The following is a 108,139-nucleotide window of genomic DNA, read 5'->3' on the forward strand; positions in this document are numbered from 1 at the left end:
CAAGAACCGCCGTCTAAATTACACCGCGGCCCCTGAGGCTAATAAAGAAAGACAACTTTAACGGCAAAACCAGACACCGTTCACCGCGACTGGTTTGTCGTCGACGCCGCTGGTCAGACCCTGGGTCGTCTGGCCACTGAAGTCGCCAGCCGTCTGCGTGGCAAGCACAAGCCTGAGTACACCCCTCACGTTGATACCGGTGACTACATTGTCATCATCAACGCCGAGCAGGTACGTGTTACCGGCAACAAAGCGCAAGACAAAATGTACTACCGTCACTCCGGTTTCCCAGGCGGTATCAAGTCTTCGAACTTCGAAGGCCTGATCTCCAAAAAGCCTGAAGCCCCGATTGAAATCGCGGTCAAAGGTATGCTGCCGAAGGGCCCACTGGGTCGCGACATGTATCGCAAGCTGAAAGTCTATGCGGGCGCTGCTCACCCTCATGCTGCTCAGCAGCCCCAAGAACTGAAGTTTTAACGGAATAGTTCATTATGTCGGCGACTCAAAATTACGGCACTGGCCGTCGCAAAACCGCTACCGCTCGCGTTTTCCTGCGTCCGGGTACTGGTAACATCTCGATCAACAACCGCACTCTGGAAAATTTCTTCGGTCGCGAAACTGCCCGCATGGTAGTTCGTCAGCCGCTGGAATTGACCGAGACCGTTGAAAAGTTCGACATCTACGTCACCGTTATCGGTGGCGGTGTAAGTGGTCAAGCTGGCGCAATCCGCCACGGTATCACTCGCGCTCTGATGCAGTACGACGAAACCCTGCGTGGCGCTCTGCGCAAAGCTGGCTTCGTGACTCGCGATGCTCGTGAAGTTGAACGTAAGAAAGTTGGTCTGCGTAAAGCGCGTAAGCGTCCGCAGTACTCGAAGCGTTAATTCGCTTTTACGTTCCAGAAAACGCCCAGCCTCCTCACGGAGCTGGGCGTTTTTTATTGCCTGCTATTTATGTAAAAAAATCTGTGTGACAACTTGCCACATCCGTAGAGCCCCTATACTCAAAGGCTTGGAGCCAGTGCCGGGGGTAATTACCTTGTCAGACGTGGGGCTTTTCATTACCATTCGGCAAAATTTTTATAAGTTCAGATTTAACACTTAGTAGACGCCTGATTTAACAGGCCACAAAGCTGATGGGAGAGGACTGAATGAGCAATGACGGCGTGAATGCAGGCCGGCGTCGCTTCTTGGTAGCAGCCACATCCGTGGTGGGTGCTGCAGGAGCGGTGGGGGCTGCGGTCCCGTTCGTGGGGTCATGGTTTCCCAGTGCCAAGGCGAAAGCCGCAGGTGCACCGGTGAAGGTGAATGTCAGCAAGATCGATCCAGGCCAGCAAATGATTGCTGAATGGCGCGGTCAGCCAGTGTTCATCGTTCGTCGTACCGAGGAAATCCTGGGAAATCTGAAGAAGATCGAGGGCCAGCTGTCCGACCCCGACTCGAAGAATTCCGACCAACCCGCTTACGTCGATAAGGAAATTCGCTCGATCAAGCCGGAAATTCTGCTGCTGATCGGTATCTGCACCCACTTGGGTTGCTCTCCCACCTTCCGCCCGGAAGTGGCGCCCGCGGACCTGGGCAAGGACTGGGTCGGGGGCTATTTCTGCCCGTGCCACGGTTCTCACTACGACCTCGCTGGCCGCGTCTACAAGTCACAACCTGCACCACTGAACCTGCCAGTTCCGCCACATCACTACGAGACTGACAGTGTCATTGTCATTGGCGTCGACGAGGGGGAGAAAGCCTGATGAGCAAGTTCATGGATTGGGTGGATGCGCGCTTCCCCGCCACCAAGATGTGGGAAGACCACCTCAGCAAGTACTACGCACCGAAGAACTTCAACTTCTTCTATTTCTTTGGCTCCCTGGCACTTCTGGTACTGGTCAATCAGATCGTTACCGGTGTCTGGCTGACGATGAGCTACACCCCGTCGGCCGAAGAAGCCTTCGCCTCCGTCGAATACATCATGCGCGACGTCGAGTACGGCTCGATCCTGCGTCTGCTGCACTCCACCGGCGCCTCGGCGTTCTTCATCGTCGTCTACATGCACATGTTCCGTGGCCTGCTCTACGGCTCGTACCAGAAGCCTCGCGAGCTGGTGTGGGTGTTCGGCATGCTGATCTACCTGGCGCTGATGGCCGAGGCCTTCATGGGCTACCTGCTGCCGTGGGGCCAGATGTCCTATTGGGGCGCCCAGGTGATCATCTCGCTGTTCGGTGCGATCCCGGTCATCGGCAACGACCTAACCCAGTGGATTCGCGGTGACTACCTGATCTCCGGGATCACCCTGAACCGCTTCTTCGCCTTGCACGTGGTGGCCTTGCCGATCGTGATCCTGGGCCTGGTAGTGCTGCACATCCTGGCGTTGCACGAAGTGGGTTCGAACAACCCCGACGGCGTGGATATCAAGAAGCACAAGGACGAAAACGGCGTACCACTGGACGGCATTCCGTTCCACCCGTACTACACCGTGAAAGATATCGTCGGTGTGGTGGTGTTCCTGTTCATCTTCTGCTCGATCGTGTTCTTTTTCCCGGAGATGGGCGGTTATTTCCTCGAGAAACCGAACTTCGAACAGGCGAACGCCTTCAAGACCCCGGAACACATTGCCCCGGTCTGGTACTTCACTCCGTTCTACGCGATCTTGCGGGCGATTCCCGACAAACTCATGGGCGTTATCGCCATGGGCGCAGCGATTGCAGTGCTGTTCGTGCTGCCGTGGCTCGACCGTAGCCCGGTCAAGTCCATGCGCTACAAGGGCTGGCTGAGCAAGATCTGGCTGTGGGTGTTCTGCATTGCGTTCGTGATCCTGGGTGTACTGGGCGTATTGGCGCCGACCCCGGAGCGTACGTTGCTGTCGCAGGTCTGCACCTTCCTGTACTTCGCCTACTTCATTCTGATGCCGTTCTATACCCGGCTCGAGAAGACCAAACCGGTACCGGAAAGGGTGACTGGCTGATGAAAAAATTATTCGTTGCATTCATTCTTGCGGCCCTGCCGCTGCTGTCCTTCGCCGCTGAACACGGCCCAGAGCTGGAAAAAGTCGACATCGACGTCTCGGACAAAGCCGCAATGCAGGACGGGCTGCGTACGTTCACCAACTACTGCATGGGCTGCCACAGCGCCAAGTTCCAGCGTTACGAGCGAGTGGCCGACGACCTGGGCATTCCCCATGACGTGATGCTGAGCCACTCGGTGTTCACCGGGGCGAAGATCGGCGACCACATGACCATCGGCATGCAACCGGCCGACGCCAAGACCTGGTTCGGGGCTGCACCGCCCGACCTGACCCTGGTGGCCCGTGTGCGTGGCACCGATTGGCTCTATGGCTACCTGAAATCCTTCTATGAAGACCCGACGCGTCCCTACGGCGTGAACAACAAAGTGTTCCCGAACGTCGGTATGCCTAACGTTCTGGTCGGCCTGCAAGGTCGCCAAGTGGTAGGATGCAAGCAAGTACAAATCGTCGAAGACGGCAAGAAGCAGTATGATCCGCTCACCGGTACGCCTTTGACTCATGAAGCGTGCGATCAGCTGACCATAGTGCCGAAGACCGGCACGCTGAACGAAGAGCAGTTCGACGAGAAGGTCAAGAATCTGGTGACCTTCCTGGCCTACTCGGCCAACCCAGTGAAGCTGCAGCATCAGCGCATTGGTACCTATGTGTTGCTGTACCTGGCCTTCTTCTTCGTGTTCGCCTATCTGCTGAAACGCGAATACTGGAAGGATGTGCATTGATCCAACCGTAAGTAATTGCTGTTAATCTTGCGCGCCCAGCGGCATCTCTGAAGGTAAGTCTGGTTTATCCAGGCGTCACGGAGATGCTCACTGGGCGCGCTCGTTTTTGAGCTTCCGATAATTTCAACAAGCGAGGAGGACCGCCATGGGCGTGACCAATCGGTTGGCCTGTTACTCCGACCCCGCCGACCACTATTCCCACCGAGTACGCATCGTGCTCGCAGAGAAGGGTGTCAGCGCAGAGATCATCAGTGTGGAGGTGGGACGTCACCCGCCGAAACTGATCGAAGTGAACCCTTACGGCAGCTTGCCCACCCTGGTCGATCGTGACCTGGCGTTGTGGGAGTCAACCGTGGTGATGGAATACCTGGATGAGCGTTATCCCCATCCACCGTTGCTGCCGGTGTATCCGGTGGCGCGTGCCAACAGCCGCCTGCTGATCCATCGGATCCAGCGTGACTGGTGTGGCCTGGTGGACCTGATTCTGGATTCACGCAGCAAGGAAGCGGCCCGGGTTCAGGCGCGCAAGGAATTGCGCGAGAGCCTGACCGGTGTTTCGCCGTTGTTTGCCGACAAACCTTTTTTCCTCAGCGAGGAACAAAGTCTGGTGGATTGCTGCCTATTACCCATACTCTGGCGCTTGCCGATTTTGGGCATAGAACTGCCGCGGCCTGCCAAGCCGCTGCTTGACTACATGGAGCGCCAGTTTGCGCGTGAGGCTTTCCAGGCGAGTCTGTCTGGTGTCGAACGCGATATGCGCTAAGGCTTAAGGAGCCGTTGATGAACTCCAGTCGACCTTACCTGGTCCGCGCGCTCTATGAGTGGATAGTGGACAACGATTGCACCCCGCACATGCTGGTCAATTCCGAGTTTCCCGCGGTTCAGGTACCGCAAGGTTTTGCCAGTGACGGACAAATCGTCCTGAACGTTTCACCCAGTGCCGTGCGACACCTGCACATGGACAATGAAGCGGTCAGCTTTGAAGGGCGTTTCGGCGGTGTGCCGCATACGCTGTTCGTGCCCATCGGTGCCATCCTCGGGATCTACGCCCGGGAAAATGGCCAGGGCATGGTGTTTGATCTGGAGTCTTCCCTTGAGGATGACGAAGCGATCGAGCTCGAAGGCGAAGATGATGTGCCGCCGCCGGATTCCGAGCCACCGCGTCCAAGCGGTCGGCCGAGTCTGAAAGTGGTGAAGTAACAAGGCGCGGGCCCTCGGGCCAGCGTTGAAAATGCCTCGGCGATGCCGGGGCATTTTTTTGCCTGGCGAAAACCCCGGCGGTTATAGATGAAAGTCATGACAGGACGGTGATCGTACAACCGCCATGGGCTATCATGCGTGCTTCAGATCGCCGAGATAGATGATTGATCATGGAAAACTCCAGCGCCGCCCCTCGTCTTCCCCGCAAGCGCCGCAGCCTTGCCCAGGAATTGGTCACGGTGTTGTCCGAGCAGATCCGCGACGGCCAACTCAAACGTGGCGACAAACTGCCCACCGAGTCGGCGATCATGGACGCCCATGGGGTCAGCCGCACCGTGGTGCGTGAAGCCATCTCGCGATTGCAGGCCGCCGGGCAGGTAGAAACCCGCCATGGCATCGGCACTTTTGTACTGGATACGCCAAGCCCCAGCGGTTTCCGGATTGATCCGGCCACTGTCGTCACCCTGCGTGATGTGCTGGCCATCCTTGAACTGCGGATCAGCCTGGAAGTGGAGTCTGCCGGGCTTGCTGCCCAGCGCCGTAGCGACGAGCAATTGGCCGGCATGCGTGCTGCCCTCGATGCGCTGAACGAAAGTGCGGCCCACGCCGGTGATGCGGTGGCGTCGGACTTCCAGTTCCATCTGCAGATTGCCCTGTCCACCGGCAACCGCTACTTCACCGACATCATGACCCACCTGGGCACCAGCATCATTCCGCGCACGCGGCTGAACTCGGCACGCCTGGCCCATGATGACCAGCAGCACTACATGAGCCGCCTGAGCCGCGAACACGAAGAGATCTATGAGGCGATCGCGCGCCAGGATTCGGATGCGGCGCGGGCGGCCATGCGGTTGCACCTGACCAACAGCCGTGAGCGGCTGCGCCATGCCCATGAAGAGGCGGAAGCGCAGCGCGGTTGATTCCAGGCTGGACGTAAGCGTGTGGCTTGAAAGCTCATTGTGGCGAGGGAGCTTGCTCCCGTTGGGCCGCGCAGCGGCCCCAAATCCATTGCCCCGAGTTCTGTCTGAAAGAACCCCGTGTTCTTGCTGGAGCTGCTTCGCAGCCCAACGGGAGCAAGCTCCCTCGCCACAGGTTAATGCGCGAGGCTTAACTCACGTCTTTCAGGCCGGCTGATTCGGCTTGTAGTCCTTGAGCAGCAGATACGTGCTCCAACCCCACCAGTCATTGGTCCACTGCTTGTCGTTCAGGTTGTTGACGTCCTTGCGTCGCAGCACCTTGTCGCCTTCAGCCTTGAACAGCGGTGAGAAGTTGTTCACCGGGTTCTGCGCGGCGTTCAGGTCCGGCACATACAGCGGTGCCTTGAAGTTGGCCGGGGAGGGCGCCATGCCGCTGATAAACGTTTCGAAGATCTCATCGGCCGAGGCCTGCACGGCGCGTTTGACCATGGCGCGGTTGGCCGCATCGTTGCTGTCGAAATAGCGTTTATCACCGTAGGCATGCCACTGCTCGCCCAGGGCGTTGCGCACATTGAGCCCGAACTTGCTGTCTTCATCGTGCATGAAGCGGCTGATCAGCGAGCCCAGTTCACCCGGTGTCACCACCGCCGCCAGTTGCTTGCGCGGTACCCGCAGGTGCCCGGCGGAAAATAGATCGGTCAAAAAGTGATCAGCAAAGCTGTTCATGGCATAGGCCAGTTCCAGCGCCTGGTCGGTGCCGGTCTGATGCGCCACGACGGCTTGTTGCAAGGCTGCCGTATGCCCCGCCAGATAGGCCGCCAAAGCCCATTCGCCAAAGTGGTCGGCATTGTCTGCCGCCAGTTTCAGGTAGCGCCCCAGCGGAATCAGCGCCGAGACGGCACTGCCGCCGCCGGTGATGCGGTTCCATTCCTCGGACAAGGTGTCACCCAGTGCGTCATAGGCTTCATGGGGTTGCTTGCCGTCCTTGATCGCCTGGTTGACCGCATTGATCTCCTTTTGCATCACCGCCAGGATCTTGCCCGCTTCTTCCCGTGATGCTGGCAATACCGCCAGCGAGTTGAACGCATCGGTAAAGCGCTGCACACGATCAGCGGGCGATGTGCCTTCGTTGATGGGGCGCCCGGGGATGCCATAGAAATCACCGCCCAGGGCGATGATCTGGCCGTAGCTCAGGGCCAGGCCATTGGGCAGGTGCAATTCGACCTGCCGGGCGGGAATCGGCGGGGCGTCCTTGACGAAACGCAACAGGGTGTCGTCGCCGATGGCGGTGTGTTCGCCGCCTTCAAAACGCAGGGTTGGCGGGGTTTTCACAGGTGTGGCGAGTTCAAGATCTGACATGTTAGCTCCTTGCTATGTCGTAGGAATCTTCCGTAATAACTGTACGTATATACAGTTATTCCGAGCATAGAGGAAAAACTTCCTACGTCAAGAAAGCAGCAATCGAGAAGGGCGGCGATGAATTGCAGTTGACGAATATTTTTATAGTTGTACGATGACGTACGACATCAAGATAACCATCCGTAATCTCACAACAGAAAGTCTTCGCCCAGGGTGTTCGAATAATGAATCCACAAGAACTGAAGTCCATCCTCTCTCACGGTCTGCTGTCTTTCCCGGTGACCGATTTCAATGCCCAGGGTGATTTCCACCAGGCGGGCTACATCAAGCGTCTGGAATGGCTGGCCCCTTACGGCGCTACCGCCTTGTTCGCCGCTGGCGGCACCGGTGAGTTTTTCTCCCTGGCGGCCAGCGAATATTCGCAAGTGGTGAAAACCGCCGTTGATACCTGCGCCACCAGCGTGCCGATTCTTGCCGGTGTCGGCGGTGCCACCCGCCAGGCCATCGAGTACGCCCAGGAAGCCGAGCGTCTGGGCGCCAAAGGCCTGTTGCTGCTGCCGCACTACCTGACCGAAGCCAGCCAGGACGGGGTTGCCGCCCACGTTGAAGCGGTGTGCAAGTCGGTCAAGATCGGTGTAGTGGTCTACAACCGTAACGTCTGCCGCCTGACCGCGCCGCTGCTGGAACGCCTGGCCGAGCGCTGCCCGAACCTGATCGGTTACAAGGACGGCCTGGGTGACATTGAATTGATGGTGTCGATCCGTCGTCGCCTCGGTGACCGTTTCAGCTACCTGGGCGGCTTGCCGACTGCAGAGGTTTACGCCGCTGCCTACAAGGCCCTGGGCGTGCCGGTGTACTCCTCGGCGGTGTTCAACTTCATTCCAAAAACCGCGATGGATTTCTACCACGCCATTGCCCGGGAAGATCACGCCACCGTCGGCAAGATCATCGACGACTTCTTCCTGCCGTACCTCGACATCCGTAACCGCAAGGCCGGTTACGCGGTGAGCATCGTCAAGGCCGGGGCGAAAATCGTCGGCTACGACGCAGGCCCCGTGCGTACCCCGCTGACCGATCTGCTGCCGGAAGAATACGAAGCCCTGGCCGCGTTGATCGACAAGCAAGGCGCGCAATAACCCATCACCAAGGCCGCTGAGTAATCAGCGGCTTTTTGCGTCAGGAGAGAATTCGTGTCCCAAGCCAAGCGTTTTGAAAACTACATCGGTGGCCAGTGGGTTGCCGGCGCCGACTACTCGGCCAACATCAATCCGTCGGAGTTGTCTGATGTCATTGGCGAATACGCCAAGGCTGACCTCGCCCAAGTCCACGCGGCCATCGACGCTGCGCGCGCTGCTTTTCCGGCGTGGTCCACTTCCGGGATCCAGGCGCGTCATGATTCGCTGGATAAAGTCGGCACCGAAATCCTCGCCCGTCGCGAAGAACTCGGCACCCTGCTGGCCCGGGAAGAGGGCAAGACCCTGCCGGAAGCCATCGGCGAAGTGACCCGCGCCGGTAACATCTTCAAATTCTTCGCCGGTGAATGCCTGCGCCTGTCCGGCGACTACCTGCCGTCGGTGCGTCCGGGCGTCAACGTTGAAGTGACCCGTGAGGCGTTGGGCGTGGTTGGCCTGATCACGCCGTGGAACTTCCCGATTGCCATCCCGGCCTGGAAGATCGCCCCGGCCCTGGCCTACGGCAACTGCGTGGTGCTCAAACCGGCTGAACTGGTACCGGGCTGCGCCTGGGCCCTGGCCGAAATCATCTCCCGCGCCGGCTTCCCTGCCGGTGTGTTCAACCTGGTGATGGGCAGCGGCCGTGTGGTCGGCGATGCCATGGTCAACAGCCCGAAAGTCGACGGCATCAGCTTCACCGGCTCGGTGGGCGTGGGTCGTCAGATCGCCGTCAGCTGCGTGTCGCGCCAGGCCAAGGTGCAGTTGGAAATGGGCGGCAAGAACCCGCAGATCATTCTCGACGACGCCGACCTCAAGCAAGCCGTCGAGCTGTCGGTGCAGAGCGCGTTCTACTCCACCGGCCAGCGTTGCACCGCGTCCAGCCGCTTTATCGTCACCGCCGGGATTCACGACCAGTTCGTCGCGGCCATGGCCGAGCGGATGAAGTCGATCAAGGTCGGCCACGCCCTGAAAACCGGCACCGACATCGGCCCGGTGGTTTCCCAGGCCCAGCTGGACCAGGACTTGAAGTACATCGACATCGGCCAGAGCGAAGGCGCCCGGCTGGTCAGCGGCGGTGAGCTGGTGACCTGCGACACCGAAGGCTACTTCCTCGCGCCGACGCTGTTTGCCGACAGCGAAGCCGCGATGCGCATCAGCCGTGAAGAGATCTTCGGGCCGGTGGCCAACGTGGTGCGCGTGGCGGATTACGAGGCGGCGCTGGCGATGGCCAACGACACCGAGTTCGGCCTCTCGGCCGGTATCGCCACCACCTCGCTGAAATACGCCAACCACTTCAAGCGTCATTCCCAGGCCGGGATGGTGATGGTCAATCTGCCGACTGCCGGTGTGGATTACCACGTTCCATTCGGCGGCCGTAAGGGTTCATCCTACGGTTCGCGTGAGCAGGGTCGCTATGCGCAAGAGTTCTACACCGTGGTGAAAACCAGCTACATCGGTTCGTAACGGCTGCACCCTGTGGCGGGTCCGTGCCCGCCACAGGCTTACAATTTGATTACCCGCAAAAAAAATAATTAGTGGGAGTACATCTTCATGCAAGCGACCAAGCCGACCCATGTCCGCTATTTGATCCTGCTCATGCTGTTCCTGGTGACCACGATCAACTACGCCGACCGGGCCACCATCGCGATTGCCGGCTCCAGCCTGCAAAAAGACCTCGGCATCGACGCGGTCACCCTTGGCTATATCTTCTCCGCATTCGGTTGGGCCTACGTGGCCGGGCAAATTCCCGGCGGCTGGCTGCTGGACCGATTCGGTTCGAAAAAAGTCTACGCCCTGAGTATCTTCACCTGGTCACTGTTCACCGTGCTGCAAGGCTATGTCGGTGAGTTCGGTGTTTCCACGGCCATCGTTGCGCTGTTCATGTTGCGCTTCCTGGTGGGCCTGGCTGAAGCGCCATCCTTCCCCGGAAATGCGCGCATCGTGGCGGCATGGTTTCCTACGGCTGAACGCGGCACCGCCTCGGCGATCTTCAACTCGGCGCAGTACTTCGCGACTGTGTTGTTCGCACCGCTGATGGGTTGGATCGTCTACACCTTCGGCTGGCAGCACGTGTTCGTGGTGATGGGCGGCATCGGTATCGTATTCTCGCTGATCTGGCTGAAAGTTATCCACAGCCCGCGCCAGCACCCGATGATCAACGAGGCCGAGTTCCAGCACATCGCTGCCAACGGGGCCATGGTCGACATGGACCAGGACAAGGGCAGAGGCAAGAAAACCGACGGCCCGAAGTGGGATTACATCCGTCAGTTGCTGACCAACCGCATGATGCTCGGCGTGTACCTGGGCCAGTACTGCATCAATGGCATCACCTATTTCTTCCTGACGTGGTTCCCGGTGTACCTGGTTCAAGAACGCGGCATGACGATTCTCAAGGCCGGCTTCATCGCGTCCTTGCCGGCGATCTGCGGCTTTATCGGCGGCGTGTTGGGCGGAGTGATTTCCGACTACCTGCTGCGCAAGGGCCATTCGCTGACCTTCGCCCGCAAGGCGCCGATCATTGGTGGCTTGCTGATTTCCAGTAGCATCGTCGCGTGCAACTACGTCGACATCGAATGGATGGTGGTGGGCTTCATGGCCCTGGCCTTCTTCGGTAAAGGCGTTGGCGCACTGGGCTGGGCGGTGGTGTCCGACACCTCGCCGAAACAAATCGCAGGTTTGAGCGGCGGTCTGTTCAACATGTTCGGCAACCTGGCGTCCATCAGCACCCCGATCGTGATCGGCTACATCATCAGCACCACTGGCTCCTTCAAGTGGGCGCTGGTGTTTGTCGGTGCCAACGCATTGCTGGCGGTGTTCAGCTACCTGGTAATCGTTGGCCCGATCAAGCGCGTAGTGCTCAAGGAGCCGCCGGCCAAAGGCCCCGAGCTGACTAAACTTTCCCAAGCGCATTCCTGAAGGGGCCCGCGTCATGCAGTTGATTGAACATGCCGATTCGCCACGCTCCATCCGTTTGCACGCACTGGATAACGTGGTGATTGTGGTCAACGACCAGGGCGTACCGGCGGGGACCGAGTTTCCCGACGGCCTGGTGACGGTGGATTTCATTCCCCAAAGCCACAAAGTGACTCTGGAAGACATCCCCGAAGGCGGCCGCATCATTCGCTACGGCCAGACCATCGGTTATGCCCTGCGCCCGATTCCCCGCGGCAGTTGGGTGCAGGAAGATCAACTGCGCATGCCCACGGCGCCGCCGCTGGACAGCTTGCCGCTGTCCACTGAAGTACCCGAGACCCAGGCGCCGCTGGAAGGTTTTACCTTCGAGGGTTATCGCAATGCCGACGGCACCGTGGGCACGCGCAATATCCTCGGGATTACCACCACGGTTCAGTGCGTCACGGGCGTGCTGGACCATGCGGTGAAGCGCATCAAGGACGAGTTGCTGCCCAAGTACCCGAACGTCGATGACGTGGTGGCGCTGACCCACAGCTACGGCTGCGGCGTGGCGATCACGGCCACCGACGCCTACATCCCGATCCGCACCGTGCGTAACCTGGCGCGCAATCCGAACCTGGGCGGTGAAGCCCTGGTGATCAGCCTGGGTTGCGAGAAGTTGCAGGCCGGGCAGGTGATGCATGAAAACGACAGCTCGGTGGACCTGAGTGAGCCATGGCTGTATCGGTTGCAGGACTCCAGCCACGGCTTTACCGAAATGATCGAACAGATCATGGAACTGGCCGAAACCCGCCTGAAGAAACTCGACCTGCGCCGGCGGGAAACCGTACCGGCGTCGGAGTTGATCCTCGGCATGCAGTGCGGCGGCAGTGATGCGTTCTCGGGGATTACCGCGAACCCGGCGCTGGGTTATGCCTCGGATTTGCTGCTGCGGGCGGGCGCGACGGTGATGTTTTCCGAAGTGACCGAAGTGCGCGATGCGATCTACCTGCTGACTTCCCGTGCCGAGAACCAGGACGTGGCCCGGGAACTGGTGCGGGAAATGGACTGGTACGACCGCTACCTGGCCAAGGGCGAGGCGGATCGCAGCGCCAACACTACGCCGGGGAACAAGAAGGGTGGGTTGTCGAATATTGTCGAGAAGTCGTTGGGTTCCATCGTCAAGTCGGGCAGTAGTGCGATCAATGGCGTGCTTGGCCCGGGCGAGCGGTTCAATCGCAAGGGCCTGATCTTTTGTGCCACGCCGGCGAGTGATTTTGTGTGCGGCACGTTGCAGTTGGCGGCGGGGATGAACCTGCACGTGTTCACCACCGGGCGTGGCACGCCGTATGGGCTGGCGATGGCGCCGGTGGTGAAGGTTTCGACGCGCACCGAGCTGGCGCAGCGTTGGCCGGACCTGATTGATATCGATGCCGGGCGGATCGCCACTGGGCGGGCAACGATCGAGGAGTTGGGTTGGGAGTTGTTCCACTTCTATCTGGATGTGGCCAGCGGCAAAAAACAGACGTGGGCGGAGCAGCACAAGCTGCATAACGACATTACGTTGTTCAATCCCGCGCCGATTACTTAAGACCGAGTCGCCTGCTTCGCGAGCAAGCCCGCTCCCACATTTGACTGCATTCCAAAGGTAGAACTCGGTCAAATGTGGGAGCGGGCTTGCTCGCGAAAGCGGTAGTCCAGACGAAGCTGGCCATGCTGGCTTATCATTAGCCACCTACCGACGCCCACCCAAGGTTCTCTCCGGCATGCTGGCAATCTTCCTACAAACCCTGAACATCACCGCGCCGGTGTTTGCCATGCTGTTCCTGGGCGTCCTGCTCAAGCGCATCAACTGGATCAACGACAACTTTATCCACATCGCTTCGGCCCTGGTGTTCAACGTCACCATGCCGGCGTTGCTGTTCCTCGGGATTCTCCACGCCGACCTGCATTCGGCCCTCAAGCCCGGCCTGCTGATCTATTTCGCCGTTGCCACGCTGTTGAGCTTCGGCCTGGCCTGGGGCTGGGCGATCTTTCGGTGCCCGCGTGTAGACCGTGGCATTTACGCCCAAGGCGCTTTCCGTGGTAACAACGGGGTGATCGGCCTGGCGCTGGCGGCCAGCATGTACGGCGACTACGGGATTTCCCTTGGCGCGGTGCTCGCGGCGCTGGTGATCCTGTTCTACAACACCCTGTCGACCATTGTGCTGGCGGTGTACAGCCCGGTGATCAAGTCCGACCCGTGGAGCATTTTCAAAAGCGTGCTGGCCAACCCGTTGATCATCAGCGTGATCGCGGCGGCGCCCTTCGCGTACTTCCAGATTGGCTTGCCTGGCTGGCTGGAATCCTCCGGGCAGTACCTGGCGGACATGACGTTGCCATTGGCGTTGATCTGTATCGGCGGCACGCTGTCGCTGGCGGCACTGCGTAAAAGCGGCGACATGGCCCTGAGTGCCAGCCTGATGAAGATGGTCTGGCTACCGGTGCTCGCCACCCTTGGCGCATGGCTGCTGGGGTTTCGCGGGCCGGAACTGGGGATTCTGTTCCTGTACTTCGGTGCGCCCACGGCGGCGGCCAGTTTTGTGATGGCGCGGGCGGCGGAGGGCAATCATGAGCTGGCGGCCGCGATTATCGTGATCACCACCCTGATGGCGGCGGTGACCACGAATATCGGGATTTTCGTGTTGCAGGCGGGTGGCTGGATCTAGGCGTCTTTCTGGTAGCTGTCGATCACTTCCTGCGCGGCGCGGAAGGCGTCAATCGCCGCCGGCACACCGGCATACACCGCACAATGCAGCAGCGCCTCGCGAATCTCCTCCACGGTGCAACCGTTGTTCAGCGCGCCGCGCACGTGGCCCTTGAGTTCCTGCGGGCACTTGAGGGCGGTCAACGCGGCGAGGGTGATCAGGCTGCGGGTTTTCAGCGGCAACCCTTCGCGATTCCACACGCTGCCCCAGGCATGCTCGTTGACGAAATCCTGCAGCGGCTGGCTGAACTCCGTGGCATTGCCCAGCGCCCGATCGACAAACACATCACCCATCACCTGGCGGCGCATTTCAACGCCGGGCTTTTTCTGTTCGGTCATTGCGATTCCCTCTTGTGTTGGCGGCGCCAGGCTTGCAGCGAGGTGAACAACAGGAAAGCCACCAGCGCTGGCAGGACGTAATACAGCATCAGTTGTTCAAGCTTGTTGGCCAGCGGCATGCCGAAGGTGAACGACACCACGTGCAGCCCGTACACCAGGTACAGGCCCAGGAATACCAGGCCTTCGGCCCGGGTGACGCGGTAGCCCGAATAAAACACCGGCAGGCACAGGGCGACCACGCCGAGCATTACCGGCAGGTCGAAATCCAGGGCATTGGGCGACACCGACAACGGCGAGGGCGCCACCAGGGCGGTAAAGCCCAGCACCCCAAGCAGGTTGAACAGGTTGCTGCCGATCACGTTGCCCACGGCAATTTCCCGCTGGCCGCGCAGGGCGGCGATCAGCGAGGTCGCCAGGCAGGGCAGGGAAGTGCCGACGCCAATCAGCGTCAGACCGATGATGCGTTCCGACAGGCCCAGGTCAGAGGCCACGTCCACCGCCGCGCCCAGCAGCAGGTGCCCGGCCAGTACGAGGATCAACAGTCCACCGAGCATCAGCAGCACGCTGCTCAGCCACGGCGCCTGCACCACAGTGTCCCGGGTGCGCGGGCGGCGGGAGTGGCGGGTCTGGTAGAGCAGCACGCCGAGGTAGGCCACCAGGGCCACCAGCAGTAACAGGCCATCGATCGGCGTGAGTTCTTCATTGGCGGCTAGCACAAACACCAGCAGGCTGGCGATGATCATCATCGGGATATCCAGGCGTACCAGTTGCCGGGAGACCCGCAGCGGAATGATCAGGGCTGCCAGGCCAAGGGTCACGAGGGTGTTGAAGATGCTGCTGCCGATCACACTGCCCACGGCGATGTCGGTGTTGTCCGCCAGGGTCGCTTGCAAGCTGATCGCCATCTGCGGCGCGCTGCTGCCGAAGGCGACGATGCTCAGGCCGATGATCAGCGGGCGCACCTTGAGGCTGGCCGCCAGGCGCACGGCGGCGCGCACTAATACTTCTGCGCCGAAGATCAACAGCAGCAGGCCGCTGATCAGTTCGATCAGGCTAAAGGGCGAGAGGGCGGTTAATGCGGAAATGGCCTGGGCTCCGTCGGTCAGTTGCTGAGGGCTTGCACGCGAACGCGCGCGGTGCCGCTGCCGATCATACCGATCTGTTCGGCGGCCTTGCGTGAAAGGTCGATCAGGCGCCCACGGGTATGCGGGCCGCGATCATTGATGCGGACAACGACGCTTTTGTTGTTGTCGAGATTGGTGACCTTCACCTGCGTGCCGAAGGGCAGGCGACGATGGGCGGCGGTCAGGGCATTCTGGTTGAACGGTTCACCGCTGGCAGTGCGGTTGCCGTGGTGTTTGGCGCCGTAGTAGGAAGCGGAGCCGGTTTCGTCATAGCCGTTGGGGTCGATGAGGCCGCTGGCGCAGCCGGCGAGCAGAGAGAACAGGGCCAACAGGCCGAGTAGACGCTTCATTTTCAAGGTTTCCCCCTTACAGATGTGGGAGCGGGCTTGGGTGGGAGCGGGCTTGCTCGCGAATGCAGTGTGTCAGGCAACGAATAGGCTGACTGATCCACCGCTTTCGCGAGCAAGCCCGCTCCCACACAAGCCCGCTCCCACAAGGGGTCAGAGTTGGACGTGAGGTCCTGCTCCGACCATTTCACCGCGTTTAGCCTTCGAGTTTGCTTTTCAGCAGTTCGTTGACCTGTTGCGGGTTGGCCTTGCCTTTGGAGGCTTTCATCGCCTGGCCGACAAAGAAGCCGAACATCTTGCCGCGCTTGGCTTCATCCGCCGCACGGTATTGTTCAACCTGCTCGGCATTGGCTGCCAGCATCTCGTCGAGTACGGCGGAAATCGCGCCGCTGTCGGTGACTTGCTTCAGGCCGCGCTTTTCGATGATCTCGTCAGCGTTGCCTTCGCCGGCGGCCATGGCTTCAAACACGGTCTTGGCGATTTTGCCGGAGATGGTGTTGTCCTTGATCCGCAGCAACATGCCGCCCAACTGTTCTGCCGACACCGGTGCTTCGTCGATTTCCAGGCCCTGTTTGTTCAACAGGCTGCCCAGCTCAACCATCACCCAGTTGGCCGCCAGTTTGGCGTCGCCGGCAATGCTCACGACTTTTTCGAAGTAGTTGGCTTGCTCGCGGCTCGACGCCAGCACGCTCGCGTCATACACCGAAAGACCGAACTGCGCCTGGAAACGCTCGCGTTTCTGCGGTGGCAGTTCCGGCAGCGTGGCGCGCACGTCAGCCAGGAACGAGTCCTCGATGACCACCGGCAACAGGTCCGGATCGGGGAAGTAACGGTAGTCGTTGGCTTCCTCCTTGCTGCGCATGGCGCGGGTTTCGTCTTTGTTCGGGTCGTACAGGCGGGTCTGCTGGATCACCTTGCCGCCGTCTTCAATCAGCTCGATCTGGCGACGTACTTCGGTGTTGATCGCCTTCTCGATGAAACGGAACGAGTTGACGTTCTTGATCTCGCAGCGGGTGCCGTACTCGGCCTGGCCTTTTGGCCGCACCGACACGTTGCAGTCGCAACGCAGGGAGCCTTCGGCCATGTTGCCGTCGCAGATCCCGAGGTAACGCACCAGCGCGTGGATCGTCTTGACGTAGGCCACGGCTTCCTTGGCGCTGCGCATGTCCGGCTCGGAAACGATTTCCAGCAGCGGGGTGCCGGCGCGGTTCAGGTCGATGCCGGTGGCGCCGTTGAATTCTTCATGCAGGCTCTTGCCGGCATCTTCTTCCAGGTGCGCACGGGTCACGCCGACACGTTTGATGGTGCCGTCTTCCAGCGGGATGTCCAGGTAGCCCTTGCCGACGATCGGCAATTCCATCTGGCTGATCTGGTAGCCCTTGGGCAGGTCCGGGTAGAAGTAGTTCTTGCGGGCGAACACGTTGTGCTGGCCGATCTCGGCATCGATGGCGAGGCCGAACATCACCGCCATGCGCACCGCTTCCTGGTTCAGCACCGGCAGCACGCCGGGCATGCCCAGGTCTACCAGGCTGGCCTGGGTGTTGGGTTCTGCGCCGAACGTGGTGGCGCTACCGGAGAAAATCTTCGATTGGGTGGCGAGCTGGGTATGAATCTCCAGCCCGATCACGACTTCCCATTGCATAGTGTTCTCCTCAGAAGCCGGTAGGGGTGCGAGTGTGCCAGTCAGTGTTCAACTGGTACTGGTGCGCCACATTGAGCAGGCGGCCTTCCTGGAAATACGGGGCGAGCAGTTGCACGCCCACCGGCAAGCCATCGACGAAACCTGCAGGCATGGACAAGCCCGGCAGACCGGCGAGGTTGGCGGTGATGGTGTACAGGTCTTCCAGGTACTCGGCGATCGGGTCGCCGGTCTTGGCGCCGATCTTCCAGGCCGGGTTCGGCGTGGTTGGGCCGAGGATCACGTCGACTTCATTAAAGGCAGCCATGAAGTCGTTCTTGATCAGGCGACGGATCTTTTGCGCCTTGAGGTAGTACGCGTCGTAGTAGCCGGCCGACAGGGCGTAGGCACCGACCATGATCCGGCGTTGTACTTCCGCGCCGAAACCTTCGCCACGGGAGCGCTTGTACAGGTCGGTGAGGTCTTTCGGGTTTTCGCAGCGGTAGCCGAAGCGCACGCCGTCGAACCGTGACAGGTTGGAGGACGCTTCTGCCGGCGCGATCACGTAGTAGGCCGGAATCGCGTGCTGGTTGTTCGGCAGGCTGATTTCCTTGATCACGGCGCCGAGCTTTTCCAGCTCCTTGACGCTGTTGTGCACCAGTTCGGCGATGCGCGGGTCGAGGCCGGCGCTGAAATACTCTTTCGGCACGCCGATGCGCAGGCCTTTGATCGAGGTATTCAGGCTGGCGCTGTAGTCCGGCACGGGTTCATCAATGCTGGTGGAGTCCTGCGGATCGAAGCCTGCCATGCCTTGTAACAAAATTGCGCAGTCTTCAGCGGTGCGTGCCAGGGGGCCGCCCTGGTCGAGACTGGAGGCGTAGGCAATCATGCCCCAGCGGGAAACGCGACCGTAGGTCGGTTTCAGACCGGTGAGGTTGGTGAAAGCGGCCGGTTGGCGGATCGAGCCGCCAGTGTCGGTGGCCGTGGCGGCAGGTAACAGACGAGCGGCAACCGCGGACGCCGAACCACCGGACGAACCACCGGGCACGTGCTCAAGGTTCCACGGGTTTTTCACCGCGCCGTAGTGGCTCGACTCGTTGGCCGAGCCCATGGCGAATTCGTCCATGTTGGTCTTGCCCAGGGTCACGGCCCCGGCAGCGGCCAGCTTGGCGACCACAGTGGCGTCGTAGGGCGCCTTGAAATTGTCGAGCATCTTCGAGCCGCAGCTGGTGCGAATGCCCTGGGTGCAGAACAGGTCCTTGTGGGCAATCGGCGCACCCAACAGGGCGCCGTTCTCACCGTTGGCGCGACGTGTGTCGGCGGCCTTGGCCTGGCTCAGGGCCAGCTCTTCGGTGATGCTGATGAAGCTGTTGACCTTAGGGTCCAGCTCGGCGATACGCGCCAGCAGGGTCGTGGTCAGCTCTTCGGAAGAAAACTTTTTGTCGGCGAGACCGCGGGCGATCTCGGCCAGAGTCAATTGATGCATTGCAGGCTCTTTCCCTTTAGTCGATGACTTTCGGAACCAGGTACAGGCCGTTTTCGACCGCTGGCGCGATGGACTGGTAAGCCTCGCGATTATTGCGCTCGGTCACGACGTCGGCGCGCAGGCGCTGGCTGGCTTCCAGCGGGTGAGCCAGGGGCTCGATGCCGTCGGTATTCACGGCTTGCATTTGGTCGACCAGCCCGAGAATGCTGTTCAGGGCTGCGGTGGTCTGTGGAAGATCGGCTTCATTGAGGCCCAGGCAGGCCAAATGAGCGATTTTTTCCACGTCGGAGCGTTCAAGCGCCATGGGATTCTCCAGTGGAAAACAGAACGGAAGCTATCCGTGTGTTAGATTGTAGGAACACTACCGCATTTCTACGGTCATATGGCCGCGATTGTGGGGGTTGGTGCACAGAAAGTCGGCCAATTTAGCACATTGGCGCCTTGCCCAAAATCCCTGTCGTTGTTAGAGTTTGCCGCACTTTTTTACCCACGCGTTGCCTAGGGTCCCTTTCCCATGTTCAAGAAACTGCGTGGCATGTTTTACAGCGATCTTTCCATCGACCTGGGCACTGCCAACACCCTTATTTACGTGCGCGAGCGCGGTATCGTCCTGAATGAGCCATCGGTTGTGGCCATTCGGACCCATGGTAATCAGAAAAGTGTCGTTGCCGTTGGCACCGAGGCCAAGCGCATGTTGGGCCGAACACCGGGCAACATTGCTGCCATTCGTCCGATGAAGGATGGCGTGATTGCTGACTTCAGTGTCTGCGAAAAGATGCTGCAGTACTTCATCAACAAGGTTCACGAAAACAGTTTCCTGCAGCCCAGCCCTCGTGTGCTGATCTGCGTTCCGTGCAAATCCACCCAGGTGGAACGTCGTGCCATCCGTGAGTCGGCCCTTGGCGCCGGTGCCCGTGAAGTGTTCCTGATTGAAGAGCCAATGGCCGCTGCGATCGGTGCCGGCCTGCCGGTTGAAGAAGCGCGCGGTTCGATGGTGGTGGATATCGGTGGTGGTACCACTGAAATCGCCCTGATCTCCCTCAATGGTGTGGTGTATGCCGAATCCGTACGGGTTGGCGGCGACCGCTTCGACGAAGCGATCATCACCTACGTGCGTCGCAACTACGGCAGCCTGATCGGCGAATCCACCGCCGAGCGCATCAAGCAGGAAATCGGTACCGCTTACCCGGGCGGCGAAGTTCGCGAAGTCGATGTTCGCGGTCGCAACCTGGCCGAAGGCGTTCCACGTGCCTTCACCCTGAACTCCAATGAAGTGCTGGAAGCTCTGCAAGAGTCCCTGGCCACCATCGTTCAGGCGGTGAAGAGCGCCCTGGAGCAATCGCCTCCGGAACTGGCTTCCGATATCGCCGAGCGTGGCCTGGTACTGACCGGTGGTGGCGCCTTGCTGCGCGACCTCGACAAGTTGCTGGCCCAGGAAACCGGTTTGCCAGTGATCGTCGCTGAAGACCCGTTGACCTGCGTCGCCCGCGGCGGTGGCCGTGCACTGGAAATGATGGATAAACACACCATGGACCTGCTCTCCAGCGAATAAGAATTTGCTGGTTTGCCCATGTTTCGCTCACAGGCAGCACTTTGCAGTGCTGCCTGTTGGCGTTTATCTTCTTCAATCTGCATCCAGGCCGGTTTGATGCCGTATGAATAAAGAAAACATTTGCCTGGGAGGAGCGGCTTATTAAACCGCTTTTTTCCAAAGGCCCCTCATTGGGCGTGCGCCTGTTGGTGCTGGTCGTGCTATCGGTTGCGCTGATGGTGGTCGATGCCCGCTTCACACTGCTCAAGCCAGTGCGTAGCCAGATGTCGCTGGTCCTGATGCAGACGTACTGGATCACTGACCTGCCGCAGCGTCTCTATCAGGGTGTCGCCAGTCAATTTGGCAGCCGCACCGAACTGGTGGCGGAGAACGAAAAACTCAAGACCGAAAACCTGCTGCTGCAGGGGCGCATGCAAAAGCTCGCGGCCCTCACCGAGCAGAACGTTCGGCTGCGCGAGTTGCTCAATTCCTCTGCGCTGGTCAATGAGAAGGTCGAAGTGGCCGAGTTGATCGGTATGGATCCGAACCCCTTCACCCATCGCATCATCATCAACAAGGGTGAGCGCGACGGCGTAGTCCTTGGCCAACCGGTGCTCGATGCCCGTGGCTTGATGGGCCAGGTGGTGGAGTTGATGCCTTATACCTCTCGCGTCCTGTTGCTGACCGACACCACCCACAGCATCCCGGTGCAAGTCAACCGCAACGGCCTGCGGGCGATTGCCAGCGGTACCGGTAACCCGGAACGCCTGGAGTTGCGTCACGTCGCAGACACCGCCGACATCAAGGAAGGCGACCTGCTGGTCAGCTCCGGCCTGGGTCAGCGGTTCCCGGCAGGCTACCCGGTCGCGACGGTCAAGGAAGTGATCCACGATTCCGGCCAGCCGTTCGCCATTGTGCGCGCCGTGCCGACCGCCGCGTTGAACCGCAGCCGTTACCTGTTGCTGGTGTTCAGTGACAACCGCACCCCGGAAGAGCGTGCCAACGAAGCCGCCCAGGCCCAGGAAGCGGAAGACAAGCAAAACGGCACCGCGCCGATCATTCCGGCCACCGTGCCAAAACCGGCTGCACCTGCTGCCCCGGCAGCCGCTCCGGCAACACCAGCCGCGCCGGTTGCGACACCGGTCAAGCCTGTGGCCCATAGCGCGCGTCCGGCCAAGCCTGCGGCTGCAACACCTGCCGCTGCCAAACCGCCCGCCGCCGCCAAACCACCGGCTGCGGCCCCGGCAACCACTCGGCAGAGGGAAGAATAATGGCCGGTACTCATTCGCGTAACGGCTGGATCGTCTGGCTGACCTTTGCCATCGGCTTGCTGCTCAGCGTTTCGCCGCTGCCGCAATTCATGGAGATCCTGCGCCCGCTGTGGCTCGCCTTACTGCTGGCGTTCTGGGCCCTGGCGCTGCCGCACAAGGTCGGGATGGTCACGGCCATGTGCCTGGGGCTGATGGAGGATGTGCTCTACGGCACCCTGCTCGGGCAGAACGCGTTGATCCTGACCCTGATTACCTTCCTGGTGCTGTCATTGCAGCAGCGCCTGCGGATGTTCCCGATGTGGCAACAGTGCCTGGTGATCCTGGTGATCTTCGGCCTGGCGCAGTTGGTACAGCTGTGGCTTAGCGCCTTGACCGGCAACCGCCAACCGACCCTGGCGCTGGTGTTGCCCGCGCTGGTCAGCGCGCTGTTGTGGCCCTGGGTCAGTTTTGGCCTGCGTGGATTGCGTCGTCGCTATAAAATCAATTGAATGGATCGCGAGGCTCTGCCTGGTTATCGAACCCTACAGGGAGAGTCTGCATGAATTCGCTTTATCTGGCCTCGGGCTCCCCGAGGCGGCGTGAGCTGCTGACACAGATCGGCGTGCCGTTCACCGTCGTCAGCGCCGCCATTGATGAAACTCCCCTTACAAATGAATCGCCCGCGTCCTACGTAGAACGCCTGGCGCGCGGCAAGGCTGCGGCCGGTCGAGCGACCTTGGCCGATGCCACCGGCGCCTGTGTGCTGGGCGCGGACACAGCCGTGATCCTCGACGGCCGGATCCTCGGTAAACCCGTGGATCAAGCCGATGCCCTGGCCATGTTGCTGGCCCTTTCCGAGCGTGAACACGAAGTGTTGACGGCCATTGCGCTGATTGACGGCCAGCGTTGCGAAACGCAGCTGGTCAGCAGTCGTGTGCGCTTTCGCAGGATTTCAGCGGACGAAGCCACCACTTATTGGCACAGCGGCGAGCCCCAGGACAAAGCGGGCGGCTATGCTATCCAAGGCCTGGCGGCGGTGTTCGTCGCCGGACTCAATGGCAGCTACTCTGCCGTCGTTGGCCTGCCGGTCTGCGAAACCGCAGAACTGCTGGGCCAATTCGGCATACCCTGTTGGCAAAACCTTACCGTGCGCTAAACGCCGTATTCCAGCGCCAAGCCTTAAGCGATCGGTCACTATTGTGAAAACGCCTGAACGAGACCCAGCCATGAGTGAAGAGATTCTGATCAATATCACGCCGATGGAATCGCGCGTGGCGGTGGTAGAGAACGGTGTTCTGCAAGAAGTGCACGTCGAGCGCACCCAAAAGCGCGGGATCGTCGGCAATATTTATAAAGGCAAGGTGGTGCGTGTGTTACCGGGGATGCAAGCTGCGTTCGTCGACATCGGCCTGGACCGCGCTGCGTTTATCCATGCTTCGGAAATCTCCCTGCGCGAAGGCCCGGCGGTCGAAAGCATCAGCGCCCTGGTGCACGAAGGGCAGAGCCTGGTGGTGCAAGTCACCAAGGATCCGATTGGCTCAAAGGGCGCACGGCTGACCACGCAACTGTCGATTCCTTCGCGCTACCTGGTGTACATGCCGCGCACGGCCCACGTCGGTATTTCCCTGAAAATCGAAGACGAAGCCGAGCGCGAGCGCCTGAAAAAGGTGGTCAGTGACTGCGTGGCGCTGGAAGGCATCAAGGAGGCCGGCGGCTTTATCCTGCGTACTGCCGCAGAAGGTGCCGGTGCCGATGAAATCCTCATGGACATCCGCTACCTGCGTCGCCTGTGGGACCAGATCGGCGCGCAGATCAAGACCATTGGCGCCCCCAGCGTGATCTACGAAGATCTCGGCCTGGCCCTGCGCACCTTGCGCGACCTGGTCAGCCCGAAGATCGAGAAAATTCGCATCGACTCGCGGGAAACCTTCCAGCGCACTACGCAATTTGTTGCCGAGTTGATGCCGGAAATCGCCGATCGTCTGGAGCATTACCCGGGCGAGCGGCCGATTTTCGACCTGTATGGTGTCGAAGACGAAATCCAGAAAGCCCTTGAGCGCAAAGTGCCGCTCAAGTCCGGCGGTTACCTGGTAGTGGACCCGGCGGAAGCCATGAGCACTATCGACGTGAATACCGGTGCCTTTGTGGGCCATCGCAATCTCGAAGAAACCATCTTCAAGACCAACCTCGAAGCGGCCACCGCGATCGCCCGCCAGCTGCGCCTGCGCAACCTGGGCGGGATCATCATCATCGACTTCATCGACATGGAAGACGAAGAGCACCAGCGCCAGGTGCTGCGTACCCTGGAGAAGCAACTGGAGCGCGATCACGCCAAGACCAACATCATCGGCATCACCGAGCTGGGCCTGGTGCAGATGACCCGCAAGCGCACCCGCGAAAGCCTGGAGCAAGTGCTGTGCGAGCCGTGCAGCAGTTGCCAGGGGCGCGGTAAGTTGAAGACCCCGGAAACGGTTTGCTACGAGATTTTCCGGGAAATCTTACGGGAGGCACGCGCCTACCAGGCCGAGGGCTATAGAGTCCTGGCTAACCAGAAGGTGGTCGACCGTTTGCTGGATGAAGAATCCGGCAACGTAGCCGAGCTGGAGGGTTTTATCGGGCGCACCATTCGCTTCCAGGTCGAAACCATGTATTCCCAGGAACAATATGACGTGGTGCTGCTCTGATTCGCGTTAGTTCTTATCAACGAGACGGGCAGGCCTTGATCTGCCGTCCGACTATTGCCTTTGAGGGTCGCCTGACATGGAGCGTCTGATACGCTTTTTTGCCGCATTGACCCGCTGGGGCCTCGGCCTGTGCGCCTTGCTGCTGGTATTGGCGGCGGTGTACGTGAGCCTGGGCCGTGAATTGACGCCGTTGGTGGCGGAATACCGTGGCGAAATCGAGGCCAAGGCGCGTACTGCGCTGGATATGCCCGTGAACATCGGCAGCCTGGAAGGGCGCTGGAGTGGCTTCGCGCCGGTATTGTTGGCTCACGACGTGATGGTCGGCGAGGGCAGCAGCGCCCTGCGCCTGGACCAGGTGCAAGTGGTGCCGGATATCTGGGCCAGCCTGCTGGCGCGTGAAGTGCGCATTGCCCACCTGGAAGTCAGCGGCCTGCAAGTCAGCGTGAAGGAAGACCAGGACGGCCACTGGGCGCTGCAAGGCCTGCCGGTGCAGGATGACCAGCCGCTGGATCCCGAACAACTGCTGACGCGCCTGCAAATGGTCGGGCAGGTTTCATTGCTCGACAGCCAGGTGACGCTGCAGCCGTTCGACCAGGCTCCGCTGACCTTGACCTATGTCGGCGTGAGCCTGCAGACCGGCGCCAACCGCCAGCGCCTGGACGCGCGCCTGACCCTGCCCGACGGCCAGCCCCTGGCGTTGAACCTGCGCACCCGAATCCGCGCCAGCCAGTGGAAAGACGGCGAAGCCGAGGCTTACCTGAGCTTGCCCCAGAGTGACTGGGCAAAATGGATCCCGGCAAAACTGACCCAGCAATGGAAACTTTCCGAACTCAAGGCTGGCGGCGAATTCTGGCTGACCTGGGCCAAGGGCACCGTGCAAAGCGCCGCCGTGCGCCTCAACGCCCCGCAGCTCAAGGGCAGCTATGCCGATCGCAAGCCGACTCATATTGAGAACCTGGCCCTCACTGCGTACCTGCAACGCAGTGACAGCGGCCTCAAGGTGCTGTTTGACTCGCTCGCAATGAACCTCGGCGACACCCGCTGGGAATCGCGCCTGCAACTGCAGCAAACCCTGGCCACCGACAAGGCCCAGGAAGTCTGGAACCTGCAGGCCGATCGCCTCGACCTGACGCCGATCACGCCATTGCTGCACGCCTTGGCACCCTTGCCGGAAGCCGTGGCCACCACCCTGGATCATCTGAAGGCCACCGGCACGCTGCGAAACGTGTTGCTGGATTATCGGCCTCAAGACACCACCGACCAGCGCGTGAGCTTCGCGGCCAACCTCGACCGTATTGGTTTCGACGCTTACTTCGGCGCGCCGGCCGCCCGCAATGTCAGCGGCAGCATCAGCGGTGACCTGGGCAAGGGTGAGCTGCGCATGGATAGCAAGGATTTCTCCTTGCACCTGTTTCCGATCTTCGCCAAGCCCTGGCAGTACATCCAGGCCAACGCCCGCCTGACGTGGAAGCTCGACAAGGAAGGCTTCACCCTGATCGCGCCGTATATCAAGGTGCTGGGCGAGGAGGGCAAGGTCGCCGCCGACTTCCTGATTCGCCTGCATTTCGACCATAGCCAGGAAGACTACATGGACCTGCGGGTCGGTATGGTCGACGGCGATGGCCGCTTCACCCCCAAATACCTGCCGGCGGTGTTGAGCCCGGCACTCGATGAGTGGCTGCGCACTGCGATTCTCAAGGGTGCAGTGGACGAGGGCTTCTTCCAGTACCAAGGCTCGCTGAACCACGACGCACTGCCTGCCTCGCGCAATATCAGCCTGTTCTTCAAGGTGCATGATGCCGAGCTGGCATTCCAGCCGGGCTGGCCGCACGTGAGCAAGGTCAAGGGTGAAGTGTTTGTCGAGGAAAGCGGCGTGCGCATCCTGGCCAGCAAGGGCCAGCTGCTCGACACCAAGGTCAATGATATCTACGTCAACATTCCCCACGCCCCCGAAGGCAAGGACAGCCACCTGCTGCTCACCGGCAACTTTGCCGGTGGCCTGGGCGATGGCCTGAAAATCCTTCAGGAAGCGCCGATCGGCACCGCCTCGACCTTCGCCGGCTGGAAAGGCGAGGGCGACCTGCAAGGCAAGCTGGACCTGGATATTCCCCTGGCCAAGGGCGCCGATCCCAAGATCGTGGTGGATTTCAAGACCGACAAGTCCCGCCTGCAACTGGCCGAGCCTACGCTGGACCTGAGCCAGCTCAAGGGTGATTTCCGCTTCGACAGCGCCAAGGGCCTGAGTGGCCAGAACATCAGCGCCCAGGCCTTCGACCGACCGATCACCGCGCAGATTTTCGCCGATGGCAAGCCAGGCGACCTCAACACCCGCGTCACCGCGAAAGGGCAGGTGACCGTCAAGCGGCTGACTGACTGGCTGAAGGTCAGCCAGCCGTTGCCGGTGTCCGGCGATATCCCCTACCAATTGCAGCTCAACCTCGATGGCGCCGACAGCCAGTTGATGGTCAGCTCCAATCTCAAGGGCGTGGCCGTGGACCTGCCGGCGCCGTTCGGCATGCCGGCGAGCCAGGGCCGCGACAGTGTGTTCCGCATGACCTTGCAGGGTAAGGAGCGCCGTTACTGGTTCGATTATGGCGAGTTGGGCAGCTTCACCTTCGCCGCCCCGGCGGACAATTTCGCCGACGGCCGGGGTGAGCTGTTCCTGGGAGATGGCGATGCGGTGTTGCCGGCCGGCAAGGGCTTGCGAATCCGCGGCGTGTTGTCGGAGCTGGATATCGACCCCTGGAAAAAGCTCGTGGACCGCTACGCCGGCAACGACCCGGGTGGCAGTGCCAAGCAGTTGTTGAGCGGGGCCGATTTCAAGGTCGGCAAGCTGACCGGTTTCGGCACCCAGTTCGACCAGGTCAGCTTGCAGCTGGACCGCAAACCCGCTGCCTGGGGCTTGCAGTTCGACAGCCAGCAGGCCAAGGGTACCGTGGGGTTGCCGGACGCCAAGGGCGCGCCGATTGCAGTCAACCTGCAGTACGTGAAGCTGCCTGCGGTGGATCCGACCGTGCAGGCGGATGAAAATGCGCCGGACCCATTGGCTGATGTTGATCCCAAGGATATTCCCGCGCTGGATATCTCGATTGCCCAGTTGTTCCAGGGCCCGGACCTGGTAGGTGCCTGGTCTCTGAAAGTTCGCCCGACCACCAGGGGCATGGCGTTCAACAGCCTGAACCTGGGGCTCAAGGGCATGGTGCTCCAGGGCGCCGGCGGTTGGGAAGGTGCACCCGGTGCCAGCAGCAGTTGGTACAAGGGCCGCCTCGATGGCAAGAACATTGGCGACGTGCTCAAGGGCTGGGGATTTGCGCCGAGCGTGACCAGCGAAGATTTTCACGTGGACGTGGACGGCCGCTGGCCGGGTTCGCCGGCCTGGGTAGGTCCCAAGCGTTTCTCCGGCAGCCTGGACGCCAGTTTCCGCAAAGGCCAGTTTGTTGAAGTGGACGGCGGTGCGCAGGCCCTGCGGGTGTTTGGCTTGCTGAACTTCAACTCCATCGGTCGCCGGCTGCGCCTGGACTTCTCGGACTTGCTTGGCAAGGGCTTGAGTTATGACCGGGTCAAGGGCTTGCTGGCCGCCAGTAACGGCGTGTTTGTAACCCGTGAGCCGATCACCATGACCGGCCCGTCGAGTAACCTGGAGATCAACGGCACCCTGGACCTGGTGGCAGACCGCGTCGATGCCAAGTTGCTGGTGACGCTGCCGGTCACCAACAACCTGCCGATTGCTGCTTTGATCGTCGGCGCCCCGGCCATTGGCGGGGCGCTGTTCCTGATCGACAAGCTGATTGGCGACCGTGTTTCGCGTTTCGCCAGCGTGCAGTACAAGGTAGAAGGCCCGTGGAAGGACCCGAAAATCACCTTCGACAAGCCATTTGAAAAGCCAAACTGAGTACCTGTGGAGTAGCATGGCCTCATGCCTTTTCTGGAGTGTGGGCCCATGTCCTTTGCGGTAATTCAAATGGTCAGCCAAAGCGATGTGCTGGCCAACCTGGCTCAGGCTCGGCGCCTGCTGGAGCAAGCGGCGGCGGGCGGTGCAAGGCTTGCGGTACTCCCGGAAAACTTCGCCGCCATGGGCCGTCGCGATGTGGCCGATATCGGTCGCGCCGAGGCCTTGGGCGAAGGTCCGATCCTGCCATGGTTGAAACAGACCGCCCGCGACCTCACCTTATGGATAGTGGCCGGCACTTTGCCGCTGCCCCCAAAGGATCAGCCGAACGCCAAGTCCAATGCCTGCTCGCTGCTGATCGATGATCAGGGCGAAATCGTTGCCCGCTACGACAAGCTGCACCTGTTCGATGTCGATGTGGCCGATGCCCGGGGTCGTTATCGTGAATCCGATGACTATGCTCATGGTAGCCAGGTGGTCGTGGCGGATACGCCGGTCGGCCGCCTGGGGCTGACGGTGTGTTACGACTTGCGCTTCCCGGAGCTATACAGCGAATTGCGCGCTGCGGGTGCCGAGTTGATCACCGCGCCCTCGGCCTTTACAGCGGTAACCGGCGCCGCGCACTGGGATGTGCTGATCCGTGCGCGTGCCATCGAGACCCAGTGCTACCTGCTGGCGGCCGCCCAGGGTGGCGTGCATCCGGGGCCCAGGGAAACCTTCGGGCATGCAGCGATCATCGACCCATGGGGGCGCGTGCTGGCACAACAGGATCAAGGCGAGGCGGTGTTGTTGGCCGAACGCGATAGCAGCGAACAGGCGTCGATACGGACGCGCATGCCGGTGGCGGGCCACCGGCGCTTTTTCTCGCAGGGCGCACAGCGACCTGCTTCAGAACGATGAATTTAAGGCCAAACCTATGAGCGAGTTGTTGTCCTCAGTCAGTGAACACCTCCTGGCGCCTGGTGGCGTGACCATCGAAAGCTTGCAAACGGTCCTCGGCGATCTGGCCGGGCCAGGCATCGACGCTGCGGACCTGTATTTCCAGGGGCAGATTTCCGAGTCCTGGGCCCTGGAAGACGGGATCGTCAAGGAAGGCAGCTTCAACCTCGACCAAGGCGTGGGTGTGCGTGCGCAGTCCGGTGAAAAAACCGGCTTTGCCTACAGCAACGCCATCACCCTGGAAGCCCTGGGGCTGGCGGCTCGCGCAGCGCGTTCGATCTCCCGTGCCGGGCAAAACGGCACGGTGCAGGCGTTCAGCACCCAGGACGTGGCCCAGCTGTATGCCCCGGATAACCCATTGGAAGTGATCAGCCGCGCCGAAAAGGTCGAGCTGCTCAAGCGTGTGGACGCGGCGACCCGCGCCCTGGATCCGCGTATCCAGCAAGTCACCGTAAGCATGGCCGGGGTGTGGGAACGCATCCTCGTGGCCTCCACCGATGGCGGCCTGGCGGCGGATGTGCGGCCGCTGGTGCGCTTCAATGTCAGCGTGATCGTCGAACAGAATGGCCGTCGCGAGCGCGGTGGCCACGGCGGCGGCGGGCGTACCGACTACCGTTATTTCCTCACCGAAGACCGCGCCATGGGGTATGCCCGTGAAGCGTTGCGCCAGGCCCTGGTCAATCTGGAAGCAATTCCGGCCCCGGCGGGTACGTTGCCGGTGGTATTGGGCTCTGGCTGGTCCGGCGTGCTGCTGCATGAAGCGGTGGGCCACGGCCTGGAAGGTGATTTCAACCGCAAGGGCAGTTCCGCCTACAGCGGGCGCATGGGCGAGATGGTTGCGTCCAAGCTCTGCACCATCGTCGATGACGGTACCCTGGCCGGGCGTCGCGGTTCGTTGAGCGTCGATGACGAAGGCACCCCGACCGAGTGCACCACACTGATCGAAAACGGTGTGCTCAAGGGCTACATGCAAGACAAGCTCAACGCGCGCCTGATGGGCGTGGCTCGCACCGGTAACGGTCGTCGCGAGTCCTACGCGCACCTGCCGATGCCGCGCATGACCAACACTTACATGCTCGGCGGCGAAAGCGATCCGGCCGAAATCATCGCCTCGGTGAAACGCGGCATCTACTGCGCCAACCTCGGTGGTGGGCAGGTGGACATCACCAGCGGCAAGTTCGTGTTCTCCACCAGCGAGGCGTATTTGATCGAAGACGGCAAGATCACCGCGCCGGTCAAGGGTGCAACGTTGATTGGCAACGGCCCGGAAGCCATGAGCAAGGTGTCGATGGTCGGTAACGACCTGTCGCTGGACAGCGGTGTGGGGACGTGCGGCAAGGATGGTCAGTCGGTGCCGGTGGGTGTCGGCCAGCCAACCTTGAAAATCGATGCGATCACCGTGGGTGGCACGGGGTCGTAAGAACGGGAGCTTCGGGTGGCGAAGGCCGCCACCCGGGGAAGAGGGTCAGCGCAGGCCGCGTTGAATATCGTCCAGCTCACGGATGTATTTGAAGATTTTTCGGCTGGAGGCCGGTGGCTTGCTTTGCGCCAGTTCGTGCTGGGCCTGACGGATCAGGGAGCGCAATTGTTGGCGATCGGCATCCGGGTACTCGATGACGAACTTCTCCAGTACCGCGTCATCGCCAGCGATCAGGCGATCACGCCAGCGTTCCAGGTTATGGAAGCGCTCGTTGTACTGGCGAGTGGAGGCATCGAGTTGATCGAGCAACGTCAGAATGGCGTCAGTGTCCTGGTCGCGCATCAGTTTGCCGATGAACATGAGGTGCCGTTTACGCGCGATATTCGCGGTGTGCTTGGGCGCATCGTTCAGAGCCCGGCGCAGGGCGTCGGTCAATGGCAGTTTTGCACACAAGTCAGGCTTGAGTGTTGTAAGGCGCTCGCCGAGGTCAACCAGAGCATGCAGCTCGCGTTTGACCTGAGATTTGCTTTTCTCCCCATCGAGGGAGTCGTCGTAAGAATCAACCATGGTGGCAGTCCGCAAAGAAACGCCGCCATGATAACCAGTCGGGGGCCGCTTGTCCGGCCCGGTCGCTAGAAGGCCTTAACCGAAAGCAGAATTTGAGTGGAGAAAAACAAGAGTGCAGCCCAAAGCGTCGGTCCGCAAGCGTTACCGGCACTGCAGGAACAAGTCGAGCAGATCATTGCCGAGGCCAAGCGCCAGGGGGCCAGTGCCTGTGAAGTGGCGGTGTCCCTGGAGCAGGGGTTGTCGACTTCGGTGCGCCAGCGGGAAGTGGAAACCGTCGAATTCAACCGCGACCAGGGGTTTGGCATCACCTTGTACGTGGGCCAGCGCAAGGGCTCGGCCAGCACTTCTGCCAGCGGCCCGGAAGCGATTCGCGAAACCGTTGCAGCAGCACTGGCGATTGCCAAGCACACCTCCGAAGATGAAAGCTCCGGCCTGGCTGATGCAGCCCTGATGGCTCGGGACTTGAAGGATTTTGACCTGTTCCATGCCTGGGACATCACCCCGGAACAGGCTATTGAACAGGCTTTGACCTGTGAAGCGGCGGCATTCGATGCCGACAGCCGGATCAAGAACGCCGATGGCACCACCTTGAGTACTCATCAGGGTTGCCGCGTATACGGCAACAGCCACGGTTTTATCGGCGGTTATGCCTCGACGCGTCACAGCCTGAGTTGCGTGATGATCGCCGAAGCCAACGGCCAGATGCAGCGTGATTACTGGTACGACGTGAACCGCCAGGGCGAATTGCTGATGGACCCGGTACTCATCGGCCAGCGCGCCGCGCAGCGTGCTGCCAGCCGCCTGGGCGCGCGCCCGGTGCCGACCTGTGAAGTGCCGGTGTTGTTCTCGGCGGAACTGGCCGGTGGTTTGTTCGGCAGTTTCCTTGGGGCGATTTCCGGCGGCAACCTGTACCGCAAGTCGTCGTTCCTGGAAGGCGCGATTGGCCAGAAGCTGTTCCCGGAATGGCTGACCATCGATGAGCGCCCGCACCTGATGCGCGCCATGGGCAGTTCGTCGTTTGACGGTGATGGCCTGGCCACCTATGCCAAGCCATTCGTCGAGAACGGTGAGCTGGTGTCCTATGTGCTGGGCACCTACGCCGGTCGCAAACTCGGCCTGCCAAGCACCGCCAACTCCGGTGGCGTACACAACCTGTTCATCACCCATGGCGATGAAGACCAGGCGGCGCTGTTGCGGCGCATGGGCCGTGGCTTGCTGGTCACCGAGTTGATGGGCCATGGCCTGAATATGGTCACGGGTGATTACTCCCGTGGTGCGGCGGGTTTCTGGGTGGAAAACGGCGAAATCCAGTTCGCCGTGCAGGAAGTGACCATCGCGGGCAACATGCGTGACATGTTCAAGCAGATTGTCGCGGTGGGTAATGACCTGGAACTGCGCAGCAACATCCGCACCGGTTCGGTGTTGATCGAAAAGATGACCGTCGCCGGCAGCTAGTCCGCCGACAGACGCCATAAAGAAGGCGCGCCACCCATTGGGTGGCGCGCCTTTTTTTGTGCCTGGAATTCCGAGTGATTCCCTCAGGCTCTTGTTTTGATTCTCAATATCATTTAATAATAAATATCATTACCGAATGAGTGTGGATCATGAGTTCTGTCCTGCATGAGGATCCCTACCTGGAAAGCTGGCGTTGGATGAGTCGTCAGATTCGTTGCGGCCTTGCTCCCGACGAGCCCCGCCTGATCGAACATTATCTGGCCGAAGGCCGGTACCTCGCCTGTTGCACTGCGACCCACCCGTGGACCATCGGCGAAACCTCATTCCGCCTGCTGCTGGACACCGCCTCCGACATCGCCTTGCCCTGGCACTGGCGGTCCATGTGCCTGGACCAGGCCTGGCGCCCGTTGCGCGACCTGGAAAAACTTTCCCACTGTGCCTGCCGCCTCAAGCGCTGGCAGACCTTTGCCTGGCAATTGGCGACCTGCGAATTGCTGCCATCGATTTCTCACTCTGACCTGGTGCAAGGATCTTCCGATGAGTAACACCCGTATCGAACGCGACAGCATGGGCGAACTGCAAGTGCCCGCCGAAGCCTTGTATGGCGCGCAAACCCAGCGTGCGGTGAACAACTTTCCCATCAGCCACCAGCGCATGCCGGCGCAGTTCATTCGTGCGTTGATCCTGGCCAAGGCTGCCGCCGCTAAAGCCAACGTCGAGCTGAAACAACTGAGCGAAGCCCAGGGCAAGGCCATCGTTGATGCCGCCCAAGGCTTGCTGGAAGGCGATTTCATGCAGCATTTCCCGGTGGATATCTTCCAGACCGGTTCCGGCACCAGCTCCAACATGAACGCCAACGAAGTGATTGCGACCCTCGCCAGCCGCTTGCTGGGCGAGCCGGTCAACCCTAACGATCACGTCAACTGCGGCCAGAGCAGCAATGACATCATCCCGACCACCATTCACGTCAGTGCGGCGCTGGTGCTGCACGAACAGACCCTGCCGGCGCTGCTGCACCTGGTCCAGGTGATCGAGCACAAGGCCGAGGAGGTGCACCGTTTCGTCAAGACCGGTCGGACGCATCTGATGGACGCCATGCCGGTGCGCATGAGCCAGGTGCTCAATGGCTGGGCGCAGCAGCTCAAGGCCAATATCGGTCATCTGCAAGACCTGCTGCCGAGTTTGCAGGCGCTGGCCCAGGGTGGCACTGCAGTCGGCACCGGGATCAATGCGCATCCGGAGTTTGCAGCGCGCTTCAGCCAGCAACTGAGCAGCCTGACCCACGTCCAGTTCACCCCAGGCAAGAACCTGTTCGCGCTGATCGGCTCCCAGGACACGGCCGTCGCGGTCTCCGGGCAGCTCAAGACCACCGCCGTGTCCCTGATGAAAATCGCCAACGACCTGCGCTGGATGAACTCCGGTCCATTGGCGGGCCTTGGTGAAATCGAGCTGGAAGGCCTGCAGCCGGGCTCTTCGATCATGCCCGGCAAGGTCAACCCGGTGATCCCGGAAGCCACCGCCATGGTTGCCGCACAAGTCATCGGCAACGACACGGTGATTACCATCGCCGGCCAGTCCGGCAACTTCGAACTCAACGTGATGCTGCCGATCATTGCCCAGAACCTGCTCGGCAGCCTGGAGTTGCTGGCCAACTCCAGCCGCCTGCTGGCCGACAAGGCCATCGCCAGCTTCAAGGTCAACGAAGCCAAGCTCAAGGAAGCGCTGTCGCGCAATCCGATCCTGGTGACCGCACTCAACCCGATCATCGGTTACCAAAAGGCCGCCGAAATCGCCAAGAAGGCCTATCAACAAGGCCGTCCGGTGATTGATGTGGCGCTCGAACATACCGACTTGCCCCGCAGCCAACTGGAAATCCTGCTGGATCCGGAAAAGCTCACGGCCGGCGGCGTGTAATCACCGACCCTGCTTTGGAGGCTCACCATGGAGCACTGGAAACGCACGATCGAACGGGCCAATCGCTGCTTTATGGCGGGCGAGCTGGTAGATGCCCGCGAGGCCTACCTGCAAGCCCTGGCCCTGGCTCAAGTGTTGTTTGAGCGCTGGGCGGATGCCGACGAAGCGGTGGCGGCTTGCGTCATTTCCCATCACAACCTGGCCGACCTGCACTTGCGCCTGAACCAGCCGGAAGAAAGCGCGGAATACCTCTGCGCCATTCACCAGCGCCTGTTGCAGACCATGCAAGACACCCGTCTTAACCCGCTATTGCGGGAAGCGGCCCTGCGTCAGAGCAGCAAGACCTACGTCGAACTGCTGAATTTCATCAGCGATCACGGTGAGTACCCACGTACCCACCGCCTGCTGGGCAGCAACGTGGCGCCATCGGATGCGTCGACCCGCAACAGCCCTTTTTATGGAGCTCATTGATATGTCCTACACCTTGCCGGCCTTGCCTTACGCCTACGATGCCCTTGAACCGCATATCGACGCGCAAACCATGGAGATCCACTACACCAAGCACCACCAGACCTACATCAACAACCTCAACGCAGCCGTCGAAGGCACCGAGTTTGCCGCTTGGCCGGTGGAGAAACTGGTGTCCAGCGTCCAGCAACTGCCGGAAAAGCTCCGGGCGGCGGTGATCAACCAGGGCGGCGGCCACGCCAACCACTCGTTGTTCTGGGCTGTCATGTCGCCCAAGGGCGGCGGCAAGCCAGACGGCGCGCTGGGTAACGCCATCGACGAGCAGTTGGGCGGTTTCGACGCCTTCAAAGAGGCCTTCACCAAAGCTGCCTTGACCCGTTTCGGCAGCGGCTGGGCGTGGTTGAGCGTGACGCCGCAAAAGACCCTGGTGGTGGAAAGCAGCGGCAACCAGGACAGCCCGTTGATGAACGGCAATACGCCAATCCTCGGCCTGGACGTCTGGGAACACGCTTATTACCTGCTGTACCAGAACCGTCGTCCGGAATACATCAATGCGTTCTACAGCGTCATCAACTGGCCGGAAGTTGCCGGCCGCTACCAGGCTGCGCTGGGCTGAAACTCCTCTATAACAAGATCTAAGGCCGACTATGGGCACTGAAACACTGGCGATCAGCAGCGTGCGAATGTTTCGTTATGCGTTTGGCTCGCTGCTGCTATTGGCAGGAACTGCATTGCTGGTGGCCCAAGGGCTGGCCTGGCTTGACCTGGAACCGCGCATCCTGCGTGCCTTGCAGGGCGGGGCCATCTGCGCGCTCGGCACCGCCCTGGGTGCCGTGCCGGTACTGGTGATCCGCCGGATGCCATTGGCGGTGAGCGACACGCTGCTCGGCTTCGGTGCCGGGGTGATGTTGGCCGCTACGGCGTTTTCGCTGATCGTGCCGGGTATTGCGGCTGCCCAAAGCCTGGGGCTGACGCCATGGGGCGCCAGTGGATTGATCAGTTTCGGCATCATGCTGGGCGCGTTCGGGCTGTATCTGGTGGATCGCAAGGTCTCCGGCGCCACCCCGGAAATGCTCGTGGGCAGTCCGGAGCATCCGGTGATACCGCCGCGTATCTGGCTGTTTGTGTTCGCCATCATTGCCCACAACATTCCCGAAGGCATGGCCGTAGGTGTCTCGGCAGGCGGCGGCATGCCGGATGCCGACAGCCTCGCCATGGGTATCGCCTTGCAGGATGTGCCGGAGGGACTGGTGATTGCGTTGGTGCTGGCCGGGGCAGGGATGTCGCGGGTCAAGGCGTTCCTGATCGGCGCAGCGTCAGGTCTGGTGGAGCCGGTTTTTGCGGTGCTGTGTGCCTGGCTGGTGAGCCTGGCCCAGGTGCTGTTGCCGCTGGGGCTGGCGCTGGCGGCCGGGGCCATGCTGCTGGTGGTGACTCACGAAGTCATTCCCGAGTCGCGGCGCAATGGCCATGACAAGCTCGCCAGCCTGGGGCTGTGTATCGGGTTTTGCTTGATGATGGTGATGGATACGGCGTTGGGCTGAGGCTGTCGCGCTTCTACAAGAAGCGCTTGCGGTAGTCGCTGGGGGTAACGCCCAGGCGGCGAACGAAGGCGCGCCGGAACCCATCAACATTGGCATAGCCGACCTGATCGGCCAGGCGTTTGAGCGAGACATTCGAGCCTTCGATCAGCCGCCGTGCCTGGTCGATACGTGCCAGCTCCACGAACTCGGCAGGGGTGAATCCACCCTCGGCCTTGAATACCCGGGCAAAGTTGCGTTCGCTCATGTCAGCGCGCTGGGCCAGCAATGCCACGCTCAGGTCTGCGGCCAGGTTGTCGACGATATAGGTCTGTATCTGGCGAATGTTCGTGCGCTCTGCGGTCTGTGCCGCCAGTTGGGCGCTGAACTGTGACTGGCCGCCCGGCCGTTTGAAGTACATCACCATTTCCCTGGCCACACTGAGCGCCAAATCACGGCCGTGGTCCTCCTCGACTAACGCGAGCGCCAGATCCATACCGGCCGTCACACCGGCGGAGGTGTACAGGTTACCGTCGCGGATAAAAATGCTGTCCGGTTCGACCACGGCATCGGGGTATTGCCTGGCCAGCAATGCACTGGAATTCCAGTGCGTGGTGACGCGTCGCCCGACCAGCAAGCCAGCAGCCCCCAGCACAAAAGCGCCACTGCAAACCGAGCCTATCCGCCGCACGCGCGTGGCCTGGTAGCGTACCCAGTTCCGCAGGTGGGCGTCGTGTGCCACGTCATTCACGCTGGGGCTTCCAGCGATCAGCAGCGTATCGATAGCCCCCTTGAACGTCTCGATGGAGTCATCCGTGGCCAGGCGAAGCCCATTGGTTCCCTTGATCTGCCCGGCGACGGTACCGATGACCGAGATCCTGTATGCACGGGAATTACCCAATTGCCTGGCCGCTTCAGCGAACACATCGGCAGGGCCCACGACATCCAGCATTTGCACGCGGGGAAATGCCAGGAGGGCAATTCGCATGGTGTCGGTCTCCGTAGTGGAAATGGCTGAAATCGTCGTTAAGCGACACTATAGGACAGAGGGGAGGTAGGCGACACTGTCCGTCACGTGCTTTATCGTCAACCGGAGACCCGCATGAGCATCTGTAACGCGCCACTTCCCCCCTTCGCTGTCGAATCGAGCGAGCGGTCGGGGTCCATCAAGAATCTTCCCATCAATTTGTTTGGCGCCGTGATGGGGTTGGCCGGCCTGAGCCTGGCCTGGCAGTCCGCCAGTGAATATGTGGCTTACGCGCAAATGATCGGAGCGGTCATTGGTGGGTTTGCCATTCTGGTGTTTACCGCACTGGTGGCGGGGTATCTCACCAAATGGGTTCAATACCCTGCGGCGGTCAAAGCCGAGTTCAATCACCCGATATCAGGAAATTTCTTTGGCACGGTGACGATCGCGTTGCTGCTGCTGTCGGCAGTCGTAGGCTCAGCTAGCACCCTGATCAGCCAGGGGCTTTGGATGTTGGGTAGCCTGCTGACCATGATCCTGGCGGCAATTGTGCTCTCGCGACTGTTGTCCGGTAATCAGGAGTCGCAATATGCGGTGCCTGCCTGGCTGATCCCGGGGGTGGCGGCGCTCGACATCGCGGTGACAGGTGCCCACATGCCCATGGCGTGGGCATACGAGTTCAATCTGTTCGCGATGGCGGTAGGGAGTGTGATTGCGCTGGTGTTCTTCACGCGAATTTTTTCACGTCTGGTTCACGAGCCGGTGATGGCCAAAGGTATGACACCTTCGCTGATGATACTTATCGCCCCCTTTGAAGTCGGCTTTCTGGCTTACACCAACTTCTTTGGCAGCGTCGACTACTTTGCCAGCGTGCTCTTCTACTTTGGCCTGTTCCTGTTTGGGGTGCTGGCATTCAAAGTATTCCGTCAGGCCGCGCCTTTTTCTCCTGCCTGGTGGGCAATCAGCTTTCCGATTGCGGCATTGAGCAACGCTGCGTTGAAATATGCCGATGCCAAAGGAGGCGTGATCCTGGAAGCGATTGCCTATCTGATCCTGGCTTTCCTGACGATCGCCCTGGCCGTACTGACGGTCAAGACGTTGAAGATTCTGTTCAACGGCAAACTGCTGTCCAACTGACGCAGGGGAGGGGCGATTACCTACTCGCCCTCATCAAAGAAATTATTGATCAACGCTACCAGGGCATCCATCGCTTCCTGCTCTTGCTCGCCTTCGGTCTTCAAATGAATCTTCGTGCCCTTGCCCGCAGCCAGCATCATCATGGCCATGATGCTTTTGCCGTCGACCATGGATTCCGGGGTACGCCCGGCGCGGATCTGGCAAGGGAACTGCCCGGCGACGCCGACGAACTTGGCCGAGGCCCGGGCGTGCAGGCCCAGCTTGTTGATGATTTCAATTTCCAGAGCGGGCATCGCGGGGGTGTTCCTTTCAGCTGAGGTCGCGGTGGCGAACCTGGACGTTCTTGAGGGTTTGTTGCAGCACCTTGCCCAGGCGTTCGGTCAGGTAGACGGATCGGTGGTGGCCGCCGGTGCAGCCAATGGCGATGGTGACATAAGCCCGATTGCTGGCCGCAAAACGCGGCAGCCATTTGAGCAGGTAGCTGGAGATGTCCTGGTACATTTCCTCGACATCCGGTTGCGCCGCCAGGTACTCGGCCACAGGTTGGTCCAGCCCCGACTGATCGCGCAGTTCCGGCTTCCAGTACGGGTTGGGCAGGCAGCGCACATCGAACACCAGGTCGGCATCTACCGGCATGCCGCGCTTGAAACCGAACGACTCGACAAGGAACGCCGTGCCTGGCTCCGGCTGGTTCAGCAGGCGCAGCTTGATCGCATCCCGCAGTTGATACAGGTTCAGGCTGGTGGTGTTGATCTTGAGGTCGGCCAGGTCAATGATCGGCCCCAGCAGTTTGGTCTCGTCCTCGATGGCTTCGGCCAGGGAACGATGAGGGCTACTCAACGGGTGGCGGCGACGGGTTTCGGAGAAGCGCTTGAGCAGGGTCTCTTCGTCGGCGTCCAGGTACAGCACATCGCAATGGATATGCTTGGCCCGCACTTCTTCGAGCAGTTCAGGAAAGCGTGTGAGGTGGCTGGGCAGGTTGCGGGCGTCGATCGACACGGCGACCAGCGGTTGCGCCAGCTCGGTATGAATCAGCGCGCGTTCCGCCAGTTCCGGTAGCAGGCCGGCGGGCAGGTTGTCGATGCAATAGAAGCCGTTGTCCTCAAGAACATTGAGGGCCGTGCTTTTACCTGAGCCGGAACGGCCGCTGACGATGATCAAACGCATGATTAATGCCCGTTTTGTTCATCCAGGACAACCTGGTAGAGCGCCTCATTGCTTGAGGCACTACGCAGTTTGTCGCGTACGTCCTTGCGGTCGAGCATGCTGGCGATCTGCCGAAGCAGCTCCAGGTGCGCATCGGTGGCAGCTTGCGGGACCAGCAGTACGAACAGCAGGTCGACCGGCGCGCCGTCGATGGCGTCGAAATCGATAGGGGCGTCCAGGTGCAGCAGGGCGCTGACTGGAGACTCACAGCCTTGCAGGCGGCAGTGAGGAATGGCGATGCCGTTGCCAAAGCCGGTGGAGCCGAGCTTTTCACGGGCGATCAGGGCCTCGTACACAGCTTGCGTATCCAGTTCGGGCACTTCGCGGCCGATCAGGTTGGCAATTTGTTCGAGGGCGCGCTTTTTACTGCCGCCCGGCACGTTCACGAGGGAACGGCCGGGGGTCAGGATGGTTTCAAGTCGGATCATGGGTGGGGAGTGTTAGCGGCCAGTGCCTTGAAGAAGGCTCTGCTGCTTTTCCTTATGCTTTTTAAGTTGGCGGTCAAGCTTGTCTGTGAGCAAGTCGATTGATGCATACATGTCTTCATGTTCGGCATTGGCGACCACTTCGCCACCGGGTATCTGAAGTGTCGCTTCGATTTTCTGCTGAAGCTTGTCGACCTTCATGATGACCTGCACGTTGGTGATCTTGTCGAAATGGCCCTCAAGCTTCTTCAGCTTCAGCTCGACGTATTCGCGCAATGGAGGGGTGACTTCTACATGGTGTCCACTGATGTTGACTTGCATACAGCTTCTCCTTCGTTGCCAGTGCATAAAGCGGCGGGTAGGAATACCCGCCACTGGAACGCTATGGCCCGCCCGTCACATCAAACGTTTACGCTCGCTGGAAGGCGCGATCCCAAGGGACTCGCGGTACTTGGCGACGGTTCGACGGGCGACCTGAATGCCTTGTGCCTCCAGTAAACCAGCGATCTTGCTGTCACTCAACGGCTTTTTCTGATTTTCCGCGGCAACCAGTTTTTTGATGATCGCGCGGATCGCCGTGGACGAGCATTCGCCGCCTTCGGAGGTGCTGACGTGGCTGGAGAAAAAGTATTTCAGCTCATAAATACCCCGTGGGGTATGCATGAATTTTTGCGTGGTCACCCGGGAAATAGTTGATTCGTGCATGCCCACCGCCTCGGCGATGTCGTGCAATACCAGCGGCTTCATCGCTTCATCGCCGTATTCCAGGAAGCCGCGCTGGTGCTCGACGATCTGGGTGGCGACTTTCATCAGGGTTTCGTTGCGGCTTTGCAGGCTCTTGATGAACCAGCGGGCTTCCTGCAGTTGGTTACGCATGAAGGTGTTATCAGCGCTGGTGTCGGCGCGGCGCACAAAACCTGCGTATTGCGGATTGACCCGCAGGCGCGGCACCGATTCCTGGTTCAGCTCCACCAGCCAGCGTTCGTTGTCCTTGCGCACAATCACGTCGGGCACGACATATTCGGCTTCGCTGGACTCGATCTGCGAGCCCGGGCGTGGGTTGAGGCTCTGCACCAGCTCGATGATCTGGCGCAGGTCATCTTCCTTGAGCTTCATGCGGCGCATCAGCTGGCTGTAGTCGCGGCTGCCCAGCAGGTCGATGTAGTCGGTGACCAGGCGCTGCGCTTCGCTCAGCCAAGGCGTCTTGGCCGGCAATTGGCGCAGTTGCAGCAGCAGGCACTCGCTGAGGTTGCGGGCGCCGATGCCGGCCGGCTCGAATTGCTGGATGCGGTGCAGGACGGCTTCGATTTCGTCCAGTTCGATGTCCAGTTCCGGGTCGAACGCCTCGAGGATCTCCTCAAGGGTCTCGTCCAGGTAGCCCTGGTTGTTGATGCAATCGATCAGGGTCACGGCGATCAGGCGATCGGTATCGGACATCGGTGCCAGGTTCAGCTGCCAGAGCAAATGGCTTTGCAGGCTCTCGCCGGCAGATGTGCGGGTGGTGAAGTCCCACTCGTCGTCATCGTTGCTGGGCAGGCTGCTGGCGCTGGTCTGGTAGACGTCTTCCCAGGCGGTATCCACGGGAAGTTCGTTGGGAATGCGTTCGTTCCATTCGCCTTCCTCAAGGTTATCCACCGTGGGGGCGGTTTCCTGGTAGGAGGGTTCCTGTACGTCGGGGTTGGGCTTTTGCTCGATGTTGTCGGCCAGCGGGTCTGCATTATCGAAGTCGTCGCCTTCTTCCTGGCGTTCGAGCATCGGATTGGACTCCAGGGCCTCCTGGATTTCCTGTTGCAGGTCCAGGGTCGACAATTGGAGCAGGCGGATGGCCTGTTGCAGCTGCGGTGTCATCGTCCGCTGCTGGCCCATTCTCAGGACTAGAGATGGTATCATGGCAGGGGCTTAACACCTTATTCGCCGGCGCAATGCGCCATCCACGACAGGGCGCGTGAGCGCCAAACATAAGCAAATTATATGCCTGATATCGGGGGCTTTGCCTAGAGCGCGGTAACAATAAAAATACTGAGGTTTTTATTGACTACCGCGCTCCATGGCGAATGGCCTGATACCACCGTGTTTACAGGCGGAACTCGTGACCCAGATACACTTCCTTGACCAGTTCGTTGGCCAGGATAGTGGCAGAGTCACCTTCGGCAATCAGCTGTCCATCGTTGACGATGTAGGCGGTTTCGCAGATATCGAGTGTCTCACGGACGTTGTGGTCGGTGATCAATACACCGATGCCCTTGGCCTTGAGATGATGGATGATCTGCTTGATGTCGCCGACCGAGATCGGGTCGACACCGGCGAAAGGTTCGTCCAGCAGGATGAACTTGGGCGCCGTGGCCAGCGCGCGGGCGATTTCCACACGACGACGCTCGCCGCCGGAAAGGCTCATGCCGAGGTTGTCGCGAATGTGGTTGATGTGGAATTCCTGCAGCAGGCTTTCCAGCTCTTTCTTGCGCCCGGCGCGGTCGAGTTCCTTGCGGGTCTCGAGGATGGCCATGATGTTGTCGGAAACCGACAGTTTGCGGAAGATCGATGCTTCCTGGGGAAGATAGCCGATACCCGCTTGCGCACGGCCGTGCATAGGCTGGTGGCTTACGTCCAGGTCGTCGATCAGGACGCGGCCTTGATCGGCCTGCACCAGGCCGACGATCATGTAGAAGCAGGTGGTCTTGCCGGCACCGTTGGGGCCGAGCAAGCCGACGATCTGGCCGCTGTCGATCGACAGGCTGACGTCACGCACGACCTGACGGCTTTTATAAGCCTTGGCCAGATGCTGGGCTTTCAGGGTTGCCATTAATTCGCCTTCTTCGCGTCGGGTTTCGGCGCCGGCTGGGCTGCGCCCGGTTTCTGCTTCGGCTGAATAACCATGTCGATACGCGGCTTCGGCGTGCTGATTTTCGAGCCGGTAGCACGGCCGGCCTGGGCGATCTGCTTCACCGTGTCGTAGACGATTTTTTCGCCGTCGGTGGTGTTGCCGTCATTGATGACCCGGGCCTGGTCGATCAGCACGATGCGGTTTTGCTGGGCGTGGTACTGGATCGTCTTGCCATAGCCTTTGACCGGCGTAGGGTCGCCCACTTTCTGCAGTTGTTCGAAATACGCCAGGTTGCCCACCGAAGTGACCACGTCGATATCGCCTGCCGGGGTACGAGTCAGTGTCACGGTGTTACCCGTCACTTTCATCGAGCCCTGGGTAATGATCACGCTGCCCGTGTAGGTCGCGATACCTTGCTTGTCATCCAGCTGCGCATCGTCAGCCTGAATGTGGATCGGTTGCTGGCTATCGTTCGGCAGAGCCCAGGCGCTCACGCTTCCCAGTGCTGCGCCCAGGCCGAGCAAAATAGGGAGGGTTTTAACGAGCCTCATACTGTCCTCTTACGTTCGATAGCAGGTGTATCCTGCTTTCTTTCAAATACGCTTTCATTCCCTTGCCAGTCGATACACCGCCAGCGCCGTCAATTCTAACGTCTTGCTCGGTCTGCGCATATTGCTTCTGTGGGAATACGGTCATGCGACTGCTGGTAATAATGGTGTCGCGGTTCTTGGCGTCAGTGCGGGCTACCCGCACCGAGTCAATCAGTTCCACTTGGGTGCCGTCCGGGTTGACCTCGCCACGCTCGCTGGTGACGTGCCACGGAAATTCGGCGCCGCGGTACAGGTTCATGTCCGGCTTGGTCAGCAAAGTGACCTCGGATGCCTTCAAGTGTTCGACCTTGTCGGAGGTCATTTCATACTGGACCTTGCCATCGGGCAGGTACTGGATGCTGTGGGCGTTGATGGCGTAATAGTCGATAGCACTCTCGTCAACCTGTGCAACCGGCTTGTCGAGGAAGCGCTCCGGGCTGATATTCCAGTAGCCGACCGCGAGGAAAACCGCGGCGATGACTGCAAGTATCAGGAAATTGCGAATCTTTTTACTCAGCATAAAACGCTCTATAGGTAGGCGGCGTGGGCCGCTTCAAGGCTGCCTTGGGCGCGCAGAATCAACTCGCAGAACTCGCGGGCGGCGCCTTCGCCGCCGCGGGCGGTGGTTACACCATGGGCGTGTTCGCGAACGAACGCCGCCGCATTGGCCACGGCCATGCCCAGGCCGACCCGGCGAATCACCGGCAGGTCGGGTAAATCGTCACCCAGGTACGCAACCTGCTCATAGCTTAGGTTGAGTTGGCCAAGAAGCTCGTCCAGAACCACCAGTTTATCCTCGCGGCCCTGATACAGGTGAGGAATACCCAGGTTTTGTGCGCGGCGTTCCACAACCGGGGTCTTGCGACCGCTGATGATGCCGGTTTGCACGCCCGCCGCCATCAGCATCTTGATGCCCTGGCCGTCGAGGGTGTTGAACGTCTTGAATTCGCTGCCGTCTTCCAGGAAGTACAGGCGGCCATCCGTCAGCACACCGTCGACGTCGAAAATCGCCAGCTTGATGTGCTTGCCCCGTTGCATCAGGTCGGTGGTCATTTACATCACTCCCGCACGCAGCAAGTCGTGCATGTTCAGGGCGCCAACCGGACGGTCGTCGCTGTCGACCACCACCAGCGCCAGGATCTTGTGGTCTTCCATGATCTTCAGTGCTTCGGCCGCGAGCATGTCAGGGCGTGCGGTCTTGCCGTGAGGCGTCATGACTTCGTCGATGGTGGCGGTCTGGATGTCGAGGTTGCGGTCCAGGGTGCGGCGCAGGTCGCCGTCGGTGAAGACCCCGGCCAGCCGCCCGTCGGACTCCAGGATTACGGTCATGCCCAGGCGCTTGAGGGTCATTTCCATCAAGGCATCTTTCAGCAAGGTGCCGCGTGGCACTTGTGGCAGCTCGTCGCCGGCGTGCATGACGTTTTCCACTTTCAGCAGCAGGCGACGGCCAAGGGCGCCGCCCGGGTGGGAAAACGCGAAGTCTTCGGCGGTAAACCCGCGGGCTTCCAGCAATGCCACGGCCAGCGCATCGCCCATGACCAGGGCGGCGGTAGTGGAGGAGGTCGGTGCCAGGTTCAGCGGGCAGGCCTCGTGGGCAACGTGCACGTTCAAATTCACTTCGGCGGCTTTTGCCAGCGTCGAGTCCGGGTTGCCGGTCACGCTGATCAGCTGGATACCCAGGCGCTTGATCAGCGGCAGCAGGGTCACGATTTCGTTGGTGGTACCGGAGTTGGACAGTGCCAGGATGATGTCGTCCCGGGTGATCATGCCCATGTCGCCGTGGCTGGCTTCGGCCGGATGCACGAAGAACGCGGTGGTCCCGGTGCTCGCCAGGGTGGCGGCGATCTTGTTGCCGACATGCCCGGATTTGCCCATGCCGACCACCACTACGCGGCCCTTGCTGGCCAGAATCATCTCGCAGGCGCGTACGAAATCCGCGTCGATATGGGCCAGCAAGCCTTCTACGGCTTCAAGCTCGAGGCGGATGGTGCGTTGTGCGGATTGAATAAGGTCGCTGGATTGGCTCATGTCTGAAATCGTATAGCCTGACGAAAAGTCGGCGATTATAACGGTAATGATCAATTCCCTCACACAAGTTCGTCAGGCTTTATTCAATCCACCTGTGGTTGAGATTGAACCTCAGCCAGGATTTTTTAGCTGTCCTGTTTCTGAACAAGCTCTGTTCCGGCCTTGGGGGCGCTGTACCAGCAGTGATATAGTTCGCGGCCAGTTCGGTCCGCACGGCCTTTTTGTCTATTCGGCGCAAGCATTTGTCGAAAACAAAGTGTCTGAGTGAAAGGCTGCATCCCAAGGAGTTTAGATGAGTGCCGATAACGCCTACGCGGTCGAGCTGAAGGGCCTTTCCTTCAAGCGCGGTACGCGCAGCATCTTCAATAATGTGGATATTCGCATTCCCCGCGGCAAAGTCACGGGCATCATGGGGCCTTCCGGCTGCGGCAAGACTACGCTGCTGCGCCTGATGGGCATGCAATTGCGCCCCTCCGCCGGTGAAGTCTGGGTCAATGGCCAGAACCTGCCGACCCTTTCGCGCAGTGACCTGTTCGATGCCCGCAAACACATGGGCGTCCTGTTCCAGAGCGGCGCGTTGTTTACCGATCTCGATGTTTTCGAAAACGTGGCGTTCCCGCTGCGGGTGCATACACAGCTGTCCGATGAAATGATTCGTGACATTGTGTTGCTGAAATTGCAGGCCGTCGGGCTGCGCGGTGCTATCGATTTGATGCCCGACGAGTTGTCCGGAGGCATGAAGCGTCGTGTCGCCCTGGCGCGTGCCATCGCCCTCGACCCGCAGATTCTCATGTACGACGAGCCTTTCGTTGGCCAGGACCCGATTGCCATGGGGGTGCTGGTACGCCTGATCCGCCTGCTCAATGATGCGTTGGGTATCACCAGTATCGTGGTTTCCCACGACCTGGCCGAGACCGCGAGCATTGCCGACTACCTATATGTAGTGGGCGATGGCCAGGTGCTGGGGCAGGGCACGCCTGAAGAACTGATGAACGCAGACAACCCGCGCATTCGCCAATTCATGACCGGCGATCCCGATGGCCCGGTGCCTTTTCACTTTCCGGCAGCGGACTACCGCTCAGATCTTCTGGGGAAGCGCTGATGCGCAAGACATCATTACTCGAAAAGGTTCGCCTTTTCGGTCGCTCCGGCATCGATATCATCGGTGTGCTGGGGCGTTCGACGATTTTCCTGTTTCATGCCTTGCTCGGCCGCGGCGGTATTGGCGGCGGTTTCGGCCTGCTGATCAAGCAACTGCACTCCGTGGGCGTGATGTCTCTGGTGATCATCGTGGTCTCCGGGGTGTTCATCGGCATGGTGCTGGCGCTGCAAGGCTTCAATATCCTCTCCAGCTACGGGTCCGAACAGGCTGTTGGGCAGATGGTTGCCCTGACGCTGTTGCGTGAGTTGGGCCCGGTGGTGACCGCTCTCCTGTTTGCCGGGCGTGCCGGTTCGGCGCTGACGGCCGAAATCGGCAACATGAAGGCCACCGAGCAGCTGTCCAGCCTGGAAATGATCGGTGTCGATCCGCTCAAGTACATTGTTGCCCCGCGCCTGTGGGCTGGCTTCATTTCCCTGCCACTGCTGGCGATGGTGTTCAGCGTGGTGGGAATCTGGGGCGGTTCCTGGGTCGCGGTTGACTGGCTGGGGGTCTACGACGGCTCCTACTGGGGCAATATGCAAAACAGCGTGACCTTCAGCGGCGACGTGCTCAACGGCATCATTAAAAGCATTGTCTTCGCCTTTGTAGTGACCTGGATCGCCGTATTCCAAGGCTATGACTGTGAGCCCACCTCAGAAGGGATCAGTCGCGCCACCACCAAGACCGTTGTGTACGCCTCGCTGGCGGTACTGGGCCTTGACTTCATTTTGACCGCCTTGATGTTTGGAGATTTCTGATGCAAAACCGCACTGTGGAAATCGGTGTCGGCCTTTTCTTGCTGGCTGGCATCCTGGCTTTACTGTTGCTCGCCCTGCGAGTCAGCGGCCTATCGGCCAGCCCCACCGCCGATACTTATAAACTTTACGCCTACTTCGACAATATCGCCGGTTTGACTGTCAGAGCTAAAGTGACCATGGCGGGTGTAACCATCGGCAAGGTCACGGCAATCGATCTGGACCGCGACAGCTTCACCGGCCGTGTGACCATGCAGGTGGACAAGAAGGTAGATAACCTGCCGACTGACTCCACTGCGTCTATCCTCACCGCTGGCCTGCTGGGCGAGAAGTACATCGGCATCAGCGTCGGCGGGGAATCTGCCCTGCTCAAGGATGGTTCGACCATTCATGACACACAGTCGTCGTTGGTGCTGGAGGACTTGATCGGTAAATTCCTGCTCAATACCGTCAATAAAGACGCCAAATGAGGAATGTGTTCATGATCTCTACTTTGCGACGTGGCCTGTTGGTACTGCTCGCGGCACTGCCGTTGATGGCTAACGCCGCTGCCGGCGGTTCTGCGCATGACCTGGTGCAGGACACCACCAACAAGATGTTGGCTGACCTGAGTGCCAACAAGGAAAAGTACAAGCAGGACCCGAGTCAGTTCTATAACGCGCTGAACACGATTGTCGGGCCTGTTGTTGATGCTGAAGGTATTTCCAAAAGCATCATGACCGTCAAGTACTCGCGCAAGGCTACGCCTGCGCAGATGCAGACATTCCAGGAAAACTTCAAGAAGGGCTTGTTCCAGTTCTATGGCAACGCCCTGCTGGAGTACAACAACCAGGGGATTACCGTCGCCCCTGCCGGGGATGAGTCGGGTGACCGCACCAGCGTCAACATGAGCGTCAAGGGCAACAACGGCGCGGTCTACCCTGTGCAGTACACGCTCGAGAAGGTCAACGGCGAGTGGAAACTGCGTAACGTGATCATCAACGGCATCAACATTGGCAAGCTGTTCCGTGACCAGTTCGCGGATGCCATGCAGCGCAATGGCAACGACCTGGACAAAACCATCAACGGTTGGGCCGGTGAAGTGGCCAAGGCCAAGGAAGAAACCGACAAAGCTGCCGGGAAGCCTGCCCAATGACCGAGTCGGCCATTCGCCTTGGCGAGTCCGGTGAGCTGTTGCTCAGCGGCGTGCTGGATTACAGCACTGGGCCCGCCCTGCGCAACCAGGGCCAGGCGCTGATCAATGCCAGTACCGCTCCTGCGCTGGTGCTGGATTGCTCGGCGGTGGTGAAGTCCAGCAGCGTCGGCTTGTCGTTGCTGCTGTGTTTCATGCGCGATGCGCAGGCCGTCAAAAAGCCGGTGAGCATTCGTGCATTGCCCGAAGACATGCGTGAAATCGCTGAGGTTTCCGGTCTGACCGAGCTGTTGGCGCATCCTTAATACACATTATTAAAGAAGCCCCCCGTCAGAGTCCTGCTATGCGGGGTTCGCAGGCGCGGGGCTTTTTTGTATGATGTGCGACCCGCGCGCACTGGGCGCCCATAGAGGTTGATCATGCAGGCCCTAGAAGTTAAAAGCTTCCTTGAAGGAAAGCTGCCCGAAACTAATGTTGAAGTTGAGGGCGAAGGCTGCAATTTCCAGCTGAACGTGATTAGCGATGAACTGGCGGCATTGAGCCCGGTCAAGCGTCAGCAGCAGATCTATGCCCATTTGAACCCGTGGATCACCGATGGCAGCATCCATGCGGTCACTATGAAATTTTTCAGCCGCGCGGCCTGGGCCGAGCGCACCTGAGCCCCCAAGGCGTCGAGATTCTTATGGATAAATTGATTATTACCGGCGGTGCTCGTCTTGATGGCGAGATCCGTATTTCCGGGGCGAAGAACTCCGCCCTGCCGATCCTGGCAGCGACCTTGCTGTGCGATGGCCCGGTTACCGTGGCCAACCTGCCGCACCTGCATGACATCACCACCATGATCGAGTTGTTCGGTCGCATGGGCATCGAGCCGGTGATCGACGAGAAACTCAGCGTCGAAATCGACCCGCGCACCATCAAGACCCTGATCGCACCGTACGAGCTGGTGAAAACCATGCGCGCCTCGATCCTGGTACTGGGCCCGATGGTTGCCCGGTTCGGCGAAGCCGAAGTCGCACTGCCTGGCGGTTGCGCCATCGGTTCGCGTCCGGTGGACCTGCACATCCGTGGCCTCGAAGCCATGGGTGCAACCATTGACGTCGAAGGCGGCTACATCAAGGCCAAGGCGCCGGAAGGCGGCCTGCGTGGCGCAAACTTCTTCTTTGATACCGTCAGTGTGACCGGTACCGAGAACATCATGATGGCCGCTGCCCTGGCCAATGGCCGCAGCGTGCTGCAAAACGCCGCGCGCGAGCCGGAAGTGGTCGACCTGGCCAACTTCCTGATCGCCATGGGTGCCAACATCACCGGCGCCGGCACCGACACCATCACCATTGATGGCGTGAAACGCCTGCATTCGGCTACCTACAAGGTGATGCCGGACCGCATCGAGACCGGTACCTACCTGGTCGCGGCTGCCGTCACCGGTGGCCGTGTCAAGGTCAAGGACACTGATCCGACCATCCTCGAAGCCGTCCTGGAAAAACTCAAGGAAGCCGGCGCCGAGATCACCACCGGTGAAGACTGGATCGAGCTGAACATGCATGGCAAGCGGCCAAAAGCCGTTAACGTGCGTACCGCTCCGTACCCGGCGTTCCCGACCGACATGCAGGCGCAGTTCATTTCCCTGAACGCGATTGCCGAAGGCACCGGTGCCGTGATCGAGACCATCTTCGAAAACCGCTTCATGCACGTGTACGAGCTGCACCGCATGGGCGCCAAGATCCAGGTCGAAGGCAACACCGCCATCGTGACCGGCATCGAGAAGCTCAAGGGCGCGCCAGTGATGGCTACCGACCTGCGTGCCTCCGCCAGCCTGGTGATCTCGGCGCTGTGCGCTGACGGCGACACCCTCATCGACCGCATCTACCACATAGACCGTGGTTACGAGTGCATCGAAGAGAAGCTGCAGATGCTCGGCGCGAAAATCCGCCGCGTACCGGGCTAGTTCCAGGAACTGCAAACACGTTCATTGTGGCGAGGGAGCTTGCTCCCGCTGGACTGCGCAGCAGTCCCAGTCTTTTTAAACAAAGAGCAGGGCCGCTTCGCGCCCCAGCCGGAGCAAGCTCCCTCGCCACATGACGATGTATGCTGTTAGCTGATTTGTTTCAAGTCGAGGCTGTAATGGCCTCGATCTGTGTCTGGCGCCGATTGCGACCGGACAGCAATAGCCTGATGAAGGACTGACGTTTCCCATGTTGACCATCGCACTGTCCAAGGGCCGCATCCTTGACGACACTTTGCCGCTTCTGGCTGAAGCGGGCATCGTGCCGACCGAGAATCCGGACAAGAGCCGCAAGCTGATCATCCCCACGACCCAGGACGACGTTCGCCTGCTGATCGTGCGTGCCACCGATGTGCCAACTTACGTTGAACATGGCGCGGCAGACCTCGGCGTCGCGGGCAAAGACGTGTTGATGGAATACGGTGGCCAGGGCCTGTACGAGCCGCTGGACCTGCGTATCGCCCTGTGCAAGCTGATGACCGCCGGCCGTGTCGGTGACGTCGAGCCTAAAGGCCGCCTGCGGGTGGCGACCAAGTTCGTCAACGTTGCCAAGCGTTACTACGCCGAGCAAGGCCGCCAGGTCGACATCATCAAGCTTTACGGCTCCATGGAGCTGGCACCGCTGATCGGCCTGGCCGACAAGATCATCGACGTGGTCGACACCGGCAACACCCTGCGCGCCAACGGCCTGGAGCCCCAGGACTTTATCGCCGACATCAGCTCCCGGCTGATCGTCAACAAAGCTTCGATGAAAATGCAGCACGCCCGTATCCAGGCGTTGATCGACACCCTGCGCAAGGCAGTGGAGTCTCGACACCGCGGTTGACTCACCCGCGCGGCCCCAAGCCGCGCCCGTCTATCCGCCTCATAGCCAGAATTCTCAGGTGCCCAAGCGGATCGACTGCTAACTTTCGGCGCCTGAGCATTTTTGCCATTCCTATGAGGCCCTCGCTATGACCACGTCCACTGCAATTGCCCGACTCAACGCTGCCGACCCGGATTTCGCCCATCATCTGGATCATCTGCTGAGCTGGGAAAGCGTGTCCGACGATTCGGTCAACCAGCGGGTGCTCGACATCATCAAGGCCGTGCGCGAGCGCGGTGACGCGGCGCTGGTTGATTTTACCCGGCAGTTCGATGGCCTGGACGTCGCCTCCATGGCCGACCTGATCCTGCCCCGCGAACGCCTGGAGCTGGCGCTGACCCGCATCACCGCGCCCCAGCGCGAAGCCCTGGAAGTGGCGGCCGCGCGGGTGCGCAGCTACCACGAGAAACAGAAACAGGATTCCTGGAGCTACACCGAGGCCGACGGCACCGTACTGGGCCAGAAGGTCACGCCGCTGGACCGTGCTGGCCTGTACGTACCGGGCGGCAAAGCGTCGTACCCGTCCTCGGTACTGATGAACGCGATTCCGGCCAAGGTGGCCGGCGTGACCGAAGTGGTCATGGTGGTGCCTACCCCGCGCGGCGAAATCAACGAACTGGTGCTGGCAGCGGCCTGCATCGCGGGTGTTGATCGGGTTTTCACCATCGGCGGCGCCCAAGCGGTAGCGGCCCTGGCCTACGGCACCGAAAGCGTGCCGAAGGTCGACAAGGTGGTTGGCCCGGGCAACATCTACGTGGCCACGGCCAAGCGCCATGTATTTGGCCAGGTCGGCATCGACATGATCGCCGGCCCTTCGGAAATCCTCGTGGTGTGTGACGGCCAGACCGACCCGGACTGGATCGCCATGGACCTGTTCTCCCAGGCCGAGCACGACGAAGACGCCCAGGCGATCCTCGTCAGCCCGGATGCCGAATTCCTGGACAAGGTCGCCGCCAGCATCGCCAAGCTGCTGCCGACCATGGAGCGCGCCGAGATCATCGAGAAGTCGATCAATGGCCGTGGCGCCCTGATCCTGGTCCGCGACATGGAGCAGGCCATCGAAGTGGCCAACCGCATCGCCCCGGAACACCTGGAATTGTCCGTCGCCGACCCACAAGCCTGGCTGCCGCTGATTCGCCACGCCGGCGCGATCTTCATGGGCCGCCACACCAGCGAAGCCCTGGGCGACTACTGCGCAGGTCCCAACCACGTGCTGCCCACGTCGGGCACTGCGCGGTTCTCCTCGCCGCTGGGCGTATATGACTTCCAGAAGCGCTCGTCGATCATCTTCTGCTCGCCAGAGGGCGCGTCGGAGTTGGGCAAGACCGCTTCCGTGCTGGCCCGTGGCGAGTCGCTGACCGCCCACGCCCGCAGCGCCGAATACCGCATCGTTGACGATAAGCAGGGGAACTGAAACATGAGCAAATTCTGGAGCCCGCTCGTCAAGGATCTCGTGCCTTACGTGCCCGGTGAGCAACCGAAGCTGACCAAGCTGGTAAAACTCAACACCAATGAAAACCCCTACGGCCCATCGCCCAAGGCGCTGGCTGCCATGCAGGCCGAGCTGAACGACAACCTGCGTTTGTACCCGGACCCCAACAGCGACCTGCTCAAGCAGGCGGTGGCCAAGTACTACGGGATCGACGCGGGCAAGGTGTTCCTCGGCAACGGCTCCGATGAAGTCCTGGCGCACATCTTCCACGGTTTGTTCCAGCACGACCTGCCGCTGCTGTTCCCGGACATCAGCTACAGCTTCTACCCGGTGTACTGCGGCCTGTACCGCATTGCCTTCGACGCAGTGCCGCTGGATGAACAGTTCCAGATCCGCGTGTCGGACTACGCCAGGCCCAACGGCGGGATCATCTTCCCGAACCCGAACGCGCCGACCGGTTGCGTGATGGCGCTGGACGCCGTGGAGCAAATCCTCAAGGCCAGCCCGGACTCGGTGGTGGTGGTCGATGAAGCCTATATCGACTTCGGCGGCGAGACCGCCATCAGCCTGGTGGACCGTTACCCGAACCTGCTGGTGACCCAGACCCTCTCCAAGTCGCGCTCCCTGGCCGGTTTGCGGGTGGGCCTGGCCGTGGGCCACCCGGACCTGATCGAGGCGCTGGAGCGGGTCAAGAACAGCTTCAACTCCTACCCGCTGGACCGTCTGGCGATTGTCGGCGCGGCCGCCGCTTTTGAAGACCGCGAATACTTCCGGAACACCTGCAAGTTGGTGATCGATAGCCGTGAAAAGCTGGTGGCGCAACTGCAGGCCAAGGGGTTTGAAGTACTGCCGTCGGCGGCCAACTTCATCTTTGCCCGGCATCCAGGGCACGACGCTGCCGGGCTGGCAGCCAAGGTGCGGGAGCAGGGGGTGATTGTGCGGCACTTCAAGCAGGAGCGGATTGCCCAGTTCCTGCGGATCAGTATTGGCACGCCGGAGCAGAACCAGGCGCTGATCGATGCGTTGGGCGAGCTGTAAGCCACACTGAAACTCAAAAAAATGTGGGAGCGGGCTTGCTTGCGAATGCGGTGGTTCAGTCACTGATGTGCTGAATGACACACTGCATTCGCGAGCAAGCCCGCTCCCACATTGGTTTTGCGTTGGCAGTTAGATCAGCGGCTCATCCGGCTTCCTGTTCTTCCAGCCGTCATTGCCCGGCAGCAGCAGATTCAACGCAATCGCTACCACCGCACACAGGGCGATGCCCTTCAGGCCAAAGTCATCCGGGCCAGTGCCGGTGCCTACCAGCACACCGCCAATCCCGAACACCAGGGTCACCGACACAATCACCAGGTTGCGCGCTTCGCCAAGGTCGATCTTGTGGCGGATCAGGGTGTTCATCCCCACTGCGGCAATCGAGCCGAACAGCAGGCACAGAATCCCGCCCATTACCGGGACTGGAATGCTTTGCAGCAGCGCGCCGAACTTGCCGATAAACGCCAGGCTGATGGCAAACACCGCCGCCCAGGTCATGATCTTCGGGTTGTAGTTCTTGGTCAGCATCACGGCGCCCGTCACTTCCGCGTAGGTCGTGTTGGGCGGGCCGCCGAACAGGCCGGCAGCGGTGGTGGCGATCCCGTCACCCAGCAGGGTGCGGTGCAGGCCAGGCTTCTTCAGGTAGTCGCGACCGGTCACGCTGCCCACCGCAATCACACCACCGATGTGTTCGATCGCCGGGGCCAGGGCCACCGGGACGATAAACAGGATCGCCTGCCAGTTGAATTCCGGCGCGGTGAAGTGGGGCAGGGCGAACCACGGTGCGGCGGCGATCTTCGCGGTGTCGACTACGCCGAAGTAGAACGACATGGCGAAACCCACCAGCACGCCGGAGATGATCGGCACCAGGCGGAAAATGCCTTTGCCGAACACCGCCACGATCAGCGTGGTCAGCAGCGCCGGCATCGAGATCAGCATGGCGGTCTGGTAGTGGATCAACTCACTGCCGTCACCGGCCTTGCCCATCGCCATATTGGCCGCAATCGGCGCCATGGCCAGGCCAATGGAAATGATCACCGGCCCGATCACCACCGGCGGCAGCAGCCGGTCGATGAAACCGGTGCCCTTGATCTTCACGGCCAGGCCCAGGAAGGTGTAAACGAAGCCGGCCGCCATCACGCCGCCCATGGTCGCCGCGAGGCCGAACTGGCCCTTGGCGAGAATGATCGGGGTGATAAACGCAAAGCTCGACGCCAGGAACACCGGTACCTGGCGCCCGGTAACCACCTGGAACAACAAGGTGCCCAAGCCTGCGGTAAACAGGGCGACGTTTGGATCGAGACCGGTGATCAGCGGCATCAACACCAGCGCGCCAAATGCTACGAAGAGCATCTGTGCGCCAGACAGGATCTGGCGCCAAAGCGGGTCGTTGAACTCATCCTGCATGGTCACGCGTCCTTCTGCTTGGTACCGAAGATCTTGTCGCCGGCATCGCCCAGGCCCGGGATGATGTAGCCATGTTCATTCAGGCGTTCATCGATGGATGCGGTGTAGATCAACACGTCCGGGTGGGCTTTCTCGACGGCGGCGATGCCTTCGGGAGCGGCCACCAGCACCATGGCGCGGATGTCCTTGCAACCGGCTTTTTTCAGCAGGTCGATGGTGGCAACCATGGAGCTGCCGGTGGCGAGCATCGGGTCGATGATCATCGCCAGGCGCTCGTCGATTTCCGGTACCAGTTTTTCCAGGTAGGTGTGGGCCTGCAGCGTCTCTTCGTTGCGGGCCACGCCTACGGCGCTGACCTTGGCACCCGGGATCAGGCTGAGCACGCCTTCGAGCATGCCGATACCGGCACGCAGGATCGGCACCACGGTAATCTTCTTGCCGGCGATTTTCTCGACCTGGACGGGACCACACCAACCGGCGATCTCGTAGTTTTCCAGGGGCAGGTCTTTGGTCGCCTCGTAGGTGAGCAGCGCTCCGACTTCCTGAGCAAGCTCACGGAAGTTCTTCGTGCTAATGTCGGCGCGGCGCATAAGGCCGAGTTTATGTCGGATCAGCGGATGGCGGATCTCACGGATGGGCATGGGGAAAGGCTCCGGCGGCGGGCAAAAAAACCGGCCTAGATTAATCTATCCGAGGGTGTTGTCCTATAGACATCTAGTACGTTAGTCCATTAAGGCTTGAACGTTGGGCCTCACATGCGTACCTTTGCCCGCTTTTCTTGCCACAGCACCCCCTTGGAGAGCGCCATGTCCGCTGATCTCGAGCATATCCGTCAAATCATGCGCGAGGCTGACTGCCTGTACACCGAAGCGCAAGTCGAAGAGGCCATCGCCAAGGTCGGCGCGCACATCTCCCGTGAAATGGCCGACACCAACCCGGTGGTCTTTTGCGTGATGAACGGTGGCCTGATTTTCGCCGGTAAATTGCTCACCCACCTGCAATTCCCGCTGGAAGCGTCCTACCTGCACGCCACTCGCTATCGCAATGAAACCAGTGGCGGCGACCTGTTCTGGAAAGCCAAGCCGGAAGTCTCGTTCATCGACCGCGACGTGCTGATCATCGACGACATCCTCGACGAAGGTCACACCCTGGGCGCGATCATCGACTTCTGCAAACACGCCGGCGCGCGCAAGGTGCGCACTGCCGTGCTGATCGACAAGGACCACGACCGCAAGGCCCGTCCGGACCTGAAAGCCGATTACGTGGGCCTGCCGTGCATTGACCGTTACATCTTCGGTTACGGCATGGACTACAAAGGCTACTGGCGCAACGCCAATGGGATCTACGCCGTCAAAGGGATGTAAGCGGGATTCAGGCGCAGGGTTGTCATGCTATCGTGCTTGGCCCCTGCGTCTGGAGCTGTTCATGAGCCTGTTGATTCGCACCTGCGCCGCCCTGGCGCTGACCCTCAGTTTGCCCCTGGCGGCTGCTCCGGCGCCGCTGCACAGCCAATTCCTGCCGCCCGACGACCTGACCCTGCGCGCCGAAACCCCGGACCAGCAGCAATTGCTGCAAGTCACCGAGTATTCGGTGGTGGTGGGTAACCAACGCCAATCCACCCAGCAGCCGATCCCGGTGACCTCGCCGTTGATGATCCGCCTCAAGGGCAAGTCCCTGAACAAAGGCGCGACCATCGCCCAGGTGATTCTCAATTTCGATGCCGAAAGCAAAAGCCTGAAAAAGCCGGTGTTCGACGACAAAAGCAAAACCCTGACCTTGTCGTATCCGGTGACCCAGTATCGGGTGATCGTCGACTTGTTGCGCAATGACACGGTCTATGTGCAATTCCTCACTTACGCCAACGGCCATATCTGGGCCGATTTGCACACCGGGGCGGTGCGCGCCAAATAATCCAGCCGACGCGCATTCGGCGGTGTAAATACAGTCAATGTGGGAGCTGGCTTGCCTGCGATAGCGGTGGGTCCGTTGGCCCATCTGTTACTGATGCACCGCTATCGCAGGCAAGCCAGCTCCCACATTGGTTCGCGTAGCTTTCGAAGCCGCTGTGCCGCAGGTAAACTGCTTTTCCCGTGTAAATGTCTGCAGGCTGGAGTCGGTAATGCGTAAAGATAAGAAACAGGTGATTGGTGATGAAATCGGCGACGAGCAAATCAAGCTGTTCCTGGATTTCGAGCCGGTAGACGCCACTTCGCCGTCCCTGCACAAACTGATCAAGGCCTACCGCGGCCTGCGTATCGACGACTTCGAACGCTTCCTGGTTTTCTTCAAGGAAGCCGGCCTGGACCTCGATGGCAAGGACGAGCATGGCCTGACCTTCGTTGAAGTGATCAAGGACCAGCGCAACGCCGCCGAGTACATCGAGCTGATCGAACAAGCTCGCGGTTGATTGTTGCGGACGAAAAAAAACGCCCCGTTAGGGGCGTTTTTCGTTCCCACGCTCTGCGTGGGAATGCATCAACTGACGCTCTGCGTCACGACGCTCAAGCGTAGCTTTCGGTCTCGCTGCTCTGCTCAACCAGTTCCAGGCTGATGTTGTTCTGCGTGTTGATCTTGCGATACAGCTCGGCATCGGTCTCCAGGACCTTTTCCCGAGCCGGGAAGATCTCGTGCAGCTTGGCGGCCCACTCACCGGCCGCTTTCGTCGGGAAGCAGCGTTCGATCAGTTCCAGCATGATCGACACGGTCACCGAAGCACCTGGAGACGCGCCGAGCAGGGCGGCCAGCGAACCGTCCTTGGCCGCAACCAGTTCGGTACCGAATTGCAGCACGCCGCCTTTCTTCGGGTCTTTCTTGATGATCTGCACCCGTTGGCCGGCCACTTCCAGGCGCCAGTCTTCGGCTTTTGCCTCAGGGTAGAAGCGACGCAGGGATTCCAGGCGCTGCTCCATGGACTGGCGCACCTCGCTGACCAGGTACTTGGTCAGGTCCATGTTGTCCCGGGCCACGGCCAGCATCGGGCCGATGTTGCCGGCACGAATCGACATGGGCAGGTCAAGGAACGAGCCGTGCTTGAGGAACTTGGTGGTGAAACCGGCGTATGGCCCGAACAGCAGGGATTTCTTGCCGTCGACCACACGGGTGTCGAGGTGCGGCACCGACATCGGTGGCGAACCCACGGCCGCCTGGCTGTAGACCTTGGCCTGGTGGTGCTTGACCACTTCCGGGTTGTCGCAACGCAGCCACTGGCCGCTGACCGGGAAGCCGCCGAAGCCCTTGCTTTCCTCGATGCCCGAGGCTTGCAACAGCGGCAGGGCCGCGCCACCGGCGCCGAGGAACACGAACTTGGCGTCCACATCACGGGAATTGCCGCTGTTGACGTCCTTGATGCTCACGGTCCAGCCGGCGCCGTTGCGCTTGAGGCCGGTGACGCGCTTGCTGTACTTGACCTGGGCATCCGGGGCGCTGGTCAGGTGCGAGAGCAACTGGTTGGTCAGGGCGCCGAAGTTGACGTCGGTGCCGTTCATCACGCGGGTGGCGGCGATTTTTTCGTCCAGCGGGCGGCCGGGCATCATCAGCGGCATCCACTCGGCCATCTCGCTGCGGTCTTCGGTGTAGTGCATGTCCGAGAACGCGTGGTGCTGGCTGAGGGTTTCAAAGCGCTTCTTGAGGAACGACACGCCTTTATCGCCCTGTACGAAGCTCAGGTGCGGCACGGGGCTGATAAAGGATTTGGACGAGCCAAAGGTGCCTTTCTTGGTCAGGTAGGCCCAGAACTGCTTCGACACCTCGAATTGGGTGTTGATGTGCACGGCTTTCTTGATGTCGATGGAGCCGTCGGCGGCCTGCGGTGTGTAGTTCAGCTCACACAGCCCGGCGTGGCCGGTACCGGCGTTGTTCCACGGGTTGGAACTTTCCGCGGCACCCGAATCCATCAGCTCAACGACTTCCAGCTTGAGGCCGGGGTCGAGCTCTTTGAGCAGTACGGCGAGGGTGGCACTCATGATGCCCGCACCTACCAGTACTACGTCGACTGCTTCGTTATGCGCCATTTAACGCGTCTCCAAAATCTGCAGCACCAAATTGACGGCATGGCTGCCAGGAGTGACGGGGCGGTTCACGTGATGCCCCAGGTTACCCATGGCCAGGATCGCCATGTCCGATTCTTCGCAATTTATCGCAAGCGGACGCTGCCGACCGGGCCTGATCTGCGTATGAACGCATTTAAGGGCGCCTGTGGCAATTCGACTTATGGTCAAGCTCGTCCGATCGTGCAACCAAATCCGTAGCGGACAGGCTTCAAGCTCCGGTTCTTGAGGAGTGCTCGGTCCTGTGTGGTGGGGCTGTTCCAGACGCTGATGGTGCTTGTACAAACGCAAAACTATTCATTTGCTCGCCACACTCTTGTGAAGTTGTGAAAACCCGTTTTTTTCACGCTCTTTTGAAGACGTGAACCTCAAAAAAGGGCTGCCCCAGCCTGGCACCTGGCCCGAAATCACTGCCGGCAAGCGGCAAAACGGGCAAACAACTCAAGTGGCCGAGCGCATGGCAGCTCTGGCAGATTCGGGTAAAGACGATGGTTTGCAGAGAAAACAGCAAGCTCGCCAGCTTCACACGATCTGTGTGGGCGGCTCTCTGTGGGCGGTGCGGGGGAGCTAATACAAGTGCATTAGCGATGCTGCGAGGCCCGATCAGGAGACGTCCTTATAATCGGGGGGAGATTGTAGCGAAGAAATGCGCGCAAATGGACGTGTTTAATGACTTTTATTAGCAGTCTGGTCAGGAGGCCAACGCGTGCCGTGCCTGTGGCTGCGAAACCCGGGGGCTGACGCGCGCGCTGGCGGGCAGCGGACGGTGCATCCAGCTCAGGCGGGTCTCTTCGACTTCGACCCAGCCTTCACCGACGGGCGGCAGGCTGCACTGCTTGAAAGCCTGGCAGCAGCCTTGGGCGTCGAGCAGGGCGAAGTGGCGATGGCTGGCGTGGGAAAAGAACAAAGATTTGAGAAGGCGCATGGCTGTGTACCCGGTTCGTTACATGCTGCGAAGGTTGGCAGTCTGGCATGACATTGAGGTGACGGTTCTGTGTGAAAATTGTAATTTCGCCGACAGTTCAGGCGCCGTTCAGGAATTCTGGTGAGTGGCGCGCGCTCACCGTTATACTGGCGCCCTGTTTGCATCTAGTCCTGGAGAAATGAGTATGTTGCAACGCCTGTTGTTCGGTTTGATCACTGTGACCAGTTTGACCCTGGTTGGCTGCGCCCACAGCCCGCAACAACTCAGCCCGCAACCGAAAATCACCACCCAGCTGGCGCCTGTCGGCCATGGCCAGCCGGTGTCGGTGCGTGTGGTTGACGGTCGTCCGTCGCCGACCCTCGGCACCCGTGGCGGCCTGTACCCGGAAACCAGCGCCATTACGGTGACCGGTGCGGACGTGCTGCCCAAGCTGCAAGCCCAGGCCGAAGCGGCCGTGCGCCTGTTGGGCTTCACCCCTTCCAACTCGCCAGGTGCGCCACAACTGACCATCACCCTGGCCGAGCTGAAGTATCAGTCGCCCAAGGAAGGCCTGTACGTGACTGAAGCCACCATCGGCGCGACCTTCAAGTCCGACGTGACTGCCGGTACCCGTCGCTACAGCGGCCGTTACGGCGCATCCCTGGACCAGCGCTTCGGCATGGCGCCGAACCAGGAAACCAACACCAAGCTGGTCAGCGACGTGTTGAGCGATGCCCTGACGCGCCTGTTCAAGGACCCGAGCATCGGTTCGCTGCTCAGCTCGCAGTAACCGTCAGGCGGGCGCGGAGCGCCCCAGTCGGCATTCCTTTGCGGCGCGTGGGAACGATCAAAAAACCGGGCTCATCACTGAGCCCGGTTTTTTTACGCCTGCCGTTTTCATGCAGCCGTTTCGACATAAAAGTCCAGCACACTCACGCCAGTGAGCAAGTCCAGCTCCGGCAGGTCGGCATGTTGATGCCCGCCGAGGGCGCAATACACCAGCCAGTGGCGGTCCTGCACATTGAACGCGAGGCCGCCCACCAGGGCCTCTTGCTCATCACTTGGGGCAATCAGATACAGCCGATCCTGGTTCTGCGCGTGCAACATGACAAGCTCCCGGGCTTTCGAAGGGCAACAGAGTGGCTTGTTAAGGTGACGTTCAGGTGACGCTGTAAATTACTGGATACATTAGCCGTCAATGGGGAAGGAGTAATGACGCGCAGGCGGCGCATATCATTCAGGTTTGTATCTGGATTGATACCAAGACACTGATACATCGAGGTTTGCGATGTCGCTGACCGCACTACTGCTCAATTCCCTTGCCCTGTTACTGGCCTGCCCGGCGGCATGGCTGCTGTTTGTCACGCGCCTGCATGAACAGCGCGCGATGGCCCGCCTTGCCGCGCAAAGCGAACTGCGTGCCATTGATCAGCCGATGCTGTATCTGGACGTGTTGACGCAGCGTACCTATCGCCTGTTCTACCGGTTGGGGTTTGCCTGTCTGGGGCTGGCGTTGCTGGTGTCCTTTCTTAGTACCCGATTGTAGGAACACCCTAAAAACAACTGTGGGAGCGGGCTTGCTCGCGAAAGCGCGGTGTCAGTCAATACATGATTGGCTGATCCACCGCCTTCGCGAGCAAGCCCGCTCCCACATTGGGTTTGCGCTGTTGCTGGTACCGGGTTACAGGGCAATCCCGGCCTTGACCCGGTACTGATTCCTCACCGGCGTCGCGTATTGCAATACCAGATACGGCCGATGCTCGGCCGGGCACGCATTCAAGCGCCGCTCCCACTCTGCCTTTGCCTTGGCCAACTCGTCCGCCGGGAATACCTCGGCTGCGGTCGGTACCTGCAATTGCGGATCGGCATCGCTCCATTGGGCGTACGCCAGGTAATGCACCGGGAACAACCGATACCCACCCAGGATCTGCCGGTCCATTTCGATCGCCAACAGCTTGGTGTCTTCGAACGCCTCGGTGATCGGCGGCGCGAAGTTGACGTGTACCCGGCCCTTGTAGCCGGTGATGCCCAGGGCGATGCTCACGTCATCTTCCCCCGGCGCCTTGCTGTAGGTGCCGGTGGTGGCGCGGATGTACAGCTCGCGGGCCTTGGCTGCGTCGCACGGGTCGTATTCGTAGCTGATGGACACCGGCGTCAGGTTCAGTGACTGGATGACTTCGGCGAACGGCTCGTCCTTGCGGCTCATGTGGAACATCTTGAGGATCGCCGACTCGGTGCGATCATCCCCATCCTTGGCGCGGCCTTCGGCCTGGGCGATCCAGATCGACTGGCAGTCGTTGCGAATCGAATGGTTGATGTAGGCCGACAGCAACTGATAGGCCGCCATCTTCTCTTTGCGCCCGGTGATCGAGCGGTGCACGATGAAACTCTTGTTCAGGCGCATCAGGTCGCTGACAAACGGCTTCTGCAGCAGGTTGTCGCCGATGGCGATGCGCGGCGTCGGCAGGCCGGCGTGGTACACGGCGTAGTTGACGAAGGCCGGGTCCATCACGATGTCGCGGTGGTTGGCCAGGAACAGGTAGGCGCTGCCGGACTTGAACTGCTCCACGCCGGTATAGGTCACGCCGTCGGTTGCCCGCTCGATGGTGTGGTCGACGTAAAACTCGACTTTGTCCTGCAGCGTGGCCACGGTGGTGACGCCGGCGAACTCACGGCGCAGTTTATGAGCGATCATCGGCTTGAGCAGCCAGCCGAAGGCGCCGGCAAAGCGCGGGAAGCGAAAGTGGGTCAGGATGTCCAGAAAGGCCTTGTCACTGAACAGTCGGGCCAGCACTGCCGGGACTTCGCTGTCGTTGTAAGGTCGGATGGTATCGAATTCGCCCATCATGCTCTCTTGTTAGAAACGGCTAGGGTAAGTAAAGGTTTGGAACAATAAATATCAGGGCGTGGTCCGGGCAATTGGCCGGGACGAAAAATAGCCCTGTAAATAGACCGGCGATTATACGCACAAGTCACCTTGGAGACCGCGATGGAAGAGGAGTCGTACGAATGTCCTTATTGTGGAGAGGTAGTCACGGCGCTACTGGACCTGTCGGCGGGCGATCAGGAATATATTGAGGACTGCCCGGTGTGCTGCCGGCCCATTGTTTTCGAGCTGCAGGTTCATGACGACGAATGGATGCTCAACGTGCGCAGCGAGAACGAATAAAGGTACGCCCATGCAGCGAATCTACGAGCCGGAAAACCTGATGGAAGGCGAGCTGCTGCAAGGCATGCTCGAAAGCGAGGGCATCACCGCGCACCTGGTGGGGCGCGATTTGCTCGGGGGTACCGGCGAACTGCCGATCTATGGCCTGCTGGCGCTGGCGGTGGAGAACGACCAGGCCGCCTACGCCCGCGAGCTGATCACCGCCTACAACGGTGCGCAACCACTGCCCGGTGATGAACCCGACAGCTTTCCCGACGTGCTGGTCTGTTAGGCTGTCGGCCAGTTTCTCCAAGAGTCGTGTTGCCCCATGTGTGGACGTTATGCCCTGTTTCGCTGGAACCCCGCGTTTGCTGCCTTGCCGGGCTTCCCGGCCGACCAGCAGGCCCAGTGGAACATCTCTCCCAATGACTCGGTGCTGATCCAGCGCCTGAGCGACGGCCAGCACACCCTGGCGCGGGCGCGCTGGGGCCTGACGCCGCCCTGGCTGACCGATCTCTCTCGTACACCGGCCCATGCCCGGGCGGAAACCCTTGCCGAACAGCCGATGTTTCGCGAAGCGTTTCGCCAGCGCCGCTGCCTGCTGCCGGCCAATGGTTTCTACGAATGGCGCGGCACCCAGCGCAAGCGCCCGTACTGGCTGACGCCGGGGGAGGGCAGCACGCTGTTCTTTGCGGCGATCTGGGAGGCGTATCCGGTGCAGGAGCAGGTTTGGTTGAGTACGGCGGTGGTGACCCAGGCGGCGCAGAGTCAGCGCCGACCGTTGATTCTGGATGCAGCGGGGCAGGCAGCCTGGCTGAACCCCGAGACGCCGCTGCACACCTTGCAGGCCTTGTTGGCCAGTGAACCCACCGCGTTGCGCGAGCGGGTGCTGGCCAATATGGTCAACGATCCGAAGCTGAATGGACCGGAGTGCCTGACGCCGGGTTGAGCGTTGTGTTGAATCGGCCGGCCTCTTCGCGAGCAAGCCCGCTCCCACATTTGATTGCATTTCAACTGAAGGAATGCGATCGAATGTGGGAGCGGGCTTGCTCGCGAAGGCGCCCGAAAGGGCGCCGCTTGACTCAAACCTTGAACTGATTGATCAACCGCCGCTGCTGCTCCGCCAGCTTGGTCAGGTCTGCGCTGGCCGCGCTCGACTCATCCGCTCCGCCGGCCACTTCATTGGCCACCTGTCCGATATTGATCACGTTACGGTTAATGTCCTCGGCCACCGCGCTCTGTTCCTCGGCGGCGCTGGCGATCTGGGTGTTCATGTCGTTGATCACCGACACCGCCCGGGTAATGGTCTCCAGCGCCTGAGCCGCCTTGGCCGCGTGCTGCACGCTTTCATCGGTGCGGTTCTGGCTGTCTTCCATCACTCGCACCACGTCGCGGGTGCCCTGCTGCAGTTGCTGGATCATGGCCTGGATTTCTTCGGTGGCCTTCTGGGTCTTCTGCGCGAGGTTGCGCACCTCGTCGGCCACCACCGCAAACCCGCGTCCCTGTTCTCCGGCCCGTGCGGCTTCGATTGCCGCGTTGAGCGCCAGCAGGTTGGTCTGCTCGGCAATCCCGCGAATCGCCGTGAGGATGGCATTGATGTTCTCGCTGTCCTTGGCCAGCGCCTGCACCACACCGACCGCCTTGCCGATTTCCTCGGCGAGGGCGCCGATGGAGGTGGAGGTGTCGCGCACAATCTGCATGCCCTGGCTCGCCGCTTGATCAGCGTGGCTGGCGGCCTGTGCGGCCTGGGTGGCGTTGCGCGCCACGTCCTGTGCGGTCGCGGTCATCTCGTGCACGGCGGTAGCCACCTGGTCGATCTCGACCATTTGCTTGTGCACGCCCTGGTTGGTACGAATCGCGATGTTGGCGGTGTGCTCCGAGGAGTCGCTGACCTTCTGCACCGAACTCACCACCTGGGTAATCATCCCCTGCAACTTGGCCAGGAATGTATTGAAGCCGCTGGCAATCGCCCCCAGTTCGTCGGCGCGATCACTGGTCAGGCGCCGGGTCAGGTCGCCTTCGCCCTGGGCGATGTCATTGAGCATCGCCACCATTTGCTTGAGCGGCCGGGCAATGCCGTGGCCCACCAGCCAGATCACCAGCAAGCCGATGCCGGCGATCAGCAGCCCGGCCACGGCCATGCCGAAAATATCGGTTTTGCGCTGGGCGTCGAGGTCGTGCTGCATCGCCTGCAAGTCCGCCATCACCGCGCTCAAGGGCAGTTGCAGCAACAGGGTCCAGCGGGCATCGGTCTGGCCGATGTTGAACGGCAGGAACAACTCGATATGCCCGTGTTCCTTATCCACGTCGTAACGCACTTCGCCGATCTTCAACTGGCCGAGGTTGGCCAACTCGTTGCTGTCGAGCAGATCGCTGGCTTTTTCTCCCAGCTTGCTGGCGTCCTTGGTGTAGGCCACCAGGCGGCCGTTGCTGGAGATCAGCGCCAGTTCACCGGCGCCGTTGTACAAATTCTGATCAGCCTTGGTGAGCATTTCCTGGATGAAGTTCACCGACAGGTCGGCACCGACGATGCCCTGGAAGGTGCCGTCAATCATGATCGGTTCGATAAACGAAGCGAGCATCACCATTGCGTTGCCCACCTTGTAGGGGGCCGGGTCGATGGCGCAGGGCTTTTTGCTTTCCTTGGAGCACAGGTAGTACTCACTGGCGCGCACGCCGGTGGACAGGATGGTCTGGTCGGCCACGTCAGCCAGTTTATCCAGGCCCAGGCTGCCGTCGGCATTGCGGAACCACCACGGCAGGAAGCGGCCGTTGGTTTCGATGCCGACCACCGGGCTGTTGACGTAGGCAGCATCGTTGTGGTCGATGGCGTTGGCTTCCCAGCCTATATAGGCGCCAAGAATCTTCGGGTTACGCACCACGGTTTCGTGGATCAGGTTGATCAGCTGTTCGCGGGAGACCGCCAGTTGCGGGTTGCCGTTGGCGTCTTTCATGCCCATCAGGGCGTTGGCGGTGGCCAGGCCCTTGGCCGTCACCAGCGGCGCTTCGAGTTCGCGCTGGATCAGCGTCGCCTGGGTTTGCGCCAGGGCGGTCAGGCGCTGCTCGATGATTTGTTCGAATTGGCCCTGGGTGCGTTCCTGCACCATCTCCTGGGTGCGCGCCCCGGCGAACAAGGCATACAGCACCAACACCGCCACCACGCTCAGGACAATGGCCCCGGCCAGTGCCGCGACAGAAAATTGAATCGACTTGAACTTCATGACGGCTCCGAACGCAGGGGGAGATTGGCTGCTTGTGTATATCGGCCGCGGGCGGGGGAGACATGAGGGCCATTACCTCAAAATGGCTGTGCCGGATGGGCGAATGTCGTAAATGGAATGGTTGCCAGCGTTTGTGAATTTTTTGCGGCAGTGTGGGATGTATCTGAAATCAGGTGGCTATACGTCTGTTGTATCTGGCGTCGATACAATTGGCCGACTACGATACGCGCCATGTTTTCAGGGAGCAGGTTGATGAAAAAGACAGTGGCGGTATGTGCGTTGGGCGCGGCTTTGTTGCTCGCCGGTTGTCAGTCGGTCAACACCACCAGCGGCGGCGCCGTGGGGGTTGAGCGCAAGCAGTACATGTTCAGCATGTTGTCGAGCCAGGAAGTCGACCAGATGTATGCGCAGTCCTACCAGCAGACCCTGGGTGAAGCCAGCGGCAAGGGCCTGGTGGACAAGACCAGCGCCAACGCCAAGCGCGTGCAGGCGATCGCCAACCGCCTGATCGCCCAGGCGCCCACCTTCCGTCCGGATGCGGCGCAGTGGAAGTGGGAAGTGAACCTGATCAAAAGTGACGAGATGAACGCCAACTGCGGGCCTGGCGGCAAGATCTTTGTCTACAGCGCGCTGATCGACAATCTCAAGTTGACCGACGACGAACTCGCCGCCGTGATGGGCCATGAAATTGCCCACGCCTTGCGTGAACACGGCCGCGAAGCCATGTCCAAGGCCTACGGTATCGAAATGGCGAAGCAGGGGGCCGGTGCGTTGTTCGGCCTCGGTCAGGACAGCTTGGCGCTGGCCGATACCGTGGCCAACTACGGCATGACCTTGCCCAACAGCCGCAGCAATGAAAACGAAGCGGACCTGATCGGCCTGGAGTTGTCGGCGCGTGCCGGTTACAACCCGAACGCGGCGATTACCCTGTGGAACAAAATGGCCAAGGCTTCGGAAGGCTCGCCACCTGAATTCATGAGCACCCACCCTGCCTCCGACAGCCGGATCGCCTCGTTGCAGGCGGCGATTCCGAAGGTGATGCCGTTGTATCAGCAGGCGAAAAAATCCTGATTTATAAGGCTGAAATGCAAATCTGAATGTGGGGGCCCGGCTTGTGTGGGAGTCGGGCTTGCCCGCGATGCAGGCACCTCGGTGTGTCAGTTGCACCGAGGTGATGCTATCGCAGGCAAGCCAGCTCCCACAAAAGCCCAGCTCCCATATGGGGTTACGTTTAGATCCAGCCACTGCTCTGCATGGCCTTGTACACCGCAACAATGGCCAGGATGAAGAATGCCGTAGCCGCCAGTCGACGAATCAGCGTCAGCGGCAATTTGTCCGCGGCAAAATTACCCGCCAGCACCACCGGCACGTTGGCAATCAACATGCCCAGGGTGGTGCCGATAATTACCAGCCACAGTTCCGGGTATTGCGCCGCGAGCATCACGGTAGCGATCTGGGTCTTGTCGCCGATTTCCGCGAGGAAGAATGCGATCAGCGTGGTCAGGAAGGGCCCGAACTTGCGGGAAGTGCTGGCTTCGTCATCGTCGAGCTTGTCGGGCACCAGGGTCCACAGCGCCGTGGCGCAGAAGCTCGCCGCGAGGATCCAGTGCAGCACCGCATCCGAGAAGAAACTCCCAAACCAGGCCCCCACGGCACCAGCGGCCGCATGGTTGGCCAGGGTCGCGGCAACGATGCCGGCGATGATCGGCCAGGGTTTGCGAAAGCGTGCAGCGAGAATGAGTGCGAGCAGTTGCGTCTTGTCGCCAATTTCGGCCAAGGCAACGATTGCAGTAGGGACGAGCAGAGAATCCAGCATCAGGTAAGTTCCAGGGGCGGGTCGACACGGCTATGACACGTACAGCCTTCCCGCCCCGGGTAAGGTGTTCGTGTCATAGGTCTTGTCAAACCCCGGTCCGTCTGTGCGGACTCCTGGGTCGCATACGCCATGGCCTGTTGACCAAGTATGTTGACGTATGCCGGACGAGCGTGGCGCTCGTGGGAGACTACTCCCCTAGGACGGAGCGGATTCTGCCTAGGCAAAATCCATTCGGCAAGCCTTCTTTTGGAAAAAGATCTCAGCCGCGCTTGGCACGGTAAATGCGAAAACCCTGACCTTCTGCCTTGATTGCGCACACGCCAAGATGCTCTTCGATCAGCGGCTGATACTTCAGGAAACTGTTCGCAACCAAGCGAAGTTCGCCGCCTTTTGCCAGATGTTTGGCCGCTTTTCGTAGCAGGTTCTCGGTGGCGAAATAATCGGTGTGCACCCCGACGTGGAACGGCGGGTTGCTCAGAATCGCGTTCAGATTCATCGGAGCAGCGTCGATGCCATCACCGGTCAACACCTCGGCTTCCAGGTCATTGGCCGCCAGTGTCAGGCGACTGCTGGCAGCGGCAAAGGCATCCACGTCGAGCATTGTCACCGTGTTATGCGGGTAGCGACGCTTGACCGCTGCCCCGAGCACACCCGCGCCACAACCGAAATCCAGCAAGTGACCGCTCGGCAACTTGTCCAGATGCTCCAGCAGCAATGCGGTACCGCGATCCAGCCGACCGTGGCTGAACACGCCCGGCAGGCTCACCACCTTGAGCGGGCCCTCAGCCAGCGGCACCTCGAACACCTGCGCCAGGCTCTCCAGTTCGACCGGCTCGGGGGCGTTGGCCACCGTCACCAGCCACAACTGGCAGTGCCGCGCATTATCGAGCTTGCGCGGTTTGCCGAACGGGTTCAGTTGCTTGGCCGCGCTTTCGATGCCGCCTTTCTTCTCCCCCACCAGGTACAACTCCTTGCCGGGCAAACGCGCCGCCACGGCATTGAGCAGGTAATCGGTGAGGTCCTTGGACTTGGGCAGGAATACCACCGCGGTCTCGAACGAACGCTCGGGCACGTTCACACCAAACTGGCTGCGCTCGGCAAAACGTGCGTCCAGCGCGGCCTGGTCGCCGGCGTGCCAGCTCCAGCCATGGGCATTGGGCAGGCGGCCCAGCAGGTCATCGGCGGGCAAGCCCACCAGCAGCACGTCGCCTTGAAAAAGTTCGGCCTGGCGAAGCAGTACTTCACTGCGCGGATCCATGGTCTGCTCCTTGAAAAGGGGCGCAGTTTATCAACTGACGACACGCAGCGGGGCGCCGTTGAAAAAGCCCTGAGCGTTTTCGATCAATTGGCCGACGATCCGCTGCCGCGCTTCGCGACTGCCCCATGCATTGTGTGGCGTAACGATCAACCGCGGGATATCGCCAGCCAGCAGCGGGTTGCCGTTCACCGGCGGTTCCACGCTCAATACATCGGTCGCCGCGCCGCCCAGGTGCCCACTGCGCAAGGCATCGGCCAGGGCCTGTTCGTTGATCAAGCCACCACGGGCGGTGTTGACGATAAACGCGCCGGGCTTGAGCAAGGCGAGTTCACGGGCACCGATAAAGTCGCGGGTGTGTTCGTTGAGCGGGCAGTGCAGGGTCAGCGCGTCGACCTGCGCCAGCAACTCATCCAGCGGCACGCGATCGGCGCGGGCCGGGCGGCCTGGAATCGCACCCAGGATCACGCGCATGCCAAAGGCTTCAGCCAGGCGCGCAACGGCACCGCCCAATTCACCATGGCCCAGCAGCCCGAGGGTTTTGCCTTCCAGTTCGACGATCGGGTAGTCCAGCAGGCAGAACTGCTTGGCTTGTTGCCAGTGCCCCGCCTGCACATCCCGTTGATAGTCGTTCAGGCGCGTCGCCAGGTTCAGCAGCAGCATGATCGTATGCTGCGCCACCGATGGCGTGCCGTAACCCTGGCAATTGCTCACGGTAACGCCGTGGGCGCGGGCGGCGGCGAGGTCGACGTTGTTGGTGCCGGTGGCGGTCACCAGGATCAGCTTCAGCTCGGGGCAGGCCGCCAGGGTCTCGGCATTCAGCGCGATCTTGTTGCTGATGGCCACCTGCGCGCCTTGCAGGCGTTCGATAATGTTTTCGGGTGTGGTCTGCTGGTGCAGGCTCAGTTCGCTGAAGAGTGCCTGCAACCCGCTGAGGTCCAGGTCCCCGAGGTCCAGGGAAGGGTGATCAAGGAAGACGGCGCGGCGATTGTTCGTCATCAACTGTACCTTTTGCGACGGGATTCGAAGGCGTAATCTGCCGAGCCTATCAGATGAAATAATCAGTTACTTCCTGGAGTGTGCATGTACCTCACCGAGTTCTTGACCGTGGCACTGATTCACCTGTTGGCGGTGGCCAGCCCTGGCCCGGATTTCGCCGTGGTGGTACGTGAAAGCGTGACCCATGGCCGACGGGCCGGCACCTGGACGGCGTTGGGCGTCGGTTCGGCGATTTTCCTGCACGTGGGGTATTCGCTGCTGGGCATCGGCTTGATCGTGTCCCAGTCCATCGTGCTGTTCAATGCGCTGAAATGGGCGGCGGCGGCTTACCTGCTGTACATCGGCTTCAAGGCCCTGCGCGCCCAGCCGGCCAAGCCTGCCAGTGAAGAAGACCTGCACCTGGAAGCGGGCGAGCGCACCGCCCGTGGTGCGTTTACCTCAGGGTTTGTCACCAATGGCTTGAACCCCAAGGCCACGCTGTTCTTCCTGTCGCTGTTCACCGTGGTGATCAATCCCCACACGCCGTTGGCGGTCCAGGCCGGTTACGGCGTGTACCTGGCCGTGGCGACCGCGATCTGGTTTTGCCTGGTGGCCATGCTGTTCAGCCAGCAACGCGTACGCGCCGGTTTTGCACGCATGGGCCACTGGTTCGACCGCACCATGGGCGCGGTGCTGATTGCCATCGGTGTGAAGCTGGCCTTTACCAGCATGAAATAAGCCGGATGCTGGCTCAAAGCTAGCATTCATTGGGTTCTGCAAATCATTCCTTTGGCTGATTTGGCTGAAACATAAGCGCTCTAAAGTGCAGATGTTTCAGCCAAGACCGTGCAGTCAGATAAGGGATTCGTATGTTGCAGACTCGTGTTATCCCGCCCGCCGAAGGCGCCTACCAATACCCGCTGTTGATCAAACGCCTGTTGATGTCCGGGACACGCTACGAGAAGACCCGGGAAATCGTCTACCGCGACCAGTTGCGCTACACCTATCCGACCCTGATCGAGCGCGTCGCCCGCCTGGCCAATGTGCTGACCGAGGCCGGGGTCAAGGCCGGTGATACCGTGGCCGTGATGGACTGGGACAGCCATCGCTACCTGGAATGCATGTTTGCCATTCCGATGATTGGTGCGGTAATCCACACCATCAACGTGCGCCTGTCCCCGGAACAGATTCTGTACACCATGAACCACGCCGAGGACCGCTTTGTGCTGGTCAACAGCGAGTTCGTGGGGCTCTACCAGGCCATCGCCGGCCACCTCACCACCGTCGACAAAACCCTGCTGCTCACCGATGGCGCGGACAAAACCGCCGAGCTGCCCAACCTCGTGGGTGAGTACGAAACATTGCTCGCGGCGGCGAGCCCCCGCTACGACTTCGAGGATTTCGACGAAAACTCCGTCGCCACCACCTTCTACACCACCGGCACCACGGGCAATCCCAAGGGCGTGTACTTCACCCACCGCCAACTGGTGCTGCACACCATGGGCGTGGCGACCATCATGGGCAGCGTCGACAGCGTGCGGCTGTTGGGCACCAACGACGTCTACATGCCGATCACTCCGATGTTCCACGTGCACGCCTGGGGCCTGCCGTATGTGGCGACCATGCTCGGCCTGAAGCAGGTTTATCCAGGCCGCTACGACCCCGAATACCTGGTGGAGCTGTGGCGCAAGGAGAAGGTCACCTTCTCCCATTGTGTGCCGACCATCCTGCAAATGGTGCTCAACGCCAAGGCCGGCCAGGGCGTGGATTTCGGCGGCTGGAAAATCGTCATCGGTGGCAGCGCCCTCAATCGCTCACTGTATGAAGCCTCCAAGGCCCGCGGGATCCAACTGACAGCGGCGTACGGCATGTCCGAGACCGGGCCGCTGGTGTCCTGCGCCCATCTCAATGAAGAACTGATGGCCGGCACCGAAGACGAACGCACCACCTACCGCATCAAGGCCGGCGTGCCCGGCCCATTGGTGGAAGCGGCGATCATCGATGGCGAGGGCAACTTCCTGCCCGCCGACGGTGAATCCCAGGGCGAGCTGGTGCTGCGCGCGCCATGGCTCAGCGAAGGCTATTTCAACGAGCCGCAGAAGGGCGCCGAGCTGTGGGCCGGCGGCTGGATGCACACCGGCGATGTGGCCACCCTCGATGCCTTCGGCGTGATCGATATCCGCGACCGCATCAAGGACGTGATCAAGACCGGCGGCGAGTGGATCTCCTCCCTGGCGCTGGAAGACCTGGTCAGCCGTCACCCGGCGGTACGCGAAGTAGCGGTGGTGGGGATTGCCGACCCGCAGTGGGGCGAGCGCCCGTTTGCGTTGCTGGTGGTGCGTGATGGCCATGTGATAGGGGCCAAAGAGCTGAAGGAACATCTCAAGCCGTTTGTGGAATTGGGCCACCTGAGCAAGTGGGCGATTCCAAGCCAGATCGCCGTTGTTACGGAAATTCCCAAGACCAGCGTCGGCAAGCTCGACAAAAAACGTATCCGTGTCGACATCATTGAATGGCAGGCCAACAACAGCACCTTCCTTTCCACTCTCTGACGCTGCTTGCCGTGCCCTCGCGGGCACGGCAGCGCTCTAGTCCAAGCCTTCACTTGTGATTTGCCAATTTTCAGCCATCCTTGCCGCGCTGGCTATCGCCGGCATGGCGAAAGGGTTGTGGCAGACGGGTTGGTGATGCAAATCACACTTTAGAGGGATCAAGCGCTACCCCCTGCTGGCTATAGTCCATCCCAGAGTTTTTCAAGGTGCGGTGCTGTGAACCTGGCGGGTTCATCTGTTCGCCCGGCATTGGAATCGTTGTATTCCGGCCGTTACAAGCCCTTAGAAACGACTCACTGCCATAACAATAATGCACATGGAGTAGCGTCGATGATCTCAGCACACCAGTTCTGGCGCCGGGCAAAACTGCCTTTGGCCGTCAGCCTCGCCTCTACGCTCGCCGGGCCCGCATTCGGCGTCAGTTTCAACATCGGTGAAATCGAAGGCAGCTTTGACTCGTCCCTGTCGGTCGGGGCCAGTTGGTCGACTGCGGGTCGCAACAAGGACCTGATCGGTGCCAACAACGGTGGCAGGGGGTTGTCGCAAACCTCGGATGACGGTCACCTGAACTTCGACAAGGGTGATTCCTTCTCGAAGATCTTCAAAGGCATTCATGACCTTGAGTTGAAATACGGCGACACCGGCGTGTTTGTCCGGGGCAAGTACTGGTATGACTTCAAGCTTAAAGACGACGACCTCGATTTCAAGAACATCAGCGACAACAACCGCCCAACAGGCGCCCGATCTTCCGGCGGGCAGATTCTCGACGCCTTCGTCTACCACAACTACTCGATTGGTGATGAACCGGGTTCCGTACGGTTGGGCAAGCAGGTAGTGAGCTGGGGTGAGAGCACGTTCATTGGTGGCGGTATCAACGCCATCAACCCGATCGACGTGGCTGCATTCCGTCGTCCGGGGGCCGAGATCAAGGAGGGCCTGATTCCGGTCAACATGTTCTACGTGTCGCAAACGCTGACCGACAACCTGTCGGCTGAAGGCTTCTATCAGATCGGTTGGGACAAGACCGTGACCGATAACTGCGGCACGTTTTTCTCGCAGCCCGACATCATTACCACCGGCTGTAACGATAATTTGCGGGTGTTGAACAAGCGTTCCACGATCAACCCGGCCGCTTTGCCGAGCTTGGCCGCCTTGGGCGTCGACGTTAATGACGAGGGCGTCCTGGTGCGCCGCGGTCCGAACCGTAACGCACGTGACGGCGGCCAATACGGCGTCGCAATGCACTACAACTTTGAGCCGCTGGACACCGAGTTCGGCGCCTACTACATGAACTACCACAGCCGTGCGCCGATTTTCAGTGCAACTGGCGCGCCTCAGTCGGTCTACGACAGAGCCAGGCCTTTGGGTCAGGCAGCTGCACTGGTGGTGGCGGGAAACTCGCAATACTTCGTTGAGTATCCGGAAGACATCCACCTCTTTGGCTTGAGTTTCTCCACCACGTTGCCTACCGGCACGGCATGGAGCGGCGAGTTGAGCTACCGGCCCAACGCGCCTGTGCAGTTGAACTCCACCGACATCCTGTTTGCCGGCGTTCGCCCTCTGGGCTTCCCGGTGCTCAAGGATGCTTCGTTGTTAAGCGGTGTACCAGGCCAGGATTTGCATGGTTATCGCCGTAAGGAAATCACTCAACTCCAAACCACCTTCACCCACTTCTTTGACCAGGTCATGGGCGCCAGCCGCCTGACGCTGGTGGGCGAAGTCGGTATGACCTATGTCGGCGGGTTGGAGAGCAAGTCCAAGGTTCGCTATGGCCGTGATCCGGTGTTTGGCCCGGGTACCCTGCCTAACGGCGCGTGTGCGGCGTTGAACAACTCTACCGCCCAAGGTGCTGGCCTTCCCAATGCCAACGGCCTGAACACCAGTTGCAACAACGACGGCTTCACTACTGCAACTTCGTGGGGCTACCGTGGCCGTGCGATCTGGGAATACCCGGATGTGTTTGCCGGCGTCAACCTCAAACCCAACGTGGCCTGGTCCCATGACGTTAAGGGTTACTCGCCTGGCCCTGGCGGTAACTTCGAGGAAGGCCGCAAGGCGATCAGCCTCGGGCTGGACGCCGAGTACCAGAACACTTACACCGCGAGCCTGGCCTACACCAACTTCTTTGGTGGCGACTACAGCACCGTGGACGACCGCGACTTTGTCGCCTTGAGCGTCGGCGTGAACTTCTAAGCACACTCTCTTTAAGCAGTATGTTTTAAGGAAGAACCAGAACATGAAAATAACTAAAAATCTGTTGCAGGTGGGTGTGCTGGGGCTGTCGATCATGGCGGGTAGCGTTATGGCGGCGGTCTCGGCGGATGAAGCCGCCAAGCTCGGCACGACCCTGACCCCGATGGGCGCCGAAATGGCCGGTAACGCGGCCGGCACCATCCCTAAATGGTCGCCGCTGCCAACCAACGCCGGTGCCGTGGATGCCCGTGGCTTCCTCGCCAACCCATACGCCAACGAACAACCGCAATTCACCATCACCGCGCAGAACGTCGAGCAGTACAAGGACAAGCTGGCGCCGGGGCAGTACGCGATGTTCAAGCGCTACCCCGACACCTTCAAGATGCCGGTCTACCCGACCCATCGCGGCGCCACGGTGCCGGCTGATGTGTTCGCCGCCATCAAGAAAAACGCCACCAGCACCAACCTGGTGTCCGGCGGCAACGGCCTGGAAAACTTTGAAACCGCCGTACCGTTCCCGATTCCGAAAAGCGGCGTTGAAGTGATCTGGAACCACATCACCCGCTATCGCGGCGGCAGCGTGACCCGCCTGGTGACCCAGGCCACGCCGCAAACCAACGGCTCGTTCAGCCTGGTGTATTTCCGTGATCAGTTCGTGTTCCGCGACAAGATGAAGGACTACGACCCGAAAAACCCGGGCAACATCCTGTTCTACTTCAAGCAGCAAGTGACTGCGCCGGCACGTCTGGCCGGTGGTGTGCTGCTGGTGCACGAAACCCTCGACCAGGTGAAAGAGCCGCGTTCGGCGTGGGTCTACAACGCCGGCCAGCGTCGTGTGCGCCGGGCACCGCAAGTGTCGTATGACGGCCCGGGTACCGCCGCCGACGGCCTGCGTACCTCCGACAACCTCGACATGTTCAACGGTGCACCGGACCGCTACGACTGGAAACTGGAAGGCAAGAAAGAGCTCTACATCGCCGAAAACAGCTACAAACTCGACGATCCGAAGCTCAAGTATGTCGACATCATCAAGGCCGGCCACATCAACCAGGACCTGGCGCGCTACGAGCTGCGCCGCGTGTGGCATGTGGTTGCAACCCTGAAGGAAGGCCAGCGCCATATCTACGCCAAGCGTGACTTCTTCATTGACGAAGACACTTGGCAAGCCGCGGTCATCGACCACTACGACGGTCGTGGCCAGCTGTGGCGCGTGGCGGAAGCCCATGCCGAGAACTACTACGACAAGCAAGTGCCGTGGTACGCCCTCGAAACCCTCTACGACCTGCAGTCCGGCCGCTACCTGGCACTGGGCATGAAGAACGAAGAGAAACAGGCCTATGACTTCGGTTTCACCGCCACCACCAGCGACTTCACCCCGGCGGCTCTGCGCCAGGATGGTGTTCGCTAACTTGCTGTAAACGAGGCCGCATCCTCGAAGAAGCCCCGACTGGTTCGGGGCTTTTTTTTGCGCGACCACTGTGGCGAGGGAGCTTGCTCCCGCAGGGATGCGTAGCAGCCACAAAAACGGGAGCGCTGCGCACTCCAGCGGGAGCAAGCTCCCTCGCCACAGAGTGTCGGTCGTTACAGAAGAAGTCCGGATATTTTTTGTTGTAGTCTTTTTCAGACAAATGTTGCAAAGATCTACAAAGCTGCCGCTTTTACCGCTAGTCTGCGGACATCTGCAATGCCGACAACAGCCTTCTACAAGAGCCCGGCGATGACTGATCTGTCCCGAATTCAAGGGCCTGCCAGCGCGGTAATTCCGACCCTGGAAGGGCGCTTCTATCGACCCCCACTGCCTGACGGCTACGTGTTGCGACCGCGCCTGTGCGAACGGCTGAGTGAAGGGTTGGCCGGGCGTCTGTTGCTGGTCAGCGCCCCGGCCGGGTTCGGCAAGAGTTCGCTGGCGGTGGAGTTCTGCCAGAGCCTGCCGGCCCACTGGCAAAGCCTGTGGTTGGGGCTAAGTCCCCGGGACAACGACCCGGGACGTTTTCTTGAACGCCTGCTCGACGGCTTGCAGCAATACTTCCCGCAGTTGGGCGCCCAATCCCTGGGCCTGCTGAAAATGCGCCAGCGTCACCAACCCTTCGCCTTTGAAGAATGGCTCGACGGCCTGCTGGATGAACTGACGGTGCACCTGTCGACCCAGGCGCCGCTGTTGCTGGTGCTGGATGACTACCATCTGGCCCAGGGCCCGGTACTCGACCGCTGCCTGCAATTTTTCCTCAATCACCTGCCCGACGGCCTGCTGGTGCTGGTCACCAGCCGCCAGCGTCCCGACTGGCACCTGGCCCGCCTGCGCCTGTCCCGGCATTTGCTGGAACTGCACGAGCAGGACCTGCGCCTGACTCACGGCGAATCCCTGGCGCTGCTGGATCGCCACAGCAGTTCATTGCGTGGTGAAGCCCTGGATAACCTGATCCGGCGCAGCGAAGGCTGGGTGGCCGGCCTGCGTTTCTGGCTGCTGGCGGCTTCCGAGGCCGGCAGCGAAGGTACGCTGCCCCAGGGTTTGCACGGCGGGGAAGGGCTGATCCGCGATTACCTGCTCGAAGAAGTCATCGACTGCCTGCCCTCGGAAGTCCAGGCGTTCCTCTACGACACCGCGTCCCAGGAGCGCTTTTGCAGCGAGCTGTGCGACGCCGTGCGCGAGGCCCACGACAGCACGGAAATCCTGCGCTACCTGCAAGCCCACCAGGTATTCCTGGTGCCGCTGGACGAGCAGGGCCATTGGTACCGTTATCACCATCTGTTTTCCGACCTGCTGCGCACCCGGCGCGCGAGCAATGCCGTGTTGCCGGCAGCCAGTCTGCACCTGCGGGCCTGCCGCTGGTTCAATGCCCAGGGCTTGATCGACGAGGCAGTGGAGCAGGCGCTGCGTGCGGGTCACCTGGATGTGGCGGCAAACCTGGTGCAGAACCTGTCCGAAGAGCAACTGCTGGCGGAGCAGAATGTCGGCATGCTGCTGCGCTGGAAAATGGACTTGCCCGACAGTTTGCTGATGAGTACGCCACGCCTGATCGTGCTCTACAGCTGGGCGTTGGGCCTGGCCTGCCAGCTGGATGCGGCGCAGGAACTGGCCAGCCACCTCAGCCGTTTTTTACCGGCCCCGTCGGCCACCGCGCAAAAGTCGATGCTGGCGCAATGGCTGGCCCTCAGCGGGATTATTGCCCGGGGCCGTGGTGATCGTGAGCTGACCCAGTCGTATTGCAGCGAGGCCCTGGAAAGCCTGCCGCACAAACGCTATGGCCAGCGGTTGATGTGCCTGTCGACCCTGTCCAACCTGGCCATTGTCGACGCCGACCTGTGGCGCGCCCGCGGCCTGAACCGCGAATCCCTGGAGTTGGCGCAGCGGGTCGGCAATCCATTGTTTGAAGCGCTGGCCCATTACGACCGAGCCCGTGTACTGCAGGCCCGTGGCGAGATCCTGCGGTCGCTGGATGAGGTGCGCCAGGGCCTGCAACGTTTGCAAGGCCTGGCGCCGCAACGCCTTTACGCAGTGCGCGCGCGCCTGGCGTTGTACGAAGGCTATTTGCTGCTGATGCGCTGCCAGCCTGAAGCCGGGCTCGCTCGGCTGCGTGCCGGGTTGACGGAGGCGCGAGCCTGTCGGGATATCAGCGTGTTGATCGGCCACTGTGTGATCGCCAGCTTCGAAGGTCGCCGTGGCGACTTCTCCGTGGCCTTTGCCGAACTGGCCGAGGCCGAGCGCCTGATGCATATCTGGGACGTGCCGCCGATTTTCTATCTGGCGATGATCACCCTGGTCAAATGCGAGCTATGGCTGGCTCAGGGGCGCACCGACCTGGCCGATGCCTGGCTGACGCGGCTGGGGCAAACCTACAACGGTGAACAGGCCGCTGCCGCACCGGAGTTCCACCCGCACCTGCCGCAACATATCGAGTTGCAACAGGCGGCACTCGACGCCATCCGTCATCAGCCGGCGGCTTCACTGCAACGGCTCGATGAACTCGCACGCCAGGCCCATAACAGCGGCCGGCAGATGATCAGCCTGATGGCGCTGACCCAGCAGGCACTGTTACTGCTGGACGGTGGCCAGGAAGCCCAGGCCCGCCCGGTGTTTGCCCGCGCACTCGAAGCGGCTGCCGGTGGCGCGATGCAACCTTTCCAGCGCCTGTTGGAACGCTATCCCGAGTGGACGCGGGAGCAGCTGTCTCGGGATCCCCATGGACTGATGAACCAGGGCCTGCTGGCACTCTTGCCGGATGTTGCAGTAGTTGAAACCCCACACACACTGGAGACCCTGAGCACCCGTGAACTGGCGGTGCTGCACCTGATCGCACAGGGTTGTTCAAACCAGGAGATCAGCAATCAGCTGTTTATCTCCCTGCACACCGTGAAAACCCACGCCAGCCATATCAACAGCAAGCTCGGGGTGGAGCGGCGCACACAAGCGGTGGCGCGGGCGCAGGAGATGGGATTGCTGGGGTAGAAACCTGGATCAATGGGATCGAAAGCCCCAGACGATTTCCACCACGCGGGCTGCCACCAGCACATAGATCAGGATAAGCAGCAGCTGAAGGACCAGGTGATAACGCAGCTTGGCGAGCCGGCGGATGCCATCGCTCACATTCAGCACCATCAGCAAGCTTGAAACGACGATCAAGCCCCACCCGGCCACGCTTGACGCCAGGATGCCGAGGAACAGCTCATGTTTCCCGGCCAGTGCGTTGGTGCCCGCAGCAAACAACAGCGCGCATACCAGCAGGTTCTTCACATTGTCGAAGACCTGGGTGCTGAAGTCATTCTCCAGCAGTTGCTGATACCACTTCCAGAATGTGCGCATGGCTCGATCCCCTGGATCAATGTTTACCGCACGGCGGGGCACTCACTCGATGACTTGTCGGCGGCCTGGCTGAGCAGTGCGGCAAACCGCTTGACGTTGTTTTGCTGCGCGATCACCAGGTCATCAATGGTCGGGCCGGATGGCGACTGCACCACCGTGCGACACGTCAGCGGCGTGCGTTCGTCCGTGCCCGTCTGGCGAAGCCGCCATTTGACGTCGAGCAGGGCGTACTGCCCGGGGATCGAGTCAAAGCGCTGGACCTCAATGCGCACCGCCAGGTTTTTCCGGCTGCTGGCGAGTTGATCCACCAGCGCGCTGCGCAACTCATCCACCAGGCTGGCAGCCCACCATTGCGTCTCGAGAATGGCCACGCCGCTGTCACCCTGGCGGATGACAATCTGTGGCCGGTCGACCTGTGGCGGGACCGTGATGCTTTCAATCCGGATCTCGCCCCCCGCGGCCAATGACGCATTGCTGCGCTGCACCGGCGTCAGGGTATGAAATTGAATGGGCTCACTGCGGCACGCCGTCAGCAGCAGCAACCCGGTGAGCAGCGTGATCTTCAGCGGCAAAGCCATGGTGGTTGCTCCTGTGGTCATTTGCGCGGTGGCCCTTGCAGGTCGGAGGGCGCGGCGTTGTCGGGGCGACCGCGAATCAGCGATTCGGGATGGCGTGCCAGGTAGTCCGACAGCTCTCGCAGGGAGCGCGACATGCGGCTCAGTTCGTCCAGGGTCTGGGTCAACTGTTCCCGTTGCGGCGAATCCTCGGCCAGGGTCGAACTGGCGGATTGCAGGGTTTTACTCACGTCGGCCAGCGTGTTTTGCACCCCCGGCAGTGTCTTGGCGTTGAACTGGCCGAGACCCTTGCGCAGTTCCACCAGGCTGCCGTCGAGGTTGCCGGCAATTCGCTCGATCGGCAGCTGGTTGATCTTGTTGACGATGCCTTCGAGTTTTTCCTGCAGTTGTTCCAGGTTGCCGGGGATGGTCGGAATACTGACGGGGCGCAGGTTCGGGTCAAACACGACTTTGTCGGCCTTGGGGAAGAAGTCCAGGGCGATATACAGCTGGCCAGTGAGCAGGTTGCCGCTGCGGGCCTGGGCGCGCAGGCCGTGTTCGATGAAGCTGCCCATCAGGCGCACACCGCCGGCTTCGTCGTTGGGGTCATGCTTCAAGACCGTGAGCATTTTGGTGTTGGCTTCGCCGAGGCGCTGCGGGTAGATCACGATGCCGACGTTGACCGGGAAGCTGCGTTTTTTCTCGTCGAAATCCAGGTTGATCGACACCACTTTGCCGAATTCGATACCCAGGAACTCCACTGGCGCACCCACCGTAAGCCCGCGCAAGGCCTGGTCGAACCGCAGGTTCAGGTATTGCGCCTTGCCATTGGGCGGGGCCAGCGCGGTTTGCTGGTCGGCGAACAGTTCGTAGGAGTGTTCTTCGTCGGCCGGCTTGTCGTTGGGGCTGTAGGGCGGGGCGAGGAAGGCGATGCCGCCCACCAGCATGGACGACAAGGATTCGGTTTTCAGCGCAAACCCGTTGGCGCCGACACTCACATCAATCCCGCTGGCGTTCCAGAACCGGGTGTTCTCGGTGACGTAGGCGTCATTGGGTGCATGCACGAACACGTCGATGTTCACGCCCTTGCCGTCAGCGTCCAGGGCATAGGCCACCACCTGGCCAACGGGAATCTTGCGGTAGTACACGGGGGAGCCGATATCCAGCGAACCCAGATCCTGGGTGTGCAGCGTGAAGCGCTTGCCCGGTTCGCCATAGGTAATGGGCGGCGGGTTTTCCAGGCCGGTGAACCGGTTGGCGCGGGTATCGGACTGGCCGATATCGGCGCCGATGTAATCCCCGGAGAGCAGCGTGTCGATACCGGAAACGCCACCGGCGCCGATACGTGGGCGCACCACCCAGAACTGCGAGTCTTCACGGGTGAAGCTTTCAGCCTGCTTGGACAGTTTGATCGTGGCGTTGACGCTTTTCTGATCGTCGCTCAACTCCACGTCAGTCACCTGGCCGATCACCACGTTGCGGTATTTCACGTCGGTCTTGTTGGCGGTCAGGCCGCTGCCGGTCTTGAAGGTAATGGTAATGCTCGGCCCTTGCTGAAGGATGCTGTGCACCACCAGCGAAATGCCCACCAGCACCGCGACAATCGGCACGATCCACACCAGCGAGACGCTGAAGCGCCGCGTCTTGATCGCAGGCGAGCCCGCAGGCTGCGGTTTGTCAGTGGTTTGCGACGCCATCCGGCATCTCCTCGTTGTGTGGGTTTTCCCAGATCAGGCGCGGGTCGAAACTCATTGCCGAGAGCATGGTGAAAACCACCACCAGGCCAAAGAACAGAATGCCCAGGCGTGGCTCGATGGTGCCCAGGGCCTGGAACCGCACCAGGGCGGCCACCAAGGCCACCACGATCACATCCAGCATCGACCAGTAGCCAATCACTTCGACGAAGCGAAACAGCTTCGAGCGCTCCTTGCGCGCCCACTGGTTATTGCGCTGCACGGTGACCAGCAGCAACGTCAATGCGACGAACTTGATACCCGGCACCGCGATGCTGGCGATGAAAATGATCAGGGCGATGTCCCAGGCGCCGTGCTGCCAGAACTCCAGCACGCCGCTCATGATGGTGCTGTCGGCGCCCGAGCCGAGCATCGAGGTGTTCATCACCGGCAGTAAGTTGGCGGGCACGTAAAACGCCAGCGCCGTCAGCATATAGGCCCAGGTACGGGTCAGCGAATGGACCTTGCGCCGGTGCAGCGGCGCGCCGCAACGCTCGCATTCGTCGGGCGCGGTGCTGACGTCGCAAGCCTGGCCGCAGCTGTGGCACAGGCACAGGTTCAGCTCGCTGGCGGTCGGTGGACGGCTCATAAAATGTCCCACAGGTCGCGAATATCACGCCCGGCAATGCGGATCAGCAACAGGCTGAGGGCGGCCAGGGCAAACAGGCCGGTGCCGGGCAATACATCCAGCATGCCGGCGAGTTTGAACACCGCCACCATGGCGCCCAGCAGGCAGACTTCGAGCATGCTCCAGGGCCGAAGCGCTTCGAGCCAGCGCATGCACAGCTTGAACGCCGGCGAGCGTTTGCCCTTCATCGCAAAGCCCAGCACCCAGATCAACAGCAGCAACTGGAACACCGGCGCGATGATGATGGAAATCGCCGCCACCAGCGCGATGAAGGTGATCGGGCCCTGGGCCAGTGCGACCACCGAATCCCATAACGTGGCGCTGCTTTTCAGGCCTTGCAGGCTGATGCTCATCACCGGGTAGAAGTTGGCGAAAATCCACAGCACGGTGGCGGTCAGGGTCAGGGCCAGGCGTTGTTCCACCGACAGCCCGTTATAACGCTGGAGTACGCCTGCGCAGCGGGTGCAAAGGGTCTTCTGATGCTTGGCGAGCGCGACTTTTTCGTACACGCAATCGCAGTGTTCGCAGATGATCAATGGGCTGAGGGTCGCCATAAGTCCCACTCCATGCGCTATACGTTGCGCGTTGTATGACTGGCGCCAGAGTAGCTTAGCAGTTGCCGGGTTTGACAGCCGTGCGCTCGCGAGCGCTTTCGGATCGGGTGCAGGGTCGAACATACTGTGCGCCAGAATGCAGTACAAAAGAGTGTGCCTTTGAATTTGCAGGAATACCCATGAATATTCAGTCTCCCGCGCTGATCCGCGAAACGTTCCCGGTAGGCCCGTTGCAGTGCAACTGCACGATCATCGGCGACCCTGTCACCAAAAAAGCCATCGTCGTCGACCCGGGCGGCAACCATGAGCTGATCCTGGCGCGCCTCGATGCGCTGGGCCTGAAAGTGGTCAGCATTATTCACACCCACGCCCATCTTGATCACTTCCTGGCCTCCGGGCAGTTGAAGGAAAAAACCGGCGCTACCCTGCACTTGCACAAGGAAGACCAGTTTCTGTGGGACAACCTGGAAATGCAGTGCCAGATGTTCCGCGTGCCTTACACGCCAGTGCCGTCGCCGGATCGTTGGCTGGAGGATGAAGAAGAGCTGGCCTGTGGTTGCGGGGTTGCCTTGCATACACCTGGACACACACCCGGCTCGATGAGTTTCTGGTTCGCCGATGCGAAGTTGCTGATTGCCGGCGACACCCTGTTTCGGCGGGGCGTGGGCCGTACGGATTTGTGGGGCGGTGACCAGGCGACCATCGTGCGCTCGATCAAGCAACGGCTCTACACCCTGGATGAGGCGGCGGTGGTGGTGACAGGGCACGGTCCGGACACGCGCCTGGGAGATGAAATGCGTGAGAATCCGTTTGTCCGCGCGTGAAGCACAATGTGGGTAGTTTTTCGGATACCAAGTGGCAACTATCAGACGAAACATATAGAGAAAATGACAATCACCGTTCAGGAAGTCTCTGCTAGGGTTTGAGTGTGGCCGGGCTTGTGTGGAGATGGAATTTTTACCGTTTGTCGTGTTCCAAGCTCGGCACAGGTCCAATGCCAATGTCCTCTGCATCACCGAATGCAAAAGTAGGAGCTTCCTTCATGTTCACTTCTCGTCGTCTGCTTGTTGTTGCTACTGCCGTAGCCCTGTTGTCGGGCTGCGCTTCACCTAATCCTTATGACGGCAGCCAGGCACAGGGTGGTGGCTCTTCCGGTGTGAGCAACACCGCCAAGTATGGTGGCCTGGGCGCCCTGGCCGGTGCGTTGGCGGGTGCAGCCATCGACCACAACAACCGCGGCAAGGGTGCGCTGATCGGCGCTGCCGTCGCCGGTATCGGTGGTGCGGGCTACGGCTACTACGCCGACCAGCAGGAAAAGAAACTGCGCGCCAGCATGGCCAACACCGGTGTCGAAGTGCAGCGCCAGGGCGACCAGATCAAGCTGATCATGCCGGGTAACATCACCTTCGCCACCAACTCGGATGCGATCTCCAGCAGCTTCTACACGCCGCTGAACAACCTGGCGAACTCGCTGAAGCAGTTCAACCAGAACACCATCCAGATCGTTGGCTACACCGACAGCACCGGCAGCCGTCAGCTCAACATGGACCTGTCCCAGCGTCGTGCGCAGAGCGTGGCCAATTACCTGACCTCCCAAGGTGTCAGCCCGACCAACCTGAGTGCCCGCGGTGCCGGCCCGGATAACCCGATCGCCAGCAACGCCGATGTCAATGGCCGTGCCCAGAACCGTCGTGTGGAGGTCAACCTGGGCCCGATCCCGGGCCAGCAGTACGGTCAGCCTGCCGCCCAGCAGCAACAGGCGCCGCAGCAGAACAACCAGTTCCAGGGCAACCCGTACCAGCAGTACCAGTAACCTGTAGTCAATAAAAAGGGCGCCGTGCAATCCATGCACGGCGCCCTTTTTTGTGGCTGACGATAAATCAGTCGATGTATTCGAACAGCTTCACGATCTTCTGTACGCCGGACACACTTTGTACCAGGTTGGCGGCGCGGGTGGCTTCTGCCTGGGTCAGCAGGCCCATCATGTAGACGATGCCGTTGTCGGTGACGATCTTGATCCGAGAGCCGGGAATGGCGCTGTCGGTCAGCATCTGCGTCTTGATCTTGGTGGTCAGCAGGGCGTCGTTGCTGATTGCCAGCAGGGTGATCGGGTCCATCACCTGCAGTTCGTTGTGAACCTTCTTGACCCGCTGCACAGTGGCGGCAGCTTGTTCAGCCTGGGCCTTCAAGTCGGCGCGCGGGGTTTGGCCGGTGAGCAGCACCACGCCGTTGAAGCTGACGACCACGATGCGCGATGCGCCGTTGCCCAGGTCTGGAGCGGCCTTGGACACGTTGACGGAAACCTTGGTCTCGATCAGTGAGTCATCGATTTTGCTGCCGAAAGTGCGGGTGCCTTTATCGTCCTGGATGGGCGTGTCGCGGCTCGCTTCGATTACCGAGCTGCAGCCGCTGATGCCTAGGCACAGCGTGATTGCCAATAGGCTAAGGCGTTTAACGGTCATTCTTCACTCCCGAACAGTTGGCTGTCGATCAGATCGCACAGGCAGTGGATCGCCAGCAGGTGGACTTCCTGGATACGTGCGGTGACATTGGCCGGGACGCGGATTTCCACGTCTTCGGGCAACAGCAGCGAGGCCATGCCGCCGCCGTCGCGTCCGGTCAATGCTACGACAATCATTTCACGATCATGTGCGGCCTGGATCGCTTGAATAATATTCGCCGAGTTACCGCTGGTGGAGATCGCCAGCAGGACGTCCCCCGGCTGGCCAAGGGCGCGAATCTGTTTGGAGAAGATTTCGTTGTAGCTGTAGTCGTTGGCGATCGAGGTGATCGTCGAGGTGTCGGTGGTCAGGGCGATGGCCGGCAGGCTCGGGCGCTCACGCTCGAAGCGGTTGAGCAGCTCGGAGGAGAAATGCTGGGCATCGCCGGCCGAACCGCCGTTGCCGCACGAAAGCATTTTGCCTTCGTTGAGCAAGGCGTTGACCATGACCTGACTGGCTTGCTCGATGTGCGGTGCAAGTACGTCCATCGCCTGTTGCTTGGTATCGATACTGGCCTGGAAAAGCTGGCGAATTCGGGATTGCATGTCCATCTGTGTGACCTTAAGTAGCGCGGCTGTTTGGCACAGGAATGTGCAGCCCGCAAAGCAAAGAGCAAAAGTGTGCGGTGTAGATGTCCGGCGAATCAGCTGTCAAAGGCATCTTGCAGCCAGTTCAGATCGGCTGTTCCCCGGGGAGTGCTTTCTATGGCAACCACATCGAAACGGCAGGGATGATCGGCCCAGCGACGCTCCTTGAGCAGGAAAAACTGCGCGGCGAGTATCAACTTCTGGCGCTTGCGCCCGTCGATACTGGCGAGCGCGCCACCCCATTGTGCGTGTTTTCTGTAGCGGACTTCGACAAATACTACTGTATCGCCGTCAAGCATGACCAGATCAAGCTCGCCGCGTTTGCATAACCAGTTCTGCGCCAGGAGGCGCAGACCTTGTCGTTGCAGGTACTCGAGAGCTTGAAGTTCGGCGTCCTTGCCGCTTTGTGCGCTTGACCGCTCGGGCATCAGCGCGGGGTATCAGGCAGGCGCTGGATCTCGCCACCGACGAACTTCGCCCATGGCATCTGGCGGTCGACACGCTGGCTGGCGCTGACGCCCAGGTTGCCCGACAGGCCGTCGACACGAGTGTCCGGCAGTGCCTTGAGCTGCCCCAGGCGCGGCGCCAGGCGGTAGGCATCCACACCCATCGCATAAAGACGGCCAAGGCTGCCGTTGGCTTGTGGCCATTGGGCAGCGACCTGGTTGCGCAGCGGGTCGGTGGTGTTCAGCAGCCAAGGGGTTTCGCAGAACATCACGTTGGTCATGTCCAGGTACTGGTTCTTGTCGCCACTGGCGCTGAACACGTGGGACGTCGCATACACCGGCACGTCGCCAGCGTATTGGAAGTTCAGGGTCGGCTTGATCTGCTGGGCCAGTTGCGGAGTCACGGCCAGGAAGATGAACTCGATGTCCTGGCGGCGCGATGGCTGGGCGGAAACGTCCGAACCTACCGTGCTTTGCAGGCTCTTGGCGCGGCCTTCGCTCTTGCGCAGCTGGAACAGGTCGGCAATCTGCTGGGCCAGGGCTACCGGCTGGTCAACGTACTCGACGCCCACCACGGTGCCGCCATTGGCTTCCCAATCCTGACGGAATGCCTTGTAGACGCGCTCGCCCCATTCGCCTTTCGGCACCATGGCGGCGGCGCGGTGCAGGCCATCGGCGCGAGCACGACGGGACACTTCACGTGCTTCGTCTTCAGCGGCCAGGCCAAACTGGAACAGTTGCGCCGGGTTCTGGTCGGCTTCGCTGTAGTTCAGGGCCAGGGTGGTGATCGGCAATTGCGGGCGTGCGCTGAGTTGCTTGACCAGCGGTTTCTCCAACGGGCCGACCACCAGTTGCACGCCGGAGGCCTGGGCCTTGGCGTAGAAGTCGTCGATGGAGGTCAGGCGCGAGCTGTCGTAGAACTCGATCACCGGCGGCTTCTGCCCGGCTTGTTCAGCCTGGTAGTGCGCGGCCATGAAGCCTTCGCGCAGCGCCTTGGCAACGCCGGCCAGCGGACCTTCCTGCGGTAGCAGCAGGGCGATCTTGTTCAGCGGCTGGCTGGCCAGTTCCTTGAGCTTGGTCAGCGGCTGCGGCAATTGCGAAGCTGCCGGGTGGCCAGGGTTCTGGGCGCGCCAGGTGTCGATGGCCGCCTGCTGTTGCTCCAGAGTGCCGGCGCCCTTGACTGCCTGGGCCAGGCTGATCCAGCCGTCCAGCGTCGGGTTGCCGCTGGCTTGCAGCTGATCGGCAGGCAAGGCGGCAATCAGTGTCCAGATGGCTTCGTGGTTACTGTTGTAGGCATCGCCCGTCAGCAGCGGGGCCATGGCGACGCGCTCGCGGGCGGCGGCCAGGGTCTGGCCGTCGGCCTCATAGGCACGGGCATGCACGGTGCCCGTGCGGATCTGCTGTTCAGGCGGCAGTTCCTTGAGGCTTTGCAGGCTCGGGTGATTCAAGGCCGTCAACGCTGCCTTGGGCTGGTTGCGGGCCATCGCCAGTTCAGCCGACAGGGTGCTAGCAAATACCTGCGCCGCCGGTTTCAGGACGTCCAGTGGCACCTGGGCAAGAATCTGCGCCGAGCGTCCCGGATTGTTTTGGTGGAACGCCAGGTCAGCCGCACTCAAGCGCAACAGCGCGGCTTTTTCCGGAGTCTTGGCCGAAGTCGCCTGTTCGAGCAGTTGCTCGATGCTGGCATCCGGAGTCCGGGGGAGGTCGCCAAGGCTGGACGAGGGCGAGCTGGCGCAAGCCGCCAACAGGGCAGCGAGGCAGAGGGCAGAGAACAGCCGCAGGCAAGCGATCATGTAAGTGTTCCTGATACCGATCAAATTAGCGTGGAATTGTACCCAAGCACTGGCCGGGGCGCGATGTTACTGGCGTGAAACCGTCTATTTAGGTCGTGTAAATGTTGCAGGACCCAATAGGCGGCTGAAATCGAACCCGCCCCGAGGGCATATATTCAAGGCGTCTACGCGCTACAATGTGGCTTTTGCCAACCATCGAGGTGTGCGTTTTGACTGCTCCAGGTCCTTTGAATTCCACTGCAGGCTCGCTTTTTGTCGTGGCGACGCCCATTGGCAACCTGGACGACATCAGTGCGCGTGCGCTGAAAGTGTTGCGCGACGTAAAACTGATCGCGGCTGAAGACACTCGGCACTCCCAGCGGTTGATGCAGCATTTCGGTATTCCGACCCCCTTGGCCGCCTGTCACGAACACAACGAGCGTGAAGAAGGCAGTCGTTTTATCACTCGTTTGTTGGCGGGTGATGACGTGGCGTTGATCTCGGATGCGGGTACGCCGCTGATTTCCGACCCTGGCTATCATCTGGTTCGCCAGGCGCGGGCGGCTGGTATCAATGTAGTGCCTGTTCCGGGAGCGTGCGCGCTGATTGCTGCATTGTCTGCTGCCGGCTTGCCGTCGGACCGGTTTATCTTCGAAGGCTTCCTGCCCGCCAAGGCCGTCGGGCGCCGGGCGCGCCTGGAACTGGTAAAGGAAGAGCCACGCACGCTGATCTTCTACGAAGCCCCGCACCGCATCCTTGAGTGCCTGCAAGATATGGAGCTGGTGTTCGGCGGCGATCGCCTGGCACTGCTGGCGCGAGAAATCACCAAGACCTTCGAAACCCTCAAGGGCTTGCCGCTGCAGGAACTGCGCGAATTTGTCGAGGGCGACAGCAATCAGCAGCGCGGCGAGTGCGTGGTGCTGGTAGCCGGCTGGTCGGCGCCGGAAAGCGAAGATGCCGTGGGCAGCGAGGCAATGCGCATTCTTGACCTGCTGCTCAAGGAGATGCCATTGAAGCGCGCCGCTGCATTGGCCGCGGAAATAACCGGCGTACGCAAGAACGTCCTGTATCAAGTGGCGCTGGATAAACAAAAGGGCGAATAGTTCCGGGTTCTAACCTGCACTCCGTCTGAACATGATGGCATTAGTGTCTTTTAATACTTGTTCTAACGCCGCCGTGCCGTTAACCTGCGCGGCGGAGAGTCGATTGGACAGTCGCTGCCTTCTATGAAAATTAGAGGGGGGAGGAAAGTCCGGGCTCCATAGGGCGAAGTGCCAGGTAATGCCTGGGAGGCGTGAGCCTACGGAAAGTGCCACAGAAAATAACCGCCTAAGTACTTCGGTACCGGTAAGGGTGAAAAGGTGCGGTAAGAGCGCACCGCACGACTGGCAACAGTTCGTGGCTAGGTAAACCCCACTTGGAGCAAGACCAAATAGGGTCCCAAGGCGTGGCCCGCGCTGGGACCGGGTAGGTTGCTAAAGATGTCCAGTGATGGCCATCGTAGACGAATGACTGTTCAAGACAGAACCCGGCTTACAGATCGACTCTCCACCTTTTTTCCTTCTGTCCGAATCTCGGGCAGGAACCTGGTAGTAACGCGAGAATCCCTCCCTGCTGAATCGTCAGCAGATGCGTCTTCGTAATACCGAAAAAATCTTACTCTTAATAAATTACTTTAACTTTAAGCCTTAGCTCTTTGAGCTATTTGGTGTTGTTGAGTCAAAATCGCCGTCAAACTCTCGTTTCTCCTCCCTTTACCTTCCTAAATCTCCGTTCTGTAAGGCTTTTCCTTGAATCCGCGCCTTGACGGTGTGGTGGGCGCATTCCTATAGTGTGCGCAAGTGGCGGAAAGTGGCACAAAGTGGGTTTTTTGAACGTAAAACGCTAAAATTTGGAGAAACGCATCTGTGTTTCGCGGAGCTAACGCTATCAGTCTCGATGCAAAAGGCCGTCTCGCCATGCCGAGCCGGTATCGTGACGAGCTCATTTCGCGAAGTTCCGGGCAATTAATCATCACCATCGATGCCGTTGATCCCTGTTTATGTGTGTACCCGCTCGATGAGTGGGAGCTGATTGAAACCAAGTTGCGTGCACTGCCTTCACTGCGTGAAGAGAACCGCCGCCTGCAACGCTTGCTGATTGGTAATGCCGTCGACCTCGAACTCGATGGCAGTGGTCGTTTCCTGGTTCCACCGCGTCTGCGCGAATACGCCAAATTGGACAAGCGCGCGATGCTGGTAGGCCAACTGAACAAGTTCCAATTGTGGGACGAAGATGCCTGGGATGCTGTTTCTGCAGCTGACCTGGCTGCTATTCAACAACCGGGCGCCATGCCTGATGAACTGCGTGATTTGATCCTGTGACTATTGATAGCGGCTTTAACCACATCACCGTACTGCTTGACGAAGCCGTTGAGGCTCTCGCCGTACGCGCGGATGGCTGCTATTTGGATGGCACCTTCGGCAGGGGCGGGCACAGTCGGCTGATCCTCAGCCAGCTGGGTCCGGACGGTAAGCTCCTCGGGTTCGACAAAGACCCTCAAGCGATTGCCACCGGGCAAGCGCTAGCGGCCGAAGACGGCCGCTTTGTCGTTGTGCAGCGCAGCTTTGCCGAGCTCGGTGCAGAAGTCGCCGAACGTGGCATGGCGGGCAAGGTGGCCGGGGTTCTGCTGGACCTGGGCGTGTCTTCCCCGCAGCTGGACGACCCTGAGCGCGGCTTCAGTTTCATGAACGACGGCCCGCTGGACATGCGCATGGACCCAAGCCGTGGCATCAGCGCCGCGCAGTTCATCGCTACCGCTCCCCACGAAGAAATCACCCGCGTGTTCAAGGAATACGGCGAAGAGCGCTTCGCTGGCCGCATGGCGCGTGCCGTGGTCGAACGCCGGGAAATCCAGCCGTTCGAGCGCACGGCCGACCTGGCTGAAGTGCTGAAAGTCGCCAACCCTGCATGGGAAAAGGGCAAGAACCCGGCAACCCGTGCGTTCCAGGGTCTGCGTATTCACGTCAACAACGAATTGGGTGACTTGGAAGCCGGCCTCGAAGCCGCCCTGGAAGCCCTGGAAGTGGGCGGTCGCCTGGTGGTGATCAGCTTCCACTCCCTGGAAGACCGCATCGTCAAATTGTTCATGCGTCGCCTGGTCAAGGGCGAGTCCGACAACCTGCCGCGCAACCTGCCGGTGCGTTACGAAGCTTTTGTGCCGAAAATCAAAATCCATGGCAAAGCGCAGTTCGCTTCCGAAGCCGAACTCAAGGCCAACCCACGTGCCCGTAGCGCTGTCATGCGCGTTGCGGAGAAGTTGCGGTGAGCAAGCTTTTCGCCAAGCCCCTCCCGGGCGGCAGCTTCTTTATGTTGCTGCTATTTGTTGGCGTGCTGGTGTCCGCGATTGCGGTGTCCTACAGCGCCCATTACAACCGCCAACTGCTCAATACCCTGTACGGGGAGTTGAGCGTGCGCGACAAGGCGCAGGCGGAGTGGGGCCGGTTGATCCTCGAGCAAAGTACCTGGACGGCCCACAGCCGCATCGAAGTGCTGGCCACTGAACAACTGAAGATGCACATCCCGGGCGCTGCAGAAGTTCGCATGGTGGCGCCATGATGAAACTCGAGGGCGCACTCTACCCGTGGCGTTTCCGCGTAGTGCTGGGGTTGCTGGCACTGATGGTGGGCGCGATTGCCTGGCGGATTATCGACCTGCAAGTGGTGGACCGTGACTTCCTGATCGGCCAGGGCGATGCCCGTAGCCTGCGGCATATCCCGATTCCTGCACACCGCGGCCTGATCACCGACCGTAACGGCGAGCCCCTGGCCGTCAGTACCCCGGTGACCACCCTGTGGGCCAATGCCAAGGAAATGCAGACCGCCAAGGACAAATGGCCGGAACTGGCTGCCGCCCTGGGCCAGGACCCGAAAGCCCTGAGCGAACGCCTCGAAGCCCAGGCCAATAAAGAATTCATCTACCTGGTTCGCGGGCTCACCCCCGAACAAGGCCAGCAAGTACTCGACCTTAAAGTCCCCGGTGTCTACGGCATCGAGGAATTTCGGCGTTTCTACCCGGCCGGCGAAACCACCGCCCATATGGTGGGTTTCACCGACATTGATGATCACGGTCGCGAAGGCGTGGAACTCGCCTACGACGAATGGCTGGCCGGGGTTCCCGGCAAACGACAGGTCATCAAGGATCGGCGCGGCAGACTGATCAAGGATGTCCAGGTCACCAAAAACGCCAAGGCCGGTAAGCCCTTGGCGTTGTCGATTGACCTGCGCCTGCAATACCTGGCCAACCGTGAGCTGCGTAACGCGATCATCGAGAACGGTGCGAAAGCCGGCAGCCTGGTGATCATGGACGTGAAGACCGGCGAGATTCTCGCCATGGTCAACCAGCCGACCTACAACCCGAATAACCGTCGCAACCTGCAGCCGGCGATGATGCGCAACCGCGCCATGATCGACGTGTTCGAGCCGGGTTCGACCATGAAAGCCATTTCCATGAGTGCCGCCCTGGAAACCGGGCGCTGGAAACCGGCCGACAAGGTCGAGGTTTACCCGGGCACATTGCAGCTGGGCAAATACACCATTCGTGACGTGTCGCGCACCGAAGGTCCGGTGCTGGATTTGACAGGTATCCTGATCAACTCCAGTAACGTGGGCATGAGTAAGGTCGCCTTCGATATCGGCGGCGAAGCCATCTACCACCTCGCGCAGAAAGTCGGCCTGGGGCAACCCACCGGCCTGGACTTCCCGGGCGAACGTGTGGGCAACCTGCCGAACTACCGTGACTGGAAAAAAGCCGAGACCGCCACGCTTTCCTACGGTTATGGCCTGTCGGTAACAGCCATCCAACTGGCCCACGCCTTCTCGGTGCTGGCCAACAACGGCCGCATGGTGCCGCTGAGCCTGATCCACCTGGACGAGGCGCCGCCTGCGACCCAGGTGATCCCGGAAAACGTCGCCAAGACCATGCAAGGCATGCTGCAACAAGTGATCGAAGCACCACGTGGCGTGTTCCGTGCCCAGGTGCCGGCGTATCACGTGGCAGGCAAGTCCGGTACCGCGCGTAAAACCGCCGTGGGTACCAAGGGCTACGCCGAAAACTCCTACCGCTCGCTGTTCGCAGGCTTCGGCCCGATGAGCGATCCGCGCTACGCCATCGTCGTGGTGATCGATGAGCCGAGCAAAGCCGGTTACTTCGGTGGCCTGGTATCGGCGCCGGTGTTCAGCAAGGTGATGTCCGGGACGTTGCGCCTGATGAACATCACGCCGGACAACCTGCCGGCTACCCAACAAGCGAACGCCGGCCCGCCGGCCGCTGCTGTAAAAGCCAATGGAGGGCGCGGCTGATGTCTCTGAGCCTGAACAAGATTTTTGCCCACGCCGGCCGCGATCTGCTGATTCGCGAGTTGACCCTGGACAGCCGTAATGTGCGTGCCGGCGACCTGTTCCTGGCAGTGCCGGGTGGCAAGTTCGACGGCCGTGACCATATCGCCGACGCGCTGCAACGCGGCGCTGCGGCAGTAGCCTATGAAGTGGAAGGCGCCACCGTGCTGCCGATCACCGACGTGCCTTTGATTCCGGTCAAGGGCCTGGCTGCGCAGTTGTCGGACATCGCCGGGCGCTTTTATGGCGACCCGAGCCGCACCCTGAACCTGGTGGGCGTGACCGGTACCAACGGCAAGACCAGCGTGACCCAATTGGTTGCCCAGGCGCTTGACCTGCTGGGTCAGCATTGCGGCATCGTCGGCACCCTGGGCACCGGTTTCTACGGCGCGCTGCAAAGCGGGCTGCACACCACGCCTAACCCGATTGCCGTGCAAGCGACCCTGGCCGACCTGAAAAAGGCCGGTGCCAAGGCGGTTGCCATGGAAGTCTCGTCCCACGGTCTGGACCAGGGGCGCGTGACTGCCCTGGCGTTCGACGTGGCGGTGATGACCAACCTGTCCCGCGATCACCTGGATTACCACGGGACCATGGAGGCCTACGCCGCCACCAAGGCCCGGCTGTTTGCCTGGAATGACCTGAAGTGCCGGGTGGTCAACCTGGACGACGAATTCGGTCGCCAACTGGCCGCCGCCCAAGGCGACGGTCGCCTGATCAGCTACAGCCTGGAAGACTCCAGCGCCTACCTGTATTGCCGTGAAGCCACCTTTGATGACGAAGGCGTGCGCGCCACGCTGGTTACGCCACAGGGCGAGCACCATTTGCGCAGCACCTTGCTCGGGCGTTTCAACCTGAGCAACGTATTGGCCGCCGTCGGTGCCTTGCTTGGCCTGGATTACGCCCTCGACGAAATCCTGCGGGTGTTGCCGAAGCTGGAAGGCCCGGCCGGTCGCATGCAACGCCTCGGCGGCGGCACCCAGCCGCTGGTGGTGGTCGATTACGCCCACACGCCGGACGCCCTGGAAAAAATCCTGCAGGCCCTGCGTCCCCACGCCAAGGGCAAGTTGCTGTGCCTGTTCGGCTGTGGCGGTGACCGCGATCGCGGCAAGCGCCCGTTGATGGCGGAAATCGTCGAGCGACTGGCCGACGGTGTGCTCGTCACTGACGACAACCCGCGCAGCGAAGACCCAAGCCAGATTTTCGATGACATTCGTGTCGGCTTTAAAGATGCGTCCAAGGCGACGTTCGTTGCCGGTCGCGGTGCAGCCATCGCCCAATTGATCGCCGGCGCAAGTGCTGACGACGTGGTGGTGCTGGCCGGTAAAGGTCACGAGGACTATCAGGAAATCAACGGCGAACGCCACGCCTTCTCCGATCTGGTCGAGGCTGATCACGCCCTGACCGCGTGGGAGGTGGCCCATGCTTAAGCCGCTTAAATTCAGCGAACTGACCCAGGCCTTGTCGGCCCGCGTGCTGTCGGCTGATTGCAGCTTTGATGGCGTCAGCATCGACAGCCGGACGATCAAGCCCGGGCAACTGTTTGTCGCCTTGGCCGGCCCGAGCTTCGATGGCCATGACTACCTGAATGACGTCGCTGCCAAAGGCGCTGTCGGCGCTCTGGTGCAGCGCGAAGTCGCTGACTCTACGCTGCCACAATTGCTGGTCGCCGACACGCGCCTGGCCCTCGGCCAACTGGGGGCGCTGAACCGTGCCGCCTTCACCAAGCCTGTTGCGGCGATCACCGGTTCCAGCGGCAAGACCACGGTCAAGGAACTGCTGGCCGGCATCCTGCGCACGCGCGGCCCGGTCCTGGCGACCCGTGGCAACCTGAACAATGACTTCGGCGCTCCGCTGACCCTGCTCGAACTGGCCCCGGAACACACGGCGGCCGTCATTGAGCTGGGTGCTTCGCGCATCGGCGAAATCGCCTACACCGTGGCCATGACCAAGCCTCATGTCGCGGTGATCAGCAACGCCGGTACTGCCCACGTCGGCGAGTTTGGCGGCCCTGAAAAGATCGTCGAAGCCAAGGGCGAAATCATCGAAGGCCTCGACGCATCCGGCACTGCCGTGCTGAACCTCGATGACAAGGCCTTCGAAACCTGGCGTGTACGTGCCGCCGGTCGCAAGGTGTTGAGCTTCGCGGTGCACAACGCCGCTGCCGATTTCCATGCCTCGAATATCAAGGCCGACGCCCGTGGCTGCCCGTCCTTCACCCTGCATACCCCGCAAGGTGACGAGCACGTACAACTGAACCTGCTGGGCAACCACAACGTCGCCAATGCCCTGGCTGCCGCCGCCGCCGCCCACGTGCTGGGCGTGTCGTTGTTTGGCATCGCCACCGGCCTTGGCGCCGTGCAACCGGTCAAGGGCCGCACCGTCGCGCAACTGGCCAGCAACGGCATGCGCGTGATTGATGACACCTACAACGCCAACCAGTCCTCGATCTGTGCCGCCATCGACCTGCTGACCAGCTTCGACGGTCGCAAGGTGCTGGTGCTGGGGGATATCGCCGAGCTGGGCGAGTGGGCCGAACAGTCTCACCGTGAAGTCGGCGCGTACGCAACTGGCAAGGTCGATGCCCTGTACGCCGTTGGCCCGAACATGCTGCACGCCGTGGACACCTTCGGGCCGGGCGCCAGGCATTTCGCCAGCCAGGCCGAACTGATCCAGGCACTGAGTGCGGCTGAACAAGACAAACACACCACTATTTTGATCAAGGGATCGCGCAGCGCGGTGATGGAAAACGTCGTCGCGGCCTTGTGTGGCTCAAGTACGGAGAAACATTAATGCTGCTGCTGCTGGCTGAGTATCTGCAACAGTTCCACAAAGGCTTCGCGGTCTTTCAGTACCTGACCCTGCGCGGGATCCTGGGTGTGCTGACCGCGCTGTCGTTGTCGCTGTTCCTCGGGCCATGGATGATCCGTACCCTGCAAAACCTGCAAATCGGCCAGTCCGTGCGCAACGACGGCCCGCAGTCGCACCTGTCCAAGTCCGGCACCCCGACCATGGGCGGTGCGTTGATCCTGTCGTCCATCGGCATCAGTACGCTGCTGTGGGCTGACCTGCATAACCGTTATGTCTGGACCGTGCTGCTGGTGACCCTGCTGTTCGGCGCCATCGGTTGGGTAGATGACTACCGCAAGGTGATCGAGAAGAACTCCAAGGGGCTGCCTAGCCGCTGGAAGTATTTCTGGCAGTCGGTGTTCGGCCTCGGCGCGGCGATCTTCCTGTTCATGACTGCGCCAAGCGCGGTGGAAACCACCCTGATCATCCCGATGCTCAAGGACGCCAGCATTCCACTGGGCGTCGGCTTCGTGGTGCTGACCTACTTCGTGATCGTCGGCTCCAGCAACGCGGTCAACCTGACGGACGGCCTCGACGGCCTGGCGATCATGCCGACGGTGATGGTGGGCGGTGCCCTCGGCATCTTCTGCTACCTGTCGGGTAACGTGAAATTCGCTGAATACCTGCTGATCCCGTATGTACCGGGCGCAGGCGAACTGATTGTGTTCTGCGGCGCGTTGATCGGTGCGGGCCTGGGCTTCCTGTGGTTCAACACCTACCCCGCACAAGTCTTCATGGGCGACGTTGGCGCACTGGCGCTGGGCGCGGCCCTGGGCACCATCGCGGTGATCGTCCGCCAGGAAATCGTCCTGTTCATCATGGGCGGTGTGTTCGTGATGGAAACCCTGTCGGTGGTGATCCAGGTTGCCTCCTTCAAATTGACCGGGCGCCGAGTATTCCGCATGGCGCCGATTCACCACCACTTTGAACTCAAGGGCTGGCCTGAGCCGCGGGTGATTGTCCGTTTCTGGATTATCACCGTGATTCTGGTTCTGTTCGGCCTTGCCACCCTGAAACTGAGGTAGAAACGAGTGTCCCTGATCGCTTCAGACCACTTCCGCATCGTTGTCGGCCTCGGCAAGAGCGGCATGTCCCTGGTTCGCTTCCTGGCGAACCGGGGCACGTCGTTTGCCGTGGCCGATACGCGGGAAAATCCACCGGAGCTGGTCACGCTGCGCCGTGACTACCCGCACGTGGAAGTGCGTTGTGGCGAGCTGGATGTCGAGTTTCTGTGCCGTGCCGATGAGCTCTACGTGAGCCCCGGCCTGGCCCTGGCGACCCCGGCCCTGCAAGCGGCGGCGGCCCGTGGCGTGAAGTTGTCCGGCGATATCGAGCTGTTCGCGCGTAACGCGAAGGCGCCGATCGTGGCCATCAGCGGTTCCAATGCAAAAAGCACCGTGACCACCCTGGTGGGCGAGATGGCGGCTGCGGCCGGCAAGCGCGTGGCCGTGGGCGGCAACCTCGGCACGCCGGCGCTGGACCTGCTCAACGACGACGTCGAGCTGTACGTGATGGAGCTGTCGAGCTTCCAGCTGGAAACCACTGACCAGCTCAACGCCGAGGTGGCCACCGTGCTCAACGTCAGCGAGGACCACATGGACCGCTACAGCGGCCTGCCGGCGTATCACCTGGCCAAGCACCGGATCTTCCGTGGCGCGCGGCAAGTGGTGGTGAACCGTCAGGATGCCCTGAGCCGTCCGCTGATCGGCGAAGGTCTGCCGTGCTGGACCTTCGGCCTGAACAAGCCTGACTTCAAGGCCTTCGGCCTTCGGGAAGAGAACGGCGAGAAATACCTGGCCTTCGAATTCCAGAACCTGATGCCGGTGCGCGAACTGAAAATCCGTGGTGCCCACAACCAGGCCAACGCCCTGGCGGCGCTGGCGCTCGGTCACGCCGTCGGCTTGCCGTTCGACGCCATGCTCTCGGCCCTGCGCAGCTTTGCCGGCCTTGAGCATCGCTGCCAATGGGTTCGCGAGTTGGCTGGTGTTGGCTATTACAACGATTCCAAGGCCACCAACGTCGGTGCGGCACTCGCTGCCATCGAAGGCTTGGGTGCCGACATTCAGGGCAAGGTCGTGCTGATCGCCGGTGGCGACGGCAAGGGTGCCGACTTCAAGGACCTTAAAGGCCCGGTCGCCGCCAACTGCCGCGCCGTGGTGTTGATGGGCCGTGATTCCGGCCTGATCGCCGATGCCCTGGGCGACGCCGTACCGCAGGTGCGCGCGCAGTCCCTGGACGATGCCATCGCCCAATCCAAAGCCTTGGCTCAGCCGGGCGACGTGGTGCTGCTGTCGCCTGCCTGCGCCAGTTTCGACATGTTCAAGAACTACGAAGAGCGCGGCCAGCTGTTCGCCCGCGCCGTGGAGGCCTTGGCATGAGTATCAATTTCCGTAACATCATCAAGCCGTACCCGTCGCCGATCATTACCGGGCGCGGTATCGACCTGGACTTCCCGATGCTCGCCGGTTGCCTCGCGCTGCTGGGCCTGGGCCTGGTGATGATCACCTCGGCCTCCTCGGAAGTGGCTGCGGTGCAATCGGGCAACACCCTGTACATGATGATCCGTCACCTGGTGTACCTGGTGATTGGCCTTGGCGCATGCATCGTCACCATGATGATCCCGATCGCCACCTGGCAGCGCCTGGGTTGGCTGATGCTGGTGGGCGCCTTCGGCCTGTTGGTGATGGTGATCCTGCCCGGCATCGGGCGTGAGGTGAACGGTTCGATGCGCTGGATCGGCTTCGGTGCGTTCAACGTGCAGCCCTCGGAAATCGCCAAGGTGTTCGTGGTGATCTACCTCGCCGGCTACCTGGTGCGGCGCCAGAAAGAAGTACGCGAAAGCTGGATGGGCTTCTTCAAGCCATTCATCGTGCTGCTGCCCATGGCCGGCCTGTTGCTGATGGAGCCGGACTTCGGTGCCACCGTCGTAATGATGGGGGCGGCGGCGGCGATGCTGTTCCTCGGCGGCGTCGGCCTGTTCCGCTTCACCTTGATGGTGGTGCTGGCGGTGGCCGCCGTGACCATTCTGGTGCAGGCGCAACCCTACCGGATGGCCCGTCTGATTACCTTTACCGACCCGTGGTCCGATCAGTTCGGTTCCGGCTACCAGTTGACCCAGGCGTTGATCGCCTTCGGTCGCGGTGAGTGGCTGGGCGTGGGCCTGGGCAATAGCGTGCAGAAGCAGTTCTACCTGCCGGAAGCCCACACCGACTTCGTGTTCTCGGTACTCGCCGAAGAGCTGGGTGTGGTCGGTTCGCTGTGCACCGTCGCGCTGTTCGTGTTCGTGTGTGTTCGCGGCATGTACATCGGCTTGTGGGCCGAAAAGGCCAAGCAATATTTCGCCGCCTACGTGGCGTACGGCTTGTCGTTCCTGTGGATCGGCCAGTTCCTGATCAACATCGGGGTGAACGTCGGCCTGCTGCCGACCAAGGGCCTGACCTTGCCGTTCCTAAGTTACGGCGGCAGTTCGTTGGTGATTTGTTGCGCCTGTCTCGGGTTGTTGCTGCGTATCGAGTGGGAGAGTCGGACCCACCTGGGCAGCGAAGAGATGGAGTTCAGCGAAAGCGACTTCGCCGAGGAGCCGAACCATGGGCGCTAACGTGCTGATCATGGCAGGCGGCACCGGTGGCCACGTGTTCCCGGCGCTGGCCTGTGCCCGTGAGTTCCAGAATCGTGGCTACACCGTGCATTGGCTCGGTACGCCGCGCGGCATCGAAAACGATCTGGTACCGAATGCCGGCTTGCCGCTGCATTTGATCAACGTCACCGGCTTGCGTGGCAAGGGCAAATTGTCCCTGCTGAAGGCGCCGTTCGTGTTGCTCAAGGCCGTGTGGCAAGCGCGCAAGGTGATCCGCGAAGTGAAGCCGGTATGCGTGCTGGGCTTTGGTGGCTACGTGACCGGCCCGGGCGGTGTTGCGGCAAGACTCGCCGGCGTGCCAGTGATCGTCCACGAGCAGAATGCCGTGGCCGGCACTGCCAATCGCCTGCTGGTGCCCTTGGCTGCACGGGTATGCGAGGCGTTTCCGAAGACCTTTGGTGCCGCGGACAAGTTGCGTACCACCGGCAACCCGGTGCGTACCGAACTGTTCATGGACATCGCCCGCCAGCCATTGGCCGGTCGCAAGGCGCACCTCTTGATCCTGGGCGGAAGCCTGGGCGCCGAACCGTTGAACAAATTGCTGCCTGAAGCGGTGTCGCAACTCCCCGTGGAGCTGCGCCCCGAGATCTTCCATCAGGCCGGCAAGAACCACGATGAAGTGACCGCCACGCGCTACCGCGAAGCGGGTGTGGAGGCGAATGTGCAGCCCTTCATCAAAGACATGGCCCAAGCCTATGGCTGGGCCGACCTGGTGGTCTGTCGCGCAGGTGCGTTGACCGTCAGTGAACTGGCTGCCGCCGGTCTGCCGTCCTTGCTGGTGCCTTTGCCCCACGCGATCGACGATCACCAGACCCGCAACGCCGAATATTTGGCCGGGGAGGGCGCTGCCTTCCTGCTGCCGCAAAGAACGACTGGCGCCGCCGATTTGGCCGCACGCCTGACCGAGGTTTTGATGCAACCGGAACGACTGAACAGCATGGCGAGCACCGCAAGCCGCCTGGCCAAACCTGACGCAACCCGCACCGTGGTCGATATCTGCCTGGAGGTGGCCCATGGTTGAGAATCAGAAAGCCATGCCGCAACCGGAAATGCGCCGCATCCGTCGCATCCACTTCGTCGGTATCGGCGGCGTGGGCATGTGCGGGATCGCCGAAGTGTTGCTGAACCTGGGTTATCAGGTGTCCGGCTCCGACCTGAAAATGTCGCCGGTCACCGAGCGCCTGGAATCGTTTGGCGCAAAAATCTTTATCGGCCACCGCGCCGAGAACGCCGCCGAAGCCGATGTGCTGGTGGTCTCCAGTGCCGTGAACACCTCCAACCCGGAAGTGGCCACAGCCCTTGAGCGCCGCATTCCCGTAGTGCCGCGTGCCGAAATGCTGGCTGAGCTGATGCGCTACCGCCACGGCATCGCCGTCGCCGGTACCCACGGCAAGACGACCACCACCAGCCTGATCGCCTCGGTATTCGCCGCCGGTGGCCTGGACCCGACGTTCGTCATCGGTGGCCGCCTGAATGCAGCCGGCACCAATGCACAACTGGGGACCAGCCGTTACCTGATCGCCGAAGCCGATGAAAGCGACGCCAGCTTCCTGCACCTGCAACCGCTGGTGGCCGTGGTGACCAACATCGACGCCGACCACATGGCGACCTACGACGGTGACTTCAACAAACTGAAGAAAACCTTCGTCGAGTTCCTGCACAACCTGCCGTTCTACGGTCTGGCCGTGGTGTGCCTGGACGATCCGGTGGTGCGCGAAATCCTGCCGCTGGTGAAGCGTCCGACCGTGACCTACGGCTTCAGCGAAGACTGCGACGTGCGCGCGATCAATGTGCGCCAGCAAGGCATGCAGACTTTCTTCACCGTGCTGCGTCCTGACCGCGAGCCGCTGGATGTCTCGGTGAACATGCCGGGCAACCACAACGTACTCAACTCCCTGGCGACCATCTGCATCGCCTCCGACGAAGGCGTCAGCGATGAAGCCATCGTCGAAGGCCTGTCGGGTTTTGCCGGCGTGGGTCGTCGCTTCCAGGTCTACGGCGAACTGCCGGTGGACGGCGGCAACGTGATGCTGGTGGACGACTACGGTCACCACCCGACCGAAGTGGCAGCGGTGATCAAGGCCGTACGCGGTGGCTGGCCGGAACGCCGCCTGGTGATGGTGTACCAGCCGCACCGCTACAGCCGTACCCGCGACCTGTACGACGATTTCGTCAATGTACTGGCGGATGCCAACGTGTTGCTGCTGATGGAAGTCTACCCGGCCGGTGAAGAACCGATCCCGGGTGCCGACAGCCGCAAGCTGTGCAACAGCATCCGTCAACGCGGCCAGTTGGACCCGATCTACATCGAGCGTGGTGTGGACCTGGCGCCGATCGTCAAGCCGCTGCTGCGTGCCGGCGACATCCTGCTGTGCCAGGGTGCCGGTGACATCGGTGGCCTCGCCCCTAAATTGCTGGCAAGCCCGCTGTTTGCCGCCGCACAGGGGAAGTCGAAATGACCACTGACTACGGCTCCCTGTTCTCGACCATTCAACCTGCCGAATTCGGCCGGGTTGCGGTGCTGTTCGGTGGCAAGAGCGCTGAGCGTGAAGTGTCGCTGAAGTCCGGCAATGCCGTGCTGGAAGCGCTGCAAAGTGCCGGTGTGAATGCGTTCGGCATCGACGTGGGTGATGACTTCCTGTCGCGCCTGCAGGCCGAGAAGATCGACCGCGCCTTCATCATTCTTCACGGCCGTGGCGGTGAAGACGGCAGCATGCAGGGCCTGCTGGAGTGCCTGGGCATTCCGTATACCGGCAGCGGCATCCTCGCTTCGGCCCTGGCCATGGACAAGTTGCGCACCAAGCAGGTGTGGCACAGCCTGGGTATTCCGACCCCGCGTCACAGCGTGCTGTGCAGCGAAGACGATTGTATTTCTGCAGCCAAGGAACTGGGCCTGCCTTTGATCGTCAAACCAGCCCATGAAGGCTCCAGTATCGGCATGGCTAAAGTGAACTCAGCCGCCGAATTGATTGACGCATGGAAAGCGGCCAGTACCTACGATTCGCAAGTGTTGGTGGAACAGTGGATTCAAGGTCCCGAGTTCACCATCGCTACTCTGCGTGGCCAGGTATTGCCGCCCATCGCATTGGGCACGCCCCACACCTTTTACGACTACGACGCCAAGTATGTGGCCTCCGATACCCAGTACCGGATCCCGTGCGGCCTCGACGCAGCCAAGGAACAGGAATTGATGGACCTCACGGCGAAAGCCTGTGAGGCGCTGGGTATCGCCGGTTGGGCGCGGGCAGACGTGATGCAGGATGACCAGGGGAACTTCTGGTTCCTGGAAGTCAACACTGCACCCGGGATGACCGACCACAGCCTGGTACCCATGGCCGCTCGTGCCGCCGGCCTGGATTTCCAGCAGTTGGTGCTGGCGATCCTGGCAGCAAGCATAGAGCCACGAGGCTAAGACCATGAACGGCGCATCGCTTCGTCATCAGCAACCCGCTCCCGGCCGCAAGCCGGTGCCGCGTGGTGCCAGCCGAATGGTGGCTAAAGAGCCGATGTCGGCGCGCATGCCGAAAGCCAACTTTGGTTTTCTCAAGGCGCTGTTCTGGCCGGTGATCCTGGTGGCCCTGGGGTTCGGTACGTATGAAGGCGCCCAGCGCCTGCTGCCGTATGCCGACCGGCCGATCACCAAGATCAGCGTGCAGGGTGACTTGAGCTACATCAGCCAGCAAGCCGTGCAGCAGCGAATCGCCCCGTTTGTGGCGTCGAGCTTCTTCACCATCGACCTGGCAGGCATGCGCTCCGAGCTGGAACAGATGCCATGGATTGCCCACGCCGAAGTACGTCGCGTGTGGCCGGATCAAGTGACGATCCGCCTGGAAGAACAACTGCCCGTGGCCCGTTGGGGTGATGGTGCGCTGTTGAACAACCAGGGCCAGGCGTTTGCACCTCGCGAAGTGGCGAATTACGAGCACCTGCCGCAGTTGTTCGGACCGCAGCGGGCGCAGCAGCAAGTGATGCAGCAGTACCAGGCGTTGAGCCAGATGCTGCGGCCGTTGGGCTTCTCGATTGCGCGACTGGAATTGCGCGAGCGGGGCAGCTGGTTTTTGACCACGGGTGCAGGCAGTTCCGGCCCGGGCATCGAGTTGTTGCTGGGACGCGGCAACCTGGTGGAAAAGATGCGCCGTTTTATCGCCATCTATGAAAAGACCTTGAAAGAACAGATTACGAACATTGCGAGCATCGACCTGCGTTACGCCAACGGCCTTGCCGTCGGCTGGCGGGCCCCTGCGGCGCCCACGGCAGCGCAACCTGCTGTCGCGAAGAATTAAGAAGAGGCAGGACCCATGGCAAACGTGCAAAGCGGCAAAATGATCGTCGGTCTGGATATCGGCACCTCCAAGGTGGTGGCGCTGGTAGGCGAGGTCGCGGACGACGGCACGCTGGAAATCGTCGGAATCGGCACGCATCCGTCCCGGGGCCTGAAGAAGGGCGTGGTGGTGAATATTGAATCCACCGTGCAATCGATCCAGCGCGCGATCGAAGAAGCGCAGCTGATGGCCGGTTGCCGGATTCACTCGGCATTTGTCGGCGTTGCCGGCAACCACATCCGCAGCCTGAATTCCCACGGCATCGTGGCGATTCGCGACCGCGAAGTCAGCTCGGCCGACCTGGAGCGGGTACTCGACGCAGCGCAAGCCGTGGCGATCCCGGCTGACCAGCGCGTGCTGCACACCCTGCCGCAGGACTACGTGATCGATAACCAGGAAGGCGTTCGCGAGCCCCTGGGCATGTCGGGCGTACGTCTGGAAGCCAAGGTTCACGTAGTGACCTGCGCCGTCAACGCTGCACAGAACATTGAAAAATGCGTGCGCCGCTGCGGCCTGGAAATCGACGACATCATTCTCGAGCAGTTGGCTTCGGCTTACTCGGTACTGACCGACGACGAAAAAGAACTGGGCGTGTGCCTGGTGGACATCGGCGGCGGCACCACGGACATCGCGATCTTCACCGAGGGTGCGATTCGTCACACCGCGGTGATCCCGATTGCCGGTGACCAGGTGACCAACGACATCGCCATGGCGTTGCGCACACCGACCCAGTACGCCGAAGAAATCAAGATCCGTTACGCCTGCGCCCTGGCCAAGCTGGCCGGTGCTGGTGAAACCATCAAGGTGCCAAGCGTGGGCGACCGTCCACCGCGCGAACTGTCGCGCCAGGCATTGGCCGAAGTGGTCGAGCCGCGCTACGACGAACTGTTCACCCTGATCCAGGCTGAACTGCGTCGCAGCGGCTACGAAGATTTGATCCCGGCCGGCATCGTGCTGACCGGTGGCACCTCGAAGATGGAAGGCGCGGTCGAACTGGCCGAGGAAATCTTCCACATGCCGGTCCGCCTGGGCGTGCCCCATGGCGTGAAAGGCCTGGGCGACGTAGTGCGCAACCCGATTTATTCCACCGGTGTGGGCTTGCTGTTGTACGGGCTGCAAAAGCAGACCGACGGCATTTCCCTGTCGGGCCCGAGCAACCGCGACAGCTACAGAAGCGACGACGAAGCGAAAGCGCCGTTGTTCGAGCGGTTGCAGGCTTGGGTGAAAGGCAATTTCTAAAGATTTACCGCAACACCGTTTCAAGTAGTAGGCGAAAAAACTAGAGAAATGAAAGGAGAGGGAAAATGTTCGAACTCGTAGACAACATCCCCGCAAGCCCGGTCATCAAAGTGATCGGCGTCGGCGGTGGCGGCGGCAACGCTGTCAACCACATGGTCAAGAGCAACATTGAAGGCGTTGAATTCATCTGCGCCAACACTGACGCCCAGGCCCTCAAAAGCATCGGTGCACGCACCATCCTGCAATTGGGCACAGCCGTGACCAAGGGCCTGGGTGCCGGCGCGAATCCGGAAGTCGGCCGTCAAGCCGCCCTGGAAGACCGCGAGCGCATCGCTGAAGTGCTGCAAGGCACCAACATGGTGTTCATCACCACGGGCATGGGCGGTGGTACCGGTACCGGTGCTGCGCCGATCATTGCCGAAGTGGCCAAGGAAATGGGGATCCTGACGGTTGCCGTCGTGACCCGTCCATTCCCGTTCGAAGGTCGCAAGCGCATGCAGATCGCCGATGAAGGCATCCGTCTGCTGTCCGAAAGCGTCGACTCGTTGATCACCATTCCCAACGAGAAGCTGCTGACCATCCTCGGCAAGGACGCAAGCCTGCTGTCCGCGTTTGCCAAGGCTGACGATGTACTGGCCGGTGCCGTTCGCGGTATCTCCGACATCATCAAGCGTCCGGGCATGATCAACGTCGACTTTGCCGACGTACGTACCGTGATGAGCGAAATGGGCATGGCGATGATGGGCACTGGCTGCGCCAGCGGTCCGAACCGTGCACGTGAAGCTACCGAAGCGGCCATCCGCAACCCATTGCTGGAAGACGTGAACCTGCAAGGCGCACGCGGCATCCTGGTGAACATCACCGCCGGTCCTGACCTGTCCCTGGGTGAGTACTCCGACGTGGGTAGCATCATCGAAGCCTTCGCTTCCGAGCACGCCATGGTCAAGGTCGGTACCGTTATCGATCCGGACATGCGCGACGAACTGCACGTGACCGTTGTTGCGACCGGCCTGGGTGCGAAAATCGAGAAGCCTGTAAAGGTCATCGACAACACCGTCCATACCAGCCACGCCAGCCAGCAAGCTGCCGCTCCAGCGCCTTCGCGCCAGGAACTGCCGTCTGTGAACTATCGTGACCTGGATCGTCCGACCGTGATGCGCAACCAGGCTCAGGCCGGTGCTGCTGCATCCCGCAGCCCGAATCCGCAAGATGACCTGGACTACCTGGACATCCCGGCTTTCCTGCGTCGTCAGGCCGATTAATGGTTTGTATCAGGGCTTTGAAGGTGATTGGTGTTCAGCTAAGGTCTGGTCTGCTATTATCGCCAGCCTTTGTTGATACCAGTTCGCAATTTGCGCTGAAGCGGTCCAAGCCATGATTAAACAACGCACCCTGAAGAATATTATCCGTGCCACAGGTGTAGGTCTGCACTCCGGGGAGAAGGTATACCTGACCCTCAAGCCCGCACCTGTCGACACCGGCATCGTTATTGTTCGTGCAGACAAGGAAACAG

At 60.9% G+C, this 108,139-nt stretch carries 108 protein-coding genes, 1 other RNA gene, 2 pseudogenes and 1 riboswitch; of the genes and pseudogenes, 72 read left to right on the forward strand and 39 right to left on the reverse strand.

Annotated elements, in window-relative coordinates; all coding sequences use genetic code 11:
- Positions 1–54: 54 nt before the first annotated feature.
- From rplM to ACIOMR_RS15810, 8 genes and pseudogenes are all read left to right on the forward strand, one after another.
- A pseudogene (gene rplM, locus ACIOMR_RS15775) lies at positions 55–477 on the forward strand (50S ribosomal protein L13); the annotation flags it as partial.
- 14 nt (positions 478–491) lie between these two features.
- Positions 492–884 carry a 30S ribosomal protein S9 gene (gene rpsI / locus ACIOMR_RS15780; protein WP_003216038.1) on the forward strand — a complete coding sequence of 131 codons (393 nt, stop codon included), beginning with the start codon at positions 492–494 and terminating at the stop codon, positions 882–884.
- A gap of 266 nt (positions 885–1,150) precedes the next feature.
- Positions 1,151–1,747, forward strand: a complete 597-nt coding sequence (gene petA, locus ACIOMR_RS15785) for a ubiquinol-cytochrome c reductase iron-sulfur subunit (protein WP_003216040.1) — start codon at positions 1,151–1,153, stop codon at positions 1,745–1,747.
- A complete protein-coding gene (locus tag ACIOMR_RS15790; protein WP_003216042.1) occupies positions 1,747–2,958 on the forward strand; it encodes a cytochrome bc complex cytochrome b subunit in 1,212 nt (403 codons plus the stop codon). Before petA ends, ACIOMR_RS15790 begins: the two co-directional genes overlap by 1 nt.
- Entirely contained in the window at positions 2,958–3,737 is a 780-nt protein-coding gene (locus tag ACIOMR_RS15795; protein ID WP_003216044.1) for a cytochrome c1, read from the forward strand. Before ACIOMR_RS15790 ends, ACIOMR_RS15795 begins: the two co-directional genes overlap by 1 nt.
- Before the next feature lie 145 nt (positions 3,738–3,882).
- On the forward strand, positions 3,883–4,500 hold the full coding sequence (locus ACIOMR_RS15800) for a glutathione S-transferase N-terminal domain-containing protein (RefSeq protein ID WP_003216049.1): 618 nt from the start codon (positions 3,883–3,885) through the stop codon (positions 4,498–4,500).
- A 17-nt stretch (positions 4,501–4,517) separates the two neighbouring features.
- On the forward strand, positions 4,518–4,937 hold the full coding sequence (locus ACIOMR_RS15805) for a ClpXP protease specificity-enhancing factor (protein ID WP_003216051.1): 420 nt from the start codon (positions 4,518–4,520) through the stop codon (positions 4,935–4,937).
- A gap of 170 nt (positions 4,938–5,107) precedes the next feature.
- Positions 5,108–5,857, forward strand: a complete 750-nt coding sequence (locus ACIOMR_RS15810) for a FadR/GntR family transcriptional regulator (RefSeq protein ID WP_008437251.1) — start codon at positions 5,108–5,110, stop codon at positions 5,855–5,857.
- Between the two features lie 201 nt (positions 5,858–6,058).
- Here the strand turns inward: ACIOMR_RS15810 and ACIOMR_RS15815 are convergent, their stop codons facing one another.
- Complete coding sequence (locus tag ACIOMR_RS15815) at positions 6,059–7,213, reverse strand: phospholipase (protein WP_177040249.1); 1,155 nt, start codon at positions 7,211–7,213, stop codon at positions 6,059–6,061.
- Between the two features lie 224 nt (positions 7,214–7,437).
- Here ACIOMR_RS15815 and kdgD point away from each other — a divergent pair, with 224 nt between their 5' ends.
- The 5 genes from kdgD to ACIOMR_RS15840 all read left to right on the forward strand — a co-directional run bounded on the left by kdgD (position 7,438) and on the right by ACIOMR_RS15840 (position 13,985).
- On the forward strand, positions 7,438–8,349 hold the full coding sequence (gene kdgD / locus ACIOMR_RS15820; RefSeq protein ID WP_003216058.1) for a 5-dehydro-4-deoxyglucarate dehydratase: 912 nt from the start codon (positions 7,438–7,440) through the stop codon (positions 8,347–8,349).
- Between the two features lie 54 nt (positions 8,350–8,403).
- A complete protein-coding gene (locus ACIOMR_RS15825) occupies positions 8,404–9,849 on the forward strand; it encodes an aldehyde dehydrogenase family protein (RefSeq protein WP_003216060.1) in 1,446 nt (481 codons plus the stop codon).
- 87 nt (positions 9,850–9,936) lie between these two features.
- Positions 9,937–11,301, forward strand: a complete 1,365-nt coding sequence (locus ACIOMR_RS15830) for an MFS transporter (RefSeq protein WP_167662905.1) — start codon at positions 9,937–9,939, stop codon at positions 11,299–11,301.
- Positions 11,302–11,314: 13 nt separating this feature from the next.
- Positions 11,315–12,868, forward strand: coding sequence for a galactarate dehydratase (garD, locus tag ACIOMR_RS15835; RefSeq protein WP_177020453.1), 1,554 nt, complete (start codon positions 11,315–11,317; stop codon positions 12,866–12,868).
- Between the two features lie 175 nt (positions 12,869–13,043).
- Positions 13,044–13,985, forward strand: coding sequence for an AEC family transporter (locus ACIOMR_RS15840; protein ID WP_401195119.1), 942 nt, complete (start codon positions 13,044–13,046; stop codon positions 13,983–13,985).
- Here the strand turns inward: ACIOMR_RS15840 and ACIOMR_RS15845 are convergent.
- From ACIOMR_RS15845 to gatC, 6 genes are all read right to left on the reverse strand, one after another.
- Positions 13,982–14,362, reverse strand: a complete 381-nt coding sequence (locus tag ACIOMR_RS15845) for a carboxymuconolactone decarboxylase family protein (RefSeq protein WP_003216068.1) — start codon at positions 14,360–14,362, stop codon at positions 13,982–13,984. The genes ACIOMR_RS15840 and ACIOMR_RS15845 overlap by 4 nt on opposite strands.
- Entirely contained in the window at positions 14,359–15,405 is a 1,047-nt protein-coding gene (locus ACIOMR_RS15850) for a calcium/sodium antiporter (RefSeq protein WP_032899620.1), read from the reverse strand. Before ACIOMR_RS15850 ends, ACIOMR_RS15845 begins: the two co-directional genes overlap by 4 nt.
- Positions 15,406–15,464: 59 nt before the next feature.
- Positions 15,465–15,836 (reverse strand): septal ring lytic transglycosylase RlpA family protein, encoded by a 372-nt coding sequence (locus tag ACIOMR_RS15855; protein WP_003216071.1) that lies wholly within the window; start codon positions 15,834–15,836, stop codon positions 15,465–15,467.
- A 193-nt stretch (positions 15,837–16,029) separates the two neighbouring features.
- Positions 16,030–17,475 carry an Asp-tRNA(Asn)/Glu-tRNA(Gln) amidotransferase subunit GatB gene (gene gatB, locus ACIOMR_RS15860; RefSeq protein ID WP_003216073.1) on the reverse strand — a complete coding sequence of 482 codons (1,446 nt, stop codon included), beginning with the start codon at positions 17,473–17,475 and terminating at the stop codon, positions 16,030–16,032.
- A 10-nt stretch (positions 17,476–17,485) separates the two neighbouring features.
- The gene (gene gatA, locus ACIOMR_RS15865) at positions 17,486–18,937 is read right to left on the reverse strand and encodes an Asp-tRNA(Asn)/Glu-tRNA(Gln) amidotransferase subunit GatA (protein WP_401195123.1); all 1,452 of its coding nucleotides are present in this window, start codon (positions 18,935–18,937) and stop codon (positions 17,486–17,488) included.
- Positions 18,938–18,953: 16 nt separating this feature from the next.
- A complete protein-coding gene (gene gatC / locus ACIOMR_RS15870) occupies positions 18,954–19,241 on the reverse strand; it encodes an Asp-tRNA(Asn)/Glu-tRNA(Gln) amidotransferase subunit GatC (protein ID WP_003216077.1) in 288 nt (95 codons plus the stop codon).
- Positions 19,242–19,451: 210 nt separating this feature from the next.
- On the opposite strand from gatC, the gene mreB reads away from it, so the two are divergent.
- From mreB to tldD, 8 genes are all read left to right on the forward strand, one after another.
- Complete coding sequence (mreB, locus tag ACIOMR_RS15875) at positions 19,452–20,489, forward strand: rod shape-determining protein MreB (protein ID WP_401195126.1); 1,038 nt, start codon at positions 19,452–19,454, stop codon at positions 20,487–20,489.
- A 140-nt stretch (positions 20,490–20,629) separates the two neighbouring features.
- Entirely contained in the window at positions 20,630–21,739 is a 1,110-nt protein-coding gene (mreC, locus tag ACIOMR_RS15880; RefSeq protein ID WP_080673268.1) for a rod shape-determining protein MreC, read from the forward strand.
- The gene (gene mreD / locus ACIOMR_RS15885) at positions 21,739–22,227 is read left to right on the forward strand and encodes a rod shape-determining protein MreD (RefSeq protein WP_003216081.1); all 489 of its coding nucleotides are present in this window, start codon (positions 21,739–21,741) and stop codon (positions 22,225–22,227) included. Before mreC ends, mreD begins: the two co-directional genes overlap by 1 nt.
- A gap of 50 nt (positions 22,228–22,277) precedes the next feature.
- Complete coding sequence (locus tag ACIOMR_RS15890) at positions 22,278–22,874, forward strand: nucleoside triphosphate pyrophosphatase (protein ID WP_003216083.1); 597 nt, start codon at positions 22,278–22,280, stop codon at positions 22,872–22,874.
- 70 nt (positions 22,875–22,944) lie between these two features.
- Positions 22,945–24,402: a ribonuclease G gene (gene rng / locus ACIOMR_RS15895; protein WP_003216085.1), complete on the forward strand. Its 1,458-nt coding sequence runs from the start codon at positions 22,945–22,947 to the stop codon at positions 24,400–24,402.
- Between the two features lie 76 nt (positions 24,403–24,478).
- On the forward strand, positions 24,479–28,294 hold the full coding sequence (locus ACIOMR_RS15900; protein WP_401195130.1) for a YhdP family protein: 3,816 nt from the start codon (positions 24,479–24,481) through the stop codon (positions 28,292–28,294).
- A 48-nt stretch (positions 28,295–28,342) separates the two neighbouring features.
- Positions 28,343–29,191 (forward strand): carbon-nitrogen hydrolase family protein, encoded by an 849-nt coding sequence (locus ACIOMR_RS15905; protein WP_008437218.1) that lies wholly within the window; start codon positions 28,343–28,345, stop codon positions 29,189–29,191.
- Positions 29,192–29,207: 16 nt separating this feature from the next.
- Positions 29,208–30,650: a metalloprotease TldD gene (tldD, locus tag ACIOMR_RS15910; RefSeq protein WP_010170608.1), complete on the forward strand. Its 1,443-nt coding sequence runs from the start codon at positions 29,208–29,210 to the stop codon at positions 30,648–30,650.
- 45 nt (positions 30,651–30,695) lie between these two features.
- Here tldD and yjgA read toward each other — a convergent pair whose 3' ends face one another.
- Positions 30,696–31,217, reverse strand: coding sequence for a ribosome biogenesis factor YjgA (gene yjgA / locus ACIOMR_RS15915; RefSeq protein ID WP_401195133.1), 522 nt, complete (start codon positions 31,215–31,217; stop codon positions 30,696–30,698).
- Positions 31,218–31,313: 96 nt separating this feature from the next.
- On the opposite strand from yjgA, the gene pmbA reads away from it, so the two are divergent.
- The 6 genes from pmbA to ACIOMR_RS15945 all read left to right on the forward strand — a co-directional run bounded on the left by pmbA (position 31,314) and on the right by ACIOMR_RS15945 (position 36,595).
- A complete protein-coding gene (gene pmbA, locus ACIOMR_RS15920) occupies positions 31,314–32,672 on the forward strand; it encodes a metalloprotease PmbA (RefSeq protein WP_401195136.1) in 1,359 nt (452 codons plus the stop codon).
- Between the two features lie 149 nt (positions 32,673–32,821).
- Positions 32,822–33,217 (forward strand): hypothetical protein, encoded by a 396-nt coding sequence (locus ACIOMR_RS15925; RefSeq protein ID WP_008434319.1) that lies wholly within the window; start codon positions 32,822–32,824, stop codon positions 33,215–33,217.
- A complete protein-coding gene (locus ACIOMR_RS15930; protein ID WP_008434316.1) occupies positions 33,210–34,586 on the forward strand; it encodes an aspartate ammonia-lyase in 1,377 nt (458 codons plus the stop codon). The genes ACIOMR_RS15925 and ACIOMR_RS15930 overlap by 8 nt, the downstream gene beginning before the upstream one ends.
- A gap of 27 nt (positions 34,587–34,613) precedes the next feature.
- Entirely contained in the window at positions 34,614–35,057 is a 444-nt protein-coding gene (locus ACIOMR_RS15935; RefSeq protein WP_003216099.1) for a hypothetical protein, read from the forward strand.
- A gap of 1 nt (position 35,058) precedes the next feature.
- On the forward strand, positions 35,059–35,670 hold the full coding sequence (locus ACIOMR_RS15940; protein WP_003216101.1) for a superoxide dismutase: 612 nt from the start codon (positions 35,059–35,061) through the stop codon (positions 35,668–35,670).
- 31 nt (positions 35,671–35,701) lie between these two features.
- Positions 35,702–36,595 (forward strand): ZIP family metal transporter, encoded by an 894-nt coding sequence (locus ACIOMR_RS15945; protein ID WP_401195141.1) that lies wholly within the window; start codon positions 35,702–35,704, stop codon positions 36,593–36,595.
- A 13-nt stretch (positions 36,596–36,608) separates the two neighbouring features.
- On the opposite strand, the gene ACIOMR_RS15950 is transcribed toward ACIOMR_RS15945, so the two are convergent.
- Positions 36,609–37,559, reverse strand: coding sequence for a GlxA family transcriptional regulator (locus tag ACIOMR_RS15950; RefSeq protein ID WP_401195144.1), 951 nt, complete (start codon positions 37,557–37,559; stop codon positions 36,609–36,611).
- Positions 37,560–37,673: 114 nt separating this feature from the next.
- Between ACIOMR_RS15950 and ACIOMR_RS15955 the strand changes: the two genes are divergently transcribed.
- The gene (locus ACIOMR_RS15955) at positions 37,674–38,675 is read left to right on the forward strand and encodes an SLAC1 anion channel family protein (RefSeq protein ID WP_401195147.1); all 1,002 of its coding nucleotides are present in this window, start codon (positions 37,674–37,676) and stop codon (positions 38,673–38,675) included.
- 20 nt (positions 38,676–38,695) lie between these two features.
- On the opposite strand, the gene ACIOMR_RS15960 is transcribed toward ACIOMR_RS15955, so the two are convergent.
- From ACIOMR_RS15960 to ACIOMR_RS16005, 10 genes are all read right to left on the reverse strand, one after another.
- On the reverse strand, positions 38,696–38,968 hold the full coding sequence (locus ACIOMR_RS15960) for an HPr family phosphocarrier protein (protein WP_003216108.1): 273 nt from the start codon (positions 38,966–38,968) through the stop codon (positions 38,696–38,698).
- Between the two features lie 16 nt (positions 38,969–38,984).
- On the reverse strand, positions 38,985–39,842 hold the full coding sequence (gene rapZ, locus ACIOMR_RS15965) for an RNase adapter RapZ (protein ID WP_003216111.1): 858 nt from the start codon (positions 39,840–39,842) through the stop codon (positions 38,985–38,987).
- Positions 39,843–39,844: 2 nt separating this feature from the next.
- Positions 39,845–40,309, reverse strand: coding sequence for a PTS IIA-like nitrogen regulatory protein PtsN (gene ptsN / locus ACIOMR_RS15970; protein WP_003216114.1), 465 nt, complete (start codon positions 40,307–40,309; stop codon positions 39,845–39,847).
- A 12-nt stretch (positions 40,310–40,321) separates the two neighbouring features.
- On the reverse strand, positions 40,322–40,627 hold the full coding sequence (gene hpf, locus ACIOMR_RS15975; RefSeq protein ID WP_003216115.1) for a ribosome hibernation-promoting factor, HPF/YfiA family: 306 nt from the start codon (positions 40,625–40,627) through the stop codon (positions 40,322–40,324).
- A gap of 75 nt (positions 40,628–40,702) precedes the next feature.
- A complete protein-coding gene (locus ACIOMR_RS15980) occupies positions 40,703–42,196 on the reverse strand; it encodes an RNA polymerase factor sigma-54 (protein WP_401195151.1) in 1,494 nt (497 codons plus the stop codon).
- 184 nt (positions 42,197–42,380) lie between these two features.
- Entirely contained in the window at positions 42,381–43,106 is a 726-nt protein-coding gene (gene lptB / locus ACIOMR_RS15985) for an LPS export ABC transporter ATP-binding protein (RefSeq protein WP_003216119.1), read from the reverse strand.
- Positions 43,106–43,678 carry a lipopolysaccharide transport periplasmic protein LptA gene (gene lptA, locus ACIOMR_RS15990; protein ID WP_023659193.1) on the reverse strand — a complete coding sequence of 191 codons (573 nt, stop codon included), beginning with the start codon at positions 43,676–43,678 and terminating at the stop codon, positions 43,106–43,108. The genes lptB and lptA overlap by 1 nt, the downstream gene beginning before the upstream one ends.
- Positions 43,665–44,237: an LPS export ABC transporter periplasmic protein LptC gene (lptC, locus tag ACIOMR_RS15995; protein WP_003216122.1), complete on the reverse strand. Its 573-nt coding sequence runs from the start codon at positions 44,235–44,237 to the stop codon at positions 43,665–43,667. Before lptC ends, lptA begins: the two co-directional genes overlap by 14 nt.
- Before the next feature lie 8 nt (positions 44,238–44,245).
- A complete protein-coding gene (locus ACIOMR_RS16000; protein ID WP_003216124.1) occupies positions 44,246–44,770 on the reverse strand; it encodes an HAD family hydrolase in 525 nt (174 codons plus the stop codon).
- Positions 44,771–45,745: a KpsF/GutQ family sugar-phosphate isomerase gene (locus ACIOMR_RS16005; protein ID WP_003216126.1), complete on the reverse strand. Its 975-nt coding sequence runs from the start codon at positions 45,743–45,745 to the stop codon at positions 44,771–44,773.
- 292 nt (positions 45,746–46,037) lie between these two features.
- Between ACIOMR_RS16005 and ACIOMR_RS16010 the strand changes: the two genes are divergently transcribed.
- The 10 genes from ACIOMR_RS16010 (at position 46,038) to hisC (ending at position 54,113) form a co-directional block, all read left to right on the forward strand.
- The gene (locus tag ACIOMR_RS16010; protein ID WP_003216128.1) at positions 46,038–46,847 is read left to right on the forward strand and encodes an ATP-binding cassette domain-containing protein; all 810 of its coding nucleotides are present in this window, start codon (positions 46,038–46,040) and stop codon (positions 46,845–46,847) included.
- Positions 46,847–47,644 carry a lipid asymmetry maintenance ABC transporter permease subunit MlaE gene (gene mlaE / locus ACIOMR_RS16015; protein WP_003216131.1) on the forward strand — a complete coding sequence of 266 codons (798 nt, stop codon included), beginning with the start codon at positions 46,847–46,849 and terminating at the stop codon, positions 47,642–47,644. The genes ACIOMR_RS16010 and mlaE overlap by 1 nt, the downstream gene beginning before the upstream one ends.
- On the forward strand, positions 47,644–48,111 hold the full coding sequence (mlaD, locus tag ACIOMR_RS16020) for an outer membrane lipid asymmetry maintenance protein MlaD (protein WP_003216133.1): 468 nt from the start codon (positions 47,644–47,646) through the stop codon (positions 48,109–48,111). The genes mlaE and mlaD overlap by 1 nt, the downstream gene beginning before the upstream one ends.
- A gap of 11 nt (positions 48,112–48,122) precedes the next feature.
- Entirely contained in the window at positions 48,123–48,776 is a 654-nt protein-coding gene (locus tag ACIOMR_RS16025; protein ID WP_003216135.1) for a phospholipid-binding protein MlaC, read from the forward strand.
- Positions 48,773–49,078 carry a lipid asymmetry maintenance protein MlaB gene (locus ACIOMR_RS16030; RefSeq protein ID WP_177122443.1) on the forward strand — a complete coding sequence of 102 codons (306 nt, stop codon included), beginning with the start codon at positions 48,773–48,775 and terminating at the stop codon, positions 49,076–49,078. Before ACIOMR_RS16025 ends, ACIOMR_RS16030 begins: the two co-directional genes overlap by 4 nt.
- Positions 49,079–49,192: 114 nt before the next feature.
- Positions 49,193–49,432 (forward strand): BolA family protein, encoded by a 240-nt coding sequence (locus ACIOMR_RS16035; protein ID WP_008434291.1) that lies wholly within the window; start codon positions 49,193–49,195, stop codon positions 49,430–49,432.
- 23 nt (positions 49,433–49,455) lie between these two features.
- The gene (gene murA, locus ACIOMR_RS16040; protein WP_003216140.1) at positions 49,456–50,721 is read left to right on the forward strand and encodes a UDP-N-acetylglucosamine 1-carboxyvinyltransferase; all 1,266 of its coding nucleotides are present in this window, start codon (positions 49,456–49,458) and stop codon (positions 50,719–50,721) included.
- Positions 50,722–50,968: 247 nt separating this feature from the next.
- Positions 50,969–51,604, forward strand: a complete 636-nt coding sequence (gene hisG / locus ACIOMR_RS16045) for an ATP phosphoribosyltransferase (RefSeq protein WP_003188599.1) — start codon at positions 50,969–50,971, stop codon at positions 51,602–51,604.
- Between the two features lie 127 nt (positions 51,605–51,731).
- The gene (gene hisD / locus ACIOMR_RS16050) at positions 51,732–53,057 is read left to right on the forward strand and encodes a histidinol dehydrogenase (RefSeq protein WP_008434283.1); all 1,326 of its coding nucleotides are present in this window, start codon (positions 51,732–51,734) and stop codon (positions 53,055–53,057) included.
- A 3-nt stretch (positions 53,058–53,060) separates the two neighbouring features.
- Entirely contained in the window at positions 53,061–54,113 is a 1,053-nt protein-coding gene (gene hisC, locus ACIOMR_RS16055; RefSeq protein WP_003216145.1) for a histidinol-phosphate transaminase, read from the forward strand.
- A gap of 129 nt (positions 54,114–54,242) precedes the next feature.
- Here the strand turns inward: hisC and ACIOMR_RS16060 are convergent, their stop codons facing one another.
- Together ACIOMR_RS16060 and upp are read right to left on the reverse strand one after the other, a co-directional pair.
- Positions 54,243–55,517, reverse strand: coding sequence for a uracil-xanthine permease family protein (locus ACIOMR_RS16060; RefSeq protein ID WP_087692860.1), 1,275 nt, complete (start codon positions 55,515–55,517; stop codon positions 54,243–54,245).
- A 2-nt stretch (positions 55,518–55,519) separates the two neighbouring features.
- Positions 55,520–56,158 (reverse strand): uracil phosphoribosyltransferase, encoded by a 639-nt coding sequence (gene upp / locus ACIOMR_RS16065; RefSeq protein ID WP_003216149.1) that lies wholly within the window; start codon positions 56,156–56,158, stop codon positions 55,520–55,522.
- 165 nt (positions 56,159–56,323) lie between these two features.
- Between upp and ACIOMR_RS16070 the strand changes: the two genes are divergently transcribed.
- The 3 genes from ACIOMR_RS16070 (at position 56,324) to ACIOMR_RS16080 (ending at position 57,924) form a co-directional block, all read left to right on the forward strand.
- Complete coding sequence (locus tag ACIOMR_RS16070) at positions 56,324–56,881, forward strand: hypoxanthine-guanine phosphoribosyltransferase (protein WP_401195163.1); 558 nt, start codon at positions 56,324–56,326, stop codon at positions 56,879–56,881.
- 61 nt (positions 56,882–56,942) lie between these two features.
- Positions 56,943–57,428, forward strand: a complete 486-nt coding sequence (locus ACIOMR_RS16075) for a hypothetical protein (RefSeq protein WP_008434279.1) — start codon at positions 56,943–56,945, stop codon at positions 57,426–57,428.
- A gap of 208 nt (positions 57,429–57,636) precedes the next feature.
- The gene (locus ACIOMR_RS16080; protein ID WP_003216153.1) at positions 57,637–57,924 is read left to right on the forward strand and encodes a PA4642 family protein; all 288 of its coding nucleotides are present in this window, start codon (positions 57,637–57,639) and stop codon (positions 57,922–57,924) included.
- Positions 57,925–58,018: 94 nt separating this feature from the next.
- Here the strand turns inward: ACIOMR_RS16080 and mqo are convergent, their stop codons facing one another.
- Complete coding sequence (mqo, locus tag ACIOMR_RS16085; protein WP_008434276.1) at positions 58,019–59,527, reverse strand: malate dehydrogenase (quinone); 1,509 nt, start codon at positions 59,525–59,527, stop codon at positions 58,019–58,021.
- 727 nt (positions 59,528–60,254) lie between these two features.
- Positions 60,255–60,488: a hypothetical protein gene (locus tag ACIOMR_RS16090; protein WP_003216156.1), complete on the reverse strand. Its 234-nt coding sequence runs from the start codon at positions 60,486–60,488 to the stop codon at positions 60,255–60,257.
- Between the two features lie 184 nt (positions 60,489–60,672).
- Between ACIOMR_RS16090 and ACIOMR_RS16095 the strand changes: the two genes are divergently transcribed.
- On the forward strand, positions 60,673–61,257 hold the full coding sequence (locus ACIOMR_RS16095) for a YajG family lipoprotein (protein WP_003216157.1): 585 nt from the start codon (positions 60,673–60,675) through the stop codon (positions 61,255–61,257).
- A gap of 107 nt (positions 61,258–61,364) precedes the next feature.
- Here ACIOMR_RS16095 and ACIOMR_RS16100 read toward each other — a convergent pair whose 3' ends face one another.
- Positions 61,365–61,574 carry a hypothetical protein gene (locus ACIOMR_RS16100; protein ID WP_008434269.1) on the reverse strand — a complete coding sequence of 70 codons (210 nt, stop codon included), beginning with the start codon at positions 61,572–61,574 and terminating at the stop codon, positions 61,365–61,367.
- A gap of 181 nt (positions 61,575–61,755) precedes the next feature.
- Between ACIOMR_RS16100 and ACIOMR_RS16105 the strand changes: the two genes are divergently transcribed.
- On the forward strand, positions 61,756–62,013 hold the full coding sequence (locus ACIOMR_RS16105) for a hypothetical protein (RefSeq protein ID WP_003216159.1): 258 nt from the start codon (positions 61,756–61,758) through the stop codon (positions 62,011–62,013).
- A 135-nt stretch (positions 62,014–62,148) separates the two neighbouring features.
- Here the strand turns inward: ACIOMR_RS16105 and ACIOMR_RS16110 are convergent, their stop codons facing one another.
- A complete protein-coding gene (locus tag ACIOMR_RS16110) occupies positions 62,149–63,312 on the reverse strand; it encodes a 1-acyl-sn-glycerol-3-phosphate acyltransferase (protein WP_029615884.1) in 1,164 nt (387 codons plus the stop codon).
- 144 nt (positions 63,313–63,456) lie between these two features.
- Between ACIOMR_RS16110 and ACIOMR_RS16115 the strand changes: the two genes are divergently transcribed.
- Genes ACIOMR_RS16115 through ACIOMR_RS16125 form a run of 3 tightly spaced genes read left to right on the forward strand, consistent with a single transcriptional unit; the run spans position 63,457 to position 64,564 of the window.
- Positions 63,457–63,636 carry a CPXCG motif-containing cysteine-rich protein gene (locus tag ACIOMR_RS16115; protein ID WP_102369897.1) on the forward strand — a complete coding sequence of 60 codons (180 nt, stop codon included), beginning with the start codon at positions 63,457–63,459 and terminating at the stop codon, positions 63,634–63,636.
- A 10-nt stretch (positions 63,637–63,646) separates the two neighbouring features.
- Entirely contained in the window at positions 63,647–63,907 is a 261-nt protein-coding gene (locus ACIOMR_RS16120; protein WP_017477710.1) for a putative signal transducing protein, read from the forward strand.
- Between the two features lie 36 nt (positions 63,908–63,943).
- Complete coding sequence (locus ACIOMR_RS16125; protein ID WP_003216163.1) at positions 63,944–64,564, forward strand: SOS response-associated peptidase; 621 nt, start codon at positions 63,944–63,946, stop codon at positions 64,562–64,564.
- Positions 64,565–64,697: 133 nt separating this feature from the next.
- Here the strand turns inward: ACIOMR_RS16125 and ACIOMR_RS16130 are convergent, their stop codons facing one another.
- Together ACIOMR_RS16130 and ACIOMR_RS16135 are read right to left on the reverse strand one after the other, a co-directional pair.
- On the reverse strand, positions 64,698–65,540 hold the full coding sequence (locus ACIOMR_RS16130) for a methyl-accepting chemotaxis protein (protein ID WP_401195204.1): 843 nt from the start codon (positions 65,538–65,540) through the stop codon (positions 64,698–64,700).
- 15 nt (positions 65,541–65,555) lie between these two features.
- Positions 65,556–66,836, reverse strand: a pseudogene (locus ACIOMR_RS16135) (HAMP domain-containing protein); the annotation flags it as partial.
- A gap of 252 nt (positions 66,837–67,088) precedes the next feature.
- Between ACIOMR_RS16135 and ACIOMR_RS16140 the strand changes: the two are divergent.
- A complete protein-coding gene (locus ACIOMR_RS16140) occupies positions 67,089–67,907 on the forward strand; it encodes a M48 family metallopeptidase (protein ID WP_003216165.1) in 819 nt (272 codons plus the stop codon).
- 160 nt (positions 67,908–68,067) lie between these two features.
- Here the strand turns inward: ACIOMR_RS16140 and ACIOMR_RS16145 are convergent, their stop codons facing one another.
- The 3 genes from ACIOMR_RS16145 to ACIOMR_RS16155 form a co-directional block, all read right to left on the reverse strand.
- Complete coding sequence (locus ACIOMR_RS16145; protein ID WP_003216166.1) at positions 68,068–68,652, reverse strand: TMEM165/GDT1 family protein; 585 nt, start codon at positions 68,650–68,652, stop codon at positions 68,068–68,070.
- Positions 68,653–68,740: 88 nt separating this feature from the next.
- A riboswitch (yybP-ykoY riboswitch) is annotated at positions 68,741–68,860 on the reverse strand.
- A gap of 51 nt (positions 68,861–68,911) precedes the next feature.
- On the reverse strand, positions 68,912–69,910 hold the full coding sequence (locus ACIOMR_RS16150; protein WP_401195172.1) for a methyltransferase: 999 nt from the start codon (positions 69,908–69,910) through the stop codon (positions 68,912–68,914).
- A 30-nt stretch (positions 69,911–69,940) separates the two neighbouring features.
- A complete protein-coding gene (locus ACIOMR_RS16155) occupies positions 69,941–70,906 on the reverse strand; it encodes a 2-hydroxyacid dehydrogenase (protein WP_401195175.1) in 966 nt (321 codons plus the stop codon).
- Positions 70,907–70,990: 84 nt separating this feature from the next.
- Between ACIOMR_RS16155 and ACIOMR_RS16160 the strand changes: the two genes are divergently transcribed.
- The 5 genes from ACIOMR_RS16160 (at position 70,991) to ACIOMR_RS16180 (ending at position 80,077) form a co-directional block, all read left to right on the forward strand.
- Positions 70,991–71,623: a LysE family translocator gene (locus ACIOMR_RS16160; protein ID WP_003216169.1), complete on the forward strand. Its 633-nt coding sequence runs from the start codon at positions 70,991–70,993 to the stop codon at positions 71,621–71,623.
- A gap of 131 nt (positions 71,624–71,754) precedes the next feature.
- Positions 71,755–73,437: a fatty acid--CoA ligase gene (locus ACIOMR_RS16165; protein ID WP_003216170.1), complete on the forward strand. Its 1,683-nt coding sequence runs from the start codon at positions 71,755–71,757 to the stop codon at positions 73,435–73,437.
- A 330-nt stretch (positions 73,438–73,767) separates the two neighbouring features.
- The gene (locus ACIOMR_RS16170; RefSeq protein ID WP_003216171.1) at positions 73,768–75,630 is read left to right on the forward strand and encodes a DUF1302 domain-containing protein; all 1,863 of its coding nucleotides are present in this window, start codon (positions 73,768–73,770) and stop codon (positions 75,628–75,630) included.
- A gap of 43 nt (positions 75,631–75,673) precedes the next feature.
- On the forward strand, positions 75,674–77,038 hold the full coding sequence (locus ACIOMR_RS16175; RefSeq protein WP_003216172.1) for a DUF1329 domain-containing protein: 1,365 nt from the start codon (positions 75,674–75,676) through the stop codon (positions 77,036–77,038).
- A 309-nt stretch (positions 77,039–77,347) separates the two neighbouring features.
- Positions 77,348–80,077: a LuxR C-terminal-related transcriptional regulator gene (locus ACIOMR_RS16180; RefSeq protein WP_102369891.1), complete on the forward strand. Its 2,730-nt coding sequence runs from the start codon at positions 77,348–77,350 to the stop codon at positions 80,075–80,077.
- A gap of 9 nt (positions 80,078–80,086) precedes the next feature.
- Here ACIOMR_RS16180 and ACIOMR_RS16185 read toward each other — a convergent pair whose 3' ends face one another.
- Genes ACIOMR_RS16185 through ACIOMR_RS16205 form a run of 5 tightly spaced genes read right to left on the reverse strand, consistent with a single transcriptional unit; the run spans position 80,087 to position 83,900 of the window.
- The gene (locus tag ACIOMR_RS16185) at positions 80,087–80,431 is read right to left on the reverse strand and encodes a hypothetical protein (RefSeq protein ID WP_003216175.1); all 345 of its coding nucleotides are present in this window, start codon (positions 80,429–80,431) and stop codon (positions 80,087–80,089) included.
- Positions 80,432–80,454: 23 nt separating this feature from the next.
- Positions 80,455–81,009: a membrane integrity-associated transporter subunit PqiC gene (locus tag ACIOMR_RS16190; RefSeq protein WP_008434246.1), complete on the reverse strand. Its 555-nt coding sequence runs from the start codon at positions 81,007–81,009 to the stop codon at positions 80,455–80,457.
- 17 nt (positions 81,010–81,026) lie between these two features.
- Positions 81,027–82,682 carry an intermembrane transport protein PqiB gene (locus tag ACIOMR_RS16195; protein WP_177020460.1) on the reverse strand — a complete coding sequence of 552 codons (1,656 nt, stop codon included), beginning with the start codon at positions 82,680–82,682 and terminating at the stop codon, positions 81,027–81,029.
- Complete coding sequence (locus ACIOMR_RS16200; protein WP_003216181.1) at positions 82,663–83,307, reverse strand: paraquat-inducible protein A; 645 nt, start codon at positions 83,305–83,307, stop codon at positions 82,663–82,665. The genes ACIOMR_RS16195 and ACIOMR_RS16200 overlap by 20 nt, the downstream gene beginning before the upstream one ends.
- The gene (locus ACIOMR_RS16205; protein ID WP_401195183.1) at positions 83,304–83,900 is read right to left on the reverse strand and encodes a paraquat-inducible protein A; all 597 of its coding nucleotides are present in this window, start codon (positions 83,898–83,900) and stop codon (positions 83,304–83,306) included. The genes ACIOMR_RS16200 and ACIOMR_RS16205 overlap by 4 nt, the downstream gene beginning before the upstream one ends.
- Before the next feature lie 179 nt (positions 83,901–84,079).
- On the opposite strand from ACIOMR_RS16205, the gene ACIOMR_RS16210 reads away from it, so the two are divergent.
- Together ACIOMR_RS16210 and ACIOMR_RS16215 are read left to right on the forward strand one after the other, a co-directional pair.
- Positions 84,080–84,724 (forward strand): MBL fold metallo-hydrolase, encoded by a 645-nt coding sequence (locus ACIOMR_RS16210; protein ID WP_003216184.1) that lies wholly within the window; start codon positions 84,080–84,082, stop codon positions 84,722–84,724.
- 218 nt (positions 84,725–84,942) lie between these two features.
- Entirely contained in the window at positions 84,943–85,713 is a 771-nt protein-coding gene (locus tag ACIOMR_RS16215) for an OmpA family protein (protein WP_032899265.1), read from the forward strand.
- 67 nt (positions 85,714–85,780) lie between these two features.
- Here the strand turns inward: ACIOMR_RS16215 and ACIOMR_RS16220 are convergent, their stop codons facing one another.
- The 4 genes from ACIOMR_RS16220 to ACIOMR_RS16235 all read right to left on the reverse strand — a co-directional run bounded on the left by ACIOMR_RS16220 (position 85,781) and on the right by ACIOMR_RS16235 (position 89,227).
- A complete protein-coding gene (locus ACIOMR_RS16220; protein WP_003216188.1) occupies positions 85,781–86,362 on the reverse strand; it encodes a BON domain-containing protein in 582 nt (193 codons plus the stop codon).
- Positions 86,359–86,952 (reverse strand): phosphoheptose isomerase, encoded by a 594-nt coding sequence (locus ACIOMR_RS16225; protein ID WP_003216190.1) that lies wholly within the window; start codon positions 86,950–86,952, stop codon positions 86,359–86,361. The genes ACIOMR_RS16220 and ACIOMR_RS16225 overlap by 4 nt, the downstream gene beginning before the upstream one ends.
- 92 nt (positions 86,953–87,044) lie before the next feature.
- A complete protein-coding gene (locus ACIOMR_RS16230; RefSeq protein ID WP_003216193.1) occupies positions 87,045–87,416 on the reverse strand; it encodes a YraN family protein in 372 nt (123 codons plus the stop codon).
- Positions 87,416–89,227 carry a penicillin-binding protein activator gene (locus ACIOMR_RS16235; RefSeq protein WP_401195188.1) on the reverse strand — a complete coding sequence of 604 codons (1,812 nt, stop codon included), beginning with the start codon at positions 89,225–89,227 and terminating at the stop codon, positions 87,416–87,418. The genes ACIOMR_RS16230 and ACIOMR_RS16235 overlap by 1 nt, the downstream gene beginning before the upstream one ends.
- A gap of 176 nt (positions 89,228–89,403) precedes the next feature.
- On the opposite strand from ACIOMR_RS16235, the gene rsmI reads away from it, so the two are divergent.
- The 18 genes from rsmI to ACIOMR_RS16325 all read left to right on the forward strand — a co-directional run.
- Positions 89,404–90,309, forward strand: coding sequence for a 16S rRNA (cytidine(1402)-2'-O)-methyltransferase (rsmI, locus tag ACIOMR_RS16240; protein WP_161635740.1), 906 nt, complete (start codon positions 89,404–89,406; stop codon positions 90,307–90,309).
- Positions 90,310–90,404: 95 nt separating this feature from the next.
- An RNA gene (rnpB, locus tag ACIOMR_RS16245) (RNase P RNA component class A) lies at positions 90,405–90,758 on the forward strand.
- Positions 90,759–91,113: 355 nt separating this feature from the next.
- A complete protein-coding gene (mraZ, locus tag ACIOMR_RS16250) occupies positions 91,114–91,569 on the forward strand; it encodes a division/cell wall cluster transcriptional repressor MraZ (RefSeq protein ID WP_003171868.1) in 456 nt (151 codons plus the stop codon).
- Entirely contained in the window at positions 91,566–92,513 is a 948-nt protein-coding gene (gene rsmH, locus ACIOMR_RS16255) for a 16S rRNA (cytosine(1402)-N(4))-methyltransferase RsmH (protein ID WP_003216201.1), read from the forward strand. Before mraZ ends, rsmH begins: the two co-directional genes overlap by 4 nt.
- A complete protein-coding gene (ftsL, locus tag ACIOMR_RS16260) occupies positions 92,510–92,803 on the forward strand; it encodes a cell division protein FtsL (protein WP_003216203.1) in 294 nt (97 codons plus the stop codon). Before rsmH ends, ftsL begins: the two co-directional genes overlap by 4 nt.
- Entirely contained in the window at positions 92,803–94,545 is a 1,743-nt protein-coding gene (locus ACIOMR_RS16265; protein WP_166742205.1) for a penicillin-binding protein 2, read from the forward strand. The genes ftsL and ACIOMR_RS16265 overlap by 1 nt, the downstream gene beginning before the upstream one ends.
- Positions 94,545–96,008 (forward strand): UDP-N-acetylmuramoyl-L-alanyl-D-glutamate--2,6-diaminopimelate ligase, encoded by a 1,464-nt coding sequence (locus ACIOMR_RS16270; RefSeq protein WP_003216207.1) that lies wholly within the window; start codon positions 94,545–94,547, stop codon positions 96,006–96,008. Before ACIOMR_RS16265 ends, ACIOMR_RS16270 begins: the two co-directional genes overlap by 1 nt.
- Positions 96,001–97,371, forward strand: coding sequence for a UDP-N-acetylmuramoyl-tripeptide--D-alanyl-D-alanine ligase (gene murF, locus ACIOMR_RS16275; protein WP_087692849.1), 1,371 nt, complete (start codon positions 96,001–96,003; stop codon positions 97,369–97,371). The genes ACIOMR_RS16270 and murF overlap by 8 nt, the downstream gene beginning before the upstream one ends.
- Positions 97,371–98,453: a phospho-N-acetylmuramoyl-pentapeptide-transferase gene (gene mraY, locus ACIOMR_RS16280; protein ID WP_008434230.1), complete on the forward strand. Its 1,083-nt coding sequence runs from the start codon at positions 97,371–97,373 to the stop codon at positions 98,451–98,453. Before murF ends, mraY begins: the two co-directional genes overlap by 1 nt.
- Before the next feature lie 6 nt (positions 98,454–98,459).
- Complete coding sequence (gene murD, locus ACIOMR_RS16285; RefSeq protein WP_003216212.1) at positions 98,460–99,806, forward strand: UDP-N-acetylmuramoyl-L-alanine--D-glutamate ligase; 1,347 nt, start codon at positions 98,460–98,462, stop codon at positions 99,804–99,806.
- On the forward strand, positions 99,803–101,026 hold the full coding sequence (ftsW, locus tag ACIOMR_RS16290) for a putative lipid II flippase FtsW (RefSeq protein WP_003216215.1): 1,224 nt from the start codon (positions 99,803–99,805) through the stop codon (positions 101,024–101,026). The genes murD and ftsW overlap by 4 nt, the downstream gene beginning before the upstream one ends.
- Positions 101,016–102,086, forward strand: a complete 1,071-nt coding sequence (gene murG, locus ACIOMR_RS16295; protein ID WP_008434228.1) for an undecaprenyldiphospho-muramoylpentapeptide beta-N-acetylglucosaminyltransferase — start codon at positions 101,016–101,018, stop codon at positions 102,084–102,086. The genes ftsW and murG overlap by 11 nt, the downstream gene beginning before the upstream one ends.
- Positions 102,079–103,524: a UDP-N-acetylmuramate--L-alanine ligase gene (gene murC / locus ACIOMR_RS16300; RefSeq protein ID WP_003216219.1), complete on the forward strand. Its 1,446-nt coding sequence runs from the start codon at positions 102,079–102,081 to the stop codon at positions 103,522–103,524. The genes murG and murC overlap by 8 nt, the downstream gene beginning before the upstream one ends.
- Positions 103,521–104,477 carry a D-alanine--D-alanine ligase gene (locus ACIOMR_RS16305; protein WP_401195198.1) on the forward strand — a complete coding sequence of 319 codons (957 nt, stop codon included), beginning with the start codon at positions 103,521–103,523 and terminating at the stop codon, positions 104,475–104,477. The genes murC and ACIOMR_RS16305 overlap by 4 nt, the downstream gene beginning before the upstream one ends.
- Positions 104,478–104,481: 4 nt before the next feature.
- Positions 104,482–105,348 carry a cell division protein FtsQ/DivIB gene (locus tag ACIOMR_RS16310; protein WP_023659197.1) on the forward strand — a complete coding sequence of 289 codons (867 nt, stop codon included), beginning with the start codon at positions 104,482–104,484 and terminating at the stop codon, positions 105,346–105,348.
- Positions 105,349–105,363: 15 nt separating this feature from the next.
- The gene (gene ftsA / locus ACIOMR_RS16315; protein WP_003216224.1) at positions 105,364–106,626 is read left to right on the forward strand and encodes a cell division protein FtsA; all 1,263 of its coding nucleotides are present in this window, start codon (positions 105,364–105,366) and stop codon (positions 106,624–106,626) included.
- A 65-nt stretch (positions 106,627–106,691) separates the two neighbouring features.
- Entirely contained in the window at positions 106,692–107,888 is a 1,197-nt protein-coding gene (ftsZ, locus tag ACIOMR_RS16320) for a cell division protein FtsZ (protein ID WP_003216225.1), read from the forward strand.
- 112 nt (positions 107,889–108,000) lie between these two features.
- Positions 108,001–108,139 (forward strand): UDP-3-O-acyl-N-acetylglucosamine deacetylase (locus ACIOMR_RS16325; protein WP_401195207.1); only part of this gene is annotated, 139 nt, incomplete at its 3' end.

Origin of the sequence: Pseudomonas sp. NPDC087814, assembly GCF_044742865.1 — a bacterium.
Lineage (GTDB): Bacteria > Pseudomonadota > Gammaproteobacteria > Pseudomonadales > Pseudomonadaceae > Aquipseudomonas.

Coding starts and splice junctions, on each gene's coding strand:
- rpsI (WP_003216038.1), top strand. CDS start 492: ATGTCGGCGACTCAAAATTACGGCACTGGCCGTCGCAAAACCGCTACC.
- petA (WP_003216040.1), top strand. CDS start 1,151: ATGAGCAATGACGGCGTGAATGCAGGCCGGCGTCGCTTCTTGGTAGCA.
- ACIOMR_RS15790 (WP_003216042.1), top strand. CDS start 1,747: ATGAGCAAGTTCATGGATTGGGTGGATGCGCGCTTCCCCGCCACCAAG.
- ACIOMR_RS15795 (WP_003216044.1), top strand. CDS start 2,958: ATGAAAAAATTATTCGTTGCATTCATTCTTGCGGCCCTGCCGCTGCTG.
- ACIOMR_RS15800 (WP_003216049.1), top strand. CDS start 3,883: ATGGGCGTGACCAATCGGTTGGCCTGTTACTCCGACCCCGCCGACCAC.
- ACIOMR_RS15805 (WP_003216051.1), top strand. CDS start 4,518: ATGAACTCCAGTCGACCTTACCTGGTCCGCGCGCTCTATGAGTGGATA.
- ACIOMR_RS15810 (WP_008437251.1), top strand. CDS start 5,108: ATGGAAAACTCCAGCGCCGCCCCTCGTCTTCCCCGCAAGCGCCGCAGC.
- ACIOMR_RS15815 (WP_177040249.1), bottom strand. CDS start 7,213: ATGTCAGATCTTGAACTCGCCACACCTGTGAAAACCCCGCCAACCCTG.
- kdgD (WP_003216058.1), top strand. CDS start 7,438: ATGAATCCACAAGAACTGAAGTCCATCCTCTCTCACGGTCTGCTGTCT.
- ACIOMR_RS15830 (WP_167662905.1), top strand. CDS start 9,937: ATGCAAGCGACCAAGCCGACCCATGTCCGCTATTTGATCCTGCTCATG.
- garD (WP_177020453.1), top strand. CDS start 11,315: ATGCAGTTGATTGAACATGCCGATTCGCCACGCTCCATCCGTTTGCAC.
- ACIOMR_RS15840 (WP_401195119.1), top strand. CDS start 13,044: ATGCTGGCAATCTTCCTACAAACCCTGAACATCACCGCGCCGGTGTTT.
- ACIOMR_RS15845 (WP_003216068.1), bottom strand. CDS start 14,362: ATGACCGAACAGAAAAAGCCCGGCGTTGAAATGCGCCGCCAGGTGATG.
- ACIOMR_RS15855 (WP_003216071.1), bottom strand. CDS start 15,836: ATGAAGCGTCTACTCGGCCTGTTGGCCCTGTTCTCTCTGCTCGCCGGC.
- gatB (WP_003216073.1), bottom strand. CDS start 17,475: ATGCAATGGGAAGTCGTGATCGGGCTGGAGATTCATACCCAGCTCGCC.
- gatA (WP_401195123.1), bottom strand. CDS start 18,937: ATGCATCAATTGACTCTGGCCGAGATCGCCCGCGGTCTCGCCGACAAA.
- gatC (WP_003216077.1), bottom strand. CDS start 19,241: ATGGCGCTTGAACGCTCCGACGTGGAAAAAATCGCTCATTTGGCCTGC.
- mreB (WP_401195126.1), top strand. CDS start 19,452: ATGTTCAAGAAACTGCGTGGCATGTTTTACAGCGATCTTTCCATCGAC.
- mreD (WP_003216081.1), top strand. CDS start 21,739: ATGGCCGGTACTCATTCGCGTAACGGCTGGATCGTCTGGCTGACCTTT.
- ACIOMR_RS15890 (WP_003216083.1), top strand. CDS start 22,278: ATGAATTCGCTTTATCTGGCCTCGGGCTCCCCGAGGCGGCGTGAGCTG.
- rng (WP_003216085.1), top strand. CDS start 22,945: ATGAGTGAAGAGATTCTGATCAATATCACGCCGATGGAATCGCGCGTG.
- ACIOMR_RS15900 (WP_401195130.1), top strand. CDS start 24,479: ATGGAGCGTCTGATACGCTTTTTTGCCGCATTGACCCGCTGGGGCCTC.
- ACIOMR_RS15905 (WP_008437218.1), top strand. CDS start 28,343: ATGTCCTTTGCGGTAATTCAAATGGTCAGCCAAAGCGATGTGCTGGCC.
- tldD (WP_010170608.1), top strand. CDS start 29,208: ATGAGCGAGTTGTTGTCCTCAGTCAGTGAACACCTCCTGGCGCCTGGT.
- yjgA (WP_401195133.1), bottom strand. CDS start 31,217: ATGGTTGATTCTTACGACGACTCCCTCGATGGGGAGAAAAGCAAATCT.
- ACIOMR_RS15925 (WP_008434319.1), top strand. CDS start 32,822: ATGAGTTCTGTCCTGCATGAGGATCCCTACCTGGAAAGCTGGCGTTGG.
- ACIOMR_RS15930 (WP_008434316.1), top strand. CDS start 33,210: ATGAGTAACACCCGTATCGAACGCGACAGCATGGGCGAACTGCAAGTG.
- ACIOMR_RS15935 (WP_003216099.1), top strand. CDS start 34,614: ATGGAGCACTGGAAACGCACGATCGAACGGGCCAATCGCTGCTTTATG.
- ACIOMR_RS15940 (WP_003216101.1), top strand. CDS start 35,059: ATGTCCTACACCTTGCCGGCCTTGCCTTACGCCTACGATGCCCTTGAA.
- ACIOMR_RS15945 (WP_401195141.1), top strand. CDS start 35,702: ATGGGCACTGAAACACTGGCGATCAGCAGCGTGCGAATGTTTCGTTAT.
- ACIOMR_RS15950 (WP_401195144.1), bottom strand. CDS start 37,559: ATGCGAATTGCCCTCCTGGCATTTCCCCGCGTGCAAATGCTGGATGTC.
- ACIOMR_RS15955 (WP_401195147.1), top strand. CDS start 37,674: ATGAGCATCTGTAACGCGCCACTTCCCCCCTTCGCTGTCGAATCGAGC.
- ACIOMR_RS15960 (WP_003216108.1), bottom strand. CDS start 38,968: ATGCCCGCTCTGGAAATTGAAATCATCAACAAGCTGGGCCTGCACGCC.
- rapZ (WP_003216111.1), bottom strand. CDS start 39,842: ATGCGTTTGATCATCGTCAGCGGCCGTTCCGGCTCAGGTAAAAGCACG.
- ptsN (WP_003216114.1), bottom strand. CDS start 40,309: ATGATCCGACTTGAAACCATCCTGACCCCCGGCCGTTCCCTCGTGAAC.
- hpf (WP_003216115.1), bottom strand. CDS start 40,627: ATGCAAGTCAACATCAGTGGACACCATGTAGAAGTCACCCCTCCATTG.
- ACIOMR_RS15980 (WP_401195151.1), bottom strand. CDS start 42,196: ATGATACCATCTCTAGTCCTGAGAATGGGCCAGCAGCGGACGATGACA.
- lptB (WP_003216119.1), bottom strand. CDS start 43,106: ATGGCAACCCTGAAAGCCCAGCATCTGGCCAAGGCTTATAAAAGCCGT.
- lptA (WP_023659193.1), bottom strand. CDS start 43,678: ATGAGGCTCGTTAAAACCCTCCCTATTTTGCTCGGCCTGGGCGCAGCA.
- lptC (WP_003216122.1), bottom strand. CDS start 44,237: ATGCTGAGTAAAAAGATTCGCAATTTCCTGATACTTGCAGTCATCGCC.
- ACIOMR_RS16000 (WP_003216124.1), bottom strand. CDS start 44,770: ATGACCACCGACCTGATGCAACGGGGCAAGCACATCAAGCTGGCGATT.
- ACIOMR_RS16005 (WP_003216126.1), bottom strand. CDS start 45,745: ATGAGCCAATCCAGCGACCTTATTCAATCCGCACAACGCACCATCCGC.
- ACIOMR_RS16010 (WP_003216128.1), top strand. CDS start 46,038: ATGAGTGCCGATAACGCCTACGCGGTCGAGCTGAAGGGCCTTTCCTTC.
- mlaE (WP_003216131.1), top strand. CDS start 46,847: ATGCGCAAGACATCATTACTCGAAAAGGTTCGCCTTTTCGGTCGCTCC.
- mlaD (WP_003216133.1), top strand. CDS start 47,644: ATGCAAAACCGCACTGTGGAAATCGGTGTCGGCCTTTTCTTGCTGGCT.
- ACIOMR_RS16025 (WP_003216135.1), top strand. CDS start 48,123: ATGATCTCTACTTTGCGACGTGGCCTGTTGGTACTGCTCGCGGCACTG.
- ACIOMR_RS16030 (WP_177122443.1), top strand. CDS start 48,773: ATGACCGAGTCGGCCATTCGCCTTGGCGAGTCCGGTGAGCTGTTGCTC.
- ACIOMR_RS16035 (WP_008434291.1), top strand. CDS start 49,193: ATGCAGGCCCTAGAAGTTAAAAGCTTCCTTGAAGGAAAGCTGCCCGAA.
- murA (WP_003216140.1), top strand. CDS start 49,456: ATGGATAAATTGATTATTACCGGCGGTGCTCGTCTTGATGGCGAGATC.
- hisG (WP_003188599.1), top strand. CDS start 50,969: ATGTTGACCATCGCACTGTCCAAGGGCCGCATCCTTGACGACACTTTG.
- hisD (WP_008434283.1), top strand. CDS start 51,732: ATGACCACGTCCACTGCAATTGCCCGACTCAACGCTGCCGACCCGGAT.
- hisC (WP_003216145.1), top strand. CDS start 53,061: ATGAGCAAATTCTGGAGCCCGCTCGTCAAGGATCTCGTGCCTTACGTG.
- ACIOMR_RS16060 (WP_087692860.1), bottom strand. CDS start 55,517: ATGCAGGATGAGTTCAACGACCCGCTTTGGCGCCAGATCCTGTCTGGC.
- upp (WP_003216149.1), bottom strand. CDS start 56,158: ATGCCCATCCGTGAGATCCGCCATCCGCTGATCCGACATAAACTCGGC.
- ACIOMR_RS16070 (WP_401195163.1), top strand. CDS start 56,324: ATGTCCGCTGATCTCGAGCATATCCGTCAAATCATGCGCGAGGCTGAC.
- ACIOMR_RS16075 (WP_008434279.1), top strand. CDS start 56,943: ATGAGCCTGTTGATTCGCACCTGCGCCGCCCTGGCGCTGACCCTCAGT.
- ACIOMR_RS16080 (WP_003216153.1), top strand. CDS start 57,637: ATGCGTAAAGATAAGAAACAGGTGATTGGTGATGAAATCGGCGACGAG.
- mqo (WP_008434276.1), bottom strand. CDS start 59,527: ATGGCGCATAACGAAGCAGTCGACGTAGTACTGGTAGGTGCGGGCATC.
- ACIOMR_RS16090 (WP_003216156.1), bottom strand. CDS start 60,488: ATGCGCCTTCTCAAATCTTTGTTCTTTTCCCACGCCAGCCATCGCCAC.
- ACIOMR_RS16095 (WP_003216157.1), top strand. CDS start 60,673: ATGTTGCAACGCCTGTTGTTCGGTTTGATCACTGTGACCAGTTTGACC.
- ACIOMR_RS16100 (WP_008434269.1), bottom strand. CDS start 61,574: ATGTTGCACGCGCAGAACCAGGATCGGCTGTATCTGATTGCCCCAAGT.
- ACIOMR_RS16105 (WP_003216159.1), top strand. CDS start 61,756: ATGTCGCTGACCGCACTACTGCTCAATTCCCTTGCCCTGTTACTGGCC.
- ACIOMR_RS16110 (WP_029615884.1), bottom strand. CDS start 63,312: ATGGGCGAATTCGATACCATCCGACCTTACAACGACAGCGAAGTCCCG.
- ACIOMR_RS16115 (WP_102369897.1), top strand. CDS start 63,457: ATGGAAGAGGAGTCGTACGAATGTCCTTATTGTGGAGAGGTAGTCACG.
- ACIOMR_RS16120 (WP_017477710.1), top strand. CDS start 63,647: ATGCAGCGAATCTACGAGCCGGAAAACCTGATGGAAGGCGAGCTGCTG.
- ACIOMR_RS16125 (WP_003216163.1), top strand. CDS start 63,944: ATGTGTGGACGTTATGCCCTGTTTCGCTGGAACCCCGCGTTTGCTGCC.
- ACIOMR_RS16130 (WP_401195204.1), bottom strand. CDS start 65,540: ATGATTACCCAGGTGGTGAGTTCGGTGCAGAAGGTCAGCGACTCCTCG.
- ACIOMR_RS16140 (WP_003216165.1), top strand. CDS start 67,089: ATGAAAAAGACAGTGGCGGTATGTGCGTTGGGCGCGGCTTTGTTGCTC.
- ACIOMR_RS16145 (WP_003216166.1), bottom strand. CDS start 68,652: ATGCTGGATTCTCTGCTCGTCCCTACTGCAATCGTTGCCTTGGCCGAA.
- ACIOMR_RS16150 (WP_401195172.1), bottom strand. CDS start 69,910: ATGGATCCGCGCAGTGAAGTACTGCTTCGCCAGGCCGAACTTTTTCAA.
- ACIOMR_RS16155 (WP_401195175.1), bottom strand. CDS start 70,906: ATGACGAACAATCGCCGCGCCGTCTTCCTTGATCACCCTTCCCTGGAC.
- ACIOMR_RS16160 (WP_003216169.1), top strand. CDS start 70,991: ATGTACCTCACCGAGTTCTTGACCGTGGCACTGATTCACCTGTTGGCG.
- ACIOMR_RS16165 (WP_003216170.1), top strand. CDS start 71,755: ATGTTGCAGACTCGTGTTATCCCGCCCGCCGAAGGCGCCTACCAATAC.
- ACIOMR_RS16170 (WP_003216171.1), top strand. CDS start 73,768: ATGATCTCAGCACACCAGTTCTGGCGCCGGGCAAAACTGCCTTTGGCC.
- ACIOMR_RS16175 (WP_003216172.1), top strand. CDS start 75,674: ATGAAAATAACTAAAAATCTGTTGCAGGTGGGTGTGCTGGGGCTGTCG.
- ACIOMR_RS16180 (WP_102369891.1), top strand. CDS start 77,348: ATGACTGATCTGTCCCGAATTCAAGGGCCTGCCAGCGCGGTAATTCCG.
- ACIOMR_RS16185 (WP_003216175.1), bottom strand. CDS start 80,431: ATGCGCACATTCTGGAAGTGGTATCAGCAACTGCTGGAGAATGACTTC.
- ACIOMR_RS16190 (WP_008434246.1), bottom strand. CDS start 81,009: ATGGCTTTGCCGCTGAAGATCACGCTGCTCACCGGGTTGCTGCTGCTG.
- ACIOMR_RS16195 (WP_177020460.1), bottom strand. CDS start 82,682: ATGGCGTCGCAAACCACTGACAAACCGCAGCCTGCGGGCTCGCCTGCG.
- ACIOMR_RS16200 (WP_003216181.1), bottom strand. CDS start 83,307: ATGAGCCGTCCACCGACCGCCAGCGAGCTGAACCTGTGCCTGTGCCAC.
- ACIOMR_RS16205 (WP_401195183.1), bottom strand. CDS start 83,900: ATGGCGACCCTCAGCCCATTGATCATCTGCGAACACTGCGATTGCGTG.
- ACIOMR_RS16210 (WP_003216184.1), top strand. CDS start 84,080: ATGAATATTCAGTCTCCCGCGCTGATCCGCGAAACGTTCCCGGTAGGC.
- ACIOMR_RS16215 (WP_032899265.1), top strand. CDS start 84,943: ATGTTCACTTCTCGTCGTCTGCTTGTTGTTGCTACTGCCGTAGCCCTG.
- ACIOMR_RS16220 (WP_003216188.1), bottom strand. CDS start 86,362: ATGACCGTTAAACGCCTTAGCCTATTGGCAATCACGCTGTGCCTAGGC.
- ACIOMR_RS16225 (WP_003216190.1), bottom strand. CDS start 86,952: ATGGACATGCAATCCCGAATTCGCCAGCTTTTCCAGGCCAGTATCGAT.
- ACIOMR_RS16230 (WP_003216193.1), bottom strand. CDS start 87,416: ATGCCCGAGCGGTCAAGCGCACAAAGCGGCAAGGACGCCGAACTTCAA.
- ACIOMR_RS16235 (WP_401195188.1), bottom strand. CDS start 89,227: ATGATCGCTTGCCTGCGGCTGTTCTCTGCCCTCTGCCTCGCTGCCCTG.
- rsmI (WP_161635740.1), top strand. CDS start 89,404: ATGTGGCTTTTGCCAACCATCGAGGTGTGCGTTTTGACTGCTCCAGGT.
- ACIOMR_RS16265 (WP_166742205.1), top strand. CDS start 92,803: ATGAAACTCGAGGGCGCACTCTACCCGTGGCGTTTCCGCGTAGTGCTG.
- ACIOMR_RS16270 (WP_003216207.1), top strand. CDS start 94,545: ATGTCTCTGAGCCTGAACAAGATTTTTGCCCACGCCGGCCGCGATCTG.
- murF (WP_087692849.1), top strand. CDS start 96,001: ATGCTTAAGCCGCTTAAATTCAGCGAACTGACCCAGGCCTTGTCGGCC.
- mraY (WP_008434230.1), top strand. CDS start 97,371: ATGCTGCTGCTGCTGGCTGAGTATCTGCAACAGTTCCACAAAGGCTTC.
- ftsW (WP_003216215.1), top strand. CDS start 99,803: ATGAGTATCAATTTCCGTAACATCATCAAGCCGTACCCGTCGCCGATC.
- murG (WP_008434228.1), top strand. CDS start 101,016: ATGGGCGCTAACGTGCTGATCATGGCAGGCGGCACCGGTGGCCACGTG.
- murC (WP_003216219.1), top strand. CDS start 102,079: ATGGTTGAGAATCAGAAAGCCATGCCGCAACCGGAAATGCGCCGCATC.
- ACIOMR_RS16305 (WP_401195198.1), top strand. CDS start 103,521: ATGACCACTGACTACGGCTCCCTGTTCTCGACCATTCAACCTGCCGAA.
- ACIOMR_RS16310 (WP_023659197.1), top strand. CDS start 104,482: ATGAACGGCGCATCGCTTCGTCATCAGCAACCCGCTCCCGGCCGCAAG.
- ftsA (WP_003216224.1), top strand. CDS start 105,364: ATGGCAAACGTGCAAAGCGGCAAAATGATCGTCGGTCTGGATATCGGC.
- ftsZ (WP_003216225.1), top strand. CDS start 106,692: ATGTTCGAACTCGTAGACAACATCCCCGCAAGCCCGGTCATCAAAGTG.